The 115343-nt window shown below is 40.0% G+C and carries 63 protein-coding genes, 1 other RNA gene and 3 pseudogenes (2 of these 67 cut by a window edge); 43 read left to right on the forward strand and 24 right to left on the reverse strand.

From position 1 onward, the window contains the following. Positions 1–488 carry the 3' portion of a hypothetical protein gene (locus A7P54_RS09900; RefSeq protein ID WP_171549453.1) on the forward strand. Its footprint begins 259 nt before the window's first position, so only the last 488 of its 747 coding nucleotides appear in the window; its start codon lies off the left edge, out of view; the stop codon is at positions 486–488. A 164-nt stretch (positions 489–652) separates the two neighbouring features. Then, positions 653–1048, forward strand: a complete 396-nt coding sequence (locus A7P54_RS09905) for a hypothetical protein (protein ID WP_065342667.1) — start codon at positions 653–655, stop codon at positions 1046–1048. 118 nt (positions 1049–1166) lie between these two features. Here A7P54_RS09905 and A7P54_RS09910 read toward each other — a convergent pair whose 3' ends face one another. The 4 genes from A7P54_RS09910 to A7P54_RS09925 form a co-directional block, all read right to left on the reverse strand. Next, complete coding sequence (locus tag A7P54_RS09910) at positions 1167–1835, reverse strand: HAD family hydrolase (protein ID WP_171549454.1); 669 nt, start codon at positions 1833–1835, stop codon at positions 1167–1169. 71 nt (positions 1836–1906) lie between these two features. Next, entirely contained in the window at positions 1907–2179 is a 273-nt protein-coding gene (locus A7P54_RS09915) for a hypothetical protein (RefSeq protein ID WP_005190908.1), read from the reverse strand. 29 nt (positions 2180–2208) lie between these two features. Beyond that, the gene (locus A7P54_RS09920; RefSeq protein WP_171549455.1) at positions 2209–5805 is read right to left on the reverse strand and encodes an AAA family ATPase; all 3597 of its coding nucleotides are present in this window, start codon (positions 5803–5805) and stop codon (positions 2209–2211) included. 9 nt (positions 5806–5814) lie between these two features. Further along, on the reverse strand, positions 5815–7065 hold the full coding sequence (locus A7P54_RS09925; protein ID WP_171549456.1) for an exonuclease SbcCD subunit D: 1251 nt from the start codon (positions 7063–7065) through the stop codon (positions 5815–5817). Positions 7066–7228: 163 nt separating this feature from the next. Between A7P54_RS09925 and A7P54_RS09930 the strand changes: the two genes are divergently transcribed. Beyond that, on the forward strand, positions 7229–8011 hold the full coding sequence (locus A7P54_RS09930; protein ID WP_171549457.1) for a crotonase/enoyl-CoA hydratase family protein: 783 nt from the start codon (positions 7229–7231) through the stop codon (positions 8009–8011). A 29-nt stretch (positions 8012–8040) separates the two neighbouring features. Here A7P54_RS09930 and A7P54_RS09935 read toward each other — a convergent pair whose 3' ends face one another. Beyond that, the gene (locus A7P54_RS09935; RefSeq protein ID WP_004805203.1) at positions 8041–8418 is read right to left on the reverse strand and encodes a VOC family protein; all 378 of its coding nucleotides are present in this window, start codon (positions 8416–8418) and stop codon (positions 8041–8043) included. 157 nt (positions 8419–8575) lie between these two features. On the opposite strand from A7P54_RS09935, the gene A7P54_RS09940 reads away from it, so the two are divergent. From A7P54_RS09940 to A7P54_RS09950, 3 genes are all read left to right on the forward strand, one after another. Then, a complete protein-coding gene (locus A7P54_RS09940; RefSeq protein ID WP_004805205.1) occupies positions 8576–9028 on the forward strand; it encodes a GNAT family N-acetyltransferase in 453 nt (150 codons plus the stop codon). A gap of 290 nt (positions 9029–9318) precedes the next feature. Then, on the forward strand, positions 9319–9765 hold the full coding sequence (locus tag A7P54_RS09945; protein WP_004805207.1) for an ABZJ_00895 family protein: 447 nt from the start codon (positions 9319–9321) through the stop codon (positions 9763–9765). A gap of 85 nt (positions 9766–9850) precedes the next feature. Further along, the gene (locus A7P54_RS09950; protein ID WP_171549458.1) at positions 9851–10756 is read left to right on the forward strand and encodes a TIGR01777 family oxidoreductase; all 906 of its coding nucleotides are present in this window, start codon (positions 9851–9853) and stop codon (positions 10754–10756) included. Here the strand turns inward: A7P54_RS09950 and thiO are convergent. Both thiO and hemB read right to left on the reverse strand, forming a co-directional pair. Next, positions 10742–11863: a glycine oxidase ThiO gene (gene thiO / locus A7P54_RS09955; RefSeq protein ID WP_171549459.1), complete on the reverse strand. Its 1122-nt coding sequence runs from the start codon at positions 11861–11863 to the stop codon at positions 10742–10744. The two genes, A7P54_RS09950 and thiO, sit on opposite strands and share 15 nt — an antisense overlap. A gap of 300 nt (positions 11864–12163) precedes the next feature. Next, positions 12164–13177 carry a porphobilinogen synthase gene (gene hemB / locus A7P54_RS09960; RefSeq protein ID WP_004805213.1) on the reverse strand — a complete coding sequence of 338 codons (1014 nt, stop codon included), beginning with the start codon at positions 13175–13177 and terminating at the stop codon, positions 12164–12166. A 170-nt stretch (positions 13178–13347) separates the two neighbouring features. Here hemB and A7P54_RS09965 point away from each other — a divergent pair, with 170 nt between their 5' ends. The 6 genes from A7P54_RS09965 to A7P54_RS09990 all read left to right on the forward strand — a co-directional run bounded on the left by A7P54_RS09965 (position 13348) and on the right by A7P54_RS09990 (position 19453). After that, positions 13348–13845, forward strand: a complete 498-nt coding sequence (locus A7P54_RS09965) for a thioesterase family protein (RefSeq protein WP_167248043.1) — start codon at positions 13348–13350, stop codon at positions 13843–13845. 127 nt (positions 13846–13972) lie between these two features. Further along, on the forward strand, positions 13973–14770 hold the full coding sequence (locus A7P54_RS09970; RefSeq protein WP_171549460.1) for a methyltransferase domain-containing protein: 798 nt from the start codon (positions 13973–13975) through the stop codon (positions 14768–14770). Positions 14771–14970: 200 nt separating this feature from the next. Further along, on the forward strand, positions 14971–16386 hold the full coding sequence (gene antA, locus A7P54_RS09975) for an anthranilate 1,2-dioxygenase large subunit (protein ID WP_171549461.1): 1416 nt from the start codon (positions 14971–14973) through the stop codon (positions 16384–16386). Between the two features lie 3 nt (positions 16387–16389). After that, complete coding sequence (antB, locus tag A7P54_RS09980; protein WP_004805221.1) at positions 16390–16881, forward strand: anthranilate 1,2-dioxygenase small subunit; 492 nt, start codon at positions 16390–16392, stop codon at positions 16879–16881. A 6-nt stretch (positions 16882–16887) separates the two neighbouring features. Beyond that, entirely contained in the window at positions 16888–17937 is a 1050-nt protein-coding gene (gene antC / locus A7P54_RS09985; protein WP_171549684.1) for an anthranilate 1,2-dioxygenase electron transfer component AntC, read from the forward strand. 181 nt (positions 17938–18118) lie between these two features. Then, on the forward strand, positions 18119–19453 hold the full coding sequence (locus A7P54_RS09990; RefSeq protein WP_171549462.1) for an MFS transporter: 1335 nt from the start codon (positions 18119–18121) through the stop codon (positions 19451–19453). 50 nt (positions 19454–19503) lie between these two features. Here the strand turns inward: A7P54_RS09990 and A7P54_RS09995 are convergent, their stop codons facing one another. Then, the gene (locus A7P54_RS09995; protein WP_171549463.1) at positions 19504–20490 is read right to left on the reverse strand and encodes an AraC family transcriptional regulator; all 987 of its coding nucleotides are present in this window, start codon (positions 20488–20490) and stop codon (positions 19504–19506) included. Positions 20491–20963: 473 nt separating this feature from the next. On the opposite strand from A7P54_RS09995, the gene A7P54_RS10000 reads away from it, so the two are divergent. The 4 genes from A7P54_RS10000 (at position 20964) to ssrA (ending at position 26464) form a co-directional block, all read left to right on the forward strand. After that, the gene (locus A7P54_RS10000) at positions 20964–22112 is read left to right on the forward strand and encodes an HlyD family efflux transporter periplasmic adaptor subunit (RefSeq protein ID WP_171549464.1); all 1149 of its coding nucleotides are present in this window, start codon (positions 20964–20966) and stop codon (positions 22110–22112) included. A 6-nt stretch (positions 22113–22118) separates the two neighbouring features. Next, positions 22119–23645, forward strand: coding sequence for a DHA2 family efflux MFS transporter permease subunit (locus A7P54_RS10005; protein WP_005205372.1), 1527 nt, complete (start codon positions 22119–22121; stop codon positions 23643–23645). 307 nt (positions 23646–23952) lie between these two features. Next, a complete protein-coding gene (gene ggt, locus A7P54_RS10010) occupies positions 23953–25947 on the forward strand; it encodes a gamma-glutamyltransferase (RefSeq protein ID WP_171549465.1) in 1995 nt (664 codons plus the stop codon). A gap of 158 nt (positions 25948–26105) precedes the next feature. Further along, positions 26106–26464, forward strand: a transfer-messenger RNA (tmRNA) gene (gene ssrA / locus A7P54_RS10015). Between the two features lie 108 nt (positions 26465–26572). Here the strand turns inward: ssrA and A7P54_RS18985 are convergent. Continuing rightward, positions 26573–26794 (reverse strand): annotated as a pseudogene (locus A7P54_RS18985) (site-specific integrase); the annotation flags it as partial. Positions 26795–27342: 548 nt separating this feature from the next. On the opposite strand from A7P54_RS18985, the gene A7P54_RS10020 reads away from it, so the two are divergent. The 3 genes from A7P54_RS10020 to A7P54_RS10030 all read left to right on the forward strand — a co-directional run bounded on the left by A7P54_RS10020 (position 27343) and on the right by A7P54_RS10030 (position 67293). Then, complete coding sequence (locus tag A7P54_RS10020) at positions 27343–65457, forward strand: Ig-like domain-containing protein (protein WP_171549466.1); 38115 nt, start codon at positions 27343–27345, stop codon at positions 65455–65457. Between the two features lie 65 nt (positions 65458–65522). Continuing rightward, positions 65523–66620 (forward strand): hypothetical protein, encoded by a 1098-nt coding sequence (locus A7P54_RS10025; RefSeq protein ID WP_171549467.1) that lies wholly within the window; start codon positions 65523–65525, stop codon positions 66618–66620. A 181-nt stretch (positions 66621–66801) separates the two neighbouring features. Beyond that, the gene (locus A7P54_RS10030; RefSeq protein ID WP_171549468.1) at positions 66802–67293 is read left to right on the forward strand and encodes a hypothetical protein; all 492 of its coding nucleotides are present in this window, start codon (positions 66802–66804) and stop codon (positions 67291–67293) included. A gap of 77 nt (positions 67294–67370) precedes the next feature. On the opposite strand, the gene A7P54_RS10035 is transcribed toward A7P54_RS10030, so the two are convergent. From A7P54_RS10035 to A7P54_RS10070, 8 genes are all read right to left on the reverse strand, one after another. Beyond that, positions 67371–68177 carry an efflux RND transporter periplasmic adaptor subunit gene (locus A7P54_RS10035; RefSeq protein ID WP_033133533.1) on the reverse strand — a complete coding sequence of 269 codons (807 nt, stop codon included), beginning with the start codon at positions 68175–68177 and terminating at the stop codon, positions 67371–67373. Then, entirely contained in the window at positions 68178–70178 is a 2001-nt protein-coding gene (locus A7P54_RS10040; protein ID WP_171549469.1) for a DEAD/DEAH box helicase, read from the reverse strand. Next, a complete protein-coding gene (locus tag A7P54_RS10045; protein WP_171549470.1) occupies positions 70171–72339 on the reverse strand; it encodes a site-2 protease family protein in 2169 nt (722 codons plus the stop codon). The genes A7P54_RS10040 and A7P54_RS10045 overlap by 8 nt, the downstream gene beginning before the upstream one ends. 4 nt (positions 72340–72343) lie before the next feature. After that, entirely contained in the window at positions 72344–74038 is a 1695-nt protein-coding gene (locus tag A7P54_RS10050) for an efflux RND transporter periplasmic adaptor subunit (RefSeq protein ID WP_171549471.1), read from the reverse strand. Positions 74039–74047: 9 nt separating this feature from the next. Next, the gene (locus tag A7P54_RS10055; RefSeq protein ID WP_171549472.1) at positions 74048–75430 is read right to left on the reverse strand and encodes a TolC family protein; all 1383 of its coding nucleotides are present in this window, start codon (positions 75428–75430) and stop codon (positions 74048–74050) included. An 848-nt stretch (positions 75431–76278) separates the two neighbouring features. Further along, positions 76279–76608 (reverse strand): hypothetical protein, encoded by a 330-nt coding sequence (locus A7P54_RS10060; protein ID WP_171549473.1) that lies wholly within the window; start codon positions 76606–76608, stop codon positions 76279–76281. Positions 76609–76616: 8 nt separating this feature from the next. After that, positions 76617–77030 (reverse strand): hypothetical protein, encoded by a 414-nt coding sequence (locus A7P54_RS10065; RefSeq protein WP_171549474.1) that lies wholly within the window; start codon positions 77028–77030, stop codon positions 76617–76619. Between the two features lie 244 nt (positions 77031–77274). Next, a complete protein-coding gene (locus A7P54_RS10070) occupies positions 77275–77730 on the reverse strand; it encodes a helix-turn-helix domain-containing protein (protein ID WP_171549475.1) in 456 nt (151 codons plus the stop codon). Positions 77731–77893: 163 nt separating this feature from the next. Between A7P54_RS10070 and A7P54_RS10075 the strand changes: the two genes are divergently transcribed. From A7P54_RS10075 to A7P54_RS10090, 4 genes are all read left to right on the forward strand, one after another. After that, entirely contained in the window at positions 77894–78760 is an 867-nt protein-coding gene (locus A7P54_RS10075) for a metal-dependent hydrolase (protein WP_216077079.1), read from the forward strand. A gap of 128 nt (positions 78761–78888) precedes the next feature. Continuing rightward, complete coding sequence (locus A7P54_RS10080) at positions 78889–79569, forward strand: glutathione S-transferase family protein (protein WP_171549476.1); 681 nt, start codon at positions 78889–78891, stop codon at positions 79567–79569. Further along, complete coding sequence (locus A7P54_RS10085; RefSeq protein WP_171549477.1) at positions 79566–80333, forward strand: SDR family NAD(P)-dependent oxidoreductase; 768 nt, start codon at positions 79566–79568, stop codon at positions 80331–80333. The genes A7P54_RS10080 and A7P54_RS10085 overlap by 4 nt, the downstream gene beginning before the upstream one ends. A 1-nt stretch (position 80334) precedes the next feature. After that, positions 80335–81024 (forward strand): oxidoreductase, encoded by a 690-nt coding sequence (locus A7P54_RS10090; protein ID WP_171549478.1) that lies wholly within the window; start codon positions 80335–80337, stop codon positions 81022–81024. Positions 81025–81036: 12 nt separating this feature from the next. On the opposite strand, the gene A7P54_RS10095 is transcribed toward A7P54_RS10090, so the two are convergent. Further along, complete coding sequence (locus A7P54_RS10095; RefSeq protein ID WP_171549479.1) at positions 81037–82542, reverse strand: PLP-dependent aminotransferase family protein; 1506 nt, start codon at positions 82540–82542, stop codon at positions 81037–81039. A gap of 38 nt (positions 82543–82580) precedes the next feature. Between A7P54_RS10095 and A7P54_RS10100 the strand changes: the two genes are divergently transcribed. Continuing rightward, a complete protein-coding gene (locus A7P54_RS10100) occupies positions 82581–83360 on the forward strand; it encodes an aldolase (protein ID WP_171549480.1) in 780 nt (259 codons plus the stop codon). A gap of 5 nt (positions 83361–83365) precedes the next feature. Further along, on the forward strand, positions 83366–84247 hold the full coding sequence (locus A7P54_RS10105; RefSeq protein ID WP_171549481.1) for a dihydrodipicolinate synthase family protein: 882 nt from the start codon (positions 83366–83368) through the stop codon (positions 84245–84247). Between the two features lie 55 nt (positions 84248–84302). Here the strand turns inward: A7P54_RS10105 and A7P54_RS10110 are convergent, their stop codons facing one another. Then, positions 84303–85352, reverse strand: coding sequence for an AraC family transcriptional regulator (locus tag A7P54_RS10110; RefSeq protein ID WP_171549482.1), 1050 nt, complete (start codon positions 85350–85352; stop codon positions 84303–84305). Positions 85353–85461: 109 nt separating this feature from the next. Here A7P54_RS10110 and A7P54_RS10115 point away from each other — a divergent pair, with 109 nt between their 5' ends. The 4 genes from A7P54_RS10115 (at position 85462) to A7P54_RS10130 (ending at position 89243) form a co-directional block, all read left to right on the forward strand. Then, the gene (locus A7P54_RS10115; RefSeq protein ID WP_171549483.1) at positions 85462–86265 is read left to right on the forward strand and encodes an SDR family oxidoreductase; all 804 of its coding nucleotides are present in this window, start codon (positions 85462–85464) and stop codon (positions 86263–86265) included. Beyond that, positions 86262–87008 carry an acetoacetate decarboxylase family protein gene (locus A7P54_RS10120; protein ID WP_171549484.1) on the forward strand — a complete coding sequence of 249 codons (747 nt, stop codon included), beginning with the start codon at positions 86262–86264 and terminating at the stop codon, positions 87006–87008. The genes A7P54_RS10115 and A7P54_RS10120 overlap by 4 nt, the downstream gene beginning before the upstream one ends. A gap of 95 nt (positions 87009–87103) precedes the next feature. Continuing rightward, on the forward strand, positions 87104–88333 hold the full coding sequence (locus A7P54_RS10125) for an NADH:flavin oxidoreductase/NADH oxidase family protein (RefSeq protein ID WP_171549485.1): 1230 nt from the start codon (positions 87104–87106) through the stop codon (positions 88331–88333). Between the two features lie 34 nt (positions 88334–88367). Next, a complete protein-coding gene (locus tag A7P54_RS10130) occupies positions 88368–89243 on the forward strand; it encodes a metal-dependent hydrolase (RefSeq protein WP_171549486.1) in 876 nt (291 codons plus the stop codon). Positions 89244–89264: 21 nt separating this feature from the next. Here A7P54_RS10130 and A7P54_RS10135 read toward each other — a convergent pair whose 3' ends face one another. Beyond that, positions 89265–89891: a TetR/AcrR family transcriptional regulator gene (locus tag A7P54_RS10135; protein ID WP_171549487.1), complete on the reverse strand. Its 627-nt coding sequence runs from the start codon at positions 89889–89891 to the stop codon at positions 89265–89267. A gap of 127 nt (positions 89892–90018) precedes the next feature. Between A7P54_RS10135 and A7P54_RS10140 the strand changes: the two genes are divergently transcribed. From A7P54_RS10140 to A7P54_RS10150, 3 genes are read left to right on the forward strand one after another with little or no spacing between them, the layout of a single operon-like run. Further along, positions 90019–90858 carry an SDR family oxidoreductase gene (locus A7P54_RS10140; protein ID WP_171549488.1) on the forward strand — a complete coding sequence of 280 codons (840 nt, stop codon included), beginning with the start codon at positions 90019–90021 and terminating at the stop codon, positions 90856–90858. Between the two features lie 12 nt (positions 90859–90870). After that, positions 90871–92358 carry an NAD(P)/FAD-dependent oxidoreductase gene (locus A7P54_RS10145; RefSeq protein ID WP_171549489.1) on the forward strand — a complete coding sequence of 496 codons (1488 nt, stop codon included), beginning with the start codon at positions 90871–90873 and terminating at the stop codon, positions 92356–92358. Between the two features lie 36 nt (positions 92359–92394). Then, complete coding sequence (locus A7P54_RS10150; protein WP_171549490.1) at positions 92395–93318, forward strand: alpha/beta hydrolase; 924 nt, start codon at positions 92395–92397, stop codon at positions 93316–93318. A 229-nt stretch (positions 93319–93547) separates the two neighbouring features. Here the strand turns inward: A7P54_RS10150 and adeC are convergent, their stop codons facing one another. From adeC to A7P54_RS10170, 4 genes are read right to left on the reverse strand one after another with little or no spacing between them, the layout of a single operon-like run. Then, on the reverse strand, positions 93548–94981 hold the full coding sequence (adeC, locus tag A7P54_RS10155) for an AdeC/AdeK/OprM family multidrug efflux complex outer membrane factor (protein WP_289846866.1): 1434 nt from the start codon (positions 94979–94981) through the stop codon (positions 93548–93550). After that, complete coding sequence (locus A7P54_RS10160) at positions 94978–98061, reverse strand: MexW/MexI family multidrug efflux RND transporter permease subunit (protein WP_171549491.1); 3084 nt, start codon at positions 98059–98061, stop codon at positions 94978–94980. Before A7P54_RS10160 ends, adeC begins: the two co-directional genes overlap by 4 nt. 12 nt (positions 98062–98073) lie before the next feature. Further along, positions 98074–99177, reverse strand: a complete 1104-nt coding sequence (locus tag A7P54_RS10165) for an efflux RND transporter periplasmic adaptor subunit (protein WP_171549492.1) — start codon at positions 99175–99177, stop codon at positions 98074–98076. After that, positions 99174–99602 (reverse strand): DoxX family protein, encoded by a 429-nt coding sequence (locus A7P54_RS10170; RefSeq protein WP_171549493.1) that lies wholly within the window; start codon positions 99600–99602, stop codon positions 99174–99176. The genes A7P54_RS10165 and A7P54_RS10170 overlap by 4 nt, the downstream gene beginning before the upstream one ends. A 321-nt stretch (positions 99603–99923) precedes the next feature. Here A7P54_RS10170 and soxR point away from each other — a divergent pair, with 321 nt between their 5' ends. From soxR to A7P54_RS10225, 11 genes and pseudogenes are all read left to right on the forward strand, one after another. Beyond that, on the forward strand, positions 99924–100406 hold the full coding sequence (soxR, locus tag A7P54_RS10175; RefSeq protein WP_005205283.1) for a redox-sensitive transcriptional activator SoxR: 483 nt from the start codon (positions 99924–99926) through the stop codon (positions 100404–100406). Between the two features lie 278 nt (positions 100407–100684). Then, on the forward strand, positions 100685–102925 hold the full coding sequence (locus tag A7P54_RS10180; RefSeq protein WP_171549494.1) for a TonB-dependent siderophore receptor: 2241 nt from the start codon (positions 100685–100687) through the stop codon (positions 102923–102925). A 314-nt stretch (positions 102926–103239) separates the two neighbouring features. Further along, positions 103240–106434 carry a type VI secretion system Vgr family protein gene (locus A7P54_RS10185; RefSeq protein ID WP_171549495.1) on the forward strand — a complete coding sequence of 1065 codons (3195 nt, stop codon included), beginning with the start codon at positions 103240–103242 and terminating at the stop codon, positions 106432–106434. Between the two features lie 19 nt (positions 106435–106453). Beyond that, complete coding sequence (locus tag A7P54_RS10190) at positions 106454–111490, forward strand: RHS repeat-associated core domain-containing protein (protein WP_004805347.1); 5037 nt, start codon at positions 106454–106456, stop codon at positions 111488–111490. Then, entirely contained in the window at positions 111480–111896 is a 417-nt protein-coding gene (locus tag A7P54_RS10195) for a hypothetical protein (protein WP_004805350.1), read from the forward strand. Before A7P54_RS10190 ends, A7P54_RS10195 begins: the two co-directional genes overlap by 11 nt. Positions 111897–111927: 31 nt before the next feature. Continuing rightward, positions 111928–113084 (forward strand): annotated as a pseudogene (locus tag A7P54_RS19035) (RHS repeat-associated core domain-containing protein); the annotation flags it as partial. After that, positions 113074–113505, forward strand: a complete 432-nt coding sequence (locus tag A7P54_RS10205) for a hypothetical protein (protein WP_171549496.1) — start codon at positions 113074–113076, stop codon at positions 113503–113505. The pseudogene A7P54_RS19035 and the gene A7P54_RS10205, both read left to right, overlap by 11 nt. Positions 113506–113556: 51 nt before the next feature. Further along, complete coding sequence (locus tag A7P54_RS10210) at positions 113557–114069, forward strand: RHS repeat-associated core domain-containing protein (protein WP_171549497.1); 513 nt, start codon at positions 113557–113559, stop codon at positions 114067–114069. Beyond that, positions 114069–114338 carry a hypothetical protein gene (locus tag A7P54_RS10215; protein WP_005205271.1) on the forward strand — a complete coding sequence of 90 codons (270 nt, stop codon included), beginning with the start codon at positions 114069–114071 and terminating at the stop codon, positions 114336–114338. Before A7P54_RS10210 ends, A7P54_RS10215 begins: the two co-directional genes overlap by 1 nt. A 183-nt stretch (positions 114339–114521) precedes the next feature. Further along, positions 114522–115117, forward strand: a pseudogene (locus A7P54_RS10220) (polymorphic toxin type 30 domain-containing protein); the annotation flags it as partial. A 1-nt stretch (position 115118) separates the two neighbouring features. After that, positions 115119–115343, forward strand: partial view of a hypothetical protein gene (locus A7P54_RS10225; RefSeq protein WP_065342575.1) — the 5' portion only. It continues 141 nt past the right edge of the window; only the first 225 of its 366 coding nucleotides appear in the window; it begins with the start codon at positions 115119–115121; its stop codon lies off the right edge, out of view.

Raw genomic sequence — 115343 nt, forward strand, 5'->3', positions numbered from 1 at the left:
TTAATAGTATTTCGTTGGCAGCAGGGAAAATTAGTTTTTCTATTGTTGATGATACTGATCAACCCTTTGCTTTATCTCGTGATGGCCAAAACTATTATCTCTCAGCAAAAGATGGTCAAAGCTACCAATTAAAATATGAAAACCATACTGACAATACCTATGAAGTGGTGGCAAGTGTTGATGGGATTGATGTTTTAGATGGCAGTGCCGCTTCACGAAATAATGCAGGTTATGTACTGCATCCGCACAGTGAAATTACCATAGAAGGCTTCCGTAAGAGTGACTCTGCTGTCGCTTCTTTTACCTTTAGTAAGCCTGAGGATGCTTATGCGGCAAATTCGGATAATGGCTTAATTCAGAATACAGGCATTATTGGAACAGCGATTTATCAAGTTGAATCACTGAAGTCTGCTGATGCAGCCGCAGAAGAAAAGCCGTCTAAATATGCTCCTCCACCGAAGGCTTTCCCCGCTGATAAGAATGAATAATGGATGAGAATATCCCTAAAAGATTGGTTAGCTTGAAGGGATGTTCTTATTTAAAAATAAGAATTTCTATAAGACGTTTAAAATCATATAGATTTTGATCGGCCAATAATGATAAATGAATAGAAGGTAATCTAGCCTCTGTTATTTAAAATGTAGGTATATAAATGAATATCGCAAAATGCATATTGACTGTTTTAATTGTTGTTATATGTACTTCTAGTAAGGCAACTCCAACACCTGAAATTGAAAAAGCAGTTATTTCTGAGCATAAAACATATCAGGATTTTAAAGAAACTTTTATGTTTTTAATTGCAAAACTAGCTGAAAATACTGGAAATGATTCGCAACAAGATGAGGTCATTGATGCGCATTGGGCATGTGTACATCAAAATCAAATTGTTAAGATGTTTAATAATAATCAAAAATATAGAAAACAGTTTGACCAGGAGTTTGCTAAAGAATATACAACATTTGATGATACTTTAAAGGGCTTTCAAAAGTCTGTGCTCGAAACCAAATCTGTTTGTGCTGAGATGAAAACAGCCTACGACAAAATTTAAAGTTCAAAAAGGGGTCCAATTAGAACCTAATTCATCCCTTAAATGACTTCGAACTTGACCAAATGGTTATGCCTGAATTTTTAAAGGGCTTTGTGCATATTTTCTTTTTTTAAGTTATTTACTTTAAGCCTTTTAATTTTTCGATGAAGTTTTTAAAATCATGAAGATTTTGATCAGCTATTGCTGAGGAAATCGCTGGATTGGGATGAAAGAAAATGCTTTTCATCCCGACAGCCTGTGCACCTTGTATGTCTGCCAGTTCATTATCTCCGACAAAGATACAATCTTTTGGGTGAACACCAAGCTGCTGACAAGATAATAGAAAAATTGCGGGATCGGGTTTTCTGAGTCCAACTGCCTCGGAAACAATGATGCTAGAAAAGTATTCAGTCAGCCCTAGCGCATAAAAATTATGTTCTTGAAAGGGCGTTCTGCCATTAGAGATTAATCCAATTAAATAGCCTTGCTGTTTTAATTGGATGATAATGTTTTCCACATGTTCAAAGCAGCATGAAAATTTATTAAAATCATTGATATAACTGGCTAAAAGGATTTCTTTAGCATGACCTTGAATTGAAAATTCATGAATCAGATTTTCATAAACACGATCTTTCCAAACTTTGCCATTATCATCTAATTCAAGAAAGCGTTGGATAAATGGCTCTCTATCATCGGCAGCAACCAATTGAAAGAAATTAACCTGCCAAGTAAGGAATTTTATTAACGACGTTGTTCGATCTAGTAAGGTTTGATCGAGGTCGAAAATAACAGCTTTTTTCTGATTCATGTGATTTAAGCATGGTGATTATTTAATCATGATAGAATTTGCTCACACATGAGTTCAATCTGAAAGTGTAACTAACTAAATTCTAAATCGTGTTGGTTAATTGCTTGTTCAATTGAAGAAAACCATTTACAGCGAGACTGAGGAGATTCCTCAAGTAGTAACTCAATGGTTAGTTTTTTAAAATAAGCATGATCCTCACTCGAGGAGGTGGGGCTATAAAAATTAGTGCATAACACAGCATATTGTTTTGTGTCTAAGTTATATAAACAAACGTATTCCGCAAGTTGTTGATCGGAAATACGTTTGAATATTGGTATAAATTGATATAGATCATTTTGTTGCATTTTTTCATTTCCATAAGTAAAGATTACATTTATCCCACCACTTCAATCCGACTCGAACCTGATCCAATAGGTTGTACCTGAATTTGTACAGGAATACGCTCATGCATTTCCTGAATGTGCGATATTAAGACCACTTTACGCCCTTGGCTTTGCAGTTGATCCAGCGCATTCATCACCATATGCAACGAAGAGGCATCTAGCGTCCCAAAACCTTCATCAATAAACAGGGATTCGATTTTCATGGAACCCGAGGCCATATTGGCAATTGCCAAAGAAATTGCAAGGGCAGTGAGGAAGGACTCACCACCAGACAGAGAAGCCACTGAACGGGTTTCTCCATCCATATCATGGTCAATGATGGCTAGACTGAGGGAGTTATCCAAACGTTTTAAGGTATAACGCTGTGACAACATGCTGAGTTGTTGATTGGCATATTCAAGCAGAATATCCAGATTATATTGCTGGGCTAAATCACGGAAATCCTTACCTTTAGAATCGCCAATTAAACTGGAAATTTTATTCCAGCGATGTTCCTGCTGCTGAATCTGCTGGATTTGATCTGCAAATTGCTTTTGCTTGGCAAGGTTTTGTTGATGTAGTTCCAGTTTCAGCTTGAACTGATCACGTTGTTCGCCTTGCTGTTGTAGCTTCTCACGATTGAGGTGGATGTGCTCAAGCAACTGAGTGTATTCGATGGGTGGCTGTTGTTGCTGATGCATGTGTAATTGCTGTTGCAATGTTTTTAGGGCAGAGGCGGCTTCATTGAGCAAGCGTTCTGCATGTTGTAGCGATGTTCGAATGTGCTGTTCTTGTTCAGCTCGAATAGCAAGTAAATCAGCTAATTGATGTTCTTCAAATTCAGCATGCTGGTCTAACCATGCTCGAATTTCAGTCTTGGATTGGATGAGGGTAGATTGTTGTTGCTGCTGTTGGGCTTTGAGCTGTTCCAGTTCATTTTTCTGCTGTTCAAAACTTTGACGAGCCTGTTCAAAACGCTGCTTGATCTGCTGATATTGATTTTGGAGTTGCTGACGCTGTTGATCGTGTTGGTTTAACCATTCATTGGCTTTAAGTTCGGTTAAGCCTGTCATTGCCACAATCAGTTGATGCGCTGAGTCTGTATTTTGTTTGCCTTTAATCTCGACATCTTTGAGTTGCAGGCTAAACTCCGTATGTTGAGTAATCAAGCTGGTTAAATTGGATTTTAATAGATTCAGTTGCTGTTCAAGCTGCTGCTGTTGTTTGCTGAGTGTTTCAGCTTGTTCAAGTTGTTGAGCGCGTTGCTGTAAACGTTGTGCTAACTGTTGGGTGTAGCTTAGCGTCTGCTGCTGCCATAAGCCTCGTTCATCGCTGCTCAGGCAATCTACAATATGTTGAATCTGTTGCTGTGACTGCTGTACGCTTTCGAGTTGATAGCGGATATTTTGAATCGTTTGAGTCAGGTGATAGTGGTCTTTATTGGCCTGATGCAGTTGCTGTAATTCAATTTCAATCTGCTGTTTGAACTGGGTTGCCTCATTGATGTATTGCTGTTGAACTGTAGTGATTTCCGCATGCGACTGAGTTAAATCTAGTAGGATCTCGAACTGTGCTGCATGTTTGACTAATTCCTGATGTTGCAGCTTGAATTTGTCATCTGCTTGTTGCACTGCGGATTGCAATTGCGTCAGTTCGGTACGAATCTGGGTAAATTGCTGTTGTGTATTTTGCCAAAGCTGGAAAAATTGTTGTTCCTGTTGAATGGCCTGTTGCTCTTGCTGTTGTTGCAGCTCATACAAGGCTTTGGAGAGCTGGCTGGCATCATCACGATAGGGGTGTTCGGTGCTGCCACAGACCAGACAGGCTTCACCATGTTTGAGTTCTGCACGGAGATGTTCAATATTTTCAGCATGTAATAAACGCTGTTGTTGCAATATCTGCTGCAATTTTTCCCGTTCAGTTTTTGCAGACTGGAATTCGCCTTGGCTAGTTTGCAGTTGTTGGTCCAGCTGCTGATGTTGTAGCTGCGTGCTACTGAGCTTATGGCTTAGTTCATCCCGTTCTTTTTTAAGTTCAAAATAATGCTGTAGTTTTTGTTGAATCAGATCAAATTGACTTAGTCGGGCCTGTTGTTGTTCTCTGAGTTTTTGTTTCTGTTCAAGATGGCTTTCAATCTGTTGTGGTGTGCCAAATTTTTGAATGAGCTCATTCAACACGATCTGATCTTGTTCAAGCTTGGACTGAGCCTGTTGAATCGAACCTAAATTCTGTTCGACTTTTTGGTATTGCTGAATAAATTGCTGCAGTTGTTGAAGGTGTGCATTCAAGCCTTTATCTAAAGTGGAGAATTGCGCGCTCTGTTGCAGTTGTTCAGAGCAGCTTTGTTGTTGTATGGATAGACTGTGGCGACTTTGTTCAAACTGCTGCTGTTGCTCAAGTAATGGTTGTTGTTGCGCTTCGTTTTGGTTTAAGCGAACTTTGGTTTTCTTATATTCATCGGCAATATATTCCCGTTCCTGTACATATTTACGCACTTGGCTGAGTTCATGCTGATGGTTTTGTTCAAAACTCTGAAATTGCTGTAAGGCTGTTTCAGCCTGTGTATAAGCTGTTTTTTCTTGCTCAAATTGGGTGCTTACAGTGGTAAATTGCTGCTGCTTGTGTTGAATCTGCGGTTCAAGCTGTTGCAGTGCTTTTTCCAATTGCTGCTGTTGGAACACAATCGGACGAATGCCTGAAAAGGTTTCGAGTTGGCTGAGTCGATTGCGATCTGCGGCTAAAGCCTGATGTGCTTGAATTTGAATGTCATGCTGTTGTTGTTTCAGTGTGATTTCAGTTTCGAGTTTCTGTCGCTGTTCAAACCATTGTTGCTTTTGATTAAGCTGAACTTTGTCGGCTTCCAACTGTTGAACCTGTTGTTGTATCTGCTGAAATTGAGTCTGTAATTCGGTAACCTCTTCATCTGAACGGATTTCAATATGACCGAGTACATTTTCGAGTTGTTTGCGTTGGTTGCTTATTTCACGAGTCTTTTCAAACGCCAGTTGTCCAATTTTGGCAAAAATACTGGAATTGGTCAGATATTCTAATAATTCACCACGCTCATTATCGCGTGCTTTTAAAAATGCGGTGACTTCGGACTGTGCCAACAGTACCGCACGGGTGAATTGCTCAAAACTCAGTTGAGTAATTTGTTGAATATGTGCTTCAACCGCTTTGGTTTTATCTGCAATCACCACGCCATCGGTCAGGCATTTCAGTGAGCGTTGTACACTTTGCAGTTTGCCACTGGCATTTTCACGGGCACGTTTAATTTCCCAACGTGCGAGGTAATGTTTCTGGTCTTGTGCCACAAAACACAGTTCAGCAAAACCATGTCCTGTACCGCGACGTAGAACCGTTAAAGGGGAGTTGGTGAGTAGTTCCGAACCATCGACATCTAACAGTTTGCCGTCACTTTCTTTGAGACGGGGAATTTTATTAAATAACGCCAGACACATGGCATCTAAAATCGTAGATTTACCCGCACCGGTTTTTCCGACAATGGCGATCAGTCCCGCACTGGCCAAAGGCTCAGTTTCAAAATCAATAAAATGTTCATCTGCCAGAGATGCCAAATTTTTCAGTCGAATTGATAAAATTTTCATGGCAGGTCCTTAAACAGTCTGATCATCTTCAAGTTGCTTTTGTGCTTCTGCGACCAAACTCATAAAGTCTTGAGTGACTTCATCATCGGCGTGATAGCCTTTTTTCTCCCAAATTTGCTGAAATAGTTTTTCGGGTGTCGGTGGTTCTAAGCTAATAGTTTGCTTGTTCTCGGCATTAGTTTCATTGGATAGATATTGTCTGGAAATGCGCACCAGTCGATACCGATCTTTGGGCAAAGCATCTTCAAATTGTTGTCGTAAATTGGGCTGTGGTGGCGTCGTGGTGTGATATTCGATATCGACATATTCACGATGCTCAAGGTTTTCGATCGGTTCATTTGGCAGATTGCGAAGGCGTTGCATGACTACAGTAAGTTCATCTTTAATTTTATACAATTGAATACTTCTGGGGATCGGCAAAGCTTCAAAGTTAAACGAATCTTCACTTTTTTTAGGATCAATCGTAACTTCAACCACTTGGTGATTGTATTTGATTTCGCTAAATGACAGTGGAATCGGTGAACCACTATAACGAATATGTGGATGCTGTACTTTTTGTGGTTTATGCAAATGCCCCAGTGCTACATAATCAAAGCTGTCGTTGAACAGAGCTGTAGATAGGGCTTCTTCATTACCAATAATAATCGGTCGTTCTGAATCCGAAGTTTCCCCACCTTGCATATGCGCATGTGACATCAGAATCAGGGCCTGATCATCGGTTTTACGACGTTTAGCTTCTTCAATTAATTGTTGGTGTAGATAAGCAATCGCATTTTGGCTATTGGTAGTGTGCTCATTAAAACCTGTGATTTCAGCTGAACGTAGGAATGGCAGGGCAATACACCATGCCACAATCTGCTTTTGTTGATCATAAATTGGCAAAATTAAACGTTCTAAATCCAATGTTTTATCTTGATTCCAGCGAATCACACCGACCGTTTTCGCATTGTATTTTTCTAATAAGGGCTCGACTTGTTCAATGCGATAGCCCGAATCATGATTGCCTGCAATCATCAAAGTTTGCATATGTGGGGCAAGTTCATGTGCATCGGCAAGGAATTGATAGAGTTGTTTTTGTGCCTGTGAGCTCGGGTTGATCACATCAAAGATATCACCCGCAATCAGTAAAGCATGTGGTTGTTTTGCTTTGATCTGCTGAAGTAACCATGTCAGAAATTGTTCATGTTCGTAGTGGCGGGAATGATTATAAAAAAACTGCCCCAAATGCCAGTCAGACGTATGAAAAAAACGCACGGTCATAAATGAATCTAAAAATAAAATAAACCCGAATAAGGTAGCACGTATTCAGGTGGAAGGGAGAGCCTTGATGAGCAGAAAAGCACTACAAGATGTGCCTTGATCATTTTTCAACGATGCTCTAGTTTGATCTCAATGCCATTATTTTAACAATGAGGAAGATAAAATGAGCTTAGGTCAAGTAAGCCGTGAAGTCATGGATCAGATTATGTTGATCGGTCTGGATCGTGTGGAAAAACGCAATGCTTTTGATAGCCATATGATTCATGACCTATCTCTGGCACTTACCGAATATGAAAACCAGCCTGAACTGCGCTGTGCCGTGATTTTTGCGCATGGTGATCACTTTACTGCAGGCTTAGATCTGGTGGAATTACAGTCCAAAATTTCACAAGGTATTTTTAATTTTGAGGCTGAGCAGATTAATCCGTGGGGAACGGGCGGGCGGCATCGAACTAAGCCTGTGGTGGTGGCTGTCCAAGGGATTTGTTATACCGCTGGCGTGGAACTCATGCTGAATGCTGATGTGGTGATTGCCAGCGAAAATACAGTATTTGGCCAGCTTGAAGTGCAACGAGGGATTATGCCTTTTGGTGGGGCAACGGTGCGCTTTGTACAAGCTGCTGGTTGGCAAAAAGCTATGCCTTATTTATTGACGGGGAAGACCTTTGATAGCAAAACGGCGTATGAGCTGAATCTCCTGTCTGAAGTGGTGGAATCTGGGCAACAACTTGAACGGGCCTTGGAAATTGCCAAAGAGATTTGTAGTGCCGCACCGTTGGCAGTGCAAGCTTTATTGGCATCTGCTACCGATGCAGTCGTGGAAGGCCAAACAGTTGCATTTGAAAAAATGAACAATTATTTGATGCCGTTGTTTGTATCCGAAGATGCTCAAGAAGGGGTTCGCGCCATGTTAGAAAAACGCCCACCGCAGTTTAAGGGGCGGTAACAATTTTAATTTAACTTGAGTTTGGCAAGTTATTGCGCCTGTTCATCGATTTCACAAATCCCAAAGGTATTATGATCGAGGTCGATGAAATAGCCTTGCCAGCAGCGGTTCGGAATCGCAAATTTATCCATGGCGATAATCCCACCTAAACTTAGGATTTTAGCTGCAGTTTCATCGAAATTTGCCACTTCTATACTACAGGTAAAGGCATTGGTTCCACATCCTGTTGCTGGTGTTGCTGCAGGACGTTGTAATAAACCACCATGAATTCCTGTGGTTGCGATACGATAATATTCAATCGGTAGGCCTTCTACTTTTTCAAATTGCCAGGCAAATACGGATTGATAAAAGTGAATGTCACGTTGTGGATCTGATGACTGAATTTCAAAATAAATAATGTTGTTCATTCAATCTGTCCCTAATTTTTATAGTCGTAGAATTATTCTAAAGAGATATGGAATTGAAAGACGAGACATTTATGTAAGCAGCTGCGCATTTTGCGGTTTAATCATAAAAACGCGTTGAATACATTTGAGTAAGATATAAGAGGTTAATTCTGTATTGATGAAAATTATTAAATTAGCGAATCATCCTGAATTGCAAGAACAGGCTGCAATCTGGTTTTCAGATAAATGGGGGATTCCTATTGAGGCCTATCGAGACAGCATACAAACCTCGATTGAACAGCCAGAGGGAGTTCCGCAATGGTATGTGATTTTGAATGAACATCAGCACATCATTGCTGGCACTGGAGTGATCGACAATGATTTCCATGAGCGCAAAGATCTCAGTCCAAACCTATGTGCTTTGTTTGTTGAGGAAACTTACCGAAAGCAAAATATCGCCAAACAACTATTGGATTTTGCCCGAGCAGAAATGAGAAGTTTAGGATTTGAAAAGCTTTATCTGGTGACAGATCTAGATGATTTTTACGAAAGGTGTGGCTGGACATTCTTAACCACGGTGACAGAAGATGAGGGTGGACTGATTAAAATGTATGTTGCCGATACGGTTTAATTAAAATACAAATTTCAGGCAAATAAAAACCGACGATTCGAGTGATGATAAATCGTCGGTCAAAATCTTTTTCAATGGTTCTGGCTGCTAACACAACCATTGTTAAAGATGGAGAGTCATAATGAAAGGTCACCGAAAACATTGCGGATGCCGTGCAATGTACAATCGGTTGCTGCGACCTTGTACCTTATATAACGCTACTGGTTGAGGATTGGTTGACATAAAAATGAAAAAAAAGTGAAAAAAATTTATAATTATTTTCTAAAGCCAGTCTAATTAGGTTTATCTTTATGATTTCATTGCGTTTGTACTATATCTGGTTTTTTATAATTTGTTTTACTGCAACATTGTTGGCAGGTGTATTGGCAGCTATTTTACCAAATAGTATTGGTGGCGTGTTGACTGCGGTTCCTTATTTAATTGCGATCATTGTTATTTTATTCAAATTTCTCAAGCAACAACGCCGTGCACCGACGCCACAGGAACGAAAACGTTTAAGCATCGGCTTTAGTCTGATCTTTTGGGGCTATAACGCATGTGGCTTACTCCTCGGTCTGTTTATTTTTGCACGTAAAGATCCTGAAGTTTGGCAGAACTTTTTACTCTATCTGAAACAGCCCCAATTTTTGCTGACGGTATTGGCGATGTGGTTTGTGATTGCTGTACCGTTATTCTTAATTACCTATTGGTTTTATGGACCGCAAGCACAAAGAATGGCCAATAAAATGTTCAACTAGTTGAACAAAGTTCACTTGTAATTCACTTTCATTCTGCTAAGACTTAGATATCGAGCTGATCAATATCATGCAGGATGAGGGTGCAATGCAAAAACAGACGATTTTAATCACAGGCGCAAGTGGCTTTATTGGTTCTCATTTGTTGCCTTTTTTATTAGAACGACAATATCAAATTATTGCACTGACCCGACAGCCAAATCGAGTTTCTCAGCATTCAGCGCTACGTTGGGTGAATGCTCTTGATCAAGTTGAAACGCAACAAATTGATTATGTGATTAATCTGGCTGGTGAAAATATTGGTGCAAAACGTTGGACGGAACAACGTAAACAGCAATTAATACATAGCCGTGTTGCGGTGACAGAGCAACTGTATCAATGGCTGGAACAACGGCAAATTTTTCCGAAATGTATTATTTCTGGTTCTGCGATTGGTTATTACGGTATTGATCCACAAGAACAATGGAAGCTTGTTTGTGATGAAAATACCTCACCGCAAGCGATTTTTATGTCTGAGCTTTGCCAGAAGTGGGAGCAAATCGCATTAAAATTTAATCAACAAAATACCAAGATCATTCGTTTAGGTGTGGTTTTTGGACAGGGTGGGATTTTGCCACAAATGCTGTTACCGATTCGATTGAATGCGGTTTCAAAAATTGGTTCAGGACGACAACCTGTGGTTTGGATTCATATCCAAGATGTACTGAATGCCATGGTTTTTCTATTGAAATCTAATCATAGTCAAAAGGTGTATAACCTTGTCGCACCTGAACAAATCAATCAACAACAATTTGCTCAAACGGCTGCTCACATTTTAAAGCGTAAACCTTTTATGCGAATGCCTAAGTGCGTATTTACATCGATGCTTGGCGAGCAAGCACAGCTTATTTTAAATGGTCAATATGTGGTGCCCAAGGCCTTGCTGGAACAGAGCTTTCAATTTCAATATCCAGATTTGAATGGAGCTTTGACCGAAATTCTAGCAAGAAATTAAATTCTGTTGCTTTAAGCGCGAAGGTGAATAAGCATTCGGATCAACCAGCGTCTCTTGTCCTAAAATGAGTTGACGGAGCAAACGTGCTGAACCTGAGCCCATGCATAGACCATTGCGGAAATGTCCAAAATTGGCCCAAAGATTTTCCAGTTCAGGCATTGCGCCGATATAGGGAATGCCTTGTGGAGAACTTGGGCGTAAACCTGCCCAGCGTTTTACAATCGGAAATTGTGCTAATTCAGGCACCATATCTAAACAAGCACTGAGAATATCCTGTTGAGTGTGTTCATCCACCGCAGTACTAAAGCCCGTATCTGCCATGCTTGAACCACAGACGATATGACCATCTTGACGTGGAATCAGATACATCACCCGATTCATGCACATGGTCGGTAGCCAGTTTTCAGGCGTTTTAAATAACAGCATTTGCCCTTGTACGGGATGCACGGGGATATGGCATTGAATCTGTTGCTGCCATTTCTGGCTCCATGCCCCAGACGTAATCACGACATGATCTGCGCTAAATTTTCGACCATCTTCAGTTTCAATTCCGAGCACTTTCTTATTCTGAATAATTAATTTTTTAACAGGACATTGTTCAAAGAAGCGCACGGCAGGGTGCTGTTTTAAGTAGCAAATTAACGATTGTAATAAACGTGGATTACGGACATTGGACAGTTGTGGGAAATAAATAGCTTGTTGGAATTTCTGGGAAATATAGGGATTAATGTTTTCGAGTTTGGGGCGATTGAGCAGTTCGCATTGCTGCATCGGTTCTTGGTACCGAGAGGCATAATTTAAGCCGATCTCGAAATCTTCCTGATCAAAGATCAGCATGCCTGTATCGTGGATCTGAAAATCAATACCAGTGATGGGAAGTAGTTTTTCATTCCATGTTTGGTAGAGCGGTTTGCCGTATTGGGCTAGCTGATTGACTTCGGGCGCATAACGCCAAGGATACATGGGGGAAAGGATACCTCCACCCGCCCATGAGGCTGCTTGACCTGCAAGTTGTTGGTCAAAAATATCGACAGAGCAGCCTTGTTCAGCAAGTTCCAATGCTGACATTAAGCCACTAATACCTGCACCAATGATGGCAATATGCATGTTAAACCAGTTTTATTTGCTTAATTGGGGTGAACGCCCAAATTTGATCTAAATTACTCAGAATAAATACACGGCGGAGTCTTGCCGAGTTCTCAATCTATTTTAGGATTGGCTTTCAGCTGGACTTACTTTGGTTTTGCCCAAAGTAAGCAAAGGCATTGTCATCTGCAAAACCTGTTCAATTTTTTCAGCTTTATGCATTCAGCTATAAGTCCAATATCTTATATCTTTTTAGCACTGCGCAGGTTGCAGATGACGTTTCCGCGTATCAAATTTTAGAACATTCTAAATAAAAGGAAATTATTTCATCTCTTTTAATTTACGGGCTGCATCTTCGGCAAAATAGGTCCAGATCCCATCTGCACCTGCACGACGGCAGCACATCAACGATTCTAGAATCACGCTGTCAGAGAGCCAACCGTTTTGAATCGCACCCGCAAGCATGGCGTATTCACCACTGACTTGATAGATAAAGGTCGGCACCCCAAAAGTATCTTTAACTTCACGAACTACATCTAGATAAGGCATACCCGGTTTGACAATCACCATATCCGCACCTTCTTGCAGATCCAGTGCGATTTCATGCAAGGCTTCGGCACGGTTACCTACGTCCATTTGGTAATTGTATTTATTGCCACCTTTCAGGTTACTGGCAGAACCAACCGCATCACGGAAAGGACCGTAGAAGCTTGAGGCATATTTTGCTGAATAGGCCATGATGTTGGTGTAGATAAAATCATTTTGCTCAAGGGCTTGACGAATCGCACCGATACGACCATCCATCATGTCACTTGGGGCAATTACATCGGCACCAGCCGCAGCATGACTGAGTGCTTGTTTCACTAAGCATTCAACGGTTTCATCATTGAGTACATAACCCGTGTCATCAATAATACCGTCTTGACCATGCGTGGTATAAGGATCAAGCGCACCATCGGTAATCAGGACCATTTCTGGCAATTCTTTTTTGAGTAGACGGCAGGTCGCCTGAACCAAGCCATTGTCATCCCAAGCAGCTTCCGCTGTTAAGCTTTTATCTTGTTGTGGTGTGACAGGGAATAAGGCAAGTTTTGAAACCCCGAGTTCAAGCAAGGTTTCTGCTTTTTTTAGTAATAAATCAGCCGACAAGCGTTGCACATTGGGCATGCTTGGAATGTCTTGGGTTTGTTGTTGTCCTGGTAATACAAACACTGGATAAATCAAGTGATTCGCAGTTAAATGCGTTTCGCTGACCATGGCACGAAGTTGGTCATTTTTACGGATACGGCGCATGCGAGTCGCAGGAAAAGCTGGACGATTGAACGTATAAGTCATAACAATCTCGATGTTCAGTATTACACTATAGGAATAATTGAGGTATTAAGTCAGGCTAGGGAGAGCTTAGCGCTGTTACCCAATTACAGAACCCCGCTATTGTAGCCCCATATTTTTAGATTTGTGCAAAATAATGGAAAGTTATTCTTTCCATTGAGTGTAGGCCGCGTATGAATGATGTAAAGAGAAACTGGACTGGGAATATTCAGCTAGGTGCTAAGGCAGACCACCAAGTGGTTTTAAAACAGCTGTGTAAGGCATTCAATGCCTGTCCATTTTTTAAATACAGTGGCATGGTCATGCGAGTGGTTGATGATCAGATTGAAGCGTATTTTGAGATGCAGCCAGAACTGGTGGGGAACGTTGCATTTCAGATTTTACATGGGGGTGTCGCAGCCACGATTCTGGACAGTATTGGTGGGGTGGTTGCGATGGAGCAGCTTTATCGCCGTGCCACACCAGAAGATTTACCCGATACCATCAAAAAAGTTTCCCGTTTAGCGACGGTGGATATGCGGGTGGATTATCTGGCACCGGGACGTGGCAAACATTTTATTGCCCGCGCGGAAACCTTACGCTTAGGTCGTAAAGGTTGCACCATGCGTATGACCATGGTTAATGATGAAGATAAAGCGATTGCAACCGCGATTGCTTCGTATGCCTATTAATTTAGCTTGCACAAGCTCAGCTGTCTTTTAGGCAGTAGCTTCTGTCCTGAACTCCGCTTCCTTTTTTTGCATTGATATCGTATTTCTATCTTGAACGATTTAAGCGTCAGAAAAGGGAGCTTCATTTGTGGCAAAGCCAATCCATCATTTCGATTTTCTCAGCCATAATCGTGTAGCTTGGGATCAGCAGGCGAGAGAACAGCAAGCTTGGTCACGTCCCGTCAGTCATGAACTGATTCGCGCAGCACGTCATGGTGATTGGGAGCTACATATCACGCCAAGACCATTATCCAAAGCATGGCTCGGCGATATTGTCGGAAAAAACATCCTGTGCTTAGCCTCTGCTGGTGGTCAACAAGCACCTGTGTTGGCGGCTGCGGGCGCGAATGTCACGGTCTTTGATCTTTCTGATCAACAATTACAGCAAGACCGAATGGTTGCGGAACGCGAAGGGCTTCAGCTCAAGACCGTGCAGGGAGATATGTGTGATTTGCAGGCATTTCAGGATGCTGAATTTGATCTGATCATCCAGCCGATTTCAAACCTGTATGTTGCCGATGTTGAAGCGGTATGGCGGGAATGCTATCGGGTACTCAAACCGCAAGGGGTTTTAATCGCCAGTTTTTATAATCCTGTGGTTTTTATAGCAGATCGTAATCCTGAATATGCCAAACAGGGGCTGATTCACCCGATTTATAGATTACCTTATTCCGATCTTCAAGATCTGAGTACAGAGGCGCTCAATGCCAAGCTGCAAGCGGGTGAGGCTGTAGTGTTTGGACATAGCCTAACGGATTTAATTCAGGGGCAACTGGCCGCAGGTTTTCTTATTAAAAGCTTTTATGAAGATGATCAACCACAACCACGCTTTTTGGTGGATCAATTTATGCCAACCTTTTTGGCAACACGGGCGATTAAAAATTAACAGCCTATTTTGTTAAAACATCATTCGATAAGTCAAGTTGGGGCGCGAATACTTCCACCTCAATTGGCTTCATCATCTTGCAATAGAGCAATCCCCAAATAATTCCCAAACTGGATAGAGATCTGGAAAAAGTGGATAGAGTCCAGCCATAAATCAGGCTTCAATCATGAAAAGGTTTTTATGGATTGGAGGAGATAAAAATGGCTCCACGTAATGTTGCAGAATGGCAAGATTTCATCACAGGATGTTTGGATTTTCGCCCGAAAGAGGGTGTATTTCGTATTGCACGCGAGATGTTCACTGAGGCTGAACTTTTCGATTTGGAAATGGAATTGATCTTTGAAAAAGTCTGGATCTACGCCTGTCACGAAAGTGAAATTCCCAACAATCATGATTTTTTAACTGTTCAAATTGGACGCCAACCGCTGATTATTAGCCGTGATGGTCAAGGCCAACTGCATGCCATGGTTAATGCCTGTGAGCATCGCGGTGCAACCTTAACCCGCGTGGCCAAAGGCAATCAATCCACCTTTACCTGTCCTTTCCATGCGTGGTGTTATAAGTCGGATGGCCGTTTGGTCAAGGTCAAAGCGCCTGCTGAATATTGTGAAGATTTTGATAAGTCGAGTCGTGGACTAAAACAGGGACGCATTGCCAGTTATCGTGGCTTTGTCTTTGTCAGTCTGGACACACAAGCCACAGATACCCTTGAAGACTTTTTGGGGGATGCCAAAGTATTCCTCGATTTAATGGTGGAACAGTCGCCAACAGGTGAGTTGGAAGTCTTGCAAGGCAAATCTGCTTATACCTTTGCAGGAAACTGGAAACTGCAAAATGAAAATGGTCTGGATGGCTATCACGTCAGTACTGTGCACTATAACTATGTCTCAACTGTACAACATCGCCAACAGGTCAATGCCGCCAAAGGCGATGATCTGGATACCTTGGATTACAGCAAATTAGGTGCAGGCGATAACCAAACCGATGATGGCTGGTTCAGTTTTAAAAATGGTCACAGTGTTCTATTCAGTGACATGCCAAATCCAGCGGTGCGTCCTGGCTATGACACGGTGATGCCATATCTGGTGGAAAAATATGGTGCTAAGCGTGCTGAATGGGCGATGCATCGGCTCAGAAACCTAAACCTATATCCAAGCTTATTCTTTATGGATCAGATCAGTTCTCAATTGCGGATTGTGCGTCCAGTGGCGTGGAATAAAACCGAAGTGATTAGCCAATGTCTGGCGGTAAAAGGTGAGTCGACTGAGGCACGTCGTAACCGCATTCGCCAGTTTGAAGACTTTTTCAATGTCTCTGGCTTAGGTACGCCCGATGATCTGGTGGAATTCCGTGAACAGCAAAAAGGCTTCCAAGCGCGTTTGGAGCGCTGGAGTGATATTTCTCGTGGACAGCATAAATGGTGTTATGAGCTGACGCAGAATGCACAGGATCTCGGGATTCAGCCCGTAATCACGGGCCGTGAACTGACGCATGAGGGCTTGTATGTCAATCAGCACGGTCAATGGCAGCGTCTAATGCTGGATGGCTTAAATCGCAAGGCCTTAAAAATGCAGGATATTACCTACCAGTTAGATACTGTGACAGAGGAGGCCTAAGCCATGACTGCTGAATTACATTTTGCTGTTTCACAATTTTTATATCAAAAGTCTGAACTGTGTGATCGCTATGATTGGGATGCCTATCTGGAATTGTATGATGAAGATAGTGAATATCACATTCCACAATGGATTGATGACCACAGATATGTCGAAGATCCGAATCAGGGCTTGTCTTATATCTATTATGCTGATCGCTCAGGACTTGAGGATCGCGTATTTCGTATTCGTACAGGCAAAGCGGCATCGGCGACACCCTTACCACGCACGCAGCACAGTATTCAAAATGTACAGGTGAAAACCCTGCCAGAGGGTTTGATTGAAGCCAAAGTCGGATGGAGCACTTTATATAACCGTCAAGGTCTGGAAGGTTGTTTCTATGGACATGCCACTTATCTGTTAAGACCCACAGCGGAAGGATTCCGTATTCGCCGTCAGCACACGATTTTGCTGAATGACAAAATTGATTCGGTCTTAGATTTTTATCATGTTTAAGGGAGCATCATGATGGGACATTCAGTTGCGCTTAATTTTGCCGATGGAAAAACCTTTTTTATTTCAGTCCAAGAGGATGAGTTACTGCTCAATGCCGCCATTCGTCAGGGTATCAATTTACCCTTGGATTGTCGTGAGGGCGTGTGCGGGACCTGTCAGGGCCAATGCGAAACTGGCAGCTATGAACAGGAATATGTCGATGAAGATGCCTTGAGCGAGCGTGATTTGGCTGAGCGTAAAATGCTGGCCTGCCAAACACGAGTCAAATCCAATGCTGCCTTTTATTTTGATCATAGCTCCGAGATGTGCCATGCAGGTGAAACCTTAAAAATTGCCAGCAAAGTGACTAAGCTTGAACTGGTGTCCGAGACCACCGCCATCCTGCATGTTGATGCCAGTGCTCATGCCAAGCAACTTGAGTTTCTACCGGGTCAATATGCGCGTTTGCAGATTCCAGAGACAGAGGATTGGCGTTCTTATTCCTTTGCCAATCGGCCTAATCCTGACAATCAACTGCAATTTTTAATTCGTTTATTGCCTGATGGGGTGATGAGTAATTATTTACGTGAACGCTGCCAACTCGGTCAGACCATCATGATGGAAGCACCTTTGGGCAGTTTCTATTTGCGTGAAGTGCAACGACCACTGGTGTTTATTGCAGGTGGCACAGGTCTATCCGCCTTTTTAGGCATGCTAGACAATATTGCCGAGCAAGCCGATGCACCTGCGATTCAGTTGTATTACGGGGTCAATCAGGCAACCGATTTATGTGAGCAAGCGCGTTTACAGGCCTATGCAGAACGGATGCCTAATTTTAACTATCAACCCATCGTCACCCAAGCTTCGGAAACTTGGACAGGCAAAACAGGTTATATCCATCAGCACCTGAATCGGGAGCAACTGGCGGAACAAGCCTTTGATATGTATTTATGCGGGCCACCGCCGATGATCGAAGCGGTCAAAAGTTGGCTGGATGAGCAAGCATTAAGTAATTACCGTCTCTATAGCGAGAAGTTTTTACAGAGTAACAGTGCACGTATTGCACTCGATGCTTAATAGAGAAAGGGATGGAACATCGTGATGAACATCCCTTTTTTATTCATCAAAAATATCATCCTCAACATTAAAAATATCGGATGTATGCAATCAGACGACTCTGAAGGAGAGATTGACTGCACATATTTAATTGATCCAACCAACAGACGTTTTAACAGAATTTGCTTTTAAGGGAATAAAGATGAAGACAGTTGATGTTAATACAGTAATCAATCGTGACAGTTTATCGCCGCTGCAATGGCTGGTATTTACACTGGGTTTCTTGGTGTTTTTTTGTGATGGTTTAGATACCGGGATTATTGGTTTTATTGCGCCTGCCTTATTGGATGATTGGGGTATCAGTAAACCTGAATTGGCACCCGTGCTCAGTGCTGCACTGGTCGGGATGTCGATCGGTGCAATTATTTCAGGGCCATTGGCAGATCGGTTTGGGCGCAAAGGGGTGATTGTGTTCACTACCTTATTATTTTCTGTATTTACCATCTTGTGTGGTTTTGCTTCTTCCACGCAGGACTTGATGATTTACCGTTTTATTACCGGTGTGGGCTTGGGTGCGGCGATGCCAAACATCAGTACCATTGTTTCTGAATATATGCCCGCGAAACGCAAAGCCTTTCTGACTGGTTTGGCGGGTTGTGGATTTATGTTGGGGATTTCCTGTGGTGGTTTGTTGTCTGCCTATTTGTTGGAAAATCTCGGGTGGGCCAAAGTGGTGATTTTGGGTGGTATTATTCCCTTGTTCCTCGTGGTGGCTTTATTACTGAAACTACCTGAATCAGTCCCGTATCTGATCAAACGAGAGCAGCAGGCCAAAGCGCAACAGATTCTGGCAAAGATTCAAGGCCATGCATTTACCGACACCGTTAAAATCGAGTTGCCACACCTTGATGTAGATCGCAGTGAAAGCCCCGTGAAAACAGTTTTGGGCAAATATTTGTGGGGTTCTGTGATGTTATGGCTGTGCTGTTTTATGAGCCTGTTAGTGTTCTATTTGCTAACCAGCTGGATGCCAACTATTTTAAAAACCGCAGGCTTTAGCACACAACAGTTTAGTTTAATTGCCGCGATTTTCCCTTTTGGTGGGGTGATTGGTGCCATCATCATGGGTTGGTATATGGATAAACTGAATCCAACTCAGGTGATTAAATATGCCTACCTGACTGCATTTATCATGTTTATTGTTGCGGGCTTCGTTAGTTCCAGCATCCTATTGCTTGGCATCAGTATTTTCCTGATTGGGGCATTGCTGACAGGGGCACAATCGTCACTGCTACCTTTGGCGGCATTGTTTTATCCATCGCAATGTCGTGCGGTTGGGGTGTCGTGGATGCATGGCATTGGTCGCGTTGGTGCCATCTTTGGGGCATTCTTTGGTTCTTATATCTTTACTTACGAGATCAGCCTTGGCGGAATTTTCTATTTGCTGGCCTTGCCGACCTTTATCGCTTTCATTGCCTTGAGCTTAAAAGCCATGCGTCAGAACAACAAAGCCAATCCAGTGTTAAGTACCAATTAATGGATAAAAAAGCCCAGTACGTTGACTGGGCTTTTTTTATTTAAGAATGTTCACTCATGTTTATTTCGGGTTTCGCTCGGTTTTTCTCCAAATTCATCTTTATATTCCTGCGCGAAGCGGCTGAGATGATTAAAACCCCAGTCATAAGCCAGTTTAGAGATGGAAATTTTTTGATGCTTGGCGGTATTACTCAATATTTTATAGATTTGCTGTAGGCGATATTTACGTAGGTAGGCCATTGGACTCAGGCCATAATGCTGCTGAAACTCGGCATAGAGTTTGGATTTAGACACACCTGCCAAGATGTGAAGGCTTTCGGCATTGAGGGCTTCATGAGCATGCTGAATGATAAAGTTTTTTACTTTGCATAGATAGGCTGGCTCAGCTCGGTTGCAGCGGTCATGCAATGCCGCAGAATAATTATTTTCCTGAGACAGCAGCAGGGCTTTAATCACAAAATTTTCATAGTCTTCGGAAAACATGGGTAGGCCTGAAAAGTCGGCATAATGCGATTTAAGCTGCAAGAAATTTTCAATATTGTGCCACCATGCTTGCATCAAGCCAGTCATCGACAGTGAAATTTCAGGGTTAAAGACGATGGCTTCTTCAATCGGTTGATTCAGCAGTTCGGACAGGACCAGTTGCAGGCTGTTTTCGGGAATCACCACCTGAAATTTTTGACAGTCCTGATTGATGACCAAATCCTGTAAGTCCTGATTGGAGACAATCAAACCGGTTTGAGCATCGGATTGGTATTTTGCGCCACGGATACTCAGCGTTTGTTTGCCATGAAAGGGCAGGCTGATGCTATAGGCTTTCAGATTGGCAATATTGATGGCGACATTGGCTCCATAACTAATGGTTCCGATCGCCATTTTTTTATGCGGTAAACGAATCCCGTCATAATGAAAATCGAGGGTTTCTCGACATAGGGTATCCAAGCGGTGTTCACCACAGATCATTGACATCAGATCTTGAGCAAAGTCGGCCTGATGCGAATGATGGATAAGATCCATATTTTGGCTGAGTGATGTCATCGTCCTTTCACCTAGCTAAGTGTTTGTTGTTTTAGCAGCAAGAAAAATGCCATTCTGATCCATAAATGACTGAGTTTTTCTCGTGTGGAAGAATGGGTTGCTGTGCAAAAACCATTATTCCACCTAAGTTCATTAGAACAAATTCAGCCAAATACACAAGCCTATTCCACATATATCTTCATGCTTTATAGGTATGTTAAGCATTGTTGTATCAGAGAGGATTACGGAAATCTCTCGCTTAGAACCCAAACTTTAAGTTTCTTATCATCATTAAAATATCAATTTATAAGAATTGAACGCATCAGTTATTTTTTTTAATCTCGCCATATGATTTTTTATCGTTAAAATGCGAAATGGTTTTTGTTCTTATTTTTCATTTTTGGTTTTTTAACATTCAGTTAAGTTTTCAAAATTAAACTGATCGGCTGATTAAACCAAAAGTTAAAAATCTCTTTAATTTTCAGGAATAACTTATGACTGACGCTCAAGCCAACCAGCAGGATGCTGCTTCAGATTCGGCATCAGATGATGCAATGAAAGCAAAACGTAAAAAATTCCTTGGATTTTTCGCACTCATTCTCATTCTCGCTGCAATTCTGTATGGTATTTGGGCGTTATTCTTTAATCATTCGGTCAATACCGATAATGCTTATGTCGGTGCAGAAACTGCACAAATTACCTCAATGGTCAGTGGGCAAGTGGCTGAAGTCTTGGTCAAAGAGACTCAACAGGTCAAACAAGGCGATGTATTGGTACGTATTGATGAACGTGATGCCAAGATTCAATTGGCACAGGCGCAAGCAGAACTGGCTAAAGCGCAACGCCAATATAAACAAAGCCAAGCCAATAGCAGTTCTTTAAATTCTCAGGTTGTGGTTCGTAATGATGAAATCACCAGTGCACAGGCACAAGTGACCAAAGCACAAGCCGATTATGATCGTGCTGCATTGGAATTGAATCGTCGTAATGAACTGGCTGCATCGGGTGCAATTTCTAAAGAGGAATTAAGCAAGGCGCAAAGTGCAGTTTCAACAGCAAAAGCCAGTCAGGATTTGGCACAAGCAGGTTTGGCGCAAGCAACATCAAGCCGTAAAGCGGCGGAAAGCACCTATGCTGCCAATGAAGCCTTAATTCAAGGCGTCAATGAAGCATCTACTCCTGATGTTTTAGTTGCAAAAGCGCATGTGGAACAAGCGGCACTGGATTTAGAACGTACGGTGATTCGTGCGCCTGTTGATGGTGTCATCGCACGCCGTAATATTCAGATTGGACAACGGGTTGCGCCTGGAACCGTAATGATGTCGGTGGTGCCTGTTTCTGCACTGTATGTCGATGCCAACTACAAAGAAAGCCAATTGGCGAAAGTCAAAGCAGGGCAGAAAGTGACTTTACGCTCTGACTTATATGGTGATGACGTGGTTTATCACGGCGTGGTACAAGGTTTCTCAGGCGGTACAGGTGCAGCATTTGCCTTGATCCCTGCGCAAAATGCCACAGGAAACTGGATTAAAGTGGTACAGCGTTTACCTGTGCGTATCAGCCTTGATCCGAAAGAACTTGCAGAACATCCATTGCGTGTAGGGTTGTCGATGCAAGCGGATATTGATCTCGCATCGAAGTAACTAGCCATGAAAACGCAAAATCCATTTGCAGAACTGAGTGGCGGGCGCTTACTACTTGCCGCGTTTGTGATCGCCCTTTCAAATTTTATGGTGGTATTGGATACCACCATTGCCAACGTGTCCGTGCCGCATATCACGGGGAACCTTGCAGTTTCTAGTTCTCAAGGGACATGGGTCATTACCTCTTATGCTGTTGCGGAAGCGATTTGTGTACCTTTAACAGGGTGGCTTGCAGGACGCTTTGGTACGGTTCGCGTGTTTGTCTTTGGTCTGATTGGCTTTACCATCTTTTCATTCCTATGTGGTTTGGCAACATCTTTAGAAATGCTGGTATTTTTCCGTATCGGACAAGGTCTCTGTGGTGGACCATTGATGCCACTGAGCCAAACGCTATTGATGCGGATTTTCCCACCTGAAAAACATGCGCAGGCAATGGGATTGTGGGCAATGACCACGGTGATTGGACCGATTCTTGGCCCGATCCTTGGCGGACTCATCAGTGACAATCTGTCTTGGCACTGGATTTTCTTTATCAATATTCCTGTAGGTATTTTCTGTGTTTTAGCAGCAATACGTTTGTTGTCGGTGGCTGAAACCAAAACTGAAAAACTGCGGATCGATGCGATTGGTCTAGGCCTGTTGGTGCTCTGGATTGGCGCACTGCAATTGATGCTTGATCTGGGACACGAACGCGACTGGTTTAATAGTAGCAGTATTATCATGCTGGCCTTGATTGCCGTAGTTGGTTTTATCGTGTTTATGATTTGGGAATTGACCGAAAAGCATCCTGTAGTCAATTTGTATGTGTTTCGACATCGGGGCTTCGCCGTGTCTGTACTGGCGCTGGCCTTTGGCTTTGGTTCCTTTTTTGGCAGTATTGTACTGATTCCGCAGTGGTTGCAAATCAATTTAGGTTATACCGCCACATGGGCAGGCTATCTCACCGCCACCATGGGCTTTGGTAGTCTGACCATGTCGCCCATTGTAGCGAAGCTATCGACTAAATATGACCCACGCGCCTTGGCCAGTTTTGGTTTGGCTCTGCTCGGTGTCGTGACCTTAATGCGTGCCTTCTGGGTGACTGATGCGGACTTTATGGCTTTGGCTTGGCCACAAATCTTGCAAGGCTTTGCTGTACCATTCTTCTTTATTCCATTGTCAAATATTGCAATGGGCTCGGTTTTACCACAGGAAATGGCATCGGCAGCAGGTTTGATGAACTTCTTGAGAACCATGGCAGGGGCGATTGGTGCTTCAATTGCAGTCACCATTTGGGATGATCATGCCAAAGTGGCACGTAGTGAAATGGTGAATAACTTACATCCGCAAGAAGTGCAAAATACCTTATTGCAGAATGGATTCTCCTCTGATGCGACACTCGCCACGATTGCCAATCTCGTCGATAAAGAGGCGATTACTATGTCTGCCAATCATGTATTTATGCTGTTGGCGATCGTGTTTGTGTTTGCCAGTGCTTTGATCTGGATGAGTCCAAAGCCAAAAGGCAATACAGGTGGTATGCCGACTCACTAAAGAATCTGAACTAAAAGCACCTCTAAGTAGGTGCTTTTTTTATGTATAAAAATAGTGTTTTGGCTTGGAATTGATAGATTTTGCCTATTTTTATACAGACAAAGCGTGGCAGAATCCAGTTCAAAGCGATAAAGGTTGCATTGTAATCACAAGGAGGAACATTACTGGGCATAGGAGATAAAGCCTATAATCATTGAATATTATTAAAAGTTTATTTTTATCAAATATTAAAACCTTCACACCTGAAAATAAAGAAACTAGCATGACATTTGCATGGATAGGCAGGTATATATAATGGAGTTATCACGTGAATCATAGATATTCATTTCTTTTCAGCAGCTTATTGGCTGTTGGTGTATTACAGGGATGTGGAAATGACGCCTCATCAGATCAATCAGGCAAAGATTCAAATACAGGACAACCTTCAAAACCCAATCTGATTATTGATCAAGACCCTAGCAGTTGTAGCAAACTGGCACAGGATGGCTCGAGTGTCGTGGTGGGTTCCAATCAGAATGGTGATCCAGCAGCACCTGAAGGTGCGTCGGGTTATCGATTAAACAATACAGTCAAATATGCCGATAAATATATGGTGGTGGCGAATACGCCGTTGGCAGTAAAGGCAGGCTGTGAAATTTTAAGGGCGGGCGGAAGTGCCGTCGATGCCGCAGTTGCTGTTCAAGCAGTATTGGGTTTAGTAGAACCACAATCCAGTACCATCGCGGGTAGCGGTTTTATGATGTATTACGATGCGAAAAGCAAAACCGTCACCGCATATGATGGGCGAGAAACCGCGCCAGCGGCGGCCAATGAATACTACCTGGTCCGACAAGATATATATGATCCTGCATCTCCCGCACCTGTGCCAAGTACCCGCCGTAGTGGGCGTTCGATTGGGGTACCTGGGGTAATGCGTTTACTGGAACAGGCGCAACAGGAACATGGCAAACTGAAATGGGATCAGTTGTTTAATCAAGCCATTGATTTGGCCGATCATGGCTTTCGAATTCCTGGACGTCTAGCCGATGCGATTGCAAGTAATGCAGGTCATTTGGCCCTTGATGCTAATGCAGTCGCAACCTATTTCTATCCAGATGGCACACCGCGTAAAGTCGGTGAGACCATGACCAATAAAGCGTATGCTAAAACCCTTGAAGCACTCGCAACTCAAGGCGCAAAAGCCATGTACAGTGGGCCGATAGCACAGAATATTGTGGCGAAGGCGGGTCAAACGGTCGGGGATGATGCAGCTCGTACACCAATTACCCCAAGCTTAATGACTTTACAGGACTTATCTAATTATCAAGTTAAAAAACGAACCCCAATCTGTAGCACTTACCGTGATCGTTACTATGTCTGTACCATGCCACCGCCATCATCAGGTGGAATTGCAGTTGCACAAACGCTGGGCATTTTAGAAAACTTTGAGATGAGTAAATATCCACCCCAAAATCCAGAAAATGAGGGGGGGATCCCGGGTGTTATGGGCGTGCATTTGGTTTCGGAAACAGAACGCTTGGCTTATGCAGACCGTGATAAATATGTTGCAGACACAGATTTTGTGCCTTTACCTGCGAAAGGTATTGCCAGCCTGATTGATAAAAATTATTTAAGACAACGTGCTGCACTGATTAATCCGAACCAAAGTATGGGTGTCGCGCAGGCAGGTCAATTCGACTCAAATGCAGGTATTGATAGCACAGTAGAGCATGGCACCACTCAGTTCACCATTGTTGATGCGTATGGCAATGTGGTTTCCATGACATCGACAGTTGAATCGAGCATGGGGTCATTCCATATGGTGGATGGCTTCTTGTTATCAAATCAATTAACTGATTTTAGTGCTAACCCTGTCGATCAAACAGGCGCATTGTTGGCGAATCGAGTCGAAGGTGGCAAACGCCCACGCAGTACCATGGCGCCCACTTTAGTGTTTAAAGGAACCACAGCAGATGAGTTTTATATGGCAACGGGTTCACCGGGTGGTGGGACCATTATCCAATATGTGGTCAAAACCTTGGTTGGTGCATTGGACTGGAACCTGAATGCACAGCAGGCGACTTCATTGGTGAACTTCGGTGCGACCAATAGCCCAAACACCAATATTGATAGCTCAAATGACCAGTTATCCTTGCTTGAACTGATTGAAGGTTTAAAGGCAAAAGGCCATGGTATTTCCAATACAGCACAAACCAGTGGTATTGCGACGATTATGAGAGTCAAAATTGATAATCAAAGTAAATACGCGGGTGGGGTCGATCCTCGCCGTGAAGGCATTGTGCTAGGTAATGGGGCTTTATAAGCCAAAATTAAGAAGCTGCCCTTGTGGCAGCTTTCTAAAACCAGCCCTTGAAAAAGTAAGTTCCGCAACAATATAGGGTTATAAGCGCATATTTTGCTCGATGCTTAGAAATTAAGATTTAAATTCTAGTCATCTATGCTATGATTGCGCTGTACTTTGGGGATGTTCCTGGCTTCGACGCTGGTGATGAAACTCATAGATGCATGCCGAGAGCGCATTTCCTCTCGTAAATCAAATTTGCATTTTTTAGTCGCAAACGACGAATCATACGCTCTAGCTGCCTAAGGGCAGCTTGTCCGCCTCTCTGAATACTTGTGGTTAGAGAGTCCGACTGAAGCGCACGCACACAAGTCCGTATAAAGCCAAGCCTCGGGGCTTTGTACTAAACTTAGAGGATCGCGATTTGTACCCTGTTCGTCGGGTCACAAAGAGTTAAAATAGTAGACGATATCTAAGCATGTAGTATTCTCGGGCGTAGTGCTGGCGGACGCGGGTTCGACTCCCGCCATCTCCACCAAAATTCGTTATATAAATCAGCCACTTTTTAAGTGGCTTTTTTATTGGACAGGCTTTTGACAGCTTCAGTCTGTTTATAATTTTCCTATTTTATTTTATCGACATGCATCTATTTTACATAGTATTTCATCATTATTTGCAAACTATGGCCCATCTGATTTGATACAAACACGGGATTCAGGCCATCCATCAACATCATCGTCGCATAAGTATGTCGAGCATTGTAAGCTGGGTGATGACGAATGCCACAAGCTTTCATTGCTGCAATTATTCTGTTACGTGGCGGTTTCACATTAAAAAATAGTTCGCCAGTCTCAGGCCAGATCATTACTAAACTCTAATTTTTACAAAGCTTAATGAGATCTGTCTTTTATTTAGCTTAAACAATGGTTTGATTTTTAAGTGTATTTTTCCATGACTACATACACGATTTTATTCATCTGAAACATGTCGATAAAAAATTAAAATTAGTTTCTTTAAATGCTATTAGTGCATCACAAGCTAGCTATGTTAAGTAGGATTCCCTAGTTAGACTTGGTCTAAAATAAGAAATATCGTTTTTGTTATTAGGAGAGATAAGTTGAATTTACGAAAATTCAAAAACTAAATTGAAATTTTGGATTAAATAAAAATCTATATAGATTTTGAAAAGTAATTAAGCGAATACATTTAAAAAGTTAATCCTATTAAAGAATATTTTTGTAAAGTTAAGCTTATCTAAATAAAACAAATATCTTTTAATTCAATAAATTAATAATCGGAATTATGAATAATAAATAGAAAAAATAAATTGCTACCACACTCAACAAGCACTAATATCGAAGAAATTTTATCTATTTAACAAAAACACACAAATTAACAACAATTCGGGGTAATGTCATGAGTAATAAAGAGTTCAATGCAAATACACAAGAGCAAATGTGGACAGTTGAGCAACTTGAACCAAAGCTTTTACTGTCAGCAGATTTGATGCCTGGTGTGCATGAAATATCTGGACATATTGAAAAACCTGGTGAACAAAAACAATATGAATTTGTTGTCACAGAGAAAACTAAATTTTTCTTTGATGGGGTCAATGGAGAAAAATTTAATTGGTCGTTAAAAGGTAAAGAGAAAGGGTTAAATTTCTCACCAATTTCTTTAGAGGCCGATACACATAAATTTCTTGAGCTTTTACCAGATACCTATCAATTAATTGTTGATGGTGAAGATGATAAGACTGGCGATTATTCCTTTAAGATTTTTGGTGAGAGTGCTGCGCTTAACCTAAACTTGAATGAAGCTACTGACCTAAAACTTACACCATCGACTCAAGCAGTACTATATAAAGTACAGCTTGATCAGGGGGATCGTCTTTATTTTGATAGTCAAACGTCAGCCGTAACTTGGAGTATGTTTGATTCAAATGCCAAGCTAATTATTGAAAAATCAAATATATCCAAAGGGTTTGAAGCTACTCAATCAGGTGCATATTGGTTATCAGTAGAAGGAAATAATTCTAAAAATAGTGTGAATAGTTCTTTTACACTGTATTCGACCAAAGACTCAATAGATGTTTTAAAGCTAAATGAAAAGCAAAAGGTTATATTTAATAAACCATATGAGTCTAAAAAGTATACATTTGATTTGAATCAAGATCAATGGATTGCCTATGACCAACTTACCCAAGGAATTTCAGGTACAGAATGGTTGATTGAAGATAATACTGGAGCGCTCATTTTTTCGAATAAGCAAACTGAAAATGCAGAAGCAGCCCCTAAGTTTTTGAAAGCAGGAAGCTATAATTTAGTATTTAATAGTCTAGCGAATATTCAGGGTGAGATTACTTTTGAGTTGAAAGGTAGCTCAGTTTTAGAAGGGAATATAGATGAAAATAATCCTAATCTAACTGTAGGTATAGACAGCTCGAAGTTTATTAAGATAAAAAATAAGGACAATGATAGCTTAGCCTTGATATTTGATAATTTAATTGAAAATATTGAATTAAAAAGAGAAGAAGTAATCTCAAGGGAGGTGTTTTTTTCAAACACTGGGGTACAGTATTATAAAGTATATCTAACGAAAGATGATGTTGTTAATATTGAGAAAAAAAGTAATTTATCCTTGTTAAGAATGTTTGATGAAAATGGTATTGAATTAGCTAAATCAAATGAAAATAGTCTTCAGTATTTTGCAGAAAGATCTGGATATTACTATTTGGGTGTAAGCTATTCTGAAAATAATAATTATTTATACCTTGATGAGTCTGAAAATTTAAAAGATAAAAAAGACAATATTATTTTTTCATATACACCATATTTAAACAAGATTAAAGAAATTGGTGATGTAGGTGGGTCGATAGCAACTGCAAAAGAAATAAAACTTCAAGCCTATAATAGTTTAAAAGTGGAAGTTGGAAATAACAGTACAAGTTATGCAGATGTTGATTTCTTTAAAATAGAAGTAAATGTAGGTGATCAAATTAGTATTTCGACACCAAATGGACCTGCTATAGATGGTTATCTAAAGATATTCGATAAAAATGGAAATTTATTAAAATTAACAGATGATTCTCCTTTAACATATACTTTTAATATGAAAGGAGAATATTACTTAGCGTTTAGTGCGTTTGGTAGACAAAATTATGACCCATTAATAGAAAATAGTGCTGGGACAGGAGGAGGCACAGGAACTATAGAAGTATATATTGATCTTAAAAAATTAACGCCTTTACCAAAAGTATATTTAGTCGACAATCAAGGTAATTTGATATTAGAGGAAAATGTCGCTCAGTCAGGATTTATAAAACAGAAAATAAATAAAGAACAAGAATATTTTCTTTGGTTAAGTACACCAGAAACTAAAAAAAATACGCTTTCATATAGTGTTGGACTTACTAAAACAGTGAAGCAAGAAATTGATGTTTTAGGAACAGTTGAGCAAGAATACAATTTTAACAGTATCTTACAAACATATGATATCAATTTGAATGTCAAAAAAGCGGGTACATATTTTATAAAAGCAGGTGTGAATTCTGGAGATTTTTCTTGGACGCTTAAGGGTCTAGGAATTGAAACGATAGAATCTAATATTAATGAAGCAGGAAATGTAGGTGCTTTAAAACCAATCTATTTGGCAGAAGGTATATATCAACTCACGGTTGAAAATTATGGTGCTATTGGTAAATTTAATTTAGATTTCATTTCAACAGATACAATCTTAAATCTAGATTCGGGCTCGGAAATATTAATAAATGAACTAGAACCAAATGAAGCGGTTCTCTATAAGATCGAATCAAAATATTTAGATGAGTATCTATTTAATGTAGATAAAAATAATTCGAATCTAAAAATTTCTATTTGGGATCAATATGGGGGAGTTGTTGTCAGCGATGTAAGTAATGATCTAAGTGTATATCAGGATTACAAGCAAAGTAGTCTTTATATATCAATAGTAAATAATAGTATAAGCGATACACTTCATGATATAAAATTTAAATATGTAAGAACAGAACATAATCAACCAGCTGTTGTTGTTAAACCAATTTATTTAAATCAAGGGATCTTAGAGGCTGCTGAGCAACTTCCACGAGATATCAAATATAGCTTTAATGCTGAACATGATGGTCTAGTTACTTTTGAATTTATTCACAACATTTATGAAACAGTAAGAATAGTTGGACCAGAAGGCGAAATTTTTTCTGGATTTTCTGGTGATGCTGACAAAATACAAGCTAAATGGCTTGTTTCAGGTCAATACTTTATAGAATTTAATAATAAGCTTCAAAATACACCATTTAATTTTAAAATTAATGATATAAGTCAATATCCAATTTTAGATCAAAATGTATTAAAAAGTCTAAGTTTAAATATGGATAATTTTTTTCAAGTTTATCATTTTAATATGAGTGATGTTTATGATTATTCATTGAAGTTTGATGGTGGTGCTCAGGATTTTAATTTTAAAATATTAAGTTTAGATGGGATTGAAATTGTTCGTGGTGGTGGGGAGATAAATAAAGTTAATCTTTTTGGAAAAGAGTTGATTGATGATTATCTTTTAATAATTGAATCTAAAAACGAAGTGGATTTTAATTTAAATTTTATTTTAAATTCAAGTAAGAAAACATTGAATCTAAGTGAGGATAATAGTTTTAATTACAACTTTGATCATTCTTATCAATATAAAGAAGTTGAAGTGGTTGTCGATGAGGCCGGTTTATATTTCTTTAATGCCTCGATTTTTAATGGTGGACATTGGACGCTTGTTGATAGTAATGGTGGCAACGAGTTTGTGCCTAATCCTTCTATGCCAAGCCGTTTGTCTGAATTGGAAGGGAGCGCATTTAATGAAACTAGATCATTTTATTTGGCGAAAGGGATTTATAGATTAATTCTTAACGGATCATCTAATAGTGATGCAAGAATTAAAATTGAAATAAAACAGAAAAAAGAAATTTTAGAAATTGGTGGGTCTAATGGTGAGCTAATTATACCTAGTATCAAAGCCAATGGGAGTGAATGGTTTAAAGTTTCAGGAAATCTTTATAAAGACTTTCTTTTTAAGTTAAAACAAGAAACACCTGATTTGAATTTGACCCTCTTTGGTGAAGATGGAGATTTGATAAATAGTGGGTTAAATCCGAATGAAATATTTAATTTAGATTCGGATTTTAATTATGTTTATATGGTTGTTAATAATGGTGCTACAGAAGAGAAGTCAAATTTAGTTTTTCAAACAAAAAATAAAAATAGAACTGTAAATTTGAATGAGGACTTGCAGTTTGAATATGATCATGTTTTAGAGAAATCTAATTTTGTATTTCAAGTGGTTGAATCTGGTTGGGTTACTTTTAAATTTGATTCGAGTGATTTTGAGGGTTTTAGTCTAAGTAAAGGATCTAGCTCTATATTTGATGGTAATGCTGAATACTTTAATCATAATGATGGATTTGGTTTAAAAACATTATGGTTGGAGCAAGGAGCTTATGCTCTTAAATTTAATAAACCTGAACCTGGATTGTTAAATAAAATTGAATTTGAAGGTGGAGTAAATTGGTTTAAATTTTCTATTATTACCAATGAAAATATTGAAAAAATAGAATTAAATAGTAATGTTGTGCTTGATTTTTCAAATACAGATGCATATAAAATTTATACATTTAGTGTTGATGATTTTAAGGATTATAACTTAAGCCTAATAGAGGGGGGGGATATTCAATATACATTGTATACAAGCAATGGAATTCAAGTGTTTGATGGTCAGCTCGGTCTTGGTGAAAAAATAGAGAATATTGCTGAATTCAATCGGTATTATGATTATAAAAACTATGTTTTAGTCCTTTGGGGAGAACAACAAAAAAATTCTATTCTCCTTGAGGAAGTTGATAGTTCTTTACCAGAAATTCCTGTGCTTTCTTCGACTTCAGTTGGAGAATCAGAACTGGTTATTTCAGGGATGAGCAGTAATACTGAAAAATTCCAAAAAATATCCTTAAATGTTGAACAGGATGGAATGTATTTTATTACCAATCTTAAGGATGACGGAAGATTATATTGGGGAATATTAGGTGCATCTTTTATTTCAAATAATGATTTAGTGAACCAAGTTTACCTCAAAAAAGGGATATATAATCTTATTATTGTAAATCCGGAATTTCTTGATATCGAGTATGAGTTTAAGATATTACCAGTTTTAAAAATTACAAATGAAATTAATAAGCAAGAAGAAACTGTTATTGATTCATTGGCTGCTGGTGAAACAATATTCTATAAGCTTATACTAGATCAAACAGATGAATTGTTTTTTAGAAATTTGAGTCAATATAATGACTTAAAAGTAAGTTTGTGGATGGAAGATGGTTCATTTATTGATTACTTTGGTGATTCTGTAAATATTTTTGAAATTTATGGAGATGCTAAAAAACAAAAAACGATTATATATTTAACAATTACAAATATTTCAACTGAAAGTATCACAAATTTTAACTTTATTGTTGAAGATAAAACCAAGAAAATCAGTCTAAATGTTGATAATGTTTTTAATATACATGATAGTCAACAATTTTTTACTTTTAAGTTTAATGTCGAAAATTCTGGTTGGTATGGCCTGAATTACAATGGTTTAAATAATTATGCTGCTAATATTTATCAAGTTGTAAATGGAAGTTGGTTGCCTGTAAGCCGCTCTTTATATACTGATATGGATTTTTATAAATTAGAAAGTGGTAATTATGTTATTCAGTTTTATTACAATTATGTGCCAAATTTTGCTATGGAAAGTAGTCCGACTGATTTAGGAGGTGGCCGTAATTTAACAGTTAATATTTCGGATGTTGAAGCGCCGAAAAAAATATCTATAGAAAACCAAAATATAGCAGTAAGCGAACATACACAAGTTTATGAGTTTCTTGTTGATCCAGATTTTAATTATTTTATTGATATTCCAGAGCTAAATGGTAGCGAAGTTAGTAATTTTACTTTTAAATTATTCGATGAATATGGTAGAGAGCTTGTCTATGAAAATTACTATGCTATGTGGAGGCTTCCATTAAATGAATTTGGTAAAAATTATTGGCTAGTTATTGAAAATAATAATCAGACAGAAATTTTATTCAATATTGTGAAGCAACCAAAGCAGATTCATTTGTCAGTCAATGCAAATGAAAATACTGCTTATGAACTTGATTTGTTAAATGATTATCAAGGGCAAAATATTATTTTAAATATAGAAAAGTCAGGAACGTATTTCTTTGAATTGCCAATCGATGAAAATTTGCAATGGGAATTAATCGGTCTTGGCCAAAAAAATGGTTTAGCAAATAGAGAGTCTGTACTTTCACGTAGTGAGGAATTTAACAGCAATAATGCTGTGCTAGCTTTCCATTTATCAGTTGGAACCTATAAACTCGTATTAAGACCATCACAAGCGATGCATGTTGCATTTAATATTATTCCGGCAGCACAAGCTGTGAATGTATTAACCAATACGCATACTGTCATTGACCAATTAGCTGCTGGTGAGGTTAGGTTATTCCGTGTATATCAGGACTACTTTGCAGTTTATACTGAAAGTTATAATCAATTCTGGTTAAGCTTAATTTCTGAGAATCTTGGTCTTGAGTTTAATTTCTGGACGCAAAATGGTGAACGACTTTTCCTAGATTATGTTAATGAAAACGAAATTATTAAATTATTAAATACTCAGCCTTACTATTATATTTCAGTAAAAAATAATGGCCTTGTAGTTCAAGAGAATATTGAATTTATTGTCACCAAAGAAGAACATGTTGCTGAAGTCGAAACGATTCATTTAGACCAATTTGTTTCAATTGCTGGGAATGCGCTAAGTGACCAGTTAACATATGAATTTTTAACTACAGAAGATGGTTTTATCCGTTTTGATTTCAAACAGTTGGCTTATCAATATATAAAAATAACAGGTTCGGATGGTTTTATTTTTGAGGGTAGTCCTAGAACACTAAATAGTTTAACAGGGCAGTCTTTAGAAGCATTCTGGTTGAGAGCAGGCCAGTATAAGCTTGAGTTCAAAAATAAAATATTTGGAAAAAATTTAGAGTTTGTCGTTCAAAATCAGTCAAAGCTTGCCAGTATTATCGCTGATGAAACTGCCCTTGTAACTTTAGCGGCTAAAGGGGGGTATCAATTCTTTAACTTAACGTTAAACAATCAGAATGATACTGAATATTGGTTACATCATGTCATTACTAGTGGAGAAAATTTATCCGCTTTACGATACACACTCTATAGTCAGGATGGAAAGAAACTTTCAAATGGTACTCTTTCGACGCTGTATCAAGCTTTAACTACACAGGGTCCAAATAGCCAATATATTTTATTGATTGAAAATTCTAGTAACTCTCAAATTGAATATCAACTTAATTTACTCAAGAAGCAAAACCCGCAACCACTAGTAATTGAGCTTAATAAAACTGTAAATGATCAGTTTTTGGGACTTGAGCAGCAGAAAAGCTATACTTTTACAATCAATGAGATGACTACACTGAAGTTGGAGCAGCTCTCATTAAATAGTTCAAGTAATAATTATAAGCTAGTAAATAGTAAGGGCTTAGAAGTTATTCTTAATAATAATAATTACCTTCTCATTGCAGATACATACTATTTAACTGTAGTAAATGATAGTCAACCAAATGATCGTGCCAACCCATTTAGCTTTAAGACGGTTGCCGTGAACAAATCGATTGACTTGAATTTAAATATATTGACACAGATTTCATATAATCAAGGAGTACCAGATAAGTTTTTGAAAATTTATTTGAGTGAAGATCGACTTTATGATTTGAGTAGAAATAATTATCAGCATGGGGGATTTGTTATATATGATTTACAAGGTAATTATATAAAAACAATTGAGCCAAGTTATTATAATTATGGTGTTGGTTTTGAAGTTAACCAAACAGGTAATTATTTGATTCGACCTACTTCTTATTCAGATTATAGTGGAAGTATAAGTTTTACTTTGATAGATAAAGCTAAATATTTAAATCTTGCTGAAAGTGATTTTGTTGGTGGGATTTTAAATACTTATAATAGTCAGCAAAAGTATAAGATAAAAATTAAAAATCAATCTGTGTACAAAGTTAATGGGAATAATTCGAATATTGTTTTTTCAATTAAGAAAAAAGATGGGGCTGGGAATGTTTATGAAACTCCATTAAATGGAGGAGGCTATTTTTCTTTAGAGTCTGGTGAATATGAAATTACACTCTCTAATACTTCATCAAGTGCCAGTGGGTACTATCTACAGTTTTTAGATTTACTAAAGCCAAATAACAATGAACTTCAACTGAATCAAAAAATTACAGTGAATTCAGCGAATGGTCAAAAAGCAAATATACAAAATTTGGATGGACAAGCAGGTGAAACTTGGCTCATTGATTTAAGAAATACTGGCTCAAATTACCATGATGTTCTTTGGGAGTTATATGACCCATCTGGAAAAAGAGTTATTTCCTCTTCTCAATCTGGTAGTCAAGATAATTCGATTAAATATAATTTAATACAATCAGGTCAATATACTTTGTTGATTTGGGGGTATTCATACAATTCGGCTAGAGCAACGTCCATCTTAGTCACTAAACCTATTGAAGTTAAACAAACGCTTAAGATTGGTGATCAGGTTTCTAGTCAAATTGCCAAAGCAGGTGATGTGCATACATACACACTGAAATTGGATAAAGCGACTGCTTTTATTGTAGATGCTGTATTAGGAAATACTAATTTTAGTATTATTCGTGAAGATGGGACAGTAATTGATACAAATAACTATTCTATACAATATTTAACGGCAGGGAATTATCGTTTTGTATTTAGTGGTTATCTGACTGATACACCTACTTATTCATTTAAGTTAGTTGACTATATTGCAAAGTCATCAGTCGTGAATCATGTTGAAAATATTAGCTCTGAATTAAAAGCTGGTGAGAATTTGGCCTTCATTGAATTGAATACAGAGCCAAGCCAAAAATATAGTTTAGATTTTACTACCAGTACAGGACTTTGGTATCAGGTTGTAGATGCGTATGGGCGGATTTTAATCTCAGGCAATGATTATAATAACAGTAATACATTTATTGCGACGGACGATAAAGCTTATTTGATCGTTAGAAGATCAACTACAGGCACCGTGAATTCATTCAACGTACAAGTTATACCTGTGTTAAATGCTGTATCTGTATTACCATTGGGTCAAACGGCAAATGTATCTATGTCAAAACTTGCTGATCAGGCTGAATATACTTTCAGTATGGCAAGCGAGGGGTGGTTGGTTCTAGAGAACATTGCTTCTAGCGACACTCGTATTACACTGACTTTACGGAATCAAAATAATAGTCAAATTTTTAGTCATAACAACTTAACATTTGCGAATGGGCTTGCCAGAATTTATCTTGCAGCTGGACATTATACACTCAGTGTAAACTCCAATAGTGATCAGGCAGCTACATTACAATTTGATGCTCGTATTGATCAAACAGGTGCATATGGCAATGTAGGCCAAACACTCAATACTGCTCAAGAATTGTTCCTGAAAAATGGTCAAACTGAAATAAACCTGCTCCAATCTGCGACCAATCAGCCTTATTTCTACAGATTTATACTAAATCAGGGAGATAGCTTTAATGCCATACTTTCTGAGGCTCAAGCAGGACAAATCCGTCTGCTAGATTCATCAGGAAACGAAGTAGTTAAAGGAGCAGCAGGTTCCATACAGCATAATGCAACTTTAACAGGTATTTATTATCTTGAACTTAAAAATAGCACCGCTGGTACACAGCATATTACACTGAACCGCAGCAAAGGAAATCTGACTGAAAGCACGGATGTTGGCAATACGTTTGCTACAGCTAAAGAGTTGAGTTTTAAAACGGATACGCAGTTTAAAATTACGACTACTATTGGCGATGGTACTAATGCCACTAAAGACGTTGACTTATATCAAATTATGTTGGTTGCTGGAGAATATTTGAATATCTCCTCATACACCAATAGTAACTTTCTAACACGAATTTTTGATTCTGCTGGTAATGCAGTTTATTCTACTTCGTATGGTGGAGATGGTTATTATTATACAGCGATTACAACAGGTGTTTATTATATTGGATTAAGTGGTAATCTAAATAATAGCTATAACCCGTTAACGGGTGAGAATGTTAAGGATGCCTATACAGGAAATAATACTGTTGTTTTAAGCCGTCAGTCAGGATTGATTCGTCCAATCACACAATTCTCTGAAGAAATTAATATACCAGAAAGTATGACTTCTACAGAAAATTGGTCTGGAATTATCAATACAGGTTCATCTCAGGAATTTTATTTTGAAGTAAAGTCTGATGGTTTATATTATTTAGATCGTATCCAGTCGACTTATAATTCTTCTTATAATTACAGCGTTTCTGTTTTGGATGCGCAATCAAGAGTTGTTGGGACTGGTTTTAACGTTGCTTATTATTTAAAAGCTGGTGTATATAAATACATCGTTAATAATGCATCGTATGCAGAAAATTTCCAATTTAAATGGATGAACTTGTCTGCTCAGGCGACAGTGATTCAGCAAGGTCAATCTGTAACTTTAAACTATTCAAAAAATGCAATTGCCAATCGTGTATACAAGTTTTATGCAGAAACTGGTCAAACCATACAGTTCAATAGTCTAGGACAAGTATCAGGCACTATTCCTCTTTATAGGATTGTAAATGAATTTGGTCAAGCTGTTACTGAAAATAATTTGAGTTCATCACAAGACGGTTCATTGATTAGTCTGAAACATAGTGGATATTATTATATTGTTTTTGATGATACATCGAATGGATATAATTCAGAATATAATCAATACTCTGGTTCAGCTTCTTTTCAAGTGGATAGTGTCGATTTAATAAATATTCCTCAACTACATTTAAATGATAAAAAATCTGGAATTTTAAATGCAGCCAGTCAAGAAGTTATCTATGATCTAAAAATAGATAAAAAATCGACAATACTCTTTGATCTCTTAACTGCGACAGATTCAAACCTTTTATTTACGATTATTGATCGTTCGGGGAATACAGTTTTTTCTGATTATTCAAATAATCTGATCAATAGCAGATTATTATCATTAAATGCAGGTACTTATAGGGTTAAAGTTCAAACTGCTTCATTTAGTCAGCAGGTCTATGGTTTTAAACTTTTAGATTTAACTCAGGCACAGCAACTCAGCAGTGGACAAATTGTTGAAGACCGTCTTAAACCTGAAGGGGAGCTATCTGCATATCAGATTACAGCAAATGCTGGAGATCGCATATTTATCGATTTTGATGAGTTAGTTGCACAAAGTTATAACTATTACAATGGACAATGGAAACAAAACTATACCACCCAATTGATTGTGATAGATCCATATGGTCGTCAGCAAGTCATTTCAAGAAATGATATCAATAATCTGGGCTCAGAGTTTGTTGTCACAGTTTCAGGTGTGTATACGATTCTATTTGATGAACTCAATCGTGATGATATTGAACTACCATTCCGTATGGCAGTATATGTTCATGCACCTTCTAATCCAGTCGTCATTGATTTAGAAAACAATGCTTCGCGAGTTGATCTATCAATAAACGAGCTAAAAGTACGTAGTACAGATGGCGATACGATCAAATCAGGCAGTCAGTTGGAGATAAGCTGGACTGCAACAAATATCGGAAACAGTAATTCTTTTGGAGATTTTACTGATCGAGTTTTGATAAAAAATAAAAGTACAGGGGAAATTATCGCTGAGAGCTTAGTTTCATATTCTGAACAAAGTTCTGGTGCCCTTTTAATTAATCAATCTATTCATCGTACTGTACTTATTAAGTTACCAGAGGGCCGCCTTGGTGTTGGTGATTTTGAAGTTATTGTTGAAGCTGACTTCTATAATCAACAAAAGGAAACATCTGAATCGCGGAAAAACAATCAAGCTGTCATATCGTTTAGTAGTGAGTTTAGAAATTATCCTAATTTATCGGTAGATCACATCACATTGACACCAGCACATAATTGGCAGTCTGGTGATTCCGTTACATTAAATTGGGATGTTAAAAACTCTGGCCTGGCTCCTGCATCTGGTTCATGGATAGAAAGAGTTGAAATAATTAATATTACGACAGGGTCGATTGTTGTAGCCCAAGATATTTTAATGTCTGCGCAAAGTTTAGCTCAGAATAGTGAAATCAAACGTCAATTCAATTTTGTTTGGCCATCGGATATTTATGCGATTGGACAGTTTTTGATAAAAGTTAAAGTCGACGCTTTAAATTCGATTCCTGAATTCAGTCAAGACGGTTCATTAGAGAATGATAACGAAGCTCGGATTGAGGTGATTGCTGGACCAGATTTAGTGGTTAAAAATTTACAATTTTTGCAATCAAAAATTCAGGCTGGAGATCTTGTCACCGTAGTATGGCAAGATGTTAACCAAGGAAGTGTGGCAACGCCTACAAATTATCAAGATCGACTGACTGTCCGTGCAAAAAATCCAGATGGTAGTGCTGGTAAAGTTGTATTCAATTTTGCCGTTGCATTTAATGGGCAGGATGCTTTGCCAATCATGGCTGGTGAAGTACGTAATCGTAGTTTCAGCTTCACGATGCCTGAAGGTGTAGATGGTATTGGCCAATTTATTATTGAAGTTACTGCAGATAGTAATATTGCTGGGCAGGGTATTGTCTACGAAGTCAATTCTGTAGGTAATGCTGAAGCGAATAATAGCTTAGCCGCAACATTTAGTTCTACAGCGCAAACCTATGCAGATATTAGAGTCTCTCAAGTTATTGTTCCAACAAATGTGGGTGCAGGAAATACAGCTAAAATTCAATGGACTGTAACAAACAGTGGTGATGAAGTCGCTGAAGGTCAATGGGTTGATCGTATTATTTTAAGCCGGGATGCGATTATTGGGAATGCCGATGATATTATTTTAGCAAACTATAATCGCGTCAAAAATCTAGCGGTTGGCGAAAGCTATCAACAGGACATCTCGCTTACAATTCCACCTCGTCTGCAAGGCAGTTACTATATTGCTGTAGTGACTGATGTTAATCAAAACATTAAAGAGCCAGATACCAGAGCAAATAATCAGGTCATTTCTGCTCAGTTTAATATCATAAAAACATATGCTGATCTGAGTCCTGAAATTGTTCAACTCCCGACAGTATTAGGTCGTAATGAATTAGGTCGTGTGAGTTGGAAAGTTTCCAATAATGGTAATTTGACAACAGACATTAATCGTTGGGTCGACACAGTTTATATGTCAACCAAGCCAACATTGGACTCAAGTGCAACGGTATTAGGTTCTGTTACGCGTACGGGTGCTTTGACGGTTGGAGAGTCTTATCAGGCCTATCTTGATTTTTCATTAAATGGAAGCCTTGGACAGTATTATTTGTTTGTTAAAACAGATAGTTATGGTGCTGCTTATGAGCCGGAGCACACGCAAAATAATATTGTTGTTTCTCAGCCGATTGTTTTAGAAGGGGAAAAATTACCCGATCTTCAAATTTCTGATCTTCTGGTTCAATCGCAATGGCAATCAGGTAACCAAGTAAAGCTCACATATACCTTAAATAATACGGGAACAGCAGATTTTACCGGTTTAGTCTATGACCGTGTTCGATTGATTAATAGCAATAACCCTAGCCAGATATATAATTTATCAATCTCTCCTACCTCTTTTAATCGTGATATTGCAAAAGGGGAAAAATTTGTTCAGGAAGTGTGGGTTAACGTACCAAATATTGCCTTAGGACAATGGAAGCTAGAGGTGACTTCTGATGTTCATAATTACGTGCGTGAGTTAGATGCGGTTAGCCATACAGCAAATACTGTAATTGAAATGGTGAGCCCTGATCTTGTTGTTGGTAATTTGAAAACGACGGGAGTTCTACAAGGTGGTCAGAATATTGATATCTCATGGACAACCTACAATCAAGGGAGTGCAAAAGCTGCTCAGGTGAAGGATATTGTTTACCTATCACTTGATGATGCAATTGATGGTAGTGACATTAAAATTGGTGAAGTACTCCATACCGAAATCGGCAGCTCATCATCTATTTCATCTGTACTGAATTATAAAACTCCACAGAACTTATCTGGGCATTGGCGTCTTATTATTGTTACTGATGCAAGTAATAAAAATGCTGAATATAATGCAGAAGATAATAATCAATATTCACAAAGCCTTGAAATTGCGAAGGCGGAATATGCGGATTTAGTTGTTAAAAATATCAGTGTACCAACTCAAACAATTGCTGATCCTGCAACCTTAAAAGTGGAATGGACTGTATCAAATATCGGCACTGGCGTTGGGCTCAATACAACGTGGACAGATACGGTGATTTATTCTAGCGATGATATCCTAGGTAATTCAGATGATATTGTTTTAGCTAAAGTTATCCATGATGGAGCACTTGAAAAAGATGCAAGTTATACTTCATCTGTTCAATATCGATTTGGTCCAAACTTTACTAAACATGGTTATATCTTTGTTCAGACAGATAGCTTAAAACAGGTTTGGGAAAATGATTTAGAGGCGAACAATACCGCAAAATCCGATCATATCGTTGACGTAATGCCAAAGGCTTACGCTGATTTACAGGTTGATAGTTTATCAATTGACAATACTCAGCAATTAATCAGTGGTTCAACAACCACGGTAAAATGGTCTGTTTCCAATCAAGGGATTGGCATTACAGATAAGGATACTTGGGTTGACCGTATTTGGTTAAGCAGTCAGGCTGATGGCAAAGGGCAACTCTGGGAGCTGGGTTCAATTCAACATTTGGGCTACTTAGCTGCGAACCAAAGTTATGAACATTCTTTGGCAATTACCCTGCCAAATGGACTGTCTGGTACTTACTATATAAATATGAGTACAAATACAGGGAATAGTGTATTTGAGTTTATATATGGTGAGAATAATCAGAAGTTAGGCTTAACGACCCAAGTCCAACTGGCAGAATATCCTGATCTGATTGTAGAAAATATTACACTTCCAGAAACTGCATATGAGGGGACGGAAGTTGAGTTTAGTTGGAGTGTCCGTAACCAATCGGGTAAAAATGCGACAGGCAGCTGGATTGATAGTGTTCGGTTAATTTCTTTAGATGGTAGTAAATCTCCAATCTATTTAGGAAATTATAGTTATATACAAGGCTTAGAAATCGGCAAAACCTATACTCGAACAGAAAAAGTAGGACTACCTTCGCGTTTAGAGGGGGCATGGCGTTTAGAGGTTGTGACCAATGCTGATTTAGGTAAAAACACGAACAGTCAAATTTATGAACATGCAGCTGCACGTTTAAATAATCGTTTAATTTCTGATGATATTTTACGTGTGGATTTAAATCCTCGTCCAGATCTACGAGTTACGAAGATAGAGGCACCAGAAAAAATCATTGCTGGTGGCAAAGGCAGTGTCAAATTTACGGTTAGCAATATGGGACCATTGGTCACCAGTAGTCAATGGAAGGACTCTGTTTACTTATCTCTTGATGGTAAGTTGAGTTCTGATGATATGTTGATTGGGCGTTATGATAGCGGATCAGCATTAGCCCCAACTCAAAGCTACACCACCATTACAGATGAATTTACCGTACCATTACGTTATCGCGGTGATGTTTATATTATCGTCGTATCTGATTCTGGCAACAGCATCGATGAATATCCGAATGAAAATAATAATATTCGGGTACAAAAGCTCTATGTCGAGCCGACACCTTTTGCCGATATTGTGACCAGCGATGTGATTGCACCAGACCAAGCGAGTCATGGTAGTAAAATTACGGTTGATTATAAGGTAAGCAATAAAGGTTCTGCCAAGACGCAGGGTGATCAAAGTAGTATCAATAGCTGGATCGATAGCGTTTGGTTGACGGTTGATAAGCGCCAACCAGATCCTTCTAAAGGGGATAAAAAATTAGGTGATATCCGTCATACCGGGTTACTTGAGGTTGGAGAAGACTATTTAGGGCAAATAACGGTCACAATACCTGAAGGGACGTATTCCGGTAAGTATTATATTACGGTCTGGAGTGATACCTATGATGCTATTTTAGAAGATACGCTTGCAACCAATATTAATTTGGATGATCCAACACAGGTTGATAATAACAACTATAAAGCAAGAGCAATTGATATTTTAGGTTTCTCACCACCAGACTTTACTGTGGTTGATATTCAAGCGCCAGTTCAGGCTGTTGCTGGGGGAAGTTATCAATTTAGCTATACAGTGAAGAACCGTGCCGATGAGTTTGAAGGCACTTGGACCGATGAAGTTTGGTTAGCTGATAATGCAGATCTCTCTAAAGCCACTATTCGTTGGAAACTCGGTGTTTTTAATCAAACTAGAAAGTTAGGTTACAACGAAACCTATACTGTAGAGCAGGTCATTCCTTTATTGGCTCCATCAGTGACAGGTTTACAGTTAGTTGTTCAAACCAATAGTAAGCAACTGAAAGATATAAATGACAAGGTCAAACTAGAGAAAGTTCAAGAAAACAATACTGCTGCGGTGGCTTCACGTGTGACGGCCTTAGCATCTGATTTAGTTGCGACACAAGTTATTGTTGATCCACAAGTATTTTCTGGTGAGACGGTCAATGTTTCTTGGACTGTCGAAAATAAAGGGGCAGATGTTTGGACAGGTACACGCTCATGGATGGATTATATTGTTATTAGTGCATATCCAGAATATCGTCCAGAGTATTCGACACTGATTGGTTCTGTGGAACATTCCAATGCACAAGGATTAAAATCAGGGGCAAGCTACACCACGACAGGCCAATTCAGCATTCCTGCTGGCTATGATGGACAATACTATATTTATGTGTTCAGTGATGCAGCTTTAAGTCTTGGTGGTAAGCCATTTATTCCTTTGGATGCCCTCAATGGCGGAGATAATCAATATGTTTTGGAAGCTTACCAAAAAGCCGTATTTGAAAATAACCTAATACAAAATAATGTTATTTCGACCTCATTTAATGTGGTGTATCGAGAGCCTGATTTAGTTATTCAAGATGTCCAAATTTCCAACTCCAATCCGAATTCAGGTGAAACGGTTACGGTGACGTGGACTGTTAAAAATACGGGGACACGCGATACACGAGTGAAGAGTTGGTATGATGGGGTTTATTTATCTATTGACAATACCCTGGATGCCTCTGACTATCCGGTTATAGATCGTGGTGAATATACCGAAATAGCAGGTAAAGTGAGGTTGGTGGCTTTAGACGATGTTCTGAAAGTTGGGGAAACCTATACCAGATCAGCAACATTTACCGTCCCTGCTGCAATTGGTGGCCATTTTAATTTAATTATTAAAACAGATACCAATTATTTCAATGCTGGTAAAACTTCAAATGATCGTACATCTAGTATCCGTAAAAATCTAGACACCATCAAAAAACCAAATGGGTTAGATCAAGGAACTGTTTTAGAATTTAAAGATGAAGGTAATAACGAAAAATCGATTGCTCTAACAATCAACTTTGTTAGCCCACCAGATTTACAAGTAAGTGCTGTAACTAGCCCAACTAGTGTGATTTCAGGTCAAAAAGTCGATATCTCATATATCGTAAAAAATCTTGGTGGAAAAACGCCATCAGATCAAGGTTCGTGGACAGACTTAATTTATTTGTCTACTGACCGAGTACTTGATTTAAATAAAGATAAACTTTTAGGCTTTGTGAATCATAGTGGCGGCTTAGCGGCAAATGCTGAGTACTCGGCCTCAATTCAAGCCCAGATTTCAACTGAGATGAGCGGGACATATTATGTCTTTGTGGTGACAGATCCTGCCTATTATCGTGATGGAGCAACAGGTAGTGTTTTAGAGTTTGAAAATGATCTCAATAACACCCTTGCAGCTGAACAGCCATTACTCATTATTCAACCTGACCCTGTTGATTTACAAGTCAGCGATATTGTATTGCCAGCGCAAACGAAAACGGGTGAGAAGATTCGAGTTGAGTATATCGTTAAAAATGTCGCAGATTATCAAGCACATGGTCAGTGGTCTGATGCCGTTTATCTATCTCGAAATAATACTTGGGATAATCAGGATATTTTATTGGGGCGCTTCACTCATCAAGGTGGATTAGCAGCGCAGCAACAATATACAGGTTTCATTGAAGCGCTATTACCGACGGTTCAAGATGGCCAATGGTATATTGTTGTCCGTCCAGATATTTATAATGAAGTGTATGAGGGGAGCATTGTTTATACTGAAACAGGTTTAAATATTGCACCAGCAGAAGCAAATAATGAAGCTGCTTCAGCCTCAACATTTACGGTGACGGTACCTAAACTATTACTCAATACCAATACAGATTTGACACTCAGCAGTGGTGATCAGTATCTCTATAAACTTGATGTTAGTTTAGGTGAAACTTTACGTGTACGTTTAGATTCGAGTGCGCTTAGTGGCTCGAATGAAATATACATTCGTTATGAAGGCGTACCGAGTACGGGGCAATATGATTATGCCTATACTTTAGCCAATTCGCCTGACCAAGAATTATTGGTACCGACGACGAAAGCGGGTACTTATTATATTCTAGTGAAATCAAGCAATTCTGCTAAAAATACACCAGCAAAAATTATTGCAGAAACCCTACCTTTATCGATTACGAAAGTCACACCAGATCAAGGTGGAACAGGGACGAATGATTATCGCTGGGTCACGATGGATATTTATGGGGCGCAGTTCTCGGCTGGTGCTTTAGTTAAGCTGAGCCGTCCAGGTGTATTTGAAATAGAACCAGAGCGTTGGCAAGTACTTGATGCTACACATATCCGAGCTGTATTTGATCTTCGTCAAGTCCCGCATGGCTTGTATGATATTGTGGTGACGAATCCGAATGGTGATCGAATTGTAGAGCCATATCGTTACTTGGTAGAGCGTGCCATTGAGCCTGATGTGACCATTGGCTTAGGTGGCGCGAGTCAAATTGCCCCAGGTGAAACGGGTAATTATAGTGTTTCTCTGCAAAGTCTCACCAACGTCGATACACCATATGTTCGTTTGGATATTGGTGCGGTGGAGATGGGCTATAATGAATCATTAATTGAAGGTTTAAATCTGCCTTTCATTATTTTTGGTTCAAATGTTGGTGGTCAACCTTCGGGTGTGATCCTTGGTGATCAGGCGAATACCCAACAATATGGCACCACACCAACCGATAAAAATAAACTGAATCAAATTGCTTGGGCGAATTTAGACGGCACATTAAATACCTCAGGTATTAACCTAGCACCCGGCTATGCTTTTGATGTCAATGCTTCAGGGTTCACTGGCTTTACTTTCAATATCAAAACCTATCCGGGTCTGAAAGAATGGATCAATATGGATTTTGAAGGGTTGCGTGAACAACTCTATATGATCCATCCTGATTGGAAAACACAAGGTTTGCTGAACAATGGGGTCTATGATCTCAATAAAATTGCAGCTGGTTTAGCGACTCGCTTCTTGGATCCAGAAGAGCGTTTAACCAAAAATGAGCTTTTAGCCCTAGATTTCCGCTTTAATATTGCCGCTGCTGCCACACCAATTACACGTGCTGAATTTATTCAGGATCAAATCAAACATGCATTAAAAATGCGTAATGCGATTTTAAAAGACACGTCTGCCAATGTGAGTCTGAAAGCATTGGCTGCGGATGAAACACAATGGGTGCAAGGTTGGCTTGCCGCCTTAGAAGAAGGGGGATTATTACGTCCTGAAAATCAGGCACCCGCAATTCGAGAGAGCGTTCAGGTTCTTAGCCTCACCGCAAACTTAGCAACAGGTATTCTGTTGGCCAAAGCGGGCGAAAATTATCAAACCAAAGCAAGTGTCTTGTCATTCTTTGAGCAAATGCAAAAATGGTATGGTGATACCTCGAAATGGGCGGGGGATCCTGCGGCGCTTAAAGCTCAAATTGAGTATTATGAAACACGTACAAGTGAAGATGGTGGTTTTGTATTAAGTCCAGTACCTAAGAATATTAAGCCTGAAGATCTGATTTTAAATAGTGAAAATAATAAACACTTCATTAATTTTAATATTTTTGCAGGTGGTAAATCACAACTGGAATATTTACGCCATTTAGGGTTGTTGGATGAAGACTTTAACCCTATTGGGGCGCAGGCACTTGCCTTAACGCAATATCTTCAGCAAATGGCGGCTGTAAATACGGATGCTGTACATGTACAAGGCCCAACCGTGATGCCGCATACCGATGGTAAAAGCTATGTTCCGAGTGAAACTGCATTACCATTCAAGATCAGCTTCCAGAATACAGCTGAACAATCATTGCATCAAATTCGTTTAGTGACAGCAATTGATGAGCAACTGGACCCATATACACTTCGTTTAACGGATATGAAGATTGGGGATATCAATATTCATGTTCCAGAAAATCGGAGCAGTTTTAGCAGTGATTTTGATTTCACTGGCAGTCTTGGTTTTATCTTGCGTGTGAGTGCAGGTATTGATGCAGAAAATCGCGTTGTTACTTGGTTGATTCAAGCCATTGATCCAAATACAGGCGAGCTTTCAACTCAAAACTTACACCGTTTATTAAAATTGGATGGAAATAGTAAAGGTTTTGTTGGGTATACCATTCAATCGATTGAAACCGCGAAGTCGAATGAAGAGATTGAGACAAAGGCGCGCATTTACCTCAATAATACCCCGCCAGTGGATAGCCAAACCGCATTATATGTTTTAGATAATCAACGCCCAGTAACAACGCTACAAGTTGTTTCACAGCAAAGTACAGATGCAAGCCAAGTTCATTACCAAGTACAGTGGTCTGCGCAAGACGATAGCAGTGGCATCAAACATGTCACCCTTTATATTGCTGAAAATGGTGGTGATTTCAAAATCTGGCAAAAGCAACTGGTGCAAGCAAAAGGTGAGTTGCTGTTTATTGGAAAGGCGGGTGTTCAATATGAATTCTTGGCAGTGGCAACGGATATTGCTGGAAATCAAGAGGTCGCTAAAGTAACCAATTCAGTTTTACCGGATGATGGTTCTAGACAGCAATTATTGACAGAAATGGGCAGCAATGAATCTCTGCAACAAACAACACAAATCCCTCAAGCTACGCCAGATCGAAGTTATTTAAACAACGCTATTTTTGTCGAAGCGCAAAAAGGTTTAACGGGTCAAATTGATAAAAATCAAAATACCGATTTAAACTCAATTTTATCGCCGTTTAGTCTCAACGCTTTTGCGAGTGGTTTCAATGCGAGTCAGGGTGAGGTCGGTGCAATGGCAATGGTTGAACTGCCAGACCACCGCATCCTCGTGAGTGCAGGTCAATATCGTAATCAACTCTTTATTTATGCAACAGACGGCGGCACACAACAAAAACCACTTTATACCTTTGATCAGCCGATTATGGATATGGCGATCGATTCAAAAGGGCAATTATGGGTGTTGACGGGCCAAGAGCTTTGGTTACTGGATTACTCGACTGGTCAGATTATTGAGCGTATTAAAGGTCCTGCGAATGAGCCATTAACCCATGCTTTAGCTGTTGAGCCAGAAACAGATCGACTCTATGTTTCATCTGGAAATGGGATTGAGATTTTTGATCTTCATGCACCAGTAGGACAGCAATGGACGCACTTCTCTAATGCCTTGGTCTCTGATTTAAGTTTTGCACCAGATGGCCGCTTATGGGCTGTACGTTGGACAAGCTCGAATATTCTTTCTCATATTGGTAAGACCGATATCATGAGTCTACCGCTGACAGGTAAAACTAAAGGGCGGGCTGAGATTGAATACACGCTCAATGGTTTAATTGATAGTTTGGTGTTTGGACAAAAGGGCACCGCATTTGAAGGCTTATTATTTGCTTCTGCCAATAACAGTCAACAATTCATCAGTAGTAGTAAATCACTGCTCAAGCAAGACAATGCTGCTGTTTGGATGATCAGCTTAGCCAAACGTCAGGCTATTCAACTGGCGCAAGGTGGTTCACGCGGCGAGTCCATTATTATCACTCATGATCAGCGAATTTTGGTGGCACAAACCAATCGTATTGACGAGATTGCACTGATTAAAGCACCAACGGTGATTGCCAGCTCAATTCAGGATGGAGCATATTTACCTCTTCCGTTGAGTCATGCAACTTTAAGCTTTGATCAGGCGATGTGGTTGGGCAACAATGGAAATGATAGTACAGATGTTGCGAGTGTATTGAATCCAGCGAACTATCGTATTGTCGGAATGGGTAAAAATATCAATCAAGTTCTGCTGCCTGAATCAGTGCAATGGGATAAAGCAACCAACAGCGTGACATTGACTTTACCAAATATTGCAGCAGGTCAATGGCGACTTGAGGTCTCATCGAACCTACAAAGTGCGAAACAGACTCGTCTTGAGGGTGTCTATACCGCAGCATTTACGACAGTTACCGATTACAGCGCATTTGTTCACATTGAATTTGAAAAAACGCGTGCCGATCGTCTCAATGGTACGGTCAGTTATGATGTGAAACTAACCAATATTGGTCAGGATAGTATCCAAGGCCCATTATTATTGTTGCTTGATCCGGGTCACTACTTTAATGGTGGCATTGTTTCGGCAACACAAGGCCAAGGACTACAGAGTGAATTGTGGTTATTGGATATTAGTGGTTATTTACAAGCACATGGCGGCAGTTTAAAAGCTGGTGAAAGTTTAACCGGTATCACGGTCTCTGTGGTGAAAGCAGAAGACTTAACCGTGTCTAAAGATGCTGCACGTTTATTAAAATTTGATTTAGCACATCAGATTTATGCACTTCCTTATGATAATCAACCGCCAGTGGTTCACTTTGATGAGACGAAGCTTAAGGCTAAAGTGAATGAAAGCTGGACTTTAGATTTAACCGCGATTGATCAAGATGGTAATCAGTTCTATTGGAGCATTGTTGAAGCACCTCAAGGTGTCAGTATTGATGCAACCACAACAGGGCAACCTTCTGATCAAGGGTATCAAGCACATGCGCAACTTCGTTGGACAGCAACAACTCAAGATCGAGTGGATAGTGAGATCTTATTGAAAGTTGTCGACAGTCGAGGGGGCGTTGCGCTTAAACGTCTCAAGCTTCAGGTTGATGGGGCAAATCATGTCCCTGTTATTGCTGCAATCAGAGATATTGTTTTAACAGAAGGTCAAAGCCTGAGCCAACAATTGTTAGCTACGGATGAAGACAGCGATCGTTTGAGCATGACGGTACGTAATTTACCAGCGGGTGCTGAATTCGACGTTGCAACTGGGAAGTTGACATGGACACCTGCGTTTGACCAAGCGGGTTATTATGAAAATGTTGAGTTGATCGTTTCAGATGCCAAGCATGAAAGTCGTTACCAGTTTAATATTACGGTCAAGCAAGGATATGAAAAACCTGTGCTCTTGCCTGTGGCTGCACAGCAATTACGTGAAGGTGAACGTTTTAGTTTACAACTGGCAGGTAATCTACCTCATGGGCTGATGCAGTATTCTGGACAGGAAATCAAACTAAGCTATAGTGCTGAGTGGTTACCAAGTGGTGCTATTCTGAACAAAGAAACCGGATGGTTAGAATGGACCCCAGGTTATGCTCAGGCGGGTAACTATGAGATCCCAATTCGTTTAGTGGCAACTTATACCCCAACTAATGGGGGCATTCCTGTACGGACTGTTGCAACTCAAACACTTACATTGGTGGTAAACAATGCCAATGCTGCGCCACAGTTCGAATCTAGCTCGACATGGACGGTATTGGAGGGGGCAAGTCTCCGTTTAAGTGTTTTTGCATTTGACCCAGATAACCCAGGCTTTGAACCCGCGTTTAAATCACACCCTCAAAGCCAGGCTGTTCAGATGTCTGATGTGCCTGCCTCGGTCACATATCAAGTGACAGGTTTACCTGAAGGTGCGACATTTGATCCTGAAACCTTGGAAATTTACTGGAATCCGACCTATCAACAGGCGGGTATTTATAAGGTGAAGGTCATTGCGACAGATGATGGCAATGGAACAGGTCAAGCACTGTCGACAGAGCGTACCTTTAGCATTAATGTGCTCAATGCAAACCGTACTCCAGAGATCGCTGCACTTGAAAGTGTAATTGTGGATAAAGGTGCTGTCATTGAGATTCCTGTCTCTGCAACGGATAAAGACGGTAATCCAATTGAATTACAAATTGAAGGCTTACCAAACTTTGCAACCTATACCCAAGTCCAGTCTGGTAGTCATGTTAAAGGGGTGATTCGTTTTGCACCTCAAGCCGGTCATCGTGGTGATTACACTATTACCGTAACCGCAAAAGACAATGGCGATGGTGATATCAATCAAGTTCAGATTGAGCGTAAGAGTTTTGTTGTGACGGTAAGAAGTTACAGCGAAGCACCTAGCCTCAGTGTGCCGACACGAAATGTCGCCGTGGTTGGGCAACAAATTCGTATTCCAGTCGCAGTAATTGATTTAGATCAAGATACCTTGAATTATATCGTGCAGGGTCTACCTGCAGGTGCTCAACTTCTGCAAAGTACCACTTATGGTTATGCTGAAATTGTTTGGACTCCAACTGCGAGCCAAATTGGCCAATATGATTTAAGTGTCCAAGTTTCTGATCAGGGCTTACCACCTAAAGATTTAGGCTATGCCGTGCCTGAAGGCTTTGTTGCTGTACCGAATGTAGTAGCACAGGATATTCGTATTGTCGTGCGTGCAAACAATCTTGCACCGGAGTTACTTGATGTTCAGGTACAACAAGGTGGTAGCGTAGAACAGCAAGCTGATCAAATTATTCTGAAGGCCCAAGAAGGTCAGCAGTTGACATGGACGATGACGGTCAAGGATGCAGACTTAGATCAATTGTATTGGTCCTTTAGTGCCTTACCTCGAGGGGTCAATGTTACAACGCAAGCACTAGGGAATGGTCAAAGCCAGCTTGTATTTAAGTGGTTGCCATCCATGTTTGCTGCACAAAGCAGTTTAGGGACAACGCAATTAGGTCAATATAACTTTAGTGTTCGCGTGACGGATGGGAGTGCGCAGCTCAATCGTAATATTCAAATCCAAGTTGCCAATGTGAATCAACAGCCTGTATTTACCAGCGTACCATTACAACTGGTATATGAAGGTGAAACCCTTTCATTTAATTTATTGGCCCAAGATGGCGATAATGATGCGTTACGTTATCAGTTAGTACATGATGCGAATACACCAGCGGGCATCTATGTCGATGCAACCACAGGCTATGTTGAATGGACACCTGTACAAGACACGGTAAATAATGCTTTAAGCGATCAGAAAGCGTTTGATCTTACTTTTATGGTGAGCGATGGTCAGCTTTCAGTACTTAAAACGGTTCAAGTCCGTGTATTGGATATTAATAAAGCACCTACCATTCAGAGCAGTAATCGAACACTATTGGTCGGCCAAGCGTTCCAATTAGATGTGCTGAAAGCTGCTCAAAATAGCCTAAGCGACAAACGTAATATCTATGTTTCAGATGTAGATGGTACAGTACAAACTCAAGCGCTTACGGTCAGTTTTGAACAGTTACCGCAAGGTGCTTACTACGATGCGACTTCAGGGCGTTTGTCATGGACACCAAGTGCGGGTCAAGTTGGAAAATTTGTATTCTATGCACGTATTTCAGATGGTTATGATACGGTCCGCCAAGCAATAACCTTCAATGTTGTTGCAGAGCAAAAAGCTTATCAACCTGACCTACATATCGAAACGACACCAGCCATTCCTGTTGTTGCAGGACAAATTGTGACAGCAACGGTAAGAGCAGATAGCTTCAGTGCCATTGCGAATACTGTGATTGAAGTACGTGGTAGTGCATTAGGTACGGATCTATGGCAGGCAGTCACTTTAGATTCGACCGGTCGTATTAAACTGACTGGACAGCAACCAGGATTGATTGAAATTCGGGCGACAACTATTGATATTGATGGATTTAGTCAGCAACGAACTGAAACAATCCGAGTCAAAGATCCATCGGATAACGTCGCGCCTGTTTTAACATGGCAAGGCCAGCTGAGTGGTGCTGCAATCACTACAGCACCGATTGTGATTGAAAGCACGACTGAGCTGATGGCGTTTATCAAAGAACAGCAGTTGATGGGCTATAAGCTAGAAATAGCGCGTAACAGCACTGGGACATTACAATGGCAGAGCCTACAAGAGATTGCACTTAAAGCAGTACAAACTAATCAAAACCTTAATATTTTTGCTTTAAATCCGGCATTATTTGCGAATGGCGTCTATCAGTTACGTTTGACAGCGTGGGACCTCGTTGGTCGTGTTGAAGAGCTTTATGCCAATATTGAAATTAGCAGCAGTGCAAAACAATTGAATCAAGCCAGTCATGTGGATGCAACGTTACAGCTTGGGTCACAAACACTTGATTTAGTTCGTTCAATTACAACAGACGTACAGGGTGATTTCTCTAACTGGAGCAGTGCATTATTTGATACTCAGTTGACACATAATCAACGGTTGACCAATAGTGTGGGCGGCGTTGCAGCATGGCAAACTGGAGCAAAAGTCTGGCTGCAAATTCCTCAGGCAATGACAGGTGCCCATGCAATACAAACGCAATATCTAAGCTTTAACTTGAATTTACAGACCCAATATGTAAATGGGGCAAGTACTGGTATTCGTCAACTCACCCCACAATTTAGTAATGACCAAGGCTGGCGTTTAACCGCACATACAGCATTTGACTTACATACAGATACGCTTGTTCAACAAGGACAAAGCTTATATAACGAAACGACAGGACTCGCATGGGCACCAAGCTATTTCAGCTTAACTGCGCCAAATGGTACGCGCTATGTACTGGATCAAACTGGCAAAGTATTGTCTGTCACATTCACCAATGGTGAGCAATGGTTGGTGAGCCAAAACAATATCGTATTGGTCGGTGGTCAAAGCTCACAAAGTATTGAGTTTAAACGTGACAGCCAAGGGCGTGTCAGCCAAGTGATTGGTCTAGATGCGCAAGCGAAGGCGATCAGCTTAGTCTATAAATACAATCAATCGAATCAGCTGGAATTGGTGCGTAACCTGATTACAGGTGAAGTGGTTCAACGCTATAGTTACTCATCTACAGGTGAAGTCCGTCTGGAAAAAGCCACAGCTTATTTGGGCGCAAGTGTAGATTGGCTCAACCAAAATCAATCTTTACCGCAATGGCAGGGTGAGTTGACCAGTCAAACACAGTATTTTGACTTTGCGATTCGTGAGTCAGAATTGGCATCTACCATTAAAGCAATGGGTGCTACTGGTGCTGTGTTAGTGGCAATAGAAACACAAGGTAATGTTCAAGACATTGGTGTTGCAGATACAAACATTGTGTCGCAACAGCGACATGGTGATCGTACCATTACCTTGGTTCGAATCACTTCGGCAGGCTTTAAGCAGTTGGCTGTAAAAGGAACAGGTTCAGTTGCGGTTCGTTTATCTACAGTAGGTGATTTAAATCGTGATGGCTATGTCGATGGCTTAGATAGTGCGTTGTGGCAACAAGCACAAGCAGGACAACAGCAATTTGATTTAAATGGTGATGGCGTTGTCAATAATACCGATTTACAAGTTCTCTATGCCAACTATGGTTGGAAATCAAACCAAGCCCCAGTCAATGTGGTCGAACAGGGCAAACAAGCTTTAAAAACGCATACAGATTTATCGGTGAGCGGTGCATTGGAGCAGATTGCAGTTGATCGTGAGGGTGATACGGTTTATTGGAATATTTTAGGTAATACACATGGTATTGCTCAACTTTCACCAAATGGTAAGAATCTTAGCTTTAAACCAGAAGCAGGCTTCTCAGGTTATGCGACAGTAACGCTACAAGCAGATGATGGTTATAGCAAAGGTCAGCCAATTGAACTGAAAATCTATGTGAGTGATGCCAAGTTAGTTTTAATTCATGTCGAACGTTTGGCGGCATTGGCGTTGGGTAATGGTGCAACCTTACAAGTCAAAGGTGACTTTGAAGATGAAAGTGGCGTTATCTTAACGGCTGATTATTTGCAGTTTGTCAGTGATAACCCGAATGTGCTCATTGTAGATGCGCAAGGTAATATCACGACCAAGAAAGCTGGTATCGCAACAATTCATGTATCTGCTCGTGGTATTGAAGGGGTGAATGTTATCTCTGTTGATACTAAACCATATACTCCTTATCGTGATGAGGATGGGTTTGAGGTCGATGTTTATCCTAGAGCGATTAACTTACCTCTTTCAGCAACTCGACAAATTAAAGTACATGATTTAGATGGCAAATATATTTCTCAAGCGATATCGGGAATTAAATATTATCTTAGTGATAGCAGTATTGCTGAAATAAGTGTCGATGGTTTACTGATTCCGAAAAAAATTGGCATGACGAAAGTCACGATTATTTATCAGAACATGCAAACAGATATTCTGCTAAATGTACAAAAAGAACAAATTGGTCCGATTAATGTGTCAAATAAAGAGGGTGGCATTACATCAGATACCTCTGGCAATATTTTAATGGTGGCATCAGATTCATTACCTGAAGGGACAAAAGTATCTATTGAAACAATTGCTTTAAATAGTATTAGTTTACCTCTACCAGCAAAGGACTTTCTTGCAGGATTAGCTGCTTTTGAAATTGATTTATCAGGTCAGACGGCAACTAAACCACTACAATTAGCTATTAATGTGGGCGAAATTTATACTGACCCTAAAACAGGCAATGTTGAGCAATTGGCGGAAGGTACAGAAGTATTATTTTGGAGAAAAGGTACATTTATTGATGAAAAAGGTATCGAACAAGAAACATGGTGGTTACTTGATAATGGATATGTTGATGCCAATGGAGTCGCTCGTACAGCCAGTCCACCATTTGGAGGAGTTTCAGTTTCAGGAATGGTCGTAGTTACGACTGGTGTAAAAAATGTTGATAAGAAAACTGGGGCAATGACGATTGTTCAGTCAACCACAGATTATTCTTTCTTATATAGTATGATGGCTAATGCTGTAATGAGTATAGGAAGTGGTGGGCTATTAAGTTTAGCAATAGATTCTGTTTTCACATTATATAATAGCTTTTCTGTCGTAACTTATACGCTTGCTGGTAGTTATAGTAAAGAAGTTTTGGTTAATAAAGATGATGGTGGAATAACTACAGCAAAAATTGATGTTCCAAAAAATACTAATGTAGAAGAGCCTAGAATTACTGGATATTCATTCAATTCAAATACGAATGAATTAACAGTTGATGTTCAAAATATATCGAGTACATTCGATTTGAATATTTGGCTAGTACCTCAAGGAGACCAACTAAGCCAACCAAAAGATAAAGCTGAGCATGGACTTATATGGAAATCCTATAAGGCTAATTGGAAAGGAGGAAACACGTACTCTATAGTATTGGATGATGGTATTGCTCTTGGTCTACACAATATTTATCTTGAGAAAAAACTATATACCTATAATGATAATGGAGTCCGTATAGCTAGTAATTACTCTGAGTATTCAGATTTTATTAGCTTACAAGTTTCCCCACCAAAAGTTTCAATAGCACTTAGTAATCAAGATATTATTATTACTGAGCAAGGGAAACAAACTACGGATTTTGGTATTAAGCGAGTAGTCAATGTAGATGAAAAAGGTAATGCATTATTTTTATATTTACCAACTAATAAAACAGATCCAATTGCTTACAATGAATCTGGAACATTAGCATTTATTGCAGGTAGACATTCAGTTTATGTTTTGGATATGGTTTCATATAAAATCATAGACACAATAGAAGTAAAGAGCTCTGGGGAGTATATTTCAGCACTCTTATACAATGATGGGTGGTTATATGTAAGTAGCTACGGTCCATCACCTCTTATTCGTATTAATGCCGATGAATTATCAACTGAATTTCTTTCTGTACAGCAGACTTTAGATATTGCTAGTTCTGCTGTAACTGGTTTTGGAGATATGGCGATTAGCCATGGACGTTATTTAGCCGTAATTGCCTCAGTTTCTAGTCGTGGAGTATTAGGTGGGATTGGTGGGGCTGTTTATTGGACGAGAGATCCGGTAGGCGATGTATATATTATTGATTTAAATAAGATAAACTACCAAGGTGAATTTACTGATAATAATGTTGTAGATGTTATTAATGCTAGTGATTTAGGGAATATTGGGCAACGTCCTATGCGTATTTCTGAAGGTTTATATGCTGGCGAATTTATAATGACTAGCTTGAGAGATCTAAATCGTGGGGTTAGTACAATTAAAGTTGGTTTAGATAATAAAGGTAACTTTACACAGACATCTACACATAAACAAATTAAGTTAAGACCAACTTATACTTATGCAGACTATAATCCTATGGCAAGGACGAATAGGCAGGAAATTCAGAACTCTTCAGATGTAGTCTTAGTTAATTATAATAATATGCTTTATGCCTTAGTTGCTGACTACAACTTTTGGTTTAATGATGCATCTGTGACTGAAGATGGTATGTGGGGAGTTAATAAGAGAATAGGGGGTAAGATTGGTGTTATTCAAGACCCATTTGGATATTATGGTGAGCCTACGTTTATTGGTTCAACTATACCAATAATTGGGGCAACAATTGAAACATTAACTGTTACAGATGATGGTTTATTACAAGCCAGTGTTTGGATGGATGAGATGGGTGGTCCTGATGATGGTTATTATTCAAGAATGTTTAGAAGTATTTTTGTTTGGGGTATCAAAGATATACTAGACTCAGCTGATAAATTTATTGATTCTGGGAAAGTTGGTACTCAAAAACCAATTAATGCTGCATTACCATCTAGATATGATGACTTGGTTGGGCAGAATATTTTTAATAATGCAGTGAAAACAATACAAAGTTATTCACACGAGCATAAGTCTATATTTGATTTAGATGGCTACCTATTATCAGAACCAGAGACTGAATTACCACCAGAATCTACACCACCTACAACGGATTCAGGGGATTATAGTCAACTGGATATTAAATCAATGGGTGTGGCTGGAAACTCTTTAGTTAGAGAATATGCTAAAAATCTATATATTTCATCTATGATTCAAGCAGAACTAGTTAAGATTTTATATGGCTCTTCGACACCAGAATTAGAAAAAGTGGATGTTGCGAAGAAGCTATTCTTATCGACATTTGCTGATACACAAACTGGAGACTTTGCACTGTCTTCAACTAATACTGAGTTATTTGGTGTGTTTAGCCAACTGATTAATATGTCCATTCAAGAAATAGAAATTACACTTAGACTTTCTATTTTAGGTGAGCATTTACTCAATAAAGATATGAAATGGATGTTGGATCAGCTAAATATTACTATGCCAACACCTACGATTCTGATCGAGGCTTTAAATGGATCAATAACATTAGAAAATTTAACTAACTTGTTAAATGGCGAAGATGTTGAAATCCAGATAACCGATAATGCGATGTCATTAAAAGGGGCTGGGCAAATATTGGTTCTTATTGTGAGTTTAGTTAAAGGTGTACCACCAAACACAGTATATATGGCATCTAAGGCAGAAGCTGCTGTAGTGACTACTGTTGTGAGGGGTACGCTTCGAACTGCTGTCCAAATGACAAAAGAGGTTGTACCTAAATTACTTAAGCAAAGTTTGCAACAGTCAAAAAATTTAGCAAATACAGCAGCAAAAGCCGCAGGAAAAAATGTTTCTAAGGTGATTAAAGAGCAAAGCCAAATTACGAAGACACAAAAAAGTGTAGCCACTGCAATTAGAGATACTATTGCGAAGAACTCTAAGACAATCAAACAAGTAACTGCAGCAGCGGCTGTTGCGTCTGTTTCTTCAATCATTTCACAGTCTAGTAGTATTAGTAATCCTGGTTCAGGTACATCAAGTGGTTCGAAGGATGATAAGGAGCAAAAACGTAAGAAAACAGATTCTTATTTTGTTGGCGGTACTTCTGTTTTAACAGATGAAACTTATGAAATTTTCAAAGAGGTATTATCACAACAGCAAGATGGGATTAGTTATAACTCAGCTAAGCAGCAAGAATTACTGAAAAAATATGTACAAGAGTTGATTGATGAAAAGATACTATTTGCTGGTTGGAGTAATCTGATCGAAGCTAAAGTTGTAACTCTGTCACAAACGGGACAGAACAATAGTGCTAAGAAAGGTTATGCTCAAATTGCGATAGAATTATATTTACCTATGAGTCCGACTGATACTGAAAATGATGGATTAGTTGTAGAAAGTAATATATTGACCTCGTCGAAAGCGAAATGGAAAACTATCCAGATCAATACTCGAGATTTAACTTATTTGTATAATCATTATATTTTACAAAAGGAGTTAAAGAGTAAAGATTATTACTATACTTATGATTCAGGTGCCTTAGAAAACAAAGATAAAGTTATGGCAGGTTTTACCATTAACGTGAGATCTGAAGATAATAAAGTTGCATTTGATGCAATGTGGGGAGACACTATTGAAATTGATCTGAATTTAAATGCTTTAAAAAATAAGACCTTATTTGCTTCTGTGCTTCAGCATGAAATAACTGAAATCAGTCAATTATATATGAAAGCTGCAAAGTTAAAGTCAAATGCTGCTGCTTTGAAAATGATATTAACTGATAAATACTATGATGAGCATGAAACGGCTAAGCGAGCCAGTGATGAATTACTTGCTGAGATGCTCAAAGTAAGTTTTGATGATGGTCCAATATTACATCGTTATGAAAATGATGAAACTTCTCCTTATGGTGAATCCAAATGGATGGGTAATATACATGAGGAAGCTGTAAAAAATCACATAGAAAATACGCATAATATTTCTGATAATGAGTATTTTGGGCAGGTCAATTACCAGCTTTATGTTAAGAAAGGAATAGATGCGAAAGGCAAAGATATTTATGAAGCAAAAGAGTATGAGTTTATAGATCCTAAAACGGGAACAACTTATACACAAGCAGTTCGCGGTTATTTCGATGGTCTCTATTTCGATTTTGAAAATATGGTACTGCAAATTGTTGAGGCAAAATCTTCCTTACAACAGTATATGCACGATGCCATAAAGGATGGAGTAAATAGCCTAGATACTGAGCTTTCAGACAATCTTTATAATGAGATTAAGAAGGCAATTGGATACCAACCTAACCAAAAATACCTCTATAGAGATATCTTAAAGCAAGATAATTCGAATGAGGAAATTGTAATTCGTATATTTAATGATAAATTAATTGAATTGCTTCAAAGAATACAAGATGAACAAGGTTTGGACATCCTTACTCTAGGTACGGATGGAGGCTATTATCTCAAAAAACAAGGTAATGTACAGGCAAATAGTGGTTCAGTTGGTGTTAACCAAACTCTGGAACTCTATTTACGTTATTATGAAAAAACAGGTTCTTCTGATAATGCTGAACAGAATATCAAAACGGCCAAAGCCTACGATAAATATTATATTGTAAACAGCACCAACTATACGCAGTTTGCAGATGGCTCAGTGAAGCGTGATAAGAGTCAAACTCAAGCCATGCAAGTTGATGTAGCTACAGAAATTGAACAGCAATATCAGGTTGATCATTTATCAATACAACGGCTGCTCGAAGCAGCGCAGCAATACTGGATTAATTTAGGTGTTGATGCTCAGTTATTTGAACATATTAGTTTGAGTGTTCAAAACATTAATATTGGCGGCACTATTGCTTATGTGGAAAATGGCAATCATATCGTTTTATCACCAAATGCAGCGGGTTATGGCTGGTTTATCGATGAAACTCCATTTGAACATAATGAATTCACCATGAACTCAATATTAAGCTATGGAATTGCCAAAGGAAGTGGTTTATCTACACAGATTGATTTACTCACTGTACTTATCCATGAATTGGGGCATACGATAGGTTTGACTGATACATTTATTAGTCAAGATTTGATGGGTGGATTTATACAACAAGGAATACGTTTATTACCAACTCAACAAAATTTACAAGGCTGGCAACCACGAGTAGCAACCAATCCTCAAGAAAATGATGGTTCTATACATTATTTTGTTGTTGGTACTTTGCATGTTAACCCAAAAACGGCCCCTATATGGAATGCTCAGAATCTACATATTCAAGAGATGTTCCAAAATGCCAATACAGGATTATCTGGTTGGAAGGTATTGGGCGAAATACTGCAAAATCAGGATGAAATTACTTTAAATGAGACAAAACAGCAGCATAGTAGCTTATCCCAAGCCTTTAAACTTGGGGCACAAGATCGAGTCCTTACATTTACGGTAAAAGATCAGCATCTAACAGACTATAACAATAGTCCAGATGATGCATTTGAGGTTGCGCTGCTCGATGCAAAAACAGGTGAAGCACTATTTAAAGTGAATGACCTGAGTCAATCAGATGCACTCTTTAACCTGCAAGCCAATGGTCAAAACTATTTGGCACAAGGAATTGAGCGAGTTATCAACAGTGATGGTAGCCAAACATTCTTTATCAACCTTGACCAAGCTTTAGTTGGCAGAGAAGTTCTATTATCTTTTGATTTACTTGGTTTTGGGGCAGCAGATAGTTCAGTCACGCTTAGCAATATCCGTTTAGTTGCTGAAGCATTGGCAATGAATGATCACTACCAGTTTGATGAAGATACAATCCTCACGGGCAATGTGTTGGATAATGACTTACTGATTGGTAAATCAATTGAAAACGTGGTACTCGTGACTGCACCGCAACATGGTGAGCTGGTCTTGCTTGCCAATGGTGAATTTAGCTATGTACCGCATGCCAACTATTTTGGTGTGGATCAATTTAGCTACTACTTTGTCACTGTCGATGGGCAGCAGTCTAAAGTTGCGACTGTACAATTTGATATCAACCCAGTAAATGATGCACCGATTTTTAGCCAACAACCAAATTGGGAAATTATTGCAGGTGAACCACTGGTCTTAGATTTTGATAGCTACGTTAAAGATGTCGAAAGCAATCCAGTTACAGTGCAAATCACTCAACAGCCACAATACGGCACAATTAGCTACGATGCTGTGACAGGTCATTATGTCTATTTGGTTGATAAGGATTTTGTTGGTGATGATACATTTACAGTTGTACTCAACGATGGTACAGATTCTTCCCAACCTTATACCTTTAGTATTCATGTTTTGGCATCAAATACGGCACCTGTATTAAATACACAAGATATAGAGATCGATGAAGATCAAGCGGTGATCTTTGATCCATTGGCAAGTGCTTATGATGCAGATGGTGATGTGCTTGGCGCGCATATAACGCTACAGCCGCTATATGGACGTTTAGAACAATTGGCGGATGGGCGTTATCAATACGTACCAAATGCCAATTACTTTGGTACAGACAGCTTTAGCTACTATGTCACAGATGGAAAACTGGATTCACAAGCGGTTAGCGTGACGATTCATATCAAAGCTGTGAATGATGCTCCGATGCTACAAGCACAAATGCTGATCACAGACGAAGATACAGCGGTCTTCATTGATTTACTGGCGACAGCACAGGATATAGAAGGCGATGAATTAAATGCCGTAATTGTGACGGAACCTGTCCATGGACAACTGGTACGATTGACGGATGGACGTTATCAATATGTGCCACATGCAAATTATTACGGTACGGATAGCTTTAGTTATTATGTGACTGATCATGCGCTAAACTCGCAGGTTGTAATCGTATCGATTACTGTAAATGCAGTAAATGATGCACCGACATTGTTTGCACAACAGATAGTGACGAATGAAGATAGTGCGGTAACGATAGATCTTCTTTCAACAGCTCAAGATGTGGAGCATGATGTCTTAACGCCTGTACTAGTTTCACAACCTCTCAATGGTCAGTTGAAACCATTAGCAAATGGACAATATCAATATGTACCGAATGCCAACTACTTTGGTGCAGACAGCTTTAGTTACTATGTAACGGATGGTGAGCTTAAATCTCAGACGGTTGTGGTTGCTATTACGGTTAACTCTGTAAATGATGCCCCAACTGCAAACGCTCAAACTGTTCAAGGTTTAGAAGATCAAGTCCTGATTTTAAAATGGTCTGATTTTGCTGTGCTCGATACAGATGGCGATGTCTTAAGCATAGAAATTAGCGCTCTCCCTCAAACTGGTTTATTACAACAGTTTATCCATGACCAGTGGGAGTTAGTGAGTGTAGGCACACGTTTCAATCAAGCCGATTTTAATGCTGGGCATATTCGTTTTGTGCCAAGTTTGAATGAGGCCAGTGATCGTGCAATAGCAGGTATTGGTAATCAAAAAGCAATTTATGCACAAGTTGGTTATAAAGCTTTTGATGGACGGCTTTATAGTGCGATGACCTGGTTGAATATTGAAATTGAGGCTGTTGCAGATCAACCGATTCTAAATATTGGTTCGACTACTAATCAAGAAATTCTGTTCCAGACCAGTTGGGAAACCGCAGCAAACCCAGACCTGACTTCAACCCTGATCGAACAGAATATGTTTGAGGGTTGGACATTACTTAAAGGATTGGATTGCAACCTGTTTGGTACAGATGGTTTTGAAATCTGGGGCAATGGCGACCGCATGGAGAATGCCTATGGCCAGCTTAAAACAGTTCAAGCAAAAGCTGGTAATGGTAATAACTGGTTAGAGCTCAATGATGCAGGCTTGTTCCAAGCTCAAACCTTGGGGATTGCGCGTAATGTACAAACTGAATTCGGGCGTAGTTATAATCTCAGTTTCGATTATGCAGGGCGTTTAGGCTTTAGCGAATGCTTTACCCAAATTGGTATTTATGTTGATGGTAAACGTATTGCGACTTATGCCAATACCAGTCCGAATGATCAGCTGAATTGGCAAAATATCCAATTTAGTTTTGTGGGTACGGGTAAACTGCAAAATATCCAAATTCGTATTGATGCACCATTGACACATTTAAGTGGACGAGGTGCGATGATTGATAACATTGTACTTTCGACCAATAAGCCACTGAATCGAGGCAAAGAAGATTTAGCAATGCAACTGTCTAGTATATCGGCTCAGTTGCAGGACAAAGATGGTTCAGAACAGCTTAAACTTGCGCTTGCAGGCATGCCATTAGGCAGTAAGTTAACTGATGGTTCACACCAGTTTGTGGTGACAGATCAGCATACGGTTGCTGACATCAGCACTTGGAATCTCAACACACTACAGTTCACACCACCTAAAGACTTTAGTGGTGAACTGAAGTTACAAGTGGTGGCAAGCAGTATTGAAAAATCTAATGCAAGTGTTGCTTCAGCGATTCATGAGTTAACGGTATATATCGAAGCTGTTGCAGATGCGCCAAGTTTAGAAACACATCAATCGCAAAATTCTTTAACGAGTCGTGAGATTTTCCATACTGAATGGGGAGGTGTTTATAATGCCATTCTCAATAAAAACCCGTCAGTGGTGTATGGCTGGAGTTTAGATGGTTGGACGACTCAAAAAGACCAGTTACTTAAACTCGATGCTTTTGAAGTATGGCACTCTGGCGATCAAATGAAGAATGCTGCGAATCAAAATATAAGCCTACAAGGCACAGGTTCAAATGCATGGATTCGTTTGAATGATGGCAAGGATACGCTGTATCAGCAAACCGCGATTGAACGTCAGATAAATACGGTCAACGGGACGACTTATACCTTAAGCTTTAATATGGCAGGCTTGTTAAGCCAAACTGCAAATATGGGGCGTGTCGGGGTATATGTCGACGGACAACAGATCGCTGTGTTTGACGCAGCGAGTGGACAAACCGCATTGAACTGGCAGGACTATCAAATTAGCTTTGCGGGTAATGGATGTGACCGAACTATCCGTTTGCAGCTTGAAGGAAATCTGAGTGGTCGTAGTGCCTTTATCAACGATATTCGTTTAGTTGAAACCTATACTTCAACTGCGAGCCAAGTCTATGCTGTTGTCGGTCAGACCACGTATTTACCAATCATTGCAGCACGTAGTAATGATCTCGATGGTTCGGAGCGAATGAAATTAGAATTGACAGGCTTTAGTCAAGGTACGATTGTGACAGATGGAACAAACTACATCACGATTAATTCAACTCAGCAGTGGATTGATATTAGTACATGGGATTGGGCGCAGTTACGCTTTGCAAGTAGCCGTAATCAAGATATGGCAATTCAAGTAAGAGCCACGGCAATCGAACAGAGTAACCAGCATAGTGCGAGTAGTCTCAAGACGATTGCAGTGAAAATGTTGGATGGACAAGCGTGCATCAACCCTTGGCGATTGGTCAACGGTTTTGTATCGACATGGGTGAACCATATCGCATCGATTCCTTTGACGGTGAAAGCACAGTGGGCTTGTTCAATTCCATTGCTTTCAACTCAGTTAGAGTTGAGCATCTTACCAAAAGACGAAGATGAGGATCTGATTCTACTCCGTCAGGAAGAACAATCAGATGCATGGTTGAAATCTTTGGAACAAACTGCACAACAGAACTGGAAACAGTTGTTTTAACAAATAGCAAAATAGGGGGGAGTTCCCCCTATTTTTTAACTTAATAATCTTATAAAGGAATATAAATGTCCTCATTATTTTATATTTGGGATGCAACGCAGCATCATCCTAATATTTCGATTAATACCTTAGAACAAGCTGAATATTATGCGACCAACTCACAAGCCATTGGTTTTACAGATAAGTTGAAAACTTGGCTACTTGATGTAGAAAGCATCGTAACTGATCCTGAGCTTTCAGTTAATTTTGATGAAGAAATTATTGCATCATTTACCAATGTAAAACGCTATTTTGATGCTGTTGATAATGTCTTTAAAATTGAACAGGGGTTATTATTTAAAAGTAAATATCTCTATAAAGTTTTGGTTGAAACATTACGTCAGCATGGCTTAGTTGCTTTTGATGCAAGGTCTTATCACTTTTTTAGTAAGGAAAAAATATTTCCTGAACAAGAAAGCATGGAAAGAATGCTAGATGCGGTTAAGCCTTTAACTAAAGAACAGTTGGAACAGTTTAAAGCTATTCCTCCATCATCAGAAATGCTTAGTATTTTTGCAAAACAATGGTTGGACTTAAATAAGGAAAGTTTAAATTTTACGAGGAAAACAAAAAAAAATCAGTTTAATCAATTGAATAGGTATTGTAGGGATTTTGATTTTCAATTGTATGAAGATATTTCAATAATATGTTCAAATAAATCGAATATCATATCTTATCAAGAAGTTAATTTGCTTACATATATTCAAGTTTCAGTAGAAAAAGCAATTCGTATACTACGTCAACATCCTATAGATGGCCATACCTTACAGTATTTACCAGATCTGCATGGTATAACCGGTGAGCCCAGTTCTTTTAATGACCCAAAACAATTGCAACATGTTTTACAGCAAGTACATGATTTTCTTATTTATGATGCAGAAAAGCATCAAGATATAAAAATTTTAAACCAGTGGCTTAATCATGGCGATGAAAAAGAGTATATCTCAGGCTTAGGTGCAATATCTAGATTGGTGCTGGCAAAATATGTCAATGATCCTTTATATGATCAATTGGTAGCAGAAGCTTTAACTTATGTTCATAGAAATAGATTCTTTAAAAATATGACAGAAGAACAATTCCATGAAAGGTTAGAGCAGGAAATAAAAAATACTTTAGAAGTTTAATATAATTTTAAAAAAGGGATGAATAATTCATCCCTGAAATTTAAATTAATGATTTAAAATGGTGATGTTTTTAAATTATTGGGGTGGTTTTTTTTGTATGTGAAATTTTATTTTTAATAAGTATGTTAAATAGAGTTTTTTATATATAATGTGGTTTCAATTATAATCTTAAGTGAAAAAGATGACTAAAATACTAAAAGGTCTTATTATTAGTTCTACTATAATTCTATCTTCGTATGTTTCAGCAGCAACATGGCAAGATACTGGCACACTTGCAAGTGGTGGTTTTCCTAATCCTTCATGTAATGTACGATTAGCGGCGCCTACTTCAAATGCTGGTGTTTTTCGTTATATATATCCTGTTAGTAAATATCAAACTCCGGTTGAACTAAATTTTGATTTTTCCAATTATACAATACCTCAATTGCAAGATTTTTTTATAGATATACCAGATAACAAATGGAATTCTTTCTATGAGTCATATCAGGCAGCTCAAAAAAAATATCCACAACATGTGGCGAAATTATTCGTATCTGTATATAAAAATAATAATTATTTAGTTACATCCTCAATTGTAAATTTGACTTCGGGTAATCAAAATATATCAATTGGCACACCAATTCCACTCCTTGTTTCACATCCTTATATTAAAATTCAACAACTATGTTTGTAGGGTTTTAAGATAATTTTGGCACTTCTTATTTTATTAATTATTTAAAGGTATAATTAAATTAAGAAGTGCTATTATCATTATAAATACATCTTACAACGAATTCCACTCGGGAATTTAACACTGTTACTTTTGATGGTTGCACCCGCACTAAATGTACCAGAGCTTGCATCAATGACCTGATCGACATGGTCAAGCTGAATGATTGCTGCATATTTTTCAAATGGAGCTTCGGGAATCAATTTTAGCTTTTGTCCCTTTCTAACTGTATTAAAATACTTTAATGGAATAATTGCATTAATTTTAAATTGGTCTGTTTGTGCAATTTTTAAAATTGGATTTTTTCCTTCGGTTGGATTTACCAGACTTCCAGCATAAATATATTGTTGTATCACGACGCCGTTAAAAGGACTATAAATGGTTCTGCGATTTAAATCGGCCTGACTTTGTTTGTATTCATATTCAGCCTGTTTAATATTTTCCTGTGCAGTCTGCAATTCTGAACGGGCTTGCTGTAGCTCACTATATGCATCGTCATAGGCTTGTTTTGAGACAAAATTTTCCGCCAGTAGTTGTTTCATACGATTTACTTTGCTTTCGGCATGTTCGATTTTAGAACGTGCCGTATTGGCTGAACCGCGTAATTGCGTTCGAAAATATGCAGTTTGCGTAGCGGATTTTTCTACACTTGATTCGATTTGTGCCAGAACTTGTCCTTTTTTAATTGGCATACCGGATTTAACCGGAATATTTTGCAAAATACCTGTAATCGGGCTGCGAATTTCAACAATTTGTGCAGGCTGTACCATACATGCAAAATTTAATGAATCTGCAAGCACTGAGGTAGAACAGCTGAGAGTGGCGAAGAAAACAAGTGCGTATTTCATTTAATAAATTTTTCCAGCAAAGCCAATTTGAGAATTTAATTTTTTATCTTGTTTAAACATTGAGATACGATTGCGATAAGCTCGTTTCTGACATTTCTTCTGCATATGTTTGACTGCAAGACTTAAAAAATAGTGTCTAAGTATATAAATAGGGATGAGATTGAGTAGATAGATCAACCCTTGGATATTTTGTTGCATGAGTTGATCTTCACCTGAAACATAGGCAACACATGAGCCTTGATCTCCCTGACGTCCAGCTCGACCATAGAGTTGACGGTCAATACGAGCGGATTCATGAAATTCAGTTAAAATGACATGTAGGCCACCGGCTTGTTTGGTTTCTGGGCGCAGCTTAATATCGGTACCACGCCCAGCCATGTTGGTCGCTACTGTAATTTTTCCACTGTGACCCGCTTCAGCAATGATGGCGGCTTCCTGTGCATCTTGGCGCGCATTTAACACAATATGTTCAATGTTGAGTTGCGTCAGGGCCTCGGAAATAGCTTCTGAGGCTTCGATACTGCGCGTACCCACCAAAACAGAACGATTTGTATCTGCCATTGTTTTTGCATGCTGGGCAATCGCGATATATTTCTGTTGATTATTTTTAAAATAATGATGTTTAAATTGCTTACGCTTAGATGGAATATTCGGTGGGATTTGGCAAACTTTTAAGCGATAAATCATCCAGAGTTCTTTTGAAACTTCTAAACCGGTTCCTGTGAGCCCAGATAACAGTAAATATCGTCTAAAAAAACGCTGAAAGGTCATACGCGCTAACGTATCTCGACCTTTAGTCAGTTCTACCTTTTCTTTTGCTTCAATCAGTTGATGTAGACCTTGTTCCCAAGAACGATCAGCCATGATTCGTCCTGTGGACTCATCTACAATCTGAATTTTATTGTCTTGAATAATATAATGTTGGTCTTTATGGTAGAGGTGTAATGCCGTTAACGCTTGTTTAATCAGCAGCATTTTCCAAGCATGGTTATACCATATTGGGCGTACATTCTGAGGAAGTGGAATTTCTTTATTGACAGGGATTTTTTCAATATCAACATGATGCTCAGCTTCGAGTATTGAAAAATCAACGTCTGCAACAAGCTGCAGTGCTTGTTCAATTGCCCAGTGAATTATGGCTGCTTCAATAAGCCCTTCAGCTTCTTGAGAGATAACCATAGGGGTTTGAGCTTCATCAATAAATACGCTATCCGCTTCATCTACGATACAGAAGTGCAGTGCAGGAACAATCATCCCGTCGTCAGAAGTTTGTCCCGTTGCCAATGCACGTAAGTTTTCAATCTGGCGAGGTTGAGTACCTTTGCCTGAAATATGATCTTTTAGATAATCAAATACAATTTCATTGGCACTCACATAGCAAATTTGCTTGTGATAATTTTCCTTTCTTTCTGGAATTTCCATTTCACCATAAATGGCAGCGCTACTCAGTTGAAAAAACTGAAATAAAGAACGTAATTCCTCTTCGTCACGTTGTGCTAAATATGCATTGGTCGTGAGAACATGAACAAAATTTCCTGTTGCCGCCATAATAGTTGCTGCCATACCAGCAACCAGCGTTTTACCTTCTCCAGTGGGCATTTCAGCAAGGCGGCCCGTTAGTAGAATATAGGCACCCATAAACTGAACAGGATGTGGGTAAATATTGAAGACACGGGAGATGCCTTCTCCTACGCAAGCAAAAATTACAGCGATCGCGGTATCATGTGAGGGTTGTGTTGATAAGTCGTGAATGGCTTGTTGAAATTTTTGTATGAGCTGTTCTTGATCAAGCTGTTTTAATGCTTCTCGGTGAGGTGAAATTGCTTGAGCAAACTTTTGAATATGTGTTCTGGAAATTTTTTTTGCGGGAATCCAGCCTAAAAGGTTGGCAAAGAAAATTTCTAATTTATGCAATTCCTGATCTTTTTGTTCTACACGGGCAACGTTAGAGAGATGAAAAGGGCGCAATGATAGGCTTTGAACCACCCGCAGATTAGACATAGAACTGCTCCAAAAATAATTGATGCAATTTTCTGATCCACTGCCATGCCAGTGGCGAATAACCTAAATCATAACGAACGTATGCGACATCACCAAATACAGAAGAGTCCAACGGTTGTGATAATTGAATATCGAGATCGAAATAGTTTTGTAAAGCCGTTGTACCTTCCTGATCATTGGGGTCAACGGTGATGTTTCCTCCCGCCTGACTACCTAATGCTGAAGAGAGAAGTTTCTTTTGTGTTTGTGGTGTACTTCGAATAATCTTGCCTGTATAAACCACATCAAAATGGTTTTTAAATCGAATTTCGATTCCTTTTAACCTTGTTTGAATCAAATCATAATCTTGTTGTAAAACGGCACTACGAACAATCTGGGCGGGTTGATTGATGACATAACCAATGATATCCCCACGCTTGTAAAATCTTTGATTGAGTTCAATGCTATCTTTAGCAAACCAGTGACCAGCAAGTGGGCTATAGACTTGAAGTTGTTCAAATTTGGTCTGATATTGTTGGAGTTGCTGCACAGCACCTTGTTTTTGATACTCTAATTTACGTTGTTGCGATATATCATCAAGTGAAGCTTGTCTGAGTTTATAATCTAATTCTTCAACCTGTAGTTTTTGTAGTTCATATTTTTCTGTGAGTTCAGCATTAGAGAGTTGAAAAAGCATTTGGTTTTGCTGAATCTGATTGTTTTTCAAATTGATTGTTGCAATATGACCTGATTCATTGGCTCGAATGATTGACTCTTCAGGCATCCATACGATAGCTTGCTGAGTACTAAAATAAGGAAAGGGAAGAATAAAAAAAATCACGATAAGCGTAGCAAGAATTCCCCAGAAACGTCGGATAGCCTGATCACGATATTTTGACAATGTTGCTCCTTGATAGATATGTTTAATGCCTTTATAGAGAGGTAAAACAATTGTCATAAATCCAGAAATAAAGGCCAGAATGACACCAAAGAAAAAATATTTCTGAGCCACAAACCAAATTAAGCTCACCATGATGGTGATGCGGTAGATTGGAGAGATAAAACCATAACTAATTAGCCAAAATTTTTCATTTTCAGCAGCATAGGGCGGTTGAGCTGTTTTAGCGCCCAAAAGATAACGGTCAGATAAATAAACCCAATATTTTGTTGCTCGACCTGCTAAATTTGGAATTTCAAGTAAATCAGACAAAATATAGTAACCGTCATAACGCATCAATGGATTACCATTGACCAACACGGTGGAAACAGTTGCGATAAAGATGACGTTATAAGCAAAAGCATGAATGAGTCCAGATTCGGTGGAGACCCATAGGTAAATGGCAATTGCACCCAATAATAATTCTGTCAATATGCCTGCAATAGATACAGCAATCCTTTGCCACTTGGAAATAAAGTGATAGGACGAGGTGGCATCAACATACGGGATGGGAATAAATAGAATGAACATCAAGCCCATTTCCCGAACATTGCCATTCCATGCTTTTATGGCTAAGCCATGAGCGAATTCATGAATTAATTTAACAATTGGATAGGTAAACCAAAGAATTAACAGGTTACTCGCAGACAACACCCGATCTGACAAATTATTGGTTAGGCTTTGCCAATGTTCGGCAAGCAATAATAAGGCCGGGCATACGATCATCAACCAAATGAGTAAGCCCCAGATGCTAAAAACTGATTGGGCGACTTTTTGTAATTGATTAAAAAATCGATCTGGATAAACCAATGGTATTTTGAGACTCATCGGATTTAAGAACGATTGCTTTAATTTATTGAATTTATGCTTCTTAAACCGTTTAAACATTTCCTCTGCATCAAAAGAAACTTCAGTTTGTAGCAGGTCGTTGTTATAGAGCTGAGTCAGAAGCTGGACTAATTCATTTTGGCTAATTGCTCGATATTGCTTATTTAAATGAATATTTTGTTGTTCGATATATTCTGCTGCTTTATCCCAAATTTGTTCTACATTGGATTGGCCGTCTAATAAGGTAATGACATACCATGTTTCAGGGTTAACTCGCACAAACCGCTGCGACATTGGTTCAAACAACAGAAACCACGCACGGCCTCTTAGCGTGCGTGGTAGAACCTCAATATTCTGGCGTAATTGGGGGCTAAGATGCCGCACCAGATGCCAATGTTCAGAGAATAAGCTTTGCATCGCTTTACCAGTTCGCCCAGATTTTTAATTTCATCCAGTTGATGAAATCTCGTGACCAGCGAAGGAGTAGGTTGGTTTTACCAACCGTAATTTTTCCAACACCTTGCATACCTGGGGTCAGAGCAGGGGGAGAATCTAGCCAAGCAGCCTCAACTTTAAAGCCATTCACATTACTTTGAACAGAAGCGACTGGTGTAATACGGGTAATACGAATAGGGAAAGTTTGATCTGGCAAACCTGTCAGCTTTAAATTTCCCTTTTGATCTTTTTCAATCAAGTGAATGTCTTTATCTGCCACATGTAAGATCACTTTATAGGCATCTTGTGATGCAATCTGGAAGAGTTCCTTACCATCTTCAATAGGGGTTCCAATTTGTTGAATCCAGTCTCCATCAATAACTGTTCCTGTTATTGGGGCGGAAACTCGGGTTTGATTGATCTTTCTTTGTAGTGTTTGGATCTTGGTTTCTTGCTGTTTAATTTGATTTGCGGCTAAACCACTATCTGTTAAATTTTGATCTGCCATTGCGACGCGAAATTGATGCTGCGCTTGATCCAATAAGCTTTGTTGTTCAGCCAGTTGAATTTTTAAATCGGTATTATCGAGTTGAATTAAGGCTTGGTCTTTTTGGACTTTATCTCCAGGACGAACAAATACCTTTTCTATAAAACCTTGCGTTGGTGCAGGAATAATCCAGCGAGTTTTACCTTCAACATTTAGGTTGGCAGTGACGAGTTTGTCGACAGGAATTAAGGTGATACAGAGTAAAAATAAGATGATAAGACTAGTGAGAATTTTCCAAGTATAGTGGCCATCTGAACTGTATTTTTTGAATAAATTACGACTAGATTGAAGGCTATGGCCAATTAAACTCTGTTCTGACTGATACCAATGCTGAAGTAGTGGATGGATTAAATCGATGTTACTTTTTAAATAGATACCCAACTCAATTTGAGTATTTTGATGCTCAAGCGCACGGTCTTTTGCCACAAGTATTGCTTGGATCTTTCCTTGGTTAAAAATAGGGTAACCAAACCAACTATGTTCATGTAATTCATGCTGTAAAAATAAGGTTTGTAGTGCAATCTCATTTAATTTTTGCATATCGGCAGCGCCTTTTTCTGTCCAAGAAAGCTCAGACGAGACGATCCATTTGACTTTATGTGGGCCTTCGACCATTAAATAGTTTAGTTGAATGTTCGTATGCTGGGGAAACCGATGCCGAATATAACTTGTTGTTTGATTAATCCATTCTTGTGCGGCCACCCTAAATTGGTCTTGATTCACGACATGAGCAAAAATCTCAAGTAACTGTTCTGCTTGAAAAGCGTGCTGTAGTTTTTGGCTTTGCTGTTCGTAGAATAACCAGCCCATACTGGTACGTATTAGTTCCAGAGTGACTTCATTAATAGGAGGAGCTATTGATAAGCCAATAATAGATGATGTATTGGAATATGTTAATAAATAGCTAATGATGTAAGTCGACTCATTTTTTTGAATAACAACTGGATGTTCTGCTGTTAATTGAAGTTTGAGTGATGCCCATAACTCCTGTAGCTTCTGATCCTGAAAAGCATGCGTACCTAGGTCGATTAAATTTTCAAAGCATATATCTAATACATTGACGTTTAAGCGCTTTAAGTTAAGTATCCAAATCTGAATAGAATTAGGTAAGTCATTCATTTTATTATTGAGCATGGTGATAACTTAATTCTGTAGAGTAAGGGTGGGATGGAAAATTTGATCAAGATCAAGAATTTCTTGTTCTATCAATGTACCTGTCGTTATTTTTAACTTGAGATAGTTTTGCCATGCTTCATACCATGCAGATACGCGTTCTTGTCTTGCTTCAAAATATTTGGCCTGTGCTTCTAAAACCTCAGCATTAACACGCATGCCAACCTCATATGCCCGTTTGTTGGCTATCCATGCTTTTTGAGATGAAGATTCAGCATCTTGCATGCCTTTGGTTTTTGCAATAGCAGATAGAGAGCTGTAAAAGTTATCCAGCATCTGGGCCTTCTGTTTTTGAGTCGTTAACAATAACTCATTCTTATTTTTTTCTAATGACGCTTTTTGCTCTTTAATTTTGAAGTAGTTTTCGGAATTATACATCGGAATGTTTAATTCAAGACCATATAAATAATCTAAGCCATTCTGTTTATTGGTAAATGCGGAATCTTGAGAGTCAAAATTTCGACTCATTTTTGCGGAAAAATTAAGTACAGGATATTTTTCAGCTTTGGATTGTTTTATTTCATTTTGAGATACTTTTAAGTTTAGCTCAGAGATTCGAATTTGATGATTGTTTGTCAGCAAAAATTGGTTATATAAGGATTGATCCCCATAAGATAACGGTGGCAGTGTTTCAACGGGAATCTTATTTTTAGTAAAAGCAACGTCATCTGTACCTATAAATTCAGCCAGAATACTTAATTCTTTATAGATCTCAAAATTGATACTTTGCTCTTGACTTTGTAAGGTTGAAAACTTGGCTTCTGCTTCCTTTAGATCGGTAATGGACACCATACCTTGATTAAAGTTTGCAATAGCCATTTGCTTTTGTTCTAGAACTAAAACTTTTTGTTGCTGTATCAGTTCAAGTTTGGACTTTAGGCTGAGTATTTTAAAATACTGGTCTACAATATTCTGCAGTAATTCGTTATAGCTCACTTGGAATTGTTCTAAAGAAATTTCTTCCCCAATTTTGGCTGTTGAAATCGTTTCATCTTGGATTTTATTGTAAACAGGTATTGAAAACTGTATTGCATAATTACGTACACGGTAATCTATTTCACTTTGCCCTGGGCGTTTATTTTGACCCATTTTTTCTTGAGCACTGAAATTAATCTTAGCCTCTTTACTTGCTCTCGCCTGATTTAATTTTTGCTTGGCTATTTCCTTTTGTGCTTCAGCGAGAGGTAAATGAGGAGAATAGAGTTTTGCTTTCTGGAAGAGTGTAAATAAATTATCTGCACAGGCTTGTTGTGTAAACAAGATTGTTGTAATTGCGCAGAGGAGACTTTGTGTAAAAAAATGTCGATTTTTATTCATGATGTAATGAATTGTATGTTTTTGTAATTTTTGCATAAAAATTAAGAATTGAATAGGGGCGCAATAAAAGATTTATTGGATCTATCATGCTAGATAAATTTTTCATGAGAGTTTATTGTGGTTAAAATCATTACATCAATAGACTGATAAATTTATTTAGTTTTAATTAAAAATATTTGTATTTTGAGTCAATTTGCAACCGAGTCATTTAAAGCTAAACTTTGAATGGTTGTAGTTGTAATTATAGAATCTATCATACGGTTTTTTAGTGAGAATCTTTAGTCACTTGATTTTTGCTAACTGAGATTTGATCACGGGTATATTTGTTTTATTTTTCAATGTGCTATATGGAGAGGTTGAGTTAAATACTCTGATATGAGTCAGCCTGAAGTTAAAATTACAGTATAATTAATAGCTTATTCTTATTAAGAATTTGGTTTGAAATTGATGAGCTATAGCATAGTCATTTTATACCGCAAATTAATTTTTGGTAACTTAAGTTAAGCTTATGCTAAGACGTCTGTAATTTTGAGGGTCAAAACTGGGTAATTTTGAATTCTGATACAAATAAAATCTGATGTTATTGCTATAGTTTAACTAAGGCCATCTCTAGAAAATATCTAAATTTATTTACCGGTATACAGACTTAACTAGTAATAGGCTGGGATTTTTATACCTATTGCATAACTTTATATGCCAACTTATAGCGTTATTTTCTGTATATCGCTTCCTGAGGGGATTGCACTCTAAAATTTAGATGGTAATAGTATTCTGTGAAACAGTATTACCATCTAAAGACAAAAAAAATCTGGCTTTGTATAGAGCTTAAGTCAGAATTACGGAATTGGTGTGATTAAACAATTTTCTTTGTTTACCTATCCAATCTAAGAGTTAATGGTCATACAAATATCATAATGTTTTTTCATAAAATTTTTAATAAGCTCTTTCTTTTCGGCTTTGCTTTTACCCATTTTCTCCTGGTAAGCCATTGTTAACAATGAGCTATAATAGCGGTAATTTTGTGCATAAAGTCGCCCCATTCCATATACAATGTCTAGATTTTCCCGACTTTCCTTCAATGTTTTACCTGTAGTCCGCCATCCCATAACTTCTCCAGCCACGTTTGCATGTTCTAAACATGCTTGATTAGCTGCCTGAACCGTTGTCACTGTAAAGTAAAACAAGACAGATAATAAAAATTTAATTAAATTCATAGGTTGTTCTATTTTCTAGCCGCTTCGCACATCATTAAGTTCAATTGACCAAATGCTTTGGCACGTTCTTCCTTAATCTTTTCCGTTTCACCTACTGAACTTTCCCAAGCGAACTCCAGCATCTGATTAACATATTCATGTTCAAGTTGGCTTAGTTTTCCATTAGCATATCCTTGATCATTAGCCGTTTTATATGCTGCCTTAGAATTCTTGTTATCCTGGCGTAACTGCATTATTGCTTTAGCTAAACTTGCCACTTCATTACAATCTTCTGCAAGTTTATCAGCCCCTTCAATTGGGAATGGAGTTGGGTTTTCGGTTGGCATCTGTACTTCTGCATCAGCCGTAGTTTTTTCTGGTGGAAGTGTTTTGCTACAACCAGCCAAAGCAAGCATTAATCCAATTATTAATAATTTTTTCATGTTTTACCCATTTTCTAATGTTTAAAACCCCATACCTTAGTCGGGATGTTTAAATTTGTCATGAAATTTTAATTAAATAGAAAATATTGTTTTTTATTAAAAATAATATGTTTCTGCATATAAATTTCACCACTTGATAAAACAAATGGATCGAGAATATTTAAACTAAGAGCTTTTTTGTTGATGGTTACAACAGGTTCAGTAACTATTTGGGTAAGTGCTGTTCACTTGTCATGCCTTAATCTCATTCCTCACCCGCCACATAAACAGGTGACATCTGTCTCGCATCAAGAGGCTGCTTGCAACAATCACAAGTTAGGCTTGGGCTGGTCACATGCCCACAGCTTTTATGCAGATAACGCAATACGGGAAACTGCTTATTTTCATTCTGCCAGATATTACCCCAAGTACTCATGGTAACTATAATCGGGTATAGCGCTAAACCCTTTTCCGTCAGCTTATATTCATAACGTTTTGGTGCTTCGTGATATAGCACTTTCTCAAAAATCTTGTGTTCCACCAAACGGTTGATACGCTCGGTCAGCAAATGACGGGTGATGCCCAACTGCTTTTGAAAATCATCAAAACGACGGGTTTTCATAAAAGCATTACGAATAATCAGCAGGGTCCAACGGTCGCCAAAAATCGACAAAGTCCGTGCAATTGGACAATTCATTTCACCGAGTTCATGCCATTTCATCGCAATACCATCTATATGTCTTTACAGGAAGCAGGCTGTCATTTTAGGACAACTTGAACGATTAAGATATCCGCTTTATTGACAACTTATCATAGCAGCTATATTTTTCAATTAAGTTCTTTTTTGGAACTTAATATTTTGAGATCTATTCTTGAGGTGAGTTATGTCTGCGTCAGCGTTAAAAGAAAAACCAAAGCAAAAGATACCTGCATCATTTCCAGTCCGCCGTATGGATTATGAATTTCAGGATATGCCTAAATACTGGTGTAATAATGAACCAACCTTTACCCATTATTTCACAGGCCTTTCCACCCTATTTCCAGAAGGAGAGTCTTACTTTGTTCGTTCGGTCAGGGCTTTGCGTGATCAAGTCAAAAGCAACCCGCAACTGGATCGTGATATTGGTGCATTTATTGGTCAGGAAGCCATGCATTCCAAAGAACATCATGCCTTTCATGTCAGTGCACAACAATATGGCCTAGACCCCGAATCACTGGAAAAAGTGACAGGTATTATCCTTAAAGCGATTGAACGCACTTTTCCAAAAAAGTGGAATCTCTTGGTGACGGTTGGTTTGGAACATTACACCGCGGTACTGGTGGTAGAGATGATGAAAAACGTCAATGAATTAATGACCGATACCACCATTCGCAATTTATGGCTGTGGCACAGTGTGGAAGAAACCGAACACAAGGCAGTTGCCTATGACATGTATGAATATCTCTATGGCAAAGGTCTCGATGCCTATATCCCACGGGTTGCGATTTTTAGCCTGAGTTTGGTCCTCATCACAACTTTTTCAAATGTCTACCAAGTGGTGTTGATGTCCAGAGATAAGCAATTACTGAATCTAAAATCGTGGGCTAAATTTGCAGGCTTTACCGTGCAGGCCTATCGAAAACTGGTGCCACAATTTTTTTCTTATTATCGTCGTGACTTCCATCCCAATGATACTGATGAATCTGACATCGTGGCAAAAACCAAAATCAAAATTGGTTTGTCTCCAGAGCAGTCGACTTTCGTGCATTAATAAATTGTAGAGAAAATCATCTACATGAATGCATCGCCAAAGGGACAAATATCTGTAAGATAAGTTGAGTGAGTGCCAAGCTGCTCGCTTATCATCGAGATGAATTCAATAAAAATGGATAGATAACAATGAGTACAGTGGTCTTACATCAATGGGAAATTTCACCATTCTGCAAAAAAGTCGCACGGATGTTGCAGTTTAAAGGTATTCCATTTGAAACCGTGAATTATAACGGCGTCTTGGGGGCCAAAGTTCCAATGTTGAGTAAAGTCGGTAAAGTTCCTGTGCTGGACATCAACGGACAGCGCATTCAGGACAGTACCCGCATTGCCCGTTATCTGGATGAAGCGTATCCAGATTTGCCACGTTTATATCCTGTAGATCCACTACAAAAAGCCTATGTCGAACTGTGGGAAGACTGGTCCGACGAGTTGTTATATTTCTATGAAGTGTATTTCCGGGTCAGTGATGCCGATGCCTTGAATCATGCAGTAGCAATCAGTGCAGAGGGTCGTCCCAAGCATGAAATTGTATTGATGAAACCTTTGCTAAAGGCAGCTCTGAATATGCAAGTGAAGATGCAAGGCACAGGGCGGATGGCAAAGGCTGATATCGAAGCAGAATTTACACGTCACCTAGAACGCATTGAGTTGGTATTAGGTCAAACGGGTTGGCTGGTTGGCGAAGTCAAAACCATTGCCGATATCGCAGTTGGTTCCCAACTATTAGAGGTAATACGCACCAGTAAAATCTGGGGGCCAAAAATTAACAGCTATCCGCATATTCAGCATTGGATACAACAATTATGAATCGGCCGAATCAAGAACCAACTCAGTCAACAGGTATTGTCGTCGTGATTGGCGTTGGGGCAGAGCAAGGCATTGGTGCTGCGGTGTGTCGCCGTTTTGCTCAAGAGCAATTCAAAATTTATGTGGTGGGGCGTACGCTCAATAAAGTTGAAAAGGTGGCTGCAACAATTAATGCTCAAGGTGGACAGGCAGTGGCCTATGCACTGGATGCTGAAAATGAGCAACAGGTTCAGGCTTTGTTTGAGCATTTAAATGATCAGCCAGAAGCTCTGGCAGCAGTGATCCATAATGTGGGCGGCAATATTCCTTCGATCTTTTTACAGAGCAGTTTAAAGTTTTTTAGCCAAATGTGGCGTTCGACCTTTTTATCTGCGGTATTGGTGGCGCAGCGGAGTCTCCCCATTTTTCAAAAACAGCGGCAGGGCACCTTGATTTTTACTGGTGCCAGTGCCTCATTGCGCGGGAAACCCTTTTTTGCTGCATTTACCATGGGCAAGTCTGCGCTCAGAAGCTATGCCTTAAATTTGGCAGCGCTATATCGCCCGCAAAATATCCATGTGGCGCATGTGGTGGTGGATGGCATGGTCGATGGTGATCGTGTCAATAAAGCCTTATGGGGCTTGGGGCGGCTGGCGCGGTTAACCCGTGGCACAGGTGGTTTAAATATTGAAGCAATTGCCGAAAATTACTGGATGCTCTATCAGCAAAATGCTGACTTATGGACGCATGAATTGGATCTACGTCCTTATCAGGAGAAATTCTAAGATGAGTAAGTTGTTACCACAATGGTTTAAATCCAAACGAAAAACCAAGGGCTGTATTGTGATTGTGGGCAATGATGTCCAGCAACTCAGCCAACTTTTTGCTGAGCAAGTTCAGTGTGATACTCTGCCTGTTTATCAACTGCAGCATGATCCGATACAAACACAGCCTCAGCTTGAGGCTCAAGCGGAAGGACTGACCGCTGTTCGACTAAATCTACTAGATGTGGCTGCACTAAAAAGTGTTATACATAAGATTCAGAAAGCAGGGCATTTTGTCGATTTATGCATTTTCCAGCCTGATTTTGTGCTGCCCGAAAATAGCCATGCATTGTCGGCTGAACAGCTTGAGTCCTATTGGCAAAACACGGGTTTAACGGCGGTGGGTATTGCCCAAGTTGTGATTCGTCAGATGCTGCCGAAACAGCAAGGCACCTTGATTTTTCTAGGGACTCAACAACCAGTCGAATCGGAGCAGGATTTATTTAGTCAAAGCATGTCTGCCAGTATTCGCGCTTTAGCACAGTCCTTAGCTAGGGAGTTTCACCCCAAGGGCATTCATGTGGTCTATTGTGTGGTACCGCATGGGCAAACTGCAAAGCATGACTTGATGCAATCATTGCAACAGACCTGTTGGCATTTGTACCAACAACCTAGATCGACATGGAGTCAGGAACTGCGCTTAGGATTATAAAATGATGCGCATTCAATCGTCGGGCTGAAATGCGTCATAGAGCAAGCGGATGATGTTTGAAATTTCTGTTTCATTAATGGCGGCATAACCAAAGCGGATATGAAAATGCTCATTTGATTGCTGACTTCGCTCGGCAAAATGCGCTTCAGCATCAATATGCAATTGATTCAGTAGCTCGGCATATTCAGCACGATAGGGAAATTTAAATTTGACCCATAAGGCCATGCCACCTAGCGGTGAGTTGATTTCGACCTGATCTTTAAATACTGCTTGGAAGCTATTCAGTGCAAAGTCACGCCGTTGTTGATAAACCTTGCGCATTTTACGGATATGACGTTTGATTTCTCCCTGTTGCATCAGTTCCGCCATCGCCAGTTCAGTGATGATATTGCCTTGTTTATCGATCAATAAAATATCCTGATTCATGGCGTGGATGATATCTCGATTGGCGACCACATAGCCAATTCTTAGGCTTGGGGCAAAGACCTTGGACAGTGAACCAATATGAATGACCTTTTCTGCATGCGGTAGGCTGATCAGCGGTGGAATCGGGCGACTGTCATAATGAAATTCGTGATCATAGTCATCTTCAATAATATAAAAATCAAACGCCTTCGACAGTTCCAATAGCTTTAGGCGTCGATCCATGGCCATGGTTACGGTGCTGGGATATTGATGATGCGGGGTGGTATAGATTGCAGCCACAGCATACTTTTCTAATATTTCTTCAAGATGCTGGATATCAAGACCGTGTTGATCTAACCGAACCCGAACGATCTGATAATGATGCGATAAAAAGGTTTCAATCGCAGGTGGATAAGACCAGCGTTCCACCACGATCACTTTGCGTGGTGAGCTCTGTTTTGCCAGCACACGAGCGGCTAAAAAAATCCCCATTTGGCTGCCACGAACCACACAGATATTGTCAATAGTGGTTTTAATAAAGCGTTCCATTGACAGCATTTGCAGCAATGCCTGACGTAACTCAATACTGCCTTGAGGATCGCCATAACCCATGATTTGAGAACGGGTCACTTGAATCAGGGCATGTCGATAAGCACGGGAAAATAACTCATAAGGAATCAGGCGAGTATCGGGAATGCCATCATTTTTAATGGGTACTGGACTGATTGTATTGGATGAAGGATTGGGTTCTGTCGCTGCATTGATCTTTTTATGTTTTAACTCAGGCAGATTCTCCGCCACAAAAGTGCCTTGGCGGGGTTTTGAGATTAACCAGCCTTGTGCTTCTAAATCCTCATAAACCGACTGTACGGTTTTACGATTAATTTTTAATTCATCGGCAAGCGAGCGCGAGCCAGACAGGCGCGAACCTGAACCGAGCCGCCCAGACAGAATCTCTTCAATAATCTGATTGGCCAACTTCAGAAAGATGGTTTTTTCTTCTCGGTCTTCAAGATGAAGACGAATCTTCCATGGCTGCTGCATGCTGATCTGGACCATATAAGTTTTAAAAACTGGATATTTTAACTCATCCACTGACTTTGTATTCTGCATTTGTCCCATCCACAAATCAACCGTAGCGAGGTGGTCTTATGCAAACCGCATTACTCAGCAAACAGCAATTGATGCAAACTGCGCAGCAGAATATGAATTTGATCCAAGAGGTCAATTACACGGATCGACAGAAGTTGGCTTTGACCTGTCGTATTTTATTTGATCATGGTCATGATGCAGGCTTGGCAGGACAAATTACCTGTCGTGCCGAACAAGAAAATAGCTTTATTACGCAACGTTTTGGTTTGGGTTTTGACGAAATTACCGCAGCCAATTTATTGGTCGTGGATCAGGACCTTAAACCTTTAGATCAGCAAGGCATGGCCAATCCAGCCAACCGTTTTCATACCTGGATTTATCAGCAACATCCTGAAGTGAATTGCATTATCCATACTCATCCCACTCATATTGCAGCCTTGTCGATGCTGCGTGTGCCACTTGCCATCTCGCAAATGGATACCTGTGCCTTGTATGAGGATTGTTCCTTTGTCGGTGAATGGCCGGGAGTGCCAGTCGGTAATGAAGAAGGCATTTTTATTTCCGAAGCTTTAGGAAAAAATCGGGCGGTATTGTTGTCTCATCATGGTCAATTGGTGGCAGGTAAGAGCATTGAAGAAGCCTGTAATTTAGCGCTGTTGATTGAACGTGCCGCACGTTTGCAACTGTTAGCCATGTCGGCAGGACAAATCCAACCGATTCCGCATGAACTGGCAAAGGAAGCCCATGACTGGCTGTCTACCGATAAGCGCAATAAAGTCAATTTTGCCTATTACGCCCGTAAGACATTGAAAAACCATCAAGATTGTATCGAGGAGTAAATCTCATGAAAATTGAAGGCATTATTGCTTATCCCGTCACGCCATTTAAAGCAGATGGCCAGCAGCTTGACCTTGAGGCCTTGAGCATCAGTTTAAATGCGCTGCTTGAATCACAATGTGATGCGATTGCACCTTTAGGTAGTGCAGGGGAAAGTGCTTATTTAACTTGGCAAGAATGGCAGCAGGTGGCGCAAACCACAATTGCAGTGGTGAATCAGCGTGTTCCGGTGATTGTTGGGATTTCTGAACTGACCACTGCCATGGCGATTCAAAAAGCCAAAAAAGCGGAAGAATTGGGTGCAGATGTGATTATGGTGATTCCCGTCTCTTACTGGAAACTCACTGATCAGGAAATTTATGATTATTATCAGCAGATTGCCGCATCGGTAAAATTGCCGATTATGGTCTATAACAATCCTGCCACTAGTGGGATTGATATGACACCTGAATTGATCGTGAAAATGTTTAATGAGATCGACAATATTTGCATGGTCAAAGACAGCACTGGTGATATTCAGCGCATGCATAAGTTTCATGCATTGAGCCACGGAAAGTTACCATTTTATAACGGTTCTAATCCATTGGCCTTAGAAGCCTTCTGTGCTGGAGCCACAGGTTGGTGTACTGCTGCGCCGAATTTGTTGGGTGATCTGCCAAAGCAATTATATCAAGCGATTCAACAAAGTGATCTGCCAAAAGCGCAGGCGATATTTTATCAGCAATTACCTGTGCTGAGCTTTATCGTCAAAGGTGGCTTACCGAAAACAGTGAAATCAGGGCTTAACTTACTGGGCTTTTCGGTTGGCTCACCAAGACCGCCTTTGCAAAGTGCGACAGGGGCTGAAATTGAGCAGTTAAAAGGCTTGATACAAGCGGCTGTAAAATAAATAAGTTAAGTCAGGTCGATATTGACCGACCTGACTTCAATATATGCTGAGCAGTTTAAATCTGGGTTTGACGAAACTGGCTGGGGGTAAGCCCACTCCATTTCTTAAAGGCACGGGCAAAGTTGGCAGGTTGTAGATAGCCTAAGTACAGTGCAATATCCTGTACTTCCATGTGTGGATTAAGCAACAGCTGTTTTGCCTGTTGATATCTGACTTCATCTAATAAACCTAGATAAGAATAACCCGCTTCATCTAACTTTCGTCTTAAGGTTCTGCTTGATGTATGCAAGCGCTCGGCAACCGTATCTAAACTCGGGTAGCCTTTTTGTGGAGTGAGCTGCAACTCGGTTTTGACCCTGAGTCCAATATCTTGAATGGTTTCGGAAAAACGGATTTGTTCGGCTTCACATTGGGCCAAGGCTTGTTGAAAAGCTGTGGGATCGGCCATTTTGGTGGGCATGTTAAGGATGACAGCAGGATAACGAATTTGATTGTGAGTTTGATTAAAGCGAATGCTTGGAAGTTGGGGCTGAAATTTTTGATGGTAGGGAGGTTCAGCCCAGTCGACATGCAGTTCAACATCCGAAAAATCATGTTCAGCTAAGGCCTGTGCTGTGTGAACCACACCAATCATCAGGCATTCATAAAAAAAGCGTCTCAGGATTTCTGCCTGCACAAGTTGCTGACTGACCACGGGATGGGTTTGTTGAATTTCAATAATGGAGATTTGATTTTCTTGCAAACAATCAATGCGATAATCTTTGAGCCGCATATTAAAAAATTGACTGGCCAAGGCAATGGCATGTTTGAGCGAGGGGCTGCTCATTAGGGCATAACCCATTGGACCATGCGCAGTTAAACGAAGTTTCAGCCCATATTCATATCCCAGACCACTGTCTTGCGCCAACCCTAAACTGACCCATGCCAATTTTGACCATTGCATCGGGCTAATACGGGCATCGACCTGATGCAAAAGTGCTGACGGTATTTTGCTTTGGTACAGAATATCGGAAGCAGAAAAACCTTTTTCGACCATGATTTCTAATAATAAATGTGCATATGAAATCGGGATAGTCGCTTTGGACAAGCCATAGGGATCTTTCATTTTTAATTTTAATTGGCCGAAAATGATTAGCAGTATGGCTGAATTACCGCTCACGCTCAAGTTTTAGCTCTTTGATACTAGGGTTATTCTGTTGATCTGAGTATTGGTAATGAGTTTACCTCTTCCTATTAAAGATTCCCCCGTTGTGATTACTGGCGCATCGTCTGGTATTGGTGAAGAACTGGCAAAACAATTCGCTGCACGTGGCTATTCGCTTGTTCTGGTGGCACGACGAGTCGATAAGCTTGAGGCTTTGGCACTGCAGTTAGGTCAAAAATATCAAATTGATGTGATGTTACGTCCCTGTGATCTCGCGGATCGTGAGGCAAGAACTCAATTCCGTCAGGAACTCGAGCAACTGGATGTGGCGATTTTATGTAATAACGCAGGCTTTGCCACCTTTGGCCGATTGCAGGACTTAGATGCTGACCGTGAACGTGAACAGACCGAGTTGAATGTGGTGGCGGTGCAAGATCTGACCTTATCGGTATTACCCAACATGATTCAGAAAAGACGAGGTGCCATCCTGATTGTCGGTTCTACCTCTGGCCATCAACCGACGCCCGCCAATGCCACTTATGCGGCAAGTAAAGCCTTTGCCAATTCTTTTGCCGAATCACTGCACAGTGAGCTGAGTGGTACTGGGGTGAGCTGTACCTTATTGGCACCTGGTCCCACCATCACCGGTTTTAATGCGGTGGCAGGGATCAGCAAGATTGATGGAGTCGGAGGCAGTCTGGTTTGGGCGACTGCAGAACGGGTTGCTAAAGAGGCCATTCAAGGCATGGCTTGCAATCGCCGTATTGTGATTCCCGGTCTGATTGCTCAAGCACAAACGCTGGGGGGACGTTATACCCCGCGCATTATTTTATTACCGATATTAAAGCACGTCTTTTCGAGATTAAAAGCATGAGACAGTTGATTCAAGATTTACGCACACCAATAGGTCTCGCCAACTTGGGCAATAAGCTCTATCACAATGCCCAATATTTAACTGCGGTGGTTGAAGTCAATGAGAAGCTAATGGCACGTTGGCTGCCTGCTGGAATGAAGCTGGTTCAACCCGCTAGAGCAGATTTATTTTGTGCCTATTTCCCTGAAAATGTGTATACGGGGGCCTATCATGAAGCGGGACTATTTGTGCATATTCAGGTCGGTAATAAAACAGGCATCTTCTGTCCGTGGATGATACTGGATGATGATCGCGCCATGATTATCGGACGTGAGTTGCTGGGTTATCCCAAAAAAATCGGGGGAATCAGTTGGGACAATGATGGTTTACGCATCATCAGCCAAGCATCACGTCGTGGGACGGTGCTGATTGAAATGGACGCCAAACTAGGTGAGGTGATACAGGATGCACCACCTATTTTAGGTTTGCCGCATCGTAATATCACAGGTGGTTTGGGGTTAGGTTTACCTCGGGAAGTTCGATTCACCCCGAAAGAGCATGTTGTTGAAGTGCGTCGTGTAGATATGAAATTACGTTTTACTGGAACAGTGAATGATCCTTTGCATGAAATGGGCTTAGGTAAAGTGGTGGATGCACGCCTACATCGGGTGGATTTATCGGGTGGCCTGATTCCACCGATTCAGATTCCTCGATTACGCACCCCGTTGTTTTTATTGCGTCAATTTAATCCACGGGTTTTATAGAAGATAAACCCAGCTTGCAGTAAAGATTTACTCAGAAAAATGAATAAAACAGATGACATCGATCTATATCGATCAGAGTTTGAGGAACAGTAAAAATGACACAATCAAATGTTAGCAATTCACCCTTACAACAGCCATTAGCTTTGGCATGTGGCATCACTATCCCGAACCGAATTGCAAAGTCTGCCATGAGTGAACAATTGGCTGATCGACATGGCTCGCCTACCACAGACCTACAGCAGCTCTATGCTGCATGGGCCAGAGGGGGGACAGGTTTGTTAATTACAGGCAATGTCATGGTTGACCATCGTGCCTTTGTTGAGCCGAGAAATGTGGTGTTGGAAGATGAACAATTCTTGCAAGCACATAAACTTTGGGCCCAAGCAGCACAGGCCAATGGCAGCAAGATTATTATGCAAATTAATCATCCAGGTCGGGTTGCGGTATTACCTTTATTTAAAAAGCCGATTGCACCTTCAGCAGTAGGCTTAGATTTACCCGCAATGAATCTGATTCGTGTCCCGCGTGCTATGTCCGAAACTGAAATCTTAGAACAAATCCAGCGTTTTGCCAGCACAGCGGCATTGGCAGTACAGGCTGGCTTTGACGGGGTACAAGTCCATGCGGCACATGGCTATTTGTTATCCCAGTTTTTATCGCCTTTGGCCAATACCCGTACCGATCAATGGGGTGGAAACCCAGAAAATCGTCGCCGTATCTTGATTGAAACAGTTCGAGCTGTGCGTCAGGCAATTGGCAAAAATAAAATCCTCAGTGTCAAACTGAATTCTGCCGATTTCCAGAAAGGCGGGCTGAGTCAGGAAGAGTCACTGCACATTGCTTTGGCATTAGAAGAGGAAGGGATAGATTTATTGGAAGTGTCTGGGGGCAATTACGAATCTCCAGCGCAACTGGGCTATGCCCCTGATCGTCAGGTTCAGCGAGATGCTTATTTTCTGGATTATGCCAGCGCATTGCGCCAACAAAGTCAATTGCCACTGATGTTGACTGGTGGACTACGCGATGTAGACGTAATGAATCGTTTAGTCAGTGATGGCACGGTGGATCTGGTCGGTTTGGCTCGTCCTTTTGCGTTACAACCTGATCTAGCCAAACAACTCTTGGCAGGAAAATCAGTCACAGAAGCTGCAAAAATTCCTGCAGTTGGCTATAAGCCTATCGATGCTTATCTGCAATTGGCTTGGCATGCAGCTCAGTTCCGCCGTATTAGTAGTGGTCAGAAACCAAAGGCAATTAAAGGGCTGATTCGAACATTAGTGGCATTTGGACCGCGTATGGGCTTTAACATTTTGACGCAGGATTAGTGCTCAAGGTTTTATTGATACAAGGAGTTCTTTTATGCGCGGATTCATCAAACAAACCCATCACATTGTTCCTCGACGTCCCGTATTTGATTTTACAGAAACACCGAGCCATTGGATTTATGATGATCCTTTGGCATCGCAGATTCTTAATGTCATCAATCCAATTACCCCTGCACCTGAACGCTGGTTCTGTCAGACCTTCAGAGATGCACTGCCACTAATCCAGGATGAACAGTTAAAAGCAGCAGTCATCGCTTTTATTAAACAGGAAGGGGCGCACAGTCATGGACATACCTTAGGCACGCGACATATTGAGGCCTTGGGGATTGATCTGAATCAATATAGCAAGCTGATGAACTGGATATTTCATGACATGCTGGGGCAGAAGCCATTTGGTTATGAGCTGCGTCACCCTGCTTTGAAATTGATATGGTTACAGACCCGCCTTGCCATGGTTGCCGCTGCGGAACATCTCACGGGGGTATTAGGGCATTGGGTACTCAATGCACAAGGTTTACAACAAGCGCCTGTCGATGAGGAAATGCTGCGCCTATTGCAATGGCATGGTGCCGAAGAAGTAGAACATCGTGAAGTCGCCGATGCCATGTTTCGGCATTTAAGCAATAACATGCTGCTGCGAACAGCGACGGCTGTTGTTACTTTTCCTTTATTTATTATATTGGCTTATATCGCTGTGGAAACCTTGGTTGCCAAAGATCCGCAATTACCACAGCGTTTTCGCTTTAAAGATTATTTGCGTGCTGCCCGACAGGATCGCGTACCGCGTGTGGGTGATGTCTTGGCTGCTTGCTTACGCTATTTTAATCCCAAACATAGTCCATTACATGAAGGGTCAACACAACAGGCATTGGCCTATTTAAATCAAATGCCAGCATTTAAGCCAGCATAAATCACAAGCCAAAGTTGAGTTTTATGCGATGCCTGCCATCATCATTTGAATTGCAGCATCGCTATATTTTTTTAACAGATCAGCATCTTCAGGTGCAGATAAGAACTTAAATGCGCCAGCGATGATCATCCCGACGATGGCATGTCCAGTCATTTCAGTATCCAGATCAGCTTTTAAATAACCGCATTTTACCCCATTTTTTAAATAATCTGCGGTGAGTAGCTCCCCGAGGTGCAGCAGGTTATGCACTTGGGCGGTCATTTCTTTATCAATCGAGGTCGCTTCAAGCAAAATCAAACGTACTGCACGTGGATTATCCTTGGCAAATTCCTGAAATTTACTGGAAATCCGTTCGCATTGGATGCGGTAAGCCTCCAGTGTGGATACCGCATCTGGTGCATTTTCATCGGCCAATAAGGCGGTGATTTTGAACATGGTATCGACAATGACTTTATCCAGAATGTCTCTTTTATTCTCAAAATGCCGATAGAAAGTACCATGACCAATACCCAGTCTTTTGGCAATGTCAGAGATCGCAGTTTGATGATAACCGCGTTCAGAAAACTCCAAAAAAGCAGCTTCAATAATTTCTGCTTGTAATTGAATACGTTGGCGTTCAGCACGCGAGAGAGTTGTTTGATCATTCATGCTAAAAATTTTATCAGAACTTTATCGGAAATACGATAAAACAAAATCAATCAAAATTGACACTTCATTCCGTAAATGACATTATGTTCCGTATTGGTGGTTTTTTGACTAATAAAAGGAACTGGACATGGGAAAAAAATACAGTTTTTTAGATAAAGTGGTGTTGATCACCGGTGGCGGGCGAGGGATTGGTTTGGCCACCGCCGTCGCTTTTAGGAAACTCGGCGCCAAAGTGGCAATTGGCGATATTGATCTGGAGTTGGCACAACAAGCTGCCACTAAAGTGCAAGGCTTTGGTGGCTATTTGGATGTGCGTTCACAGAACTCATTTCATGACCTCATTGTGCAGATTGAAAAGCAATTAGGTCCCATCGATATTTTGGTCAATAACGCTGGCATTATGCCAATGGGGGCAATGGTCGAGGAAAGCCAAGCCATCACCGATGCGCAAATTGATATCAATTTGCGTGGGGTGATTCATGGCATGAAAGCGGTATTGCCCAAAATGCTGGCGCGACAAACGGGGCATATCGTCAATGTCGCTTCTCTGGCAGGTAAATATCCGATTCCCGGTGCCAGTATTTATTGTGCGACTAAATTTGCTGTGGTGGGTTTAACTGCATCGATGCAGCAAGAGCTTAGAGACACGCCGATTGGCTTATCTGCCGTATTACCATCCAAAGTCTTGACTGAGTTGTCGTCTGGTACGGGGGACAGTTTGCCGATTCCGACGGTAGAGCCGCAAGATGTGGCGAATGCGATTATTCAAGCCATCGCACATAATCTAGCTGAAATTGCGGTGCCGAATTATTTAACCCACACCCCGAAAGCCTATGGGTTGGTGCCGCATTGGTTAAATACCGGATTCCGAAAACTGATCGGAGATGACCGTATTTTAAAAGGCTTGGATCAGAATGATCGTAAAGCATATAGCCAACGTTTAAGCCAATTGGCACAGACAAAATAAGGATTAAAACTCATGGCGAAGATTGAAAAATTTCATGTGGTGATTATCGGGGCTGGCTTTGCAGGGATTGGAGCCGCCATCAAACTACAACAAGCGGGTTTCACGGATTTTGTGGTCTTGGAAAAAGCCGATGAAATTGGCGGTGTCTGGCGTGCCAACACCTATCCTGGATGTGCTTGTGATGTACCGTCAGCGTTATATTCCTATTCTTTTGCACCGAATCCACAATGGAGTCGGGTGTTTGCACAGCAACAAGAAATTAAGACCTATATACAAAATGTTGCACAGCAATTCGATGTGAAAAAGTATGTGCGCTTTGGCTATGAAATGCTGGAAAGTGCCTGGGATGATCAGGCTAAACATTGGGTGGTGAAAACTAATCAAGGCTTTATTCATGCCCGTTTTGCGATTATGGCAGGTGGGCCAATGCATCAACCTGTATTGCCTAAAATTAAAGGTTTAGAGACATTTAAAGGGGCTCAGTTCCACTCGGCAGAATGGAATCATGATTTTGACTTAAAGGGTAAAAAGGTTGCTGTTGTTGGTGCTGGCGCGTCTGCAATTCAATTTGTACCTGAGATTCAAGCCCAAGTGGAGAAACTCACTTTGCTACAGCGTACCCCACAATGGGTACTTCCAAAAATGGATCAAAGCCTGCCAAAACTTGCTCAGGCATTGTTTAAAGTGCTTCCAGTCACACAGCGTTTAACCCGTTATGGTGTTTATGGTGTGTTCGAATCCTTAAATTCCAGTATGCATCATCCAAAACTGGTCAGCCAGATTGAACGCCTAGCCAAATTGAATATTCGCTTAGGGGTGAAAGATCCCGAGCTACGAGAAAAACTATTGCCTGATTTTACCATCGGTTGCAAACGGGTATTACAGTCTAATCTATGGTATCCCGCATTGGCAAAGCCGAATGTAGAGGTGTTGCGCTGTGGGGTGGAAGAAGTGCGTGGCAATACTTTGATCGCCAGTGATGGATCGCAACATGAGGTTGATGCGATTATTTTTGGCACAGGCTTTGAAGTCAGTAATCCGCCAATTGCCAAACAGATTCGTAATAAACATGGCAAAAGCATGGACGAAGTATGGCAAGGCAGTGCCCGAGGCTATCTTGGTACAGTGGTTGAAGGTTGCCCAAATGCCTTTGTCATGTTTGGTCCTAATATTGCGGTCAGTTCATCGGCACTCATCATTATTGAAGCACAATTGGCGTATATCTTGGACATGCTGAAAAAAGTACAGGCACAGCAAATTGAAACTGTTGAAATTCGTGCTGAGGTCTTAGAACAATACAATGATGAAATCCAAGCGGCCTTAACGAATACGGTCTGGAATACCGGTGGATGCAGCAGCTACTTTATCGATCGGAATGGTCGTAACAGTACCTTATGGCCGTGGACCACTTTTGAGATGCGTGCTCGTTTAGCACAATGTGATCTTAACGATTACCTGCTTGGTTTTACTGAGTCTGAGACTGATAAAAAAGCCAGTTAAATTATGATTCGGTGATGCCATGAGTAGGAGCATATGATGCAGCAACAGATAATCGAAACAGGCGTGAAAATGAGTTTGCGACTGAGTTTTAAGCTGGCCAGTGGTCTGGCTTTACCTTTTCCGATCTTGCGTGGCGCAATGGAGATTGGATCGCGCATTTTTAAACCCAGAGCCGATGTTTGCATTCAACAGATTAAATTGAGAGATGCACAGGATCAACGTATTGTTCCTGTCGAAGTGGCAAGGCCTGAGGGTGAGGTGCAAGGGGTATTGTTGCATTGTCATGGCGGCGCTTTTTTTGCAGGTTCATCACGAACTCATCGCGCACTGTCTACCGAATTGGCTGCACGAGCCAAGGTCAACGTGTATATGCTAGATTATCGACGTGCGCCTGAACATCCTTATCCTGCGGCATTGGAGGATGTGAGGTCGGTCTATCAGCATTTGTTAAGTGAAGGTTGGACGCCTGAGCAAATTATTTTGGGTGGAGATTCAGGTGGATGTGCCTTGGCCTTAGCATTCGCAGTGGAATTAAGAGAGGCAGGGCAGATTTTGCCCTCTGGAATGCTCATGATCTCGCCCTATGTCGATATCACCTTAAGCTCGGCTTCAGTATTTAAAAATGCCAAACGAGATCCGATGATTCGTGCTTATGCTTTAAAACGGGGTGGGGATGGATATCGCGGGCAATTACGATCTAATGATCCACGTATTTCACCTATTTTTGCTGATTTAAATAGTCTTCCACCGCTATTGATTCAAGCAGGCAGTGAAGAGATTCTCGTGGATGATGCGATCAATCTGGCTGAGCGTGCCCAACAATCAGGTGTGCAGGTTCATCTGCATGTCTATGAAAATATGTGGCATAACTTTCAGATGTTTAATCGCTTTGTGCAAAAATCTGGACAGGCATTAGATGAGATTGGTGACTTTATTCAAGCGACATTGGCAAAGACATAAGCTTCACGTTCTAGAATTTCTAAACGGTTCATTTTAATTTTTTTAATATTTATATAAATCGCTGATTGATCTTAAAAATAGACAATGATTCACAAATAAGAAATAAAACATCAGCTCAATTCGTTTAGAGGCTACTTTTTTGCGTTCTGGTTATTAGCCAAGCTTATCTTTGTTTGGTTGAATGAGGTTTTAACAACAGCCATAGCCATTCTTAAAACCCCTGTGATGATTATTGTGTTAAGCCTCCGCCCAATACTTTATAGAGTTCAATCTGATTGTTGAGCCGTGCCTGTTCCAGCAATAACAAACTTTGCTCAGCAGCATAATGAGAGCGTTGTGCATCCAAGACACTTAAATAACTATCAATCCCTGCACGAAAGCGGGTATTAGACAGTTTGTAGTTCCGATTGGTCGCATCGACTAGGCGCTGTTGTGCAGTAATCCGTTCATCCATATAGGCACGTGTGGCAAGGCTATCATTGACTTCTTTAAAGGCAGATTGAATGGATTTTTCATAATTCGATAGGGCGATTTGCTGCTCGATTTTTGAAATCTTGAGATTGGCCTGACGGGTGCCCCAGTCAAAGATTGGTAGATCCAGACTCGGGCCAATCGACCAGACCGCATGGCCAGATTTAAACAGATCACTGAGTTGAGTCGATGCATAACCCGCTGAGCCTGTTAATCGAATGCTAGGAAATAATGCCGCTTTGGCAACCGCAATATTGGCACCTGCTTCGTGCAATTGATATTCAGCGAGCTTGAGGTCAGGGCGATGATTCAGTAACTCACTGCTTAAACCTGTGCTTAAAACTGCGTTGGTACTGATGTTTTTAACGGGTTGTTGTGGCAAGAGATCTACAGGAAGCTGTTGCCCCACCAACAGATTAAGTAAATTCTGCGCCTGCAGCACCTGCGTTTGATAGTTGGCCGCATCGTGACGTGCAGTTTCGACCGAGATCTGTGCCTGACGCAGAGGAATTTCACTGTCAGTGCCCGCATCGAAACGTTTTTGATTGAGCTGATAGGCATTCAATTGTGTCGCAAGGGTTTGTTGGGCAAGTTTTAACTGTGCATGGGCAAAGGCATAATCCAACCAAGCTTGGCTGACTTGACTGACCAAACTGATTTGCATGGCATCACGCGCACTTTGGGTCGCCAGATAACGGTCCAGTGCCGCATCTTTCAGATTACGAACCCGTCCCCAAAAGTCCAGCTCATAAGCCGTCAAACCAAGGCCGACTTGTAAGCTTGAACTGGGATTATTGGGATCAAGTGTCGGAGAAACTTGGCGAAGCAGCTCTGCACGACCAGCAATCATCGGAAACTGATCATTTTTCTTAATCTGATAGTATTGCTGTGCGCGCTGAATATTCAGGCTTGCGCTACGTAAATCTCGATTATGACTGAGAGCTAGTTCAATCACCTGCACCAAACGCGGATCAGCAAGAAACTGCTGATAGCCTTGGGATGCAATGGAACTGCCTTGAATCGAATGATCATAACTGTTCGGAATATCAGCACTGACGATGGGTGGTTGTGGTTTAAGGTTTTGGCAACCACTGAGTGACATGGCCAAAGCTGCTATGAAGAGTCCAGTGCTTATCATCGACTTAGATGAATGATGTTGGGAGCTTTTAGCGAAGACTAGATCGTTATTCATGCTTGAGACTCCATTGCATCAATTTTCTGTAGTTCCTGTACACGCGCCGAACTTTGGTTATGTTGACGTGCCAGCAGACTATAAATGGTGGGCAATACAAACAGGGTGAAGAATGTGCCAATCAACATACCGCACACAATCACCAGTCCAAGACCAAAACGGCTATGTGTGCCCGCACCTGTGGCAAACAGTAGTGGAATAAGACCAAACACCATTGCCGCCGTGGTCATCAGAATCGGACGTAAGCGAATTTGCGCTGCTTTAAGAATGGCGGCCTGTTTATTCAGTCCTTCATGCAGCTGCAACTCATTGGCAAATTCAACCATGAGGATGCCATGCTTACTAATCAAACCGATCAGGGTCACCAGACCAATTTGGGTATAGATATTGACGGTGGCATAACCGAGTGCCAGAGGAATCAAGGCGCCGCAAATTGACAGGGGCACAGTAATTAAGATAATGAACGGGTCGACCAGACTTTCATATTGCGCGGCCAAGACCAGATAAATCACCACCAATGCCGCCAAAAATGCAAACAACAGCGTATTGCCTTCCTGCATATACTGACGCGCATCGGCTTGCCAGTCATGGCTAAACCCTGTCGGTAACTCAGCCGTGACTTGTTCAAGGAACGCTAAAGCTTGGCCGAGAGAAACACCAGGCGCAGGAATGGCTTGGAAAGTTGCGGCGTTCTGTTGGTTAAACTGCGTGAGTTTATTTGGCTCGACCTGTTCATTCAGACGGACCACAGTAGACAATGGAATCAATGTTCCCTGATCGGTGCGTACAAATTGCTGGGTCAACGCTTGTGGGGTCAGACGCTGGCTTTTGATACTTTGTGGAATCACATCATAAGCACGGCCCAGCATACTAAAACGATTGACATAGTTTTCACCTACGAGGGTCGCCAGTGCTTCGCCGATGTCCTGCATACGGATACCCAAGCTATTGGCTTTGGCACGATCGACTTCAATTTTCAGTATTGGATTATTGAAATCCAGATCACTGTCTACCACCACAAACAAGCCACTCTCACGAGCTTTTTGTTTGATATTTTCCATGGTTTGATAAATGGTGGCATAGTCTTGGGCACTACGCAGCACCATTTGTACAGGTAAGCCACCTGTTGAACCGGGCAAAGCTGGATTTTGGAATACAAAAATACTGGTACCTTCTACAGCACCGACCTTGGCTTGCAGTTCCTGCTGAAGTTCATCGGCAGAGCGCGTACGTTCAGCCCATGTGGATAAGGTGGTGCCACCAAAACTGGCCGCTGGGCCGTCCGTACCATTAATAATCCAAGTGGTGCTGGTTTCAGGTAGGGTCCAGAACACTTTATCCAGCTCATAGTTAAAGTGTTCGGCATAGTTTAGGTTGGCATGTTGTGGTGCCTTAATCGCAGTTAGCACACTGGCTTGATCTTCCAGTGGGGCCAATTCCTTTTGTGGGAGTTGATAAAGAAAAGGTAGGCTGGCAAAAACAGCAACGGCAAAGACCACAGTGATCCAACGATGCTGCAATGAAAATTGCAGTAAGTGGTGATAGACATGAGTTAAACGTTCAAAGAACCATTCAGCAGCTTTGGCCATTCGGCCTTCTTCCTGCTTGGATTGCAGCAGATAGGAACTCATCACTGGGGAGAGGGTGAGGGCAATAATCCCTGAGACCAAAACTGCGCCTGCCAAGGTCAGTGCAAATTCCTTAAATAATGAACCCGTTAATCCGCCCATAAGACCAATCGGCGCATAGACGGCAGCAAGGGTAATGGTCATGGCGATTACGGGGCCTGCGACTTCACGTGCACCGACCAGTGCAGCAGCAATAGGTGACAAGCCTTCTTCAATATGGCGGTGTACGTTTTCCACCACTACAATGGCATCATCCACCACCAGTCCAATGGCCAGTACCATCGCCAATAAGGTCAGTAAGTTAATACTAAAGCCAAAAATCAGCATCAGGCCTAAAGCGCCAAGCATTGATAGTGGAATTGTTACCACAGGAATCAAGACACTACGGAGTGAACCTAAGCATAGGTAGATCACAGCAATGACAATAATCAGGGCTTCGATAAAGGTATGCAGCACTTCATCAATCGAAGCATCAATAAAACGTGCGGTTTCATAGGCTAGATTGGCTTTGACACTGGGCGGTAAGGTTTTCTGTATCTCAGGCAATTTATCCTTGATGCCTTGAACAATCACCAATGGATTACCTGTTGGAGTGGCCTGTAAACCAATAAAAATTGCGGGTTGCCCGTCCATCGAGGCACTGGTTTCGGTAGATGCTGCACCGAGTTCAACCGTGGCGACATCCTGCAAACGAATTAGGTTCTGTCCATCATTACGGATCACCAGATTTTTAAAGTCCTGAATACTGGTTAGCTCGGTTGACACGTTGACATTGGAAACCACCAATTCACCTTTGATCTGACCGGGGGCGGCTTGGTAGTTGTTTTGACGAATCGCACTAGCGACATCGGCAGCGGTTACGCCACGACTGGCCAAACGGTCTGCATCTAGCCAGATCCGCATGGCAAGGCGTTGGCTACCATAGGTTTGAACTTTTGCCACGCCTTCAATGGTGGATAGCATCGGTTCAACCACCCGTGACAGGTAGTCGGTTAGCTCGGGCATAGACAGCTGTTCACTGGAAAAGCCGATATAGGCTACGTCGGTCGATTCGCCTGAGGAGCGTTCAATCACAGGGTCAAATGCCTGTTCTGGCAATTTGTAGCGAACCTGATTGACCTTGGCCATGACTTCGGTCAGGGCTTGAGTGGAGTCTCGGTTGAGTTGCATACGCAGGGTAATGACACTGCGGCCTTGTACTGAGGACGAACTGAGATAATCAATGCCTTCAACTGAAGAGACCGCTTGGGCAATTGGTTGCGTGACAAAACCTTGCATCAGTTCAGCCGATGCACCCGGATATTCAGTGCTGATACTGATGGTTGAACTTTCTAATAAAGGATATTGGCGAATCGGCAGTTTATTCAGTGAGAATAGACCCGCCAATAAAATCAGGGTACTGACCACCAGAGCCAGTACAGGGCGTTTTACAAAAAGATCGGTAAATTTCATCTGAGCGTCTCCCTAAAGCTTTGCTTTGGCTTGGGAAGATGAAGTTTGCTCTAGGCTATTCACCGTCGGCTCGATTTGCATACCATCACTAAGCCGAACTTGACCTGAAACCACCACTTGGTCACCAGCTTTAACACCCGATTGCACTTCGACCCAACCTTGATGACGTTCACCGAGTTCGACCGCAACCCGTTGTACCGTTTGTTTTTGTGGCCCATGTTTCACCAGAAAAACAGTGTTGCCATAGGCGGTATAAGTAATTGCAGTTTCAGGGATGACCAAACTGGGTCGATTGGCTTCCTGTATTTCTATTTTTGCGTACATGCCTGGTTTTAATTGTTGATGCTGATTATTGAGCAGTGCCTGTCCAGTCATGGTTCTAGATTTACTCACCATTGGATCAATTGCATTTACTACGGCAGTGAAACTTTGTTCGGGAAAGGCATCTATTTTTAATTGAACGGCTTGGCCGGTTTTTAACCGTGCCGCCAGTTGTTCATCCAGTGTGAAATTGGCAAGCAGTTGCTGTGTATCCACTAAATTGGCAATACTGATGCCTGCTTCAAGGTATTGCCCTTGATGAACTTGGCGAATCCCGATCACCCCAGAGAAGGGCGCACGAATGGACTTTTGTTCAATTAGCGCTTGCAATTGCTGGATTTCAGCACGGGTCATATCTCGATCGGCTAGCGCCGTATCTAGTTCCGCACGTGAAATCGCATTGCTATCAATCAGTTGTTTGGTGCGGTGATAGGTCATTTCTGCCTGTTTCAGCTTGGCTTGTAGCCGACCTAAATTGCCTTGCTCGACATTGGTTTTCAGTTGAACCAGTAATTGTCCCTTTTTGACGGATTGTCCTGACTGGAAATAAATTTGCTCAATCACGCCAGTTGTTTCTGCAGAGACTTGAACTTGCCGTACTGCCTCCAACTCACCAATACTGGACAGAATACGTGGTGTGACTTGTTGTTTGACTGTTGTCAGCGCGACTTTTACGGGTGGATAACTGTAGCTGGAAGCATTCTCTGCGGAGCGGGATTTAAAATAAACATAAGCAGCTACAGCAATCACAATTAAAATGCTGATAATCAGCAAAATACGTAGTTTGGTTTTCATGCGATCACTCCAACATCTTGCAGCTGTTGACGAAAATGGCTGGCAATTGCAGTACCGATTAAGCCACCAATCACTGAAATATGTTCAAGCGCAAAATAAAGTGAGATTTGTGCTTGTCCTCCAGACAGGTTCCAGAAGGTATGTACCAGTACAATCGTAATCACTAAAAAAACAGACAGTAGTGCGGCACCTAACCAGAGGTGGCGATCAAACAAAATACTGTAAGCACCTACAAGTAAAATCAGCGCCGAGGCATAATTAAATAGCCATATAGGTTCTAGACCAGCGGCTTGCATTTCCTGAAACCCTGTTTCCACATCAAGGACTTTGCTGAGACCTGAGCTAAAAAATAACAGTGCCAGACAACACCTGCTAATGATCCATAACCATTGACTTTCCAAACTTAATTTAATGAAGTACGGCATAGGCGTATTTCCTGAGTAGATTCAGACTGACTGCTGAAAAACATTAAAAATGAATTGCTTAATTGCATTTGATAATGCAGTGCCAAGCAGTCTAAAACCTCAAGTTATATTGAGGTCAATGGGGTGAACTCGAAAATTAAAGTGTGGAAAAAGGCATTTTTAGCAGGAGTGTCAGCACAATTTCTGTCGAGGTTTCTGTGTTTTTTATGAGGCTGGAAGTCAAAACAATTGGCTTGTTTTGACTCATGTTACAAGGCTTTAAATTGACAAATCGTGTTGCCATAAACTATAAAACCTAAAGTAATCTTGAGATGTTGAACCATGACACTCGAACGAAAAATTGATATCAATCGGATGCTGACGGTTGGAGAAGTGGCCAAGCGCAGTGGTGTCGCTGTTTCCACCCTACATTTTTATGAATCCAAAGGACTAATTAAAAGTATTCGAACCAATGGCAATCAACGTCGTTATCCTTTGGCTGTGCTGCGCTATATTGGAATTATTAAAGTCGCGCAAAAAGTTGGCATTTCATTGGAGGAGATTAAAAAAGCGTTGAGTGTTTACCCGATAGGCAGCAAGTTAACGGCTGAGCAGTGGGCAGAGTTATCCACTTGTTGGCGTAAGGACTTGGATGAGCGAATCCAGAAGCTGACTCGTTTAAGAGATGAAATGGACTGGTGCATTGGCTGCGGGTGTTTGTCTTTGGAACAATGTCGTTTGCGTAATCCAGAAGATATTCTGGCAGAGCAGGGCTCAGGTCCACGTATTCTAGAGCGCGAGGATGATTCAATAATAGAATTTTAAGTAATTGAAAAATAATAATTATAAATAGTATTTAAGCTTAGTTCCATTTAAGACTTTCAAGCTGCTTTTGTGTTGCGCGTTGTCGTGCTTGAAAAAATGCAAGTACGCTATTTATGCATATTTCTTGATCTATCAATAAAATGATCAATGACAGCCATCGAGGCTTGCGCCAATTTTTACCTGAAATCAAATAAATATTAAGAAATTGTGAATTCTTCATTTATTTTTGTATTGATATTGATAATAATAATGATTCTTATTTAATTAATTGCAGCATTATGAACAATCAGCTTAAACAATCTGCTTTAAATATTGCGATAAAATCGATTCTGATTTTCGGGGCATTTTCACATCACGCTTGGGCGCAAGAACAGGGTGCAAGCGTACTCCCAACCATCAAAGTTGCAGCCGAGGATGAAAAAACAGAAGGGAGCGAAAGCTTTCAAGCGAAATCATCTCGCACATCATCCAAGCTAAAACTTTCCTTAAAAGAAACACCACAATCCGTCAGTGTCATTACGCGGGAACAGATTGAGCAACGGAATCTCAATATTATTGATGATGTGCTTGCGGCCACGCCAGGGGTCACAGTCACTAAAAATGATAGTGAACGCTCAAATTATTCTGCGCGAGGCTATGCGATTAGCAATCGTCAAATTGATGGCATGCCAATTGGCGAGAATAGCCCACGGGTCGATAGTTTTTTCTTTGATCGTATTGAAGTCGTGAAGGGGGCAACAGGTTTAACAGGATCTACGGGAAATCCATCTGCCACCATTAATATGATTCGGAAACGGCCTGCAAAGGAACTGACAGGCTCGGTTGCCACCTCATTTAGTCGCTGGAATACCATTCGCAATGAGGCTGATGTTTCAATTCCTTTGACGGCTGATGGCAGTGTGCGCAGCCGTGTGATGGCCGCACGTCGAGAGGGGGAATCCTATATGGATTATTACTCTCTGGAAACCTTGGCGGCGATGGCGATGGTTGAAGCCGATATCACGGACAAATTAACAGGCAGCATTGGTTTCCAATACCAAGACAACCAACCACGAGGTTCAACGTGGGGAACCGTTCCCTATTGGAATCAAGACGGTTCGCTGGCCAATTTGCCACGCAATTTCAGCTTGGCCAATCGCTGGAATACCATTAGCCAAAGTGACAAAACTGTATTTGCTGATTTGACTTATAAATTTGATAACAATTGGATGATTAAGGCCGCAGCCTCACATTCATTATCAAAAAGTTTTTGGCTGATGTCTTACGGTGGTTCTGGTTTTCCTAATCAAAATGATGGAACAGGGGTTGGGGTTTGGTCAACCGTGTATCCAACATCTGAATCTAAAAAGACCAGTGTAGAGTTGTTTGCCAGTGGGCCGTTTAAATTATTTAATCGTGAGCATGAATTGGTGATTGGTGGAAATGGCTTTGATCGTTCTACAGATAGTCCGGGTGGGTTCATTGATGGTATTGCCAGTAATCAATTGACCTGTACCAAGAAAGTGGACGGGGTAACGCTACCTTCTAATAATATTGGTGATACTTGTGTGATTAATGATTGGCGGACATGGGATGGTAATACAACGCCTAAACCGGGCTACACGGTTATTCCTTCGACTAAAGATGCGAAACAACGTAATTATGGTGCATACAGTACCTTAAAGCTAAACCTAACAGATGATCTAAAATTGATTGTCGGGGGACGTTATAGTGATTATTCGGCAACGAATGGTACCAAGAGTGATGTGAAAACCGATGCTTTCACACCTTACTTTGGTACCACTTACGCGATTAACGATATTGTCACTGCTTATGCCAGTTATACCGATATGTTTAATCCAAGCAGCCAGAAAGACCGCAATAACAGTTTCCTAGATCCTGAAACAGGTAAAAGCTATGAGGCGGGTTTAAAAGCCAGTTTATTGGATAACCAACTTTTGGCAACCGCTGCTGCGTTCTGGTCGAAAAAGGAGAATGTTGCAGTTCGTGATGAAGAGGCGATTGTAGCAGGTATTAAAACCGATGACGGCGGTGACCCAATGAAAGCTTCGGGGGAAGGCCTAAAAATTGAAGGCTTTGAGCTGGAAGCGATTGGACGGATTACACCGACGTGGAACATTACTGCGGGTTATACCTATGTGAACAGTATTAGTTCAGAAACTGTGAAGGCTTCAACCACGCTTCCTCAGAATCAAGTCAAAATCTATACCAATTTCAAACTGCCTGAACAGCTTTGGGAGGGTGCCAATAAAGTCAATATTGGCTTTGGTGTGAATTGGCAAAGTGAGGTCGTAAGTAAGTCGAGCAGTGCACCTAAAAACTCAGATGGTTATGTACGACAAGATGCTTACTTCTTGGCAAGTGCCAATATGGGCTATACCTTCAACGAGTCATTCAGCGCAAACTTACAAGTGAATAACTTATTTGATGAAAAATATTATCAACAGGTCGGCTTCTATAATGGTGTCTATTGGGGCGAACCACGTAACGTAACTTTATCGCTACGTGCCAAATTCTAAACTGCAGAAAATATAAACTTTTAGCCGTGAATAAAGGTCTAACAATCTGGATAGGCCTTTATTCAAAAGATTTTTTAGATGCCATAGGTGCAAGTTGCAGCAACGCTTATTATAAAAATAGCTAAAGTGAATCAAAGTATTTTAAGTAAAAAACAATCTAACTCAAAAGCATAAATTTAATCGCCCTGATTCAGTAATATAAAGCGAACAAAAAATGTGACGTAAATTGTCATAAATAGACGGTTCTGTATGGACAGTAAAACGATATTTTGAGTAAAATGCGCTAAATTCAAGCAGATAATCTATAAAAAAAGATGGCGAATAATATCTTTCAAGCTTTAGAAAGCTTGGGCCTGACAGCACAAAAACGTGCGATTCACGCTCAATTTTCAAACACATCTTTAAATAATCAAGTTTTCTTACAGCGTATTGAGGGTCTGCATCAGCTCAATCATGGCCTTGACCTACAATTACTCTGTCTTTCGACCAATGCAGTCATTCCTTTAAAAAGCTTTATTGGCAGTCAGGTTGCCATTGATATTGTGACCGATAAAGCAGAGTTAACACGTATCTCAGGGATTATTACCCAAGCCGATATCGGCGCCAGTGACGGTTCGCTGACGATTTATCGTTTAGGTGTACAAGACCCGACCGCCTTGTGGAAGCAGCGTCGTAATAGCCGTGTTTTTATGGCGAAATCCGTCGTTGATGTGATTCAGATCATTTTTAAAGAATGGCAGGCTAAAAGTCCATTGTTTGCGGCCAGTTTAAGTCTGGATTTAAGTGGCTTAAGCAAACAATATGACATCCGTCCATTTATTATGCAGGCCAATGAACTTGATTACGACTTTTTGACCCGTTTGATGCGGGCAGAGTCGATTAACTGGTTGATTGATGAAGCACAACTGAAGGTATCCAATTCCAGCGAACAGATTCAGCCACAGAAACTCAGACTCATCGATGACAATAATCAATATAAAGCCCTAGAGCGCCGTAATATCCGCTTTCATCGCAGTAGTGCAACAGAAACACAAGACAGTATCACGGCATTTGTAGCGCAGCGTTCCTTACAACCGAGTGCAGTGCATGTACAGCGTTGGCAAGCCGATGCCTTGGAGCAAGAAGAAGGGGCAGGTAGTGTTCAGAGTAAACATCAGCATAGCGATCAACATGATAACCAACAGCTTGCGTTAGAACAGGCGTGGCATTTTTCACCGGCTTGGATTCAGGATTTAAACGGTGAAGATGGCAGCACCAAATCGGGCAATGCTCAAATTGAAAAACTGAATCAGAGCCTGAGCCAGTATTATGATTCACAGGCCAAGCAGTTTATTGCGACATCGACTGTTCGCGATACCCCAGTGGGCTATTGGTTTGAACTCAATGAACATCCTGAAATTGATCAGCATGATGGCGCAGACAAAGAGTTTCTGATCAGTTCAAAAACGTTCTATAACCAAAATAATCTACCTAAAGATTTAACGGATCAAGTTGCAGCTTTGCTTCAACAAAGTAATTGGCAAAGTAGTCCTTTTCAGCATGCGGTCTCTGATGAACGTCAAGCCAATCAACTGACATTGCAACGACGTAATATTGGTCTAGTTCCTGAGTATAACCCGTTACAACATCGACCTGCGACACATCCACAACGTGCCAAAGTGGTGGGGCCAAGCGGTGACGAAATTTATGTGGATGAATGGGGGCGGATTAAAGTTCGCTTCCTGTTTACCCGAGCAGATGATCACAGTCACGATAGTGGTGCAGGTGCCAATGACAATGATACCGACTCTGCATGGGTGGATGTATTAACGCCGTGGGCTGGTGAAGGCTACGGTGCACGATTCTTGCCGCGGATTGGTGAAATCGTGGTGATTGATTTCTTTGATGGCGATATTGATCGACCTTTTGTTGTCGGGCGGATTCATGAAGCACAGCGTAGCCCGACCAAGTTTGACCATGTAGGTAAGTTGCCTGATACCAAGAAACTGGCAGGGATTAAATCCAAAGAATACCAAGGTGAAGGGTTTAACCAACTGCGTTTTGATGACACCACGGGACAAATCAGTGCGCAACTACAAAGCAGTCATGCCGCCACTCAACTGAATCTAGGTAAACTCAGCCATCCAAAAGATAAAGCTGAAAGCGAAGATCGTGGTGAGGGCTTTGAACTTCGGACCGACCAATGGGGTGCAGTGCGTGCGGGTAAAGGTTTACTGGTTAGTACCCAAAAGCAGGATCAGGCCCAAGGGGAGCATCTTGATGCCGAACCTGCCAAGCAACAGCTAGAAGGCAACCAGAACAATGCCAAGGCTTTAAGTGAAGTCGCCAAAAATCAGCAAACTGATGAAATTGAGTCTTTAGAACAGTTAAAAGAATTTGCAGAACAGATTGAAGCAAAGATTGCCAAATTTAATAAAGCGTTGTTGTTGCTTCATTCGCCAGCAGGCATTGGTCTAAGCAGCAATGAAGATATTCATGTGTCTGCAGATGGACAAATCAATCAGATTGCAGGCGATAGTATTAACCTGAGTACGCAAAAAAATCTGATTGGCCATGCGCAAAATCGAATTAGCCTGTTTGCTGCTCAGAATGGGATTAAGCAAGTGGCTGCCAAAGGCAAGTTTGAGGTTCAGGCACAGTCAGATGGACTGGATTTGCTCGCCAAACAAGGCATCCAAATCATTTCCACTGAAAGTCAGATTCAGATTAGCAGTCCGAAAGAAATTGTGATTACCGCAGGCGGCTCTCAAATCAAGCTGAATGGCTCAGGTATTTTTCCTGTGACGGGAGGCAAGTTTGAGGTGAAGGCGGGGCAGCATTTGTTTATGAGCGGCTCAAGCGTCAGTGCTCAATCCAGTTTACCACCACCACCAAAGCGCGGACAAGGGGTACTGGAATTGCTGCACGATTACAAACATGGCGAGTTTGTGAAACAGGGTGGCTATCAGGTTATTGATTCACTCGGTCAGCAGTTTTCTGGTCAGTTGGATGATAAAGGTTTTGTACGGGTTTCTGGACTGGCAACGGGTGCAGCAAAAGTTGTATTTGAAGATGATAAACGTGATCCGTGGGCGGAATCCAGTGACTTTAAACGCCCGCCAATGTGGCCAAATGAAAATGACCCTGATGCACAAACCTTATTGGGCAAAGCAGAAACAGGTCTAAAAAATGCAGTTAGCAGCGCCAAGAATGCTTTAGGTCAATCCTTTACCAGTCCTTCTTCAGTGTTAAAAACGCTTGAGACTGCAAAGCAGTTGAAGGAGTGTGGAGCAAAGGCTTTATTGCCAATGCTACAGCAGGGAGTGGAATCGCAGTTAATAGATCAAGTTACTGGGCTGACCTCAAAAGGGTTTAGCAACACTCAGCAAACAGGCCAAGCTGTAATCAATGGACTCAAGAACACTATTTCAGAACAACCTATTAATCCATTACGTCAGTATATTCGAGCAAAAGATACCGAGACTGATCAAAATCGTAAATTAGATACGATGAATATGACGTTTAAATAAGTTTAGAGAATTACAAAGAATGACGACCGCATCTAGAAATACTGGAAATACATCTACACAGAATAAAAGCACGAGAACAGGCACTGGGAAAGTGGCTATTGCTCCTGTTAATACAATTAAGCTAGCTGACGTTAATGCTGGAACTCAAAAAATCAACCAATGGCTGAAAAAAAACACTGGCGATATGGTTGATTTAGATACACTTAAAATGGTTGCAGGATCATTACCTGTAATTGGTAACATTATTGCACTTACAGATGCAGTTTATGATGTTATCGAGATTACAGGGAAAGCAAATCCTGGTTTTCCAGATTGGTTAAATTTAGGGATTGATTTAGTTGGAGTGATTCCTCTTCCACCTGGATTAGCCGCTTCTCGTATGGCATTAAGACCTGCGTTAAAAACTTTGAAATCAAAAAATCTAGCTAAGCAGATTCCAGACACGATAATTGAATTGCTGACAATTCATGTAAATGAGCGCGTAGCAGGGGAATTGAGTCAGTTTGCTGAAAAAGCACAGCCTCTTGTAAAAAAAACGGTTGATGACTGTGGTAATAAAGCCAAAGAGTTAGGAAATAACTTTGCTGATGGTATGAGCAAAATATTGACAGGAAAGCTATTTAGCACAGGTCAAGATATTAAAAATGCAAAATCAAGTTTATCTAAAGTAGGGGAAAATGCTTTAAGAAATCCATTTAAAGCATTTTCTCATGGCGTTGATTTTCTAGCCAGCGTAGGTTCAGCAGGAGCAAAAGAATATGGAAATATGGGAGCAAAAGTTGCCACCTCATTTTTAGATTCTAAAACAAAAAATCAGGTTAATAAACAAATCGGTAATTTCAGAAAGTTTAGTAATACTGTACCAACTAGACTTGCCCCTTTAGCAGATCCTAGTACTGCCATGAGTTTTTCATGGTTATTACAAAACTTAATGGTTGCTGCAAAAAAATATAAATCAAAGCAAAAGCATACAGTCCCAATTAAAGATAAGCAGGTTACTAGTAAAGAGAAAAAAAGAGCAAATGGGGAGCTGGAGACAATACAAAATCAGAAAAAGCCAAATAATAATCCAAATACCAGTTGTGAATTAAACACAAACGGCGCTAAAGCTAATCCAGCTAAAAAAGTAAGCAAAACGTCGAACAGTATTACTTATGCTTTGGGAACTGAGTTTCTGACTCATATTGATGCATATGAGTCCTCAATATCTAGTTTTGTACTATCAAGAACTTACGCCTCCAATTTATATCAACTTGATCATGGTGAATTTGGTGCTAGATGGCTAACACCATTCACCACTCGGATTATTCCAAAAACAGAATATGTAGAGGGTTCAGAAGAGCAGCAAGGGTATATTAAAGAATTAAAAGGATTTCAATACATTGGTACTGATGCAAGACCAATTGCATTACCTGATATTAAAGTTGGAGAGAGTATTCACGATCAACAAGAAGGGTTTTACTACAGTATTATCTCTGACAATCTAAAAATGATTTCTTTGGGCTTAGATGAAAAACATTTATTCGAAAAATATCTGGATGGCTATCGATTATCAGTAATTGAATATAAAAATGGGGTGACTGCTGCTATCCGTTATGACCATAAAATTGAAGAAAAATCATATATTTCTGACATTTTAATCAAGCATAAAGATCAACAGTTATTGCATGTTGCTTTCGGGGTTGATTCTGATGGACGTATTATAGATGTTTGGACTGTTGAAAATGGGCAGTTAAAGCGACCATTAGCTAGCTATAACTATAATGAAAAAGGCGAGTTAGTAGAGGCAATTACTGAAAATGGTTCAGCTTATAAATATCAATATGATCATCATTTACTAACAAGATATACCGACTTAACTGGTCGAGGCATGAATCTTGAATATGATGGTATAGAACCTATTTCTAAAGCCTTTCATGAATGGGCAGATGATGGTAGTTCTGATGTACGTTTAGAATGGGATGAAAATATTCGTTTGACCTATGTGATTGATGCCTATGGGAATGAGACCGAATATTATTATGATATTGAAGGGTATACTTATCGAATTGTCTACCCTGATGATTTAGAAGAATGGTATTTCAGAGACGAATGTAATCGTGTTGTCCGCCATATCGATACTGATGCTGCAACGACTGAATACGAATTTGATGATAATGGTAATTTAATAACAGTTACTCAAGCTGATGGAGCAACTGTTTATTATGATTATGATGATAAAGATCAAATGATTGGTATGGTTGATGCTGTAGAGGGACGGTGGTTTAGAGAATATGATGGACAAGGTAATATTGTCAAAGCAATTGACCCATTAAAAAGAGAAACCACTTATAGCTACAATGCTATGGGCCTACCAACTCAAATCACTGATGCAAAAGGTGGTACGAAAAAACTTAAATATGACAATTCAGGTAATTTAGTCAGTTATACAGACTGTTCAGGTAAGGAAACCAAATGGGAATATGATTCGCGTGGACGTGTGAAGTCTGTAGAAAATGCTTTAAAGGATAAAGTTGAATACTTTTATAGTGAATTTACAACTGAAGAGCGTCGACCTAGACTGAAAGGATTACCTTTGAATGCTTTTGGCCAGTTAGACAAAATTAAGTATAGTGATAGTTCAGAAGAATATTTTATTCATGACGCAGAAGGCCGGTTACTGGCTCATATTGACTCGAATGGTCTGCAAACAAAATATGAGTATGATGCTGCCGGTTTAATTTCATTACGTATAGACCCGCAGAATTATAAAATTAAATATCAATGGGATAAATTAGGTCGTCTTAAACGTTTAACCAATGAAAATGGTGCTCATTTTGAGTTTTTCTATGATGTTGTGGGTCGATTGATAAAAGAAATTGACTTTGATGGAAAAGAAACTATTTATGAATATGAAGAAACGAATGGTCAGTTAAAAACAAGTATTGAAGTTGCGATGAGTTATGGCCAAAGTCTGACTGATAGAGCGGTTTCAAAAGATCGTATTCAACAATTTGTGCTGGATCGTATGGGGCGATTAGAACAACGTATTTCTGGCTACGGGCATGTTGGTCAACAATTAGAAGATATTCAGGTTGAAGAGTTTGCTTTTAATAGCCATGATCAAATTTTACTAGCAAAAAATTCGGATAGTAAAGTTGAGTGGTTCTATGATCTCGCTGGAAATTTGGTAAGAGAACATATTCAAGATTCTAAGACAGGTAAAACGGCAGTATGGAAACATGGCTATGACGAGTTGAATGATCGTGTTAAGACCGTTAGGCCAGATGGACAAAAAATTAGCTGGTTAACTTATGGTACAGGACATGTATATGGCTTAGTCTTAAACGGCAAAGATATTGTTAGCTTTGAACGAGATGATTTACACCGTGAAATTGCTCGACATTATGCAAATAGTTTAAGTCAATCTGAACATTATGATGAATTAGGAAGGTTAAGCAGCCAAATTATTGTAAATGACCACGAAAATGGTTATAGCGTATCTGATAGTCAAAAAAATAATGCATTGAAAGAAACTCAGCAGTTATTAAGTCGTATTTATCAGTATGATAAAACTGGTCATTTATCTCAAATTCATGATACACGACGTGGCGATATTCATTATAAATATGACCCGTTAGGGCGATTGCTTGAAGCAACAAGTAAATTGGGTAAAGAAATATTTAGTTTTGATCCTGCAAGTAATATTCTGAATCCTTTCAATCAGAAATTCGACGATAACTTCACTGGATCATATCAAGTAACGACAGACGGTTATCGACACAATCATTTAGTAAACAATGTTGTTAAAGATTATTTAGAACAGCAATACCAATATGACGCTTATGGGCAACTCATTAAACAAAAAACAAGAACAGGTGATCTAAGCCTTGTTTGGGATGTCTTAGGACGTTTAATAAAAAGTCGCAATACACAGTTTACAGCTGAATATCGTTATGATGCGATGGGAAGGCGTCTAACCAAGCAAAGTAAACATCACCATACAGGGCATGAACAACATATTGTTTATGGATGGGATGGAGACACACTTGCTTATGAATCAGATGGAAATGCTACTCGACACTATATTTATGAAAAAGATAGTTTTATTCCTCTGATTCAAGCCGTGCATACTGGAGATATTCAATTACATTCTACTCCTGTGTGGAATGATAAATATAGTTTTAATCGAGACCCTCTATGGACGAGTAATCAGCAAAGCCAAGGTTTTAATGATATTTGGTTCTATCATTGTGATCATTTAGGTACCCCTCAGGAGATGAGTGATTCACAAGGTCAGATGATCTGGAAAGCTCAATATAAAGCATGGGGTGAATGCAAAGCAGAAAAGTCAGAATCTAACTTTTTTGAAAATAGTGAAATCATTACAAACAATATTCGCTTTCAAGGGCAATATTATGATGAGGAAACTGGTCTCCACTACAATCGACATCGTTACTATTCGCCTTATGTAGGCCGATTTATTTCTAAGGATCCTATTGGTTTACTCGGAGGACATAATGTTTATGCTTATGCCCCGAATCCAGTGGAATGGGTAGATCCGAGAGGATTAACGAAAAGAAAAAGTGGTAAAACTACGGGAAGTGGAGGTGCTTCTAAGAAAACTCACCCATGTCCGAAAAAAACAGATCCTTGTGATGGTAAAGATCCTTCAAAAACAGCTCGATCATGGCAAGGATCAAAACCTTATACTGGTATTGATGCATATAAAAATGTAGTAGTAAAAAAAGGTACTGTACTGTACACGTTATATCCGCATGGCGATGCTCCAGGAAATTATCTTGCTACATCACCTGATGTATTAAAAGCAGGTACTGCTAGAGGTTATAATGATGCTGTTCAAGTTGCGCATAAAGGAAATTGGAGTGACCCTAGAGCAAGAGATATGCGAACACAGCTACATGCTTTTATTGTTACTAAAGATACGTGTGTGGCTAAAGGTAGAACAGCTGCAAATCCTCATTTAGGCGCAGGAGGCGGAACGCAATACTTTATCGAAAACTCAGATAAAAAGAACTTGCTTTCTACTGGGAAAATTATTAAATATGATAGGTAATAAGTTGAATTTAAATATTTTATTTGATCGAAAGATTATAAAAGGTGATAATTTTTCCCTTGATTTTGATGTTGAAAATGAGAGGGGGAAGATTAGTTCTAATTTAGGAAATGAAGATGCTTTAGATAGTCTTATCTATTTAAGTGATAAAGTATATGTGAAAATACTTAGTGAACAAGAAAGAACTATTTATATTTTATTTAATACGCCTGAGTTCTTTGAGGCTAATTTACTTCACTCAAAAATTTTAAAAAGATTTAAGAAGAAGTATAAATTTAATGATGAAGATTTTATTGTTATTCATCCTGCGAGAGTTGCTTTGAAGCAAGATAAAACGAAATGGAATAAAGTTGAATTCACTTATGATCCCAAGCAGGGAGATATATCTTTAATACTTGAATATTAAATTTTATCTGTGAATAGAGTGTAAATTTGTTCAGTACGATGCTTATGGTCAATTGGTGCGCCAAAAGTCATCTAAAGGGGACTTGTACCTTGAGTGGGATGTTTGTGGGCGGTTAATCAAGAGTCGTAATACAGAATACACTGCGGAGTATCGTTATGATGCTTTAGGGCGGCGTATTCAAAAACGTAGTAAACACCATCATACAGGTGAAGAACAGAATGTGATTTATGGCTGGGATGGCAATACTTTGGCATTCGAATCCAATGAACAGATCACCAAGCATTATGTGTATGAGAAGGATAGTTTTGTCCCTCTACTGCAAGCAATCTATCGTGAACCGATTGAGCTTGTACAAACACCTGATTGGACAGATCAGCCTTATCATATTGCCAAAGATCCTTTATGGCGTAAGACTGCCCCAGCAAAATCTTTAGATGATATTTGTTTCTATCATTGTGATCATTTGGGGACGCCTCAGGAGATGAGCGATGCCCAAGGTCAAATGGTCTGGAAAGCTGAATATAAGGCGTGGGGTGAGCGTGTATCAGCAAAGTCAGCATCTAACTTTTTTGAAAACTCAGAAATCGTCACCAATAATATCCGTTTCCAAGGTGCATGAGCAAAGACAGAGCATTGCTCTGTCTGAAGCGCAAGGATCAAGAAACAGGTTTACATTACAACCGTTATCGATATTATTCGCCTTATGTAGGACGTTTTATCTCTAAAGATCCAATTGGGTTGTTGGGTGGTAATAACGTTTATGCTTACGCGCCAAATCCTGTAAGTTGGATTGATCCCTTAGGTTTAAACCGTAAGAAAACGCCAGCACAATTAACAGCAGATAGAGCTAGATCTGAACTAGGTAAGACATCAGGTGCGGCAGCTGATTTACAAGTTGGAAGTATTAATATTAGTGGTATAAGTGGAAGAGTAGATAAAAATGTTCATCCACAATTAAAGAAAGCACTTAATAACGTTCCTGAAGAAGAACAGGCTCCATGGCATGGTAATTGTGCGGAGGTTGATGCAATTAATAAAGCATTAAAGAAGGGTATAAATGTTGAAGGTGCTACAATTGATGTTGTAAATATTAATAGTAATGATAAACGCCATGGTACACATAAACCAGCGTGTAGTAGTTGTAATAATGTTTTAAAGCAATTTGGAGTTAATAGTAGTGAAAAGTAATCAAGAAATAGCAAGCTTGATAGAAAAAATAGAAGATATGGAGTTGGAAAAAGCATATTTTGTATACATAAAGTTTTGCTATAAAATAATTCCTTTGTTGAATAGTGTACATTTAGATTATGTCGCTGAATCTATTGAAGACGCTAAACTATTTTGGTTTTATGGCGAAAGCTATGTTGCTGAGTCAGAAATAATTGATAGAAGGGTTAAGATACTAAAATGTATGAAAGAAAAAAATATTTCATATGATGTTAATGTTCAGCCAGAGTTAAAGTTTTCAATTTTGCCTTTATGGACTAAACCTCCGTCAAGTGAGATTAGTGATAGTTTAGATTGGGCTTTTACACTGCTTAAAGTAATAGGAATATCTGATGAAACTATTAAGACTAAATTATCTGAGGCATTATGTGATATATTTTAGAAAAATAATAAGTTTTTAAGAATTTAGAAAAAGACTGAGCGGTGCTCAGTCATGATCAAAATAAATTGTTTAATTCATTCCAGCTACTCTATACCTCATTTAGGGCGTTTCATTTCTAAAGATCCGATTGGGTTGTTGGGTGGGTTTAATGTCTATGCTTATGGACTAAATACAACAGGATGGACTGATCCACTTGGATTGAGTAGTAACTGTCCATTGAATTGTCCTTCTGGAACTATAGATCCTTCAAGCGTTCATTTTATGCAAAGTAGTGCTAAGAATCAGACAGGTGATTATACTGTTTTAGGAAATGCTGAATCCCTTAAGAATGGAACGTTAGATGCAAATGTATTGAGAGCTAAAGTATGGAAAGATAATTCAGGTAAAATTTGGACATTAGATCATAGGCGCCTTGCTGCTTTTAAATTGGCGAAGAAATGTATGCCAATTACTTGGGCTTCTGCTCAAGAAGTAGACCAGCAAATGTGGAAAATATCTACTAAAAACGGTGGGACTTCAATGAAATTAAAATTAGGTAATGGTCAATCTACGGTGGTGAAATAATGAACAAGCTGAATGAAACAGTTGAAAAAATCAATACTAAAGAGGATTTTTTAGAATTTACACAAATATTAATAGAGGACTTTTCATTAAATAAATGGGAGAATAATAATTTAGCAGATTATCTTGAAGGTATTAATAGTTGGGTGGATGATATGGATGGGTATTTTGAGAATATGAAAGATTTTGATGCATTAGAAAAAATTAAAAAAAATCAACTTGATTGGAAAATTTTAGCTAAAATTTTATTAGCAGCAACTATGTATGAATAATTAAACTATCATAGATAAGTATTTGGAGTTATCTTTATTTTAATTGTGGATAACTTTAAGTTCTTATTTGTATTAATATTTTTGTATTATGATTTAATTTTTGAAACAGACAATCAAAAACATAGAGTTATTTGGAATAGTGAATTATCTTTCAGGGGAGGAGTATAAACCTGAAAAGCCAAGTCTAATTTATTTAAAACTCAGAAATTATTTCAAATAATATTCGTTTCCAAGGTCAGTATTTTGATGAGGAAATAGGTTTACATTACAACCGCTATCGATATTATTCGCCTTATGTAGGACGTTTTATCTCTAAAGATCCGATTGGGTTGTTGGGCGGGCATAATGTTTACGTTTATGCTCCGAATCCAACAAGTTGGATTGATCCTCTTGGATTAACCTGTGAGTTGATTGGAAATACAATTAAAAAAGAAGATGGTTCTGATTTAATAAATATTCCCGAAGATGCTAAAAGACGTAAACTTACTCCACCAGCAGGAACCACTGATGATTATGGATATGAATATAAATGGTCAACAGATAAAGGAACAACTCAGACTGTCCGAATACATGGGCCTGATGACCATGCACCAGCTGGAGCAAATGCAAAAGATGGCTGGGTAGTTAGGGTAATGGATGGTAAAAAAAGTATGGATGTAAATGGGAATTATCATCCACCTGGAATATTTAACTCTAATAGTCCAAGCTATGATCCAGTTAAAATTAATGATGTACATATCCCAATTAAAAAACCAACGGTATTTCCGGGAGGAAGTTAATATGGAGTTTAATATCCTTGATAAGTTAAATAGGCTTATGGGAGATTCTTTAAGTACAGATTCTTTATTTGAGGAGCTAGGTGAGATTTCAGATCTGTTTTCTCCTTATTTGAATGAGAAAATATTTGAAAATGATGTTTTAATCAAATTATGGGATGTTTTAGTATATATATATATTAATAATCCACTGAAGGAAAATAGATCGGATGCTCTATCTGTTATTTAT

It is taken from the genome of Acinetobacter sp. Ac_3412 (assembly GCF_013072675.1).
Classification (GTDB): Bacteria; Pseudomonadota; Gammaproteobacteria; order Pseudomonadales; family Moraxellaceae; genus Acinetobacter; species Acinetobacter higginsii.

Bases quoted from the DNA above. Each gene is read 5' to 3' on its own strand.
- A7P54_RS09905 (WP_065342667.1), top strand. From the start codon at position 653: ATGAATATCGCAAAATGCATATTGACTGTTTTAATTGTTGTTATATGT.
- A7P54_RS09910 (WP_171549454.1), bottom strand. From the start codon at position 1,835: ATGAATCAGAAAAAAGCTGTTATTTTCGACCTCGATCAAACCTTACTA.
- A7P54_RS09915 (WP_005190908.1), bottom strand. From the start codon at position 2,179: ATGCAACAAAATGATCTATATCAATTTATACCAATATTCAAACGTATT.
- A7P54_RS09920 (WP_171549455.1), bottom strand. From the start codon at position 5,805: ATGAAAATTTTATCAATTCGACTGAAAAATTTGGCATCTCTGGCAGAT.
- A7P54_RS09925 (WP_171549456.1), bottom strand. From the start codon at position 7,065: ATGACCGTGCGTTTTTTTCATACGTCTGACTGGCATTTGGGGCAGTTT.
- A7P54_RS09930 (WP_171549457.1), top strand. From the start codon at position 7,229: ATGAGCTTAGGTCAAGTAAGCCGTGAAGTCATGGATCAGATTATGTTG.
- A7P54_RS09935 (WP_004805203.1), bottom strand. From the start codon at position 8,418: ATGAACAACATTATTTATTTTGAAATTCAGTCATCAGATCCACAACGT.
- A7P54_RS09940 (WP_004805205.1), top strand. From the start codon at position 8,576: ATGAAAATTATTAAATTAGCGAATCATCCTGAATTGCAAGAACAGGCT.
- A7P54_RS09945 (WP_004805207.1), top strand. From the start codon at position 9,319: ATGATTTCATTGCGTTTGTACTATATCTGGTTTTTTATAATTTGTTTT.
- A7P54_RS09950 (WP_171549458.1), top strand. From the start codon at position 9,851: ATGCAAAAACAGACGATTTTAATCACAGGCGCAAGTGGCTTTATTGGT.
- thiO (WP_171549459.1), bottom strand. From the start codon at position 11,863: ATGCATATTGCCATCATTGGTGCAGGTATTAGTGGCTTAATGTCAGCA.
- hemB (WP_004805213.1), bottom strand. From the start codon at position 13,177: ATGACTTATACGTTCAATCGTCCAGCTTTTCCTGCGACTCGCATGCGC.
- A7P54_RS09965 (WP_167248043.1), top strand. From the start codon at position 13,348: ATGAATGATGTAAAGAGAAACTGGACTGGGAATATTCAGCTAGGTGCT.
- antA (WP_171549461.1), top strand. From the start codon at position 14,971: ATGGCTCCACGTAATGTTGCAGAATGGCAAGATTTCATCACAGGATGT.
- antB (WP_004805221.1), top strand. From the start codon at position 16,390: ATGACTGCTGAATTACATTTTGCTGTTTCACAATTTTTATATCAAAAG.
- A7P54_RS09990 (WP_171549462.1), top strand. From the start codon at position 18,119: ATGAAGACAGTTGATGTTAATACAGTAATCAATCGTGACAGTTTATCG.
- A7P54_RS09995 (WP_171549463.1), bottom strand. From the start codon at position 20,490: ATGACATCACTCAGCCAAAATATGGATCTTATCCATCATTCGCATCAG.
- A7P54_RS10000 (WP_171549464.1), top strand. From the start codon at position 20,964: ATGACTGACGCTCAAGCCAACCAGCAGGATGCTGCTTCAGATTCGGCA.
- A7P54_RS10005 (WP_005205372.1), top strand. From the start codon at position 22,119: ATGAAAACGCAAAATCCATTTGCAGAACTGAGTGGCGGGCGCTTACTA.
- A7P54_RS10020 (WP_171549466.1), top strand. From the start codon at position 27,343: ATGAGTAATAAAGAGTTCAATGCAAATACACAAGAGCAAATGTGGACA.
- A7P54_RS10025 (WP_171549467.1), top strand. From the start codon at position 65,523: ATGTCCTCATTATTTTATATTTGGGATGCAACGCAGCATCATCCTAAT.
- A7P54_RS10030 (WP_171549468.1), top strand. From the start codon at position 66,802: ATGACTAAAATACTAAAAGGTCTTATTATTAGTTCTACTATAATTCTA.
- A7P54_RS10035 (WP_033133533.1), bottom strand. From the start codon at position 68,177: ATGAAATACGCACTTGTTTTCTTCGCCACTCTCAGCTGTTCTACCTCA.
- A7P54_RS10040 (WP_171549469.1), bottom strand. From the start codon at position 70,178: ATGTCTAATCTGCGGGTGGTTCAAAGCCTATCATTGCGCCCTTTTCAT.
- A7P54_RS10045 (WP_171549470.1), bottom strand. From the start codon at position 72,339: ATGCAAAGCTTATTCTCTGAACATTGGCATCTGGTGCGGCATCTTAGC.
- A7P54_RS10050 (WP_171549471.1), bottom strand. From the start codon at position 74,038: ATGCTCAATAATAAAATGAATGACTTACCTAATTCTATTCAGATTTGG.
- A7P54_RS10055 (WP_171549472.1), bottom strand. From the start codon at position 75,430: ATGCAAAAATTACAAAAACATACAATTCATTACATCATGAATAAAAAT.
- A7P54_RS10060 (WP_171549473.1), bottom strand. From the start codon at position 76,608: ATGAATTTAATTAAATTTTTATTATCTGTCTTGTTTTACTTTACAGTG.
- A7P54_RS10065 (WP_171549474.1), bottom strand. From the start codon at position 77,030: ATGAAAAAATTATTAATAATTGGATTAATGCTTGCTTTGGCTGGTTGT.
- A7P54_RS10070 (WP_171549475.1), bottom strand. From the start codon at position 77,730: ATGAAATGGCATGAACTCGGTGAAATGAATTGTCCAATTGCACGGACT.
- A7P54_RS10075 (WP_216077079.1), top strand. From the start codon at position 77,894: ATGTCTGCGTCAGCGTTAAAAGAAAAACCAAAGCAAAAGATACCTGCA.
- A7P54_RS10080 (WP_171549476.1), top strand. From the start codon at position 78,889: ATGAGTACAGTGGTCTTACATCAATGGGAAATTTCACCATTCTGCAAA.
- A7P54_RS10085 (WP_171549477.1), top strand. From the start codon at position 79,566: ATGAATCGGCCGAATCAAGAACCAACTCAGTCAACAGGTATTGTCGTC.
- A7P54_RS10090 (WP_171549478.1), top strand. From the start codon at position 80,335: ATGAGTAAGTTGTTACCACAATGGTTTAAATCCAAACGAAAAACCAAG.
- A7P54_RS10095 (WP_171549479.1), bottom strand. From the start codon at position 82,542: ATGCAGAATACAAAGTCAGTGGATGAGTTAAAATATCCAGTTTTTAAA.
- A7P54_RS10100 (WP_171549480.1), top strand. From the start codon at position 82,581: ATGCAAACCGCATTACTCAGCAAACAGCAATTGATGCAAACTGCGCAG.
- A7P54_RS10105 (WP_171549481.1), top strand. From the start codon at position 83,366: ATGAAAATTGAAGGCATTATTGCTTATCCCGTCACGCCATTTAAAGCA.
- A7P54_RS10110 (WP_171549482.1), bottom strand. From the start codon at position 85,352: ATGAAAGATCCCTATGGCTTGTCCAAAGCGACTATCCCGATTTCATAT.
- A7P54_RS10115 (WP_171549483.1), top strand. From the start codon at position 85,462: ATGAGTTTACCTCTTCCTATTAAAGATTCCCCCGTTGTGATTACTGGC.
- A7P54_RS10120 (WP_171549484.1), top strand. From the start codon at position 86,262: ATGAGACAGTTGATTCAAGATTTACGCACACCAATAGGTCTCGCCAAC.
- A7P54_RS10125 (WP_171549485.1), top strand. From the start codon at position 87,104: ATGACACAATCAAATGTTAGCAATTCACCCTTACAACAGCCATTAGCT.
- A7P54_RS10130 (WP_171549486.1), top strand. From the start codon at position 88,368: ATGCGCGGATTCATCAAACAAACCCATCACATTGTTCCTCGACGTCCC.
- A7P54_RS10135 (WP_171549487.1), bottom strand. From the start codon at position 89,891: ATGAATGATCAAACAACTCTCTCGCGTGCTGAACGCCAACGTATTCAA.
- A7P54_RS10140 (WP_171549488.1), top strand. From the start codon at position 90,019: ATGGGAAAAAAATACAGTTTTTTAGATAAAGTGGTGTTGATCACCGGT.
- A7P54_RS10145 (WP_171549489.1), top strand. From the start codon at position 90,871: ATGGCGAAGATTGAAAAATTTCATGTGGTGATTATCGGGGCTGGCTTT.
- A7P54_RS10150 (WP_171549490.1), top strand. From the start codon at position 92,395: ATGCAGCAACAGATAATCGAAACAGGCGTGAAAATGAGTTTGCGACTG.
- adeC (WP_289846866.1), bottom strand. From the start codon at position 94,981: ATGAATAACGATCTAGTCTTCGCTAAAAGCTCCCAACATCATTCATCT.
- A7P54_RS10160 (WP_171549491.1), bottom strand. From the start codon at position 98,061: ATGAAATTTACCGATCTTTTTGTAAAACGCCCTGTACTGGCTCTGGTG.
- A7P54_RS10165 (WP_171549492.1), bottom strand. From the start codon at position 99,177: ATGAAAACCAAACTACGTATTTTGCTGATTATCAGCATTTTAATTGTG.
- A7P54_RS10170 (WP_171549493.1), bottom strand. From the start codon at position 99,602: ATGCCGTACTTCATTAAATTAAGTTTGGAAAGTCAATGGTTATGGATC.
- soxR (WP_005205283.1), top strand. From the start codon at position 99,924: ATGACACTCGAACGAAAAATTGATATCAATCGGATGCTGACGGTTGGA.
- A7P54_RS10180 (WP_171549494.1), top strand. From the start codon at position 100,685: ATGAACAATCAGCTTAAACAATCTGCTTTAAATATTGCGATAAAATCG.
- A7P54_RS10185 (WP_171549495.1), top strand. From the start codon at position 103,240: ATGGCGAATAATATCTTTCAAGCTTTAGAAAGCTTGGGCCTGACAGCA.
- A7P54_RS10190 (WP_004805347.1), top strand. From the start codon at position 106,454: ATGACGACCGCATCTAGAAATACTGGAAATACATCTACACAGAATAAA.
- A7P54_RS10195 (WP_004805350.1), top strand. From the start codon at position 111,480: ATGATAGGTAATAAGTTGAATTTAAATATTTTATTTGATCGAAAGATT.
- A7P54_RS10210 (WP_171549497.1), top strand. From the start codon at position 113,557: ATGATCAAAATAAATTGTTTAATTCATTCCAGCTACTCTATACCTCAT.
- A7P54_RS10215 (WP_005205271.1), top strand. From the start codon at position 114,069: ATGAACAAGCTGAATGAAACAGTTGAAAAAATCAATACTAAAGAGGAT.